113 protein-coding genes and 2 pseudogenes (1 of these 115 cut by a window edge) are annotated in these 115343 nt (G+C 42.6%); 85 read left to right on the forward strand and 30 right to left on the reverse strand.

Annotation, left to right across the window (positions count from 1 at the left end):
• From ABC357_RS04660 to spo0A, 7 genes and pseudogenes are all read left to right on the forward strand, one after another.
• Positions 1-642, forward strand: partial view of a polyprenyl synthetase family protein gene (locus ABC357_RS04660; protein WP_412886380.1) — the 3' portion only. Its footprint begins 252 nt before the window's first position; the window shows 642 of its 894 coding nt (coding positions 253-894); the start codon falls outside the window, past its left edge; its stop codon occupies positions 640-642.
• Between the two features lie 224 nt (positions 643-866).
• Positions 867-2764 (forward strand): annotated as a pseudogene (gene dxs / locus ABC357_RS04665) (1-deoxy-D-xylulose-5-phosphate synthase); the annotation flags it as partial.
• On the forward strand, positions 2762-3589 hold the full coding sequence (locus ABC357_RS04670; RefSeq protein WP_412888577.1) for a TlyA family RNA methyltransferase: 828 nt from the start codon (positions 2762-2764) through the stop codon (positions 3587-3589). The pseudogene dxs and the gene ABC357_RS04670, both read left to right, overlap by 3 nt.
• A 337-nt stretch (positions 3590-3926) precedes the next feature.
• Positions 3927-4376, forward strand: a complete 450-nt coding sequence (gene ahrC / locus ABC357_RS04675) for a transcriptional regulator AhrC/ArgR (RefSeq protein ID WP_412886381.1) — start codon at positions 3927-3929, stop codon at positions 4374-4376.
• A gap of 20 nt (positions 4377-4396) precedes the next feature.
• Positions 4397-6109: a DNA repair protein RecN gene (gene recN / locus ABC357_RS04680; RefSeq protein ID WP_412886382.1), complete on the forward strand. Its 1713-nt coding sequence runs from the start codon at positions 4397-4399 to the stop codon at positions 6107-6109.
• A gap of 122 nt (positions 6110-6231) precedes the next feature.
• Entirely contained in the window at positions 6232-7530 is a 1299-nt protein-coding gene (gene spoIVB, locus ABC357_RS04685; RefSeq protein ID WP_412886383.1) for a SpoIVB peptidase, read from the forward strand.
• 254 nt (positions 7531-7784) lie between these two features.
• Positions 7785-8579, forward strand: coding sequence for a sporulation transcription factor Spo0A (gene spo0A / locus ABC357_RS04690; protein WP_412886384.1), 795 nt, complete (start codon positions 7785-7787; stop codon positions 8577-8579).
• Positions 8580-8837: 258 nt separating this feature from the next.
• On the opposite strand, the gene chrA is transcribed toward spo0A, so the two are convergent.
• Complete coding sequence (chrA, locus tag ABC357_RS04695; protein ID WP_412886385.1) at positions 8838-10043, reverse strand: chromate efflux transporter; 1206 nt, start codon at positions 10041-10043, stop codon at positions 8838-8840.
• A gap of 595 nt (positions 10044-10638) precedes the next feature.
• Between chrA and ABC357_RS04700 the strand changes: the two genes are divergently transcribed.
• Together ABC357_RS04700 and ABC357_RS04705 are read left to right on the forward strand one after the other, a co-directional pair.
• Positions 10639-11409 carry a (2Fe-2S)-binding protein gene (locus ABC357_RS04700; RefSeq protein WP_412886386.1) on the forward strand — a complete coding sequence of 257 codons (771 nt, stop codon included), beginning with the start codon at positions 10639-10641 and terminating at the stop codon, positions 11407-11409.
• Positions 11410-11502: 93 nt separating this feature from the next.
• Positions 11503-12231 (forward strand): glycerophosphodiester phosphodiesterase, encoded by a 729-nt coding sequence (locus ABC357_RS04705; protein ID WP_412886387.1) that lies wholly within the window; start codon positions 11503-11505, stop codon positions 12229-12231.
• 48 nt (positions 12232-12279) lie between these two features.
• Here ABC357_RS04705 and ABC357_RS04710 read toward each other — a convergent pair whose 3' ends face one another.
• The gene (locus ABC357_RS04710) at positions 12280-12525 is read right to left on the reverse strand and encodes a DUF2627 domain-containing protein (RefSeq protein ID WP_412886388.1); all 246 of its coding nucleotides are present in this window, start codon (positions 12523-12525) and stop codon (positions 12280-12282) included.
• A gap of 191 nt (positions 12526-12716) precedes the next feature.
• Between ABC357_RS04710 and ABC357_RS04715 the strand changes: the two genes are divergently transcribed.
• The 8 genes from ABC357_RS04715 to ABC357_RS04750 all read left to right on the forward strand — a co-directional run bounded on the left by ABC357_RS04715 (position 12717) and on the right by ABC357_RS04750 (position 23233).
• Positions 12717-14789, forward strand: coding sequence for a sigma 54-interacting transcriptional regulator (locus ABC357_RS04715; RefSeq protein WP_412886389.1), 2073 nt, complete (start codon positions 12717-12719; stop codon positions 14787-14789).
• Between the two features lie 171 nt (positions 14790-14960).
• Positions 14961-15866 carry a phosphate butyryltransferase gene (gene yqiS, locus ABC357_RS04720; RefSeq protein ID WP_412886390.1) on the forward strand — a complete coding sequence of 302 codons (906 nt, stop codon included), beginning with the start codon at positions 14961-14963 and terminating at the stop codon, positions 15864-15866.
• A 43-nt stretch (positions 15867-15909) separates the two neighbouring features.
• Complete coding sequence (gene bcd / locus ABC357_RS04725) at positions 15910-17007, forward strand: branched-chain amino acid dehydrogenase (RefSeq protein ID WP_412886391.1); 1098 nt, start codon at positions 15910-15912, stop codon at positions 17005-17007.
• Between the two features lie 138 nt (positions 17008-17145).
• The gene (gene buk, locus ABC357_RS04730) at positions 17146-18228 is read left to right on the forward strand and encodes a butyrate kinase (RefSeq protein ID WP_412886392.1); all 1083 of its coding nucleotides are present in this window, start codon (positions 17146-17148) and stop codon (positions 18226-18228) included.
• Positions 18229-18386: 158 nt separating this feature from the next.
• Positions 18387-19811 (forward strand): dihydrolipoyl dehydrogenase, encoded by a 1425-nt coding sequence (gene lpdA, locus ABC357_RS04735; protein WP_412886393.1) that lies wholly within the window; start codon positions 18387-18389, stop codon positions 19809-19811.
• A gap of 103 nt (positions 19812-19914) precedes the next feature.
• Positions 19915-20910 (forward strand): thiamine pyrophosphate-dependent dehydrogenase E1 component subunit alpha, encoded by a 996-nt coding sequence (locus tag ABC357_RS04740; RefSeq protein ID WP_412888578.1) that lies wholly within the window; start codon positions 19915-19917, stop codon positions 20908-20910.
• Positions 20911-20922: 12 nt separating this feature from the next.
• Entirely contained in the window at positions 20923-21906 is a 984-nt protein-coding gene (locus ABC357_RS04745) for an alpha-ketoacid dehydrogenase subunit beta (RefSeq protein ID WP_412886394.1), read from the forward strand.
• Between the two features lie 28 nt (positions 21907-21934).
• Positions 21935-23233 (forward strand): dihydrolipoamide acetyltransferase family protein, encoded by a 1299-nt coding sequence (locus ABC357_RS04750; protein ID WP_412886395.1) that lies wholly within the window; start codon positions 21935-21937, stop codon positions 23231-23233.
• A 136-nt stretch (positions 23234-23369) separates the two neighbouring features.
• Here ABC357_RS04750 and ABC357_RS04755 read toward each other — a convergent pair whose 3' ends face one another.
• Together ABC357_RS04755 and ABC357_RS04760 are read right to left on the reverse strand one after the other, a co-directional pair.
• A complete protein-coding gene (locus ABC357_RS04755) occupies positions 23370-24008 on the reverse strand; it encodes a DUF3885 domain-containing protein (protein WP_412886396.1) in 639 nt (212 codons plus the stop codon).
• Positions 24009-24057: 49 nt separating this feature from the next.
• Positions 24058-24837 (reverse strand): annotated as a pseudogene (locus ABC357_RS04760) (IS1/IS1595 family N-terminal zinc-binding domain-containing protein).
• A gap of 633 nt (positions 24838-25470) precedes the next feature.
• Here ABC357_RS04760 and ABC357_RS04765 point away from each other — a divergent pair.
• The 4 genes from ABC357_RS04765 to ABC357_RS04780 all read left to right on the forward strand — a co-directional run bounded on the left by ABC357_RS04765 (position 25471) and on the right by ABC357_RS04780 (position 31161).
• Entirely contained in the window at positions 25471-27333 is a 1863-nt protein-coding gene (locus tag ABC357_RS04765) for a methylmalonyl-CoA mutase family protein (protein WP_412886397.1), read from the forward strand.
• A gap of 1 nt (position 27334) precedes the next feature.
• Entirely contained in the window at positions 27335-29500 is a 2166-nt protein-coding gene (scpA, locus tag ABC357_RS04770; protein WP_412886398.1) for a methylmalonyl-CoA mutase, read from the forward strand.
• A complete protein-coding gene (gene meaB, locus ABC357_RS04775; RefSeq protein ID WP_412886399.1) occupies positions 29500-30531 on the forward strand; it encodes a methylmalonyl Co-A mutase-associated GTPase MeaB in 1032 nt (343 codons plus the stop codon). Before scpA ends, meaB begins: the two co-directional genes overlap by 1 nt.
• Before the next feature lie 192 nt (positions 30532-30723).
• Positions 30724-31161, forward strand: a complete 438-nt coding sequence (locus ABC357_RS04780; RefSeq protein ID WP_412886400.1) for a BrxA/BrxB family bacilliredoxin — start codon at positions 30724-30726, stop codon at positions 31159-31161.
• A gap of 53 nt (positions 31162-31214) precedes the next feature.
• Here ABC357_RS04780 and ABC357_RS04785 read toward each other — a convergent pair whose 3' ends face one another.
• From ABC357_RS04785 to ABC357_RS04795, 3 genes are all read right to left on the reverse strand, one after another.
• Positions 31215-31625 carry a hypothetical protein gene (locus tag ABC357_RS04785; protein ID WP_412886401.1) on the reverse strand — a complete coding sequence of 137 codons (411 nt, stop codon included), beginning with the start codon at positions 31623-31625 and terminating at the stop codon, positions 31215-31217.
• A 67-nt stretch (positions 31626-31692) separates the two neighbouring features.
• Complete coding sequence (locus ABC357_RS04790) at positions 31693-32043, reverse strand: hypothetical protein (RefSeq protein ID WP_412886402.1); 351 nt, start codon at positions 32041-32043, stop codon at positions 31693-31695.
• A 24-nt stretch (positions 32044-32067) separates the two neighbouring features.
• Positions 32068-32673, reverse strand: a complete 606-nt coding sequence (locus ABC357_RS04795) for a hydrolase (protein WP_412886403.1) — start codon at positions 32671-32673, stop codon at positions 32068-32070.
• Between the two features lie 598 nt (positions 32674-33271).
• On the opposite strand from ABC357_RS04795, the gene ABC357_RS04800 reads away from it, so the two are divergent.
• Positions 33272-34258 carry an aromatic acid exporter family protein gene (locus ABC357_RS04800; protein WP_412886404.1) on the forward strand — a complete coding sequence of 329 codons (987 nt, stop codon included), beginning with the start codon at positions 33272-33274 and terminating at the stop codon, positions 34256-34258.
• Between the two features lie 28 nt (positions 34259-34286).
• Complete coding sequence (locus ABC357_RS04805) at positions 34287-34805, forward strand: L,D-transpeptidase (RefSeq protein ID WP_412886405.1); 519 nt, start codon at positions 34287-34289, stop codon at positions 34803-34805.
• A gap of 41 nt (positions 34806-34846) precedes the next feature.
• On the opposite strand, the gene prli42 is transcribed toward ABC357_RS04805, so the two are convergent.
• Positions 34847-34939 (reverse strand): stressosome-associated protein Prli42, encoded by a 93-nt coding sequence (prli42, locus tag ABC357_RS04810; RefSeq protein WP_412886406.1) that lies wholly within the window; start codon positions 34937-34939, stop codon positions 34847-34849.
• A gap of 277 nt (positions 34940-35216) precedes the next feature.
• On the opposite strand from prli42, the gene mce reads away from it, so the two are divergent.
• From mce to ABC357_RS04825, 3 genes are all read left to right on the forward strand, one after another.
• A complete protein-coding gene (mce, locus tag ABC357_RS04815; protein WP_412886407.1) occupies positions 35217-35639 on the forward strand; it encodes a methylmalonyl-CoA epimerase in 423 nt (140 codons plus the stop codon).
• Positions 35636-37186 (forward strand): acyl-CoA carboxylase subunit beta, encoded by a 1551-nt coding sequence (locus ABC357_RS04820; RefSeq protein WP_412886408.1) that lies wholly within the window; start codon positions 35636-35638, stop codon positions 37184-37186. Before mce ends, ABC357_RS04820 begins: the two co-directional genes overlap by 4 nt.
• Positions 37187-37433: 247 nt before the next feature.
• Complete coding sequence (locus tag ABC357_RS04825) at positions 37434-38552, forward strand: M20/M25/M40 family metallo-hydrolase (protein ID WP_412886409.1); 1119 nt, start codon at positions 37434-37436, stop codon at positions 38550-38552.
• Between the two features lie 50 nt (positions 38553-38602).
• On the opposite strand, the gene ABC357_RS04830 is transcribed toward ABC357_RS04825, so the two are convergent.
• Together ABC357_RS04830 and ABC357_RS04835 are read right to left on the reverse strand one after the other, a co-directional pair.
• Positions 38603-40405: a S9 family peptidase gene (locus ABC357_RS04830; protein WP_412886410.1), complete on the reverse strand. Its 1803-nt coding sequence runs from the start codon at positions 40403-40405 to the stop codon at positions 38603-38605.
• A gap of 31 nt (positions 40406-40436) precedes the next feature.
• Positions 40437-40988, reverse strand: a complete 552-nt coding sequence (locus tag ABC357_RS04835; protein WP_412886411.1) for a ribonuclease FAU-1 family protein — start codon at positions 40986-40988, stop codon at positions 40437-40439.
• A gap of 203 nt (positions 40989-41191) precedes the next feature.
• Between ABC357_RS04835 and ABC357_RS04840 the strand changes: the two genes are divergently transcribed.
• The 6 genes from ABC357_RS04840 (at position 41192) to ABC357_RS04865 (ending at position 46191) form a co-directional block, all read left to right on the forward strand.
• Complete coding sequence (locus ABC357_RS04840) at positions 41192-42445, forward strand: DNA polymerase IV (protein ID WP_412886412.1); 1254 nt, start codon at positions 41192-41194, stop codon at positions 42443-42445.
• A gap of 132 nt (positions 42446-42577) precedes the next feature.
• Positions 42578-43981, forward strand: coding sequence for an NADP-dependent phosphogluconate dehydrogenase (gene gndA, locus ABC357_RS04845; protein ID WP_412886413.1), 1404 nt, complete (start codon positions 42578-42580; stop codon positions 43979-43981).
• 181 nt (positions 43982-44162) lie between these two features.
• A complete protein-coding gene (locus tag ABC357_RS04850; RefSeq protein WP_412886414.1) occupies positions 44163-44537 on the forward strand; it encodes a hypothetical protein in 375 nt (124 codons plus the stop codon).
• A gap of 15 nt (positions 44538-44552) precedes the next feature.
• Positions 44553-45194 (forward strand): cobalamin B12-binding domain-containing protein, encoded by a 642-nt coding sequence (locus ABC357_RS04855; RefSeq protein WP_412886415.1) that lies wholly within the window; start codon positions 44553-44555, stop codon positions 45192-45194.
• Positions 45187-45939, forward strand: coding sequence for an STAS domain-containing protein (locus tag ABC357_RS04860; protein ID WP_412886416.1), 753 nt, complete (start codon positions 45187-45189; stop codon positions 45937-45939). The genes ABC357_RS04855 and ABC357_RS04860 overlap by 8 nt, the downstream gene beginning before the upstream one ends.
• A 111-nt stretch (positions 45940-46050) precedes the next feature.
• Positions 46051-46191 (forward strand): hypothetical protein, encoded by a 141-nt coding sequence (locus ABC357_RS04865; RefSeq protein ID WP_412886417.1) that lies wholly within the window; start codon positions 46051-46053, stop codon positions 46189-46191.
• Positions 46192-46663: 472 nt separating this feature from the next.
• Here ABC357_RS04865 and zwf read toward each other — a convergent pair whose 3' ends face one another.
• Positions 46664-48172 (reverse strand): glucose-6-phosphate dehydrogenase, encoded by a 1509-nt coding sequence (gene zwf / locus ABC357_RS04870; RefSeq protein WP_412886418.1) that lies wholly within the window; start codon positions 48170-48172, stop codon positions 46664-46666.
• Positions 48173-48461: 289 nt separating this feature from the next.
• Here zwf and rnz point away from each other — a divergent pair, with 289 nt between their 5' ends.
• Positions 48462-49385 (forward strand): ribonuclease Z, encoded by a 924-nt coding sequence (gene rnz, locus ABC357_RS04875; RefSeq protein WP_412886419.1) that lies wholly within the window; start codon positions 48462-48464, stop codon positions 49383-49385.
• A gap of 42 nt (positions 49386-49427) precedes the next feature.
• On the opposite strand, the gene hemH is transcribed toward rnz, so the two are convergent.
• From hemH to ABC357_RS04890, 3 genes are all read right to left on the reverse strand, one after another.
• Positions 49428-50384, reverse strand: coding sequence for a ferrochelatase (gene hemH, locus ABC357_RS04880; protein ID WP_412886420.1), 957 nt, complete (start codon positions 50382-50384; stop codon positions 49428-49430).
• 177 nt (positions 50385-50561) lie between these two features.
• Positions 50562-50744, reverse strand: a complete 183-nt coding sequence (locus ABC357_RS04885) for a hypothetical protein (RefSeq protein WP_412886421.1) — start codon at positions 50742-50744, stop codon at positions 50562-50564.
• A gap of 282 nt (positions 50745-51026) precedes the next feature.
• Positions 51027-52490 carry an N-acetylmuramoyl-L-alanine amidase gene (locus tag ABC357_RS04890; protein WP_412886422.1) on the reverse strand — a complete coding sequence of 488 codons (1464 nt, stop codon included), beginning with the start codon at positions 52488-52490 and terminating at the stop codon, positions 51027-51029.
• A 214-nt stretch (positions 52491-52704) separates the two neighbouring features.
• On the opposite strand from ABC357_RS04890, the gene ABC357_RS04895 reads away from it, so the two are divergent.
• Complete coding sequence (locus ABC357_RS04895) at positions 52705-53190, forward strand: prolyl-tRNA synthetase associated domain-containing protein (RefSeq protein ID WP_412886423.1); 486 nt, start codon at positions 52705-52707, stop codon at positions 53188-53190.
• 242 nt (positions 53191-53432) lie between these two features.
• Here ABC357_RS04895 and proC read toward each other — a convergent pair whose 3' ends face one another.
• On the reverse strand, positions 53433-54275 hold the full coding sequence (proC, locus tag ABC357_RS04900; RefSeq protein ID WP_412886424.1) for a pyrroline-5-carboxylate reductase: 843 nt from the start codon (positions 54273-54275) through the stop codon (positions 53433-53435).
• A gap of 468 nt (positions 54276-54743) precedes the next feature.
• Between proC and ABC357_RS04905 the strand changes: the two genes are divergently transcribed.
• The 3 genes from ABC357_RS04905 (at position 54744) to ABC357_RS04915 (ending at position 57361) form a co-directional block, all read left to right on the forward strand.
• Entirely contained in the window at positions 54744-55706 is a 963-nt protein-coding gene (locus ABC357_RS04905) for an MBL fold metallo-hydrolase (RefSeq protein ID WP_412886425.1), read from the forward strand.
• 296 nt (positions 55707-56002) lie between these two features.
• Complete coding sequence (locus tag ABC357_RS04910) at positions 56003-56797, forward strand: SDR family NAD(P)-dependent oxidoreductase (RefSeq protein WP_412886426.1); 795 nt, start codon at positions 56003-56005, stop codon at positions 56795-56797.
• Between the two features lie 57 nt (positions 56798-56854).
• The gene (locus ABC357_RS04915; RefSeq protein ID WP_412886427.1) at positions 56855-57361 is read left to right on the forward strand and encodes a hypothetical protein; all 507 of its coding nucleotides are present in this window, start codon (positions 56855-56857) and stop codon (positions 57359-57361) included.
• A 78-nt stretch (positions 57362-57439) separates the two neighbouring features.
• Here ABC357_RS04915 and ABC357_RS04920 read toward each other — a convergent pair whose 3' ends face one another.
• Positions 57440-58204, reverse strand: a complete 765-nt coding sequence (locus ABC357_RS04920; RefSeq protein WP_412886428.1) for a class I SAM-dependent methyltransferase — start codon at positions 58202-58204, stop codon at positions 57440-57442.
• A 186-nt stretch (positions 58205-58390) separates the two neighbouring features.
• Between ABC357_RS04920 and ABC357_RS04925 the strand changes: the two genes are divergently transcribed.
• On the forward strand, positions 58391-60112 hold the full coding sequence (locus ABC357_RS04925) for a pyruvate oxidase (RefSeq protein WP_412886429.1): 1722 nt from the start codon (positions 58391-58393) through the stop codon (positions 60110-60112).
• Between the two features lie 28 nt (positions 60113-60140).
• On the opposite strand, the gene ABC357_RS04930 is transcribed toward ABC357_RS04925, so the two are convergent.
• Positions 60141-61184 carry a DUF1835 domain-containing protein gene (locus tag ABC357_RS04930; RefSeq protein WP_412886430.1) on the reverse strand — a complete coding sequence of 348 codons (1044 nt, stop codon included), beginning with the start codon at positions 61182-61184 and terminating at the stop codon, positions 60141-60143.
• Between the two features lie 154 nt (positions 61185-61338).
• Here ABC357_RS04930 and ABC357_RS04935 point away from each other — a divergent pair, with 154 nt between their 5' ends.
• From ABC357_RS04935 to ABC357_RS04965, 7 genes are all read left to right on the forward strand, one after another.
• Positions 61339-61881, forward strand: coding sequence for a sigma-70 family RNA polymerase sigma factor (locus ABC357_RS04935; protein WP_412886431.1), 543 nt, complete (start codon positions 61339-61341; stop codon positions 61879-61881).
• A complete protein-coding gene (locus tag ABC357_RS04940; RefSeq protein WP_412886432.1) occupies positions 61857-63188 on the forward strand; it encodes a DUF4179 domain-containing protein in 1332 nt (443 codons plus the stop codon). The genes ABC357_RS04935 and ABC357_RS04940 overlap by 25 nt, the downstream gene beginning before the upstream one ends.
• A 261-nt stretch (positions 63189-63449) precedes the next feature.
• Positions 63450-64205, forward strand: a complete 756-nt coding sequence (locus ABC357_RS04945; RefSeq protein ID WP_412886433.1) for a threonine/serine exporter family protein — start codon at positions 63450-63452, stop codon at positions 64203-64205.
• 13 nt (positions 64206-64218) lie between these two features.
• Complete coding sequence (locus tag ABC357_RS04950; RefSeq protein WP_412886434.1) at positions 64219-64683, forward strand: threonine/serine exporter family protein; 465 nt, start codon at positions 64219-64221, stop codon at positions 64681-64683.
• 281 nt (positions 64684-64964) lie between these two features.
• Positions 64965-65708: an alpha/beta hydrolase gene (locus ABC357_RS04955; protein WP_412886435.1), complete on the forward strand. Its 744-nt coding sequence runs from the start codon at positions 64965-64967 to the stop codon at positions 65706-65708.
• Positions 65709-65877: 169 nt separating this feature from the next.
• Positions 65878-66132, forward strand: a complete 255-nt coding sequence (locus ABC357_RS04960) for a DUF3949 domain-containing protein (protein ID WP_412886436.1) — start codon at positions 65878-65880, stop codon at positions 66130-66132.
• A gap of 201 nt (positions 66133-66333) precedes the next feature.
• Entirely contained in the window at positions 66334-67179 is an 846-nt protein-coding gene (locus tag ABC357_RS04965) for an aldose epimerase family protein (RefSeq protein WP_412886437.1), read from the forward strand.
• A gap of 91 nt (positions 67180-67270) precedes the next feature.
• On the opposite strand, the gene ABC357_RS04970 is transcribed toward ABC357_RS04965, so the two are convergent.
• The gene (locus tag ABC357_RS04970) at positions 67271-67489 is read right to left on the reverse strand and encodes a hypothetical protein (protein WP_412886438.1); all 219 of its coding nucleotides are present in this window, start codon (positions 67487-67489) and stop codon (positions 67271-67273) included.
• Between the two features lie 136 nt (positions 67490-67625).
• Positions 67626-69110 (reverse strand): aldehyde dehydrogenase family protein, encoded by a 1485-nt coding sequence (locus ABC357_RS04975; protein ID WP_412886439.1) that lies wholly within the window; start codon positions 69108-69110, stop codon positions 67626-67628.
• A 235-nt stretch (positions 69111-69345) separates the two neighbouring features.
• Between ABC357_RS04975 and ABC357_RS04980 the strand changes: the two genes are divergently transcribed.
• The 4 genes from ABC357_RS04980 (at position 69346) to ABC357_RS04995 (ending at position 73026) form a co-directional block, all read left to right on the forward strand.
• Positions 69346-70548 (forward strand): MFS transporter, encoded by a 1203-nt coding sequence (locus ABC357_RS04980; protein WP_412886440.1) that lies wholly within the window; start codon positions 69346-69348, stop codon positions 70546-70548.
• A 244-nt stretch (positions 70549-70792) separates the two neighbouring features.
• Positions 70793-71353: a GNAT family N-acetyltransferase gene (locus ABC357_RS04985; protein ID WP_412886441.1), complete on the forward strand. Its 561-nt coding sequence runs from the start codon at positions 70793-70795 to the stop codon at positions 71351-71353.
• A gap of 142 nt (positions 71354-71495) precedes the next feature.
• The gene (locus ABC357_RS04990; RefSeq protein WP_412886442.1) at positions 71496-72026 is read left to right on the forward strand and encodes a hypothetical protein; all 531 of its coding nucleotides are present in this window, start codon (positions 71496-71498) and stop codon (positions 72024-72026) included.
• Between the two features lie 208 nt (positions 72027-72234).
• Positions 72235-73026 carry an N-acetylmuramoyl-L-alanine amidase gene (locus ABC357_RS04995; RefSeq protein WP_412886443.1) on the forward strand — a complete coding sequence of 264 codons (792 nt, stop codon included), beginning with the start codon at positions 72235-72237 and terminating at the stop codon, positions 73024-73026.
• A 184-nt stretch (positions 73027-73210) separates the two neighbouring features.
• On the opposite strand, the gene ABC357_RS05000 is transcribed toward ABC357_RS04995, so the two are convergent.
• Positions 73211-73702: a GNAT family N-acetyltransferase gene (locus ABC357_RS05000; RefSeq protein WP_412886444.1), complete on the reverse strand. Its 492-nt coding sequence runs from the start codon at positions 73700-73702 to the stop codon at positions 73211-73213.
• 212 nt (positions 73703-73914) lie between these two features.
• Between ABC357_RS05000 and ABC357_RS05005 the strand changes: the two genes are divergently transcribed.
• The 21 genes from ABC357_RS05005 (at position 73915) to ABC357_RS05105 (ending at position 95349) form a co-directional block, all read left to right on the forward strand.
• Positions 73915-74433 carry a GNAT family N-acetyltransferase gene (locus ABC357_RS05005; protein ID WP_412886445.1) on the forward strand — a complete coding sequence of 173 codons (519 nt, stop codon included), beginning with the start codon at positions 73915-73917 and terminating at the stop codon, positions 74431-74433.
• Between the two features lie 62 nt (positions 74434-74495).
• Entirely contained in the window at positions 74496-74897 is a 402-nt protein-coding gene (locus tag ABC357_RS05010) for a hypothetical protein (RefSeq protein ID WP_412886446.1), read from the forward strand.
• A 153-nt stretch (positions 74898-75050) separates the two neighbouring features.
• Positions 75051-76307: a Y-family DNA polymerase gene (locus tag ABC357_RS05015; protein ID WP_412886447.1), complete on the forward strand. Its 1257-nt coding sequence runs from the start codon at positions 75051-75053 to the stop codon at positions 76305-76307.
• A 21-nt stretch (positions 76308-76328) separates the two neighbouring features.
• On the forward strand, positions 76329-76658 hold the full coding sequence (locus tag ABC357_RS05020) for a YolD-like family protein (protein WP_412886448.1): 330 nt from the start codon (positions 76329-76331) through the stop codon (positions 76656-76658).
• A gap of 95 nt (positions 76659-76753) precedes the next feature.
• Positions 76754-77338 carry a TetR/AcrR family transcriptional regulator gene (locus ABC357_RS05025; protein WP_412886449.1) on the forward strand — a complete coding sequence of 195 codons (585 nt, stop codon included), beginning with the start codon at positions 76754-76756 and terminating at the stop codon, positions 77336-77338.
• A gap of 134 nt (positions 77339-77472) precedes the next feature.
• Complete coding sequence (locus ABC357_RS05030; RefSeq protein ID WP_412886450.1) at positions 77473-78705, forward strand: GNAT family N-acetyltransferase; 1233 nt, start codon at positions 77473-77475, stop codon at positions 78703-78705.
• A 535-nt stretch (positions 78706-79240) separates the two neighbouring features.
• Complete coding sequence (locus ABC357_RS05035; protein ID WP_412886451.1) at positions 79241-79903, forward strand: SGNH/GDSL hydrolase family protein; 663 nt, start codon at positions 79241-79243, stop codon at positions 79901-79903.
• Positions 79904-80222: 319 nt separating this feature from the next.
• Complete coding sequence (locus tag ABC357_RS05040; RefSeq protein ID WP_412886452.1) at positions 80223-81086, forward strand: sugar phosphate isomerase/epimerase family protein; 864 nt, start codon at positions 80223-80225, stop codon at positions 81084-81086.
• Between the two features lie 3 nt (positions 81087-81089).
• Positions 81090-82154, forward strand: coding sequence for a Gfo/Idh/MocA family protein (locus ABC357_RS05045; RefSeq protein WP_412886453.1), 1065 nt, complete (start codon positions 81090-81092; stop codon positions 82152-82154).
• 15 nt (positions 82155-82169) lie between these two features.
• Positions 82170-83186, forward strand: coding sequence for an NAD-dependent epimerase/dehydratase family protein (locus ABC357_RS05050; protein ID WP_412886454.1), 1017 nt, complete (start codon positions 82170-82172; stop codon positions 83184-83186).
• Between the two features lies 1 nt (position 83187).
• Positions 83188-84258 carry a dihydrodipicolinate synthase family protein gene (locus ABC357_RS05055; RefSeq protein WP_412886455.1) on the forward strand — a complete coding sequence of 357 codons (1071 nt, stop codon included), beginning with the start codon at positions 83188-83190 and terminating at the stop codon, positions 84256-84258.
• Positions 84246-85133: a Gfo/Idh/MocA family oxidoreductase gene (locus ABC357_RS05060; protein ID WP_412886456.1), complete on the forward strand. Its 888-nt coding sequence runs from the start codon at positions 84246-84248 to the stop codon at positions 85131-85133. Before ABC357_RS05055 ends, ABC357_RS05060 begins: the two co-directional genes overlap by 13 nt.
• Before the next feature lie 91 nt (positions 85134-85224).
• Positions 85225-86499: a sugar ABC transporter substrate-binding protein gene (locus tag ABC357_RS05065; protein ID WP_412886457.1), complete on the forward strand. Its 1275-nt coding sequence runs from the start codon at positions 85225-85227 to the stop codon at positions 86497-86499.
• A 136-nt stretch (positions 86500-86635) separates the two neighbouring features.
• A complete protein-coding gene (locus ABC357_RS05070; protein WP_412886458.1) occupies positions 86636-87586 on the forward strand; it encodes a carbohydrate ABC transporter permease in 951 nt (316 codons plus the stop codon).
• A gap of 11 nt (positions 87587-87597) precedes the next feature.
• Positions 87598-88416 carry a carbohydrate ABC transporter permease gene (locus ABC357_RS05075; RefSeq protein ID WP_412886459.1) on the forward strand — a complete coding sequence of 273 codons (819 nt, stop codon included), beginning with the start codon at positions 87598-87600 and terminating at the stop codon, positions 88414-88416.
• 28 nt (positions 88417-88444) lie between these two features.
• Positions 88445-89863: an extracellular solute-binding protein gene (locus ABC357_RS05080; RefSeq protein WP_412886460.1), complete on the forward strand. Its 1419-nt coding sequence runs from the start codon at positions 88445-88447 to the stop codon at positions 89861-89863.
• A gap of 14 nt (positions 89864-89877) precedes the next feature.
• Positions 89878-90867, forward strand: coding sequence for a zinc-dependent alcohol dehydrogenase (locus tag ABC357_RS05085; RefSeq protein ID WP_412886461.1), 990 nt, complete (start codon positions 89878-89880; stop codon positions 90865-90867).
• 17 nt (positions 90868-90884) lie between these two features.
• The gene (locus tag ABC357_RS05090) at positions 90885-91943 is read left to right on the forward strand and encodes a Gfo/Idh/MocA family protein (protein ID WP_412886462.1); all 1059 of its coding nucleotides are present in this window, start codon (positions 90885-90887) and stop codon (positions 91941-91943) included.
• Between the two features lie 12 nt (positions 91944-91955).
• A complete protein-coding gene (locus ABC357_RS05095; RefSeq protein WP_412886463.1) occupies positions 91956-92681 on the forward strand; it encodes a hypothetical protein in 726 nt (241 codons plus the stop codon).
• On the forward strand, positions 92677-93663 hold the full coding sequence (locus ABC357_RS05100) for a Gfo/Idh/MocA family protein (RefSeq protein ID WP_412888579.1): 987 nt from the start codon (positions 92677-92679) through the stop codon (positions 93661-93663). Before ABC357_RS05095 ends, ABC357_RS05100 begins: the two co-directional genes overlap by 5 nt.
• Before the next feature lie 138 nt (positions 93664-93801).
• Entirely contained in the window at positions 93802-95349 is a 1548-nt protein-coding gene (locus tag ABC357_RS05105; RefSeq protein ID WP_412886464.1) for an FAD-dependent oxidoreductase, read from the forward strand.
• Between the two features lie 60 nt (positions 95350-95409).
• Here the strand turns inward: ABC357_RS05105 and ABC357_RS05110 are convergent, their stop codons facing one another.
• The 3 genes from ABC357_RS05110 to ABC357_RS05120 all read right to left on the reverse strand — a co-directional run bounded on the left by ABC357_RS05110 (position 95410) and on the right by ABC357_RS05120 (position 97699).
• On the reverse strand, positions 95410-96363 hold the full coding sequence (locus ABC357_RS05110) for a GNAT family N-acetyltransferase (protein ID WP_412886465.1): 954 nt from the start codon (positions 96361-96363) through the stop codon (positions 95410-95412).
• 142 nt (positions 96364-96505) lie between these two features.
• Positions 96506-96718 carry a CDGSH iron-sulfur domain-containing protein gene (locus ABC357_RS05115; RefSeq protein ID WP_412886466.1) on the reverse strand — a complete coding sequence of 71 codons (213 nt, stop codon included), beginning with the start codon at positions 96716-96718 and terminating at the stop codon, positions 96506-96508.
• Positions 96719-96799: 81 nt separating this feature from the next.
• Entirely contained in the window at positions 96800-97699 is a 900-nt protein-coding gene (locus ABC357_RS05120) for an alpha/beta hydrolase (RefSeq protein WP_412886467.1), read from the reverse strand.
• Between the two features lie 81 nt (positions 97700-97780).
• Here ABC357_RS05120 and ABC357_RS05125 point away from each other — a divergent pair, with 81 nt between their 5' ends.
• Positions 97781-98032: a YqkE family protein gene (locus tag ABC357_RS05125; RefSeq protein WP_412886468.1), complete on the forward strand. Its 252-nt coding sequence runs from the start codon at positions 97781-97783 to the stop codon at positions 98030-98032.
• A 209-nt stretch (positions 98033-98241) separates the two neighbouring features.
• On the opposite strand, the gene ABC357_RS05130 is transcribed toward ABC357_RS05125, so the two are convergent.
• Positions 98242-98670 (reverse strand): Rrf2 family transcriptional regulator, encoded by a 429-nt coding sequence (locus ABC357_RS05130; RefSeq protein WP_412886469.1) that lies wholly within the window; start codon positions 98668-98670, stop codon positions 98242-98244.
• A 253-nt stretch (positions 98671-98923) separates the two neighbouring features.
• On the opposite strand from ABC357_RS05130, the gene ABC357_RS05135 reads away from it, so the two are divergent.
• Positions 98924-99982: an LLM class flavin-dependent oxidoreductase gene (locus ABC357_RS05135; RefSeq protein ID WP_412886470.1), complete on the forward strand. Its 1059-nt coding sequence runs from the start codon at positions 98924-98926 to the stop codon at positions 99980-99982.
• Positions 99983-99994: 12 nt separating this feature from the next.
• The gene (locus ABC357_RS05140) at positions 99995-100561 is read left to right on the forward strand and encodes an NADPH-dependent FMN reductase (RefSeq protein ID WP_412886471.1); all 567 of its coding nucleotides are present in this window, start codon (positions 99995-99997) and stop codon (positions 100559-100561) included.
• Positions 100562-100612: 51 nt separating this feature from the next.
• On the opposite strand, the gene ABC357_RS05145 is transcribed toward ABC357_RS05140, so the two are convergent.
• Both ABC357_RS05145 and mciZ read right to left on the reverse strand, forming a co-directional pair.
• Complete coding sequence (locus tag ABC357_RS05145) at positions 100613-101530, reverse strand: aldo/keto reductase (protein WP_412886472.1); 918 nt, start codon at positions 101528-101530, stop codon at positions 100613-100615.
• A gap of 61 nt (positions 101531-101591) precedes the next feature.
• Complete coding sequence (gene mciZ / locus ABC357_RS05150; RefSeq protein ID WP_412888580.1) at positions 101592-101741, reverse strand: Z-ring formation inhibitor MciZ; 150 nt, start codon at positions 101739-101741, stop codon at positions 101592-101594.
• An 83-nt stretch (positions 101742-101824) separates the two neighbouring features.
• Between mciZ and ABC357_RS05155 the strand changes: the two genes are divergently transcribed.
• Together ABC357_RS05155 and ABC357_RS05160 are read left to right on the forward strand one after the other, a co-directional pair.
• The gene (locus ABC357_RS05155) at positions 101825-102379 is read left to right on the forward strand and encodes an NUDIX hydrolase (RefSeq protein ID WP_412886473.1); all 555 of its coding nucleotides are present in this window, start codon (positions 101825-101827) and stop codon (positions 102377-102379) included.
• 26 nt (positions 102380-102405) lie between these two features.
• On the forward strand, positions 102406-103134 hold the full coding sequence (locus tag ABC357_RS05160) for an epoxyqueuosine reductase QueH (protein WP_412886474.1): 729 nt from the start codon (positions 102406-102408) through the stop codon (positions 103132-103134).
• Positions 103135-103187: 53 nt separating this feature from the next.
• Here the strand turns inward: ABC357_RS05160 and ABC357_RS05165 are convergent, their stop codons facing one another.
• From ABC357_RS05165 to ABC357_RS05180, 4 genes are all read right to left on the reverse strand, one after another.
• The gene (locus ABC357_RS05165) at positions 103188-103496 is read right to left on the reverse strand and encodes a spore coat protein (RefSeq protein ID WP_412886475.1); all 309 of its coding nucleotides are present in this window, start codon (positions 103494-103496) and stop codon (positions 103188-103190) included.
• Between the two features lie 12 nt (positions 103497-103508).
• Complete coding sequence (locus ABC357_RS05170; protein ID WP_412886476.1) at positions 103509-103841, reverse strand: hypothetical protein; 333 nt, start codon at positions 103839-103841, stop codon at positions 103509-103511.
• A 110-nt stretch (positions 103842-103951) separates the two neighbouring features.
• The gene (locus tag ABC357_RS05175) at positions 103952-105496 is read right to left on the reverse strand and encodes a solute symporter family protein (protein ID WP_412886477.1); all 1545 of its coding nucleotides are present in this window, start codon (positions 105494-105496) and stop codon (positions 103952-103954) included.
• Between the two features lie 3 nt (positions 105497-105499).
• Positions 105500-105838, reverse strand: coding sequence for a DUF485 domain-containing protein (locus tag ABC357_RS05180; RefSeq protein WP_412886478.1), 339 nt, complete (start codon positions 105836-105838; stop codon positions 105500-105502).
• A gap of 265 nt (positions 105839-106103) precedes the next feature.
• Here ABC357_RS05180 and spoIIM point away from each other — a divergent pair, with 265 nt between their 5' ends.
• The 10 genes from spoIIM to celB all read left to right on the forward strand — a co-directional run bounded on the left by spoIIM (position 106104) and on the right by celB (position 115324).
• The gene (gene spoIIM, locus ABC357_RS05185; protein ID WP_412886479.1) at positions 106104-106748 is read left to right on the forward strand and encodes a stage II sporulation protein M; all 645 of its coding nucleotides are present in this window, start codon (positions 106104-106106) and stop codon (positions 106746-106748) included.
• A 114-nt stretch (positions 106749-106862) separates the two neighbouring features.
• Positions 106863-107348, forward strand: coding sequence for a ferric iron uptake transcriptional regulator (gene fur / locus ABC357_RS05190; protein WP_412886480.1), 486 nt, complete (start codon positions 106863-106865; stop codon positions 107346-107348).
• Between the two features lie 316 nt (positions 107349-107664).
• The gene (locus ABC357_RS05195) at positions 107665-107895 is read left to right on the forward strand and encodes a YqzK family protein (protein ID WP_412886481.1); all 231 of its coding nucleotides are present in this window, start codon (positions 107665-107667) and stop codon (positions 107893-107895) included.
• Between the two features lie 6 nt (positions 107896-107901).
• Positions 107902-108795: a site-specific tyrosine recombinase XerD gene (gene xerD, locus ABC357_RS05200; RefSeq protein ID WP_412886482.1), complete on the forward strand. Its 894-nt coding sequence runs from the start codon at positions 107902-107904 to the stop codon at positions 108793-108795.
• A gap of 256 nt (positions 108796-109051) precedes the next feature.
• Positions 109052-110239, forward strand: a complete 1188-nt coding sequence (gene deoB, locus ABC357_RS05205) for a phosphopentomutase (protein ID WP_412886483.1) — start codon at positions 109052-109054, stop codon at positions 110237-110239.
• 7 nt (positions 110240-110246) lie between these two features.
• Positions 110247-111065 carry a purine-nucleoside phosphorylase gene (locus ABC357_RS05210; RefSeq protein ID WP_412886484.1) on the forward strand — a complete coding sequence of 273 codons (819 nt, stop codon included), beginning with the start codon at positions 110247-110249 and terminating at the stop codon, positions 111063-111065.
• Between the two features lie 21 nt (positions 111066-111086).
• Positions 111087-112391, forward strand: a complete 1305-nt coding sequence (locus ABC357_RS05215) for a pyrimidine-nucleoside phosphorylase (RefSeq protein ID WP_412886485.1) — start codon at positions 111087-111089, stop codon at positions 112389-112391.
• Between the two features lie 151 nt (positions 112392-112542).
• On the forward strand, positions 112543-113475 hold the full coding sequence (locus tag ABC357_RS05220) for a LacI family DNA-binding transcriptional regulator (RefSeq protein ID WP_412886486.1): 933 nt from the start codon (positions 112543-112545) through the stop codon (positions 113473-113475).
• Positions 113476-113687: 212 nt separating this feature from the next.
• On the forward strand, positions 113688-113990 hold the full coding sequence (locus ABC357_RS05225; protein ID WP_412886487.1) for a PTS sugar transporter subunit IIB: 303 nt from the start codon (positions 113688-113690) through the stop codon (positions 113988-113990).
• A 41-nt stretch (positions 113991-114031) separates the two neighbouring features.
• Complete coding sequence (celB, locus tag ABC357_RS05230) at positions 114032-115324, forward strand: PTS cellobiose transporter subunit IIC (RefSeq protein ID WP_412886488.1); 1293 nt, start codon at positions 114032-114034, stop codon at positions 115322-115324.
• Positions 115325-115343 lie beyond the last annotated feature (19 nt).

Consider the following 115343-nt stretch of genomic DNA (forward strand, 5'->3'; position numbering starts at 1 on the left):
CATGATGACCTGCCCAGTATGGACAATGATGATACGAGAAGAGGGAAGCCGACAAACCATATCGTCTTCGGCGAAGCAAATGCAATCCTTGCGGGTGACGCTCTTCTGACGTATAGCTTTACATTGCTTACTGAAAAGGTATATAAAGATGTTAAACCAGAACAATTGCTTGAGTTGATTGCGGTTATCTCTTCTTGTGCTGGGGCAGAAGGCATGGTAGGCGGACAAACTGCCGATATGGAAGCCGAAGGGAAAGCTGTTTCGCTAGAAGAGTTGGAGTATATCCATGAGCATAAAACCGGCCGCCTTTTGACTGCCAGCGTTTTAGCCGGTGCCATTCTTGGCGGTGCCACCACCGATGAAAAGAAAGAGCTGGAAAGATTTTCGCATCATTTGGGCCTTGCTTTTCAAATCCGTGATGACATCCTTGATATTGAGGGCAGCGAAGAAGAAATAGGCAAACCTGTCGGAAGTGATGTAACGAATGGAAAGAATACATATCCGGCCTTGTTGACTTTAGAGGGAGCCAAGGCTAAGCTTCAGGAGGAAATCCAACAAGCAATATCCGTTTTAGGAAAGCTTGATATGATGGAGGGCTATCTGTTCGATATTACCAAGCTTGTGGCATATAGAAATAAGTAATCTCCTATTTTCTAAGCTACTGAATTTGTAGTGAAGATGGATTTATGGTATATTGACGTATAATACAATGACTCTTGGAAGCGTTATGAAAACGCATGGAAATAGGATGGAAAATCGTTTTACTACTGGTGATGATCAGAAAAAGCAAGCCGTTATCACATGAGTGTTAACGGCTTTTTGTAAAGAAATCAACGGACGAATCCGATAGAAAGTGAGTGATCCTGTTGGATCTTCTAGCGATAAAGGACCCTTCCTTTTTAAAAAACTTGAATAAACAGGAATTGGAATCTCTGAGCCAAGAAATCAGGGAATTTCTTATTCAAAAATTATCAGTCACGGGAGGACATATCGGCCCTAACCTGGGCGTAGTGGAATTGACCATTGCGCTGCATAGGGAATTTAACAGCCCTCAGGATAAATTCCTTTGGGATGTAGGCCACCAATCATATGTCCATAAAATTCTGACCGGCAGAGCCGGCCAATTTGATACGCTTAGACAATACAAGGGCTTATGCGGTTTTCCTAAAATGGCGGAAAGCGAACATGATGTCTGGGAAACAGGGCACAGTTCAACTTCCCTTTCTGCAGCTATGGGGATGGCGATTGCACGCGATTTGCGTAAAGAAAAAAGCCATATTGTTCCGATCATTGGAGACGGCGCTTTGACTGGCGGAATGGCATTGGAAGCATTGAACCATATCGGCCATGAAAAGAAAGATATGATCGTTGTGTTAAATGACAATGAAATGTCGATCGCCCCGAATGTCGGTGCGCTCCACAATGTACTGGCCCAACTGCGTACGGCCGGAAAGTATAACCGTGCAAAAGATGAACTTGAGTATTTGCTGAAGAAAATACCGGCAGTCGGAGGGAAATTGGCCTCAACTGCTGAAAGAGTAAAAGATAGCCTGAAATATTTGCTTGTTTCCGGTGTCTTTTTTGAAGAACTTGGCTTTACTTACCTGGGGCCTGTAGACGGACATAATTACGATGCCTTATTGGAAAATATCCGGTATGCAAAGAAAACCAAAGGTCCTGTCCTACTGCATGTGCTTACGAAAAAAGGAAAAGGCTTCACGCCTGCTGAACATGATAAAGTCGGAACCTGGCATGGGACCGGCCCATATAAAATCGATACAGGAACTATAATCAAGGCTGTCAGCAAAGCGCCGGCTTGGAGTTCTTTAGTCAGTGAGACGGTTCGCCGGCTTGCCCGCACAGATGAACGGATAGTCGCCATTACTCCGGCAATGCCTGTAGGCTCCAAATTGGAGGGATTTGCGTCTGAGTTTCCGGACCGGATGTTCGATGTCGGCATAGCCGAACAGCATGCGGCAACCGTTGCAGCCGGCTTGGCTACACAGAAAATGAAGCCGTTCCTTGCGATTTACTCAACGTTCCTGCAAAGGGCTTATGATCAGGTAGTCCATGATATTTGCCGTCCGAACCTGAATGTATTCATCGGCATAGACCGTGCGGGCCTAGTAGGTGCAGATGGTGAAACCCATCAGGGTGTCTTTGATATTTCTTTCCTCCGCAGTTTACCGAATATGGTATTAATGATGCCGAAGGATGAAAATGAAGGACAGCATATGGTTAATACAGCGATTGACTATAATGATGGTCCAATTGCGATGCGTTATCCGAGAGGCAACGGCCTTGGCGTTAAGATGGATGAAGAATTAAAATCAATCCCTATCGGGAGCTGGGAAGTGCTGCGCCCTGGCCATGATGCTGCCATACTTACGTTCGGGACAACAATTCCGATGGCGCTTGAAGCAGCAGAAACGCTGGAGAAGCAGGGTATTTCAGTCCGCGTTGTGAATGCAAGATTCATAAAGCCAATGGATGAAGCGATGCTGCATGATTTACTGAAAATGAATATGCCGATATTGACGATTGAAGAAGCAATCCTTCAAGGAGGATTCGGAAGTGCAGTCCTTGAATTTGCGCATGATCATGGCTACCAGTCAGCGGTAATAGATCGAATGGGCATCCCGGATCATTTCATAGAGCACGGCAATGTGGATAAGCTGTTGGAAGAAATTTCATTGACGGCTGACCAGGCTGTTAGTAACATCAAGAAAATAACACCTCAAAAACAAAAAAGGGCATAAGTATGAAAATAAATAAAGAACGAATAGATGTATTGCTTGTAGAACAAGGATTAGCGGAAACGAGAGAAAAAGCAAAACGTGCCGTTATGGCGGGGCTTGTATATGCCAATGAAGAACGTCTCGATAAACCAGGTGAAAAAATACCTGCCGATACCATACTGACTATAAAAGGCAAAGTGATGCCGTATGTGTCCCGTGGCGGTTTGAAGCTTGAAAAAGCCATCCAATCTTTCGGGTTGGATCTGAAGGACTGCGTCATGCTCGATATTGGGTCTTCGACAGGAGGATTTACAGATTGCGGCCTTCAAAACGGTGTAAAGATGTCATACGCGCTGGATGTCGGCTATAATCAGCTGGCTTGGAAATTAAGGCAGGATGAACGGGTAGTGGTCATGGAACGGACCAATTTCCGCTATGTGACGCCAGCTGATCTTGAAGGTGAAATGCCTAATTTCGCCAGCATCGATGTTTCATTCATTTCCTTGAAACTTATATTGCCTGTATTGAAGACTTTGCTTGTGCCGGGCAGCCATGTGGCGGCATTGATTAAACCGCAATTTGAAGCAGGCAAGGAGCAGGTTGGCAAAAAAGGGATTGTCAGAGATCCAAATGTCCATAAGCAAGTAATAGAGGACATTGTGGAATTTTCCCTTAACCTAGGCTACGACTGCATGGCACTGACCTTTTCTCCCATTACAGGAGGAGACGGCAATATTGAATTCCTGATCCATCTATACTGGGAAGGCGAGAAAGATCGGGGTGCCAATCATTCTTCCGTCAGCCCGGAAGACATTGTCGTACAAGCTCATGCACAACTGAAAAAAAAGTAATCAAAAATCCCCTAATGCGTCAGCTATAGGGGATTTTATGCATGTTGAATACAGTTGTACAGAAAAAAACTGTCGGAATTATCCTGGTATAATGGCATTGGAAGTCCTTTGCAGTAATGCTTTTTCAAACTTTACACATCAAAATTAATATATGTATAAAGTAAATAGGATGCATATTACTTACCAAGATATACATAGAATTTATATTTTTATACACATTTTTAGTAGTAAAACATGTACAAGCCATATAAAATGGTCTATGATTTGAGATATAGAAGTCTTATTCATAGTTGCATGTTTGAATAAGCCAAATTGCAGAAGCGACAGAGGTGTATTTATGAATAAAGGACAGCGCCATATTAAGATACGTGAAATTATTGCACAAAATGATGTTGAAACCCAGGATGACTTAGTGGATGAATTAAAGAATGCCGGTTTTCATGTAACACAAGCAACTATTTCTAGAGACATTAAGGAATTGCATCTTGTTAAAGTTCCATTAACAGATGGAAAATATAAATACAGTCTTCCGGCTGACCAACGCTTCAATCCTCTTCAGAAACTGAAAAGGACATTGATGGATGCGTTTGTCAGAATCGACTCGACCAGCCATCTGGTCGTCATGAAAACATTGCCTGGCAATGCGCATGCAGTAGGTGTCCTGCTTGATAATCTTGATTGGACGGAAATTATGGGTACAATATGTGGCGATGATACCTGCCTGATCATTTGCAGAACAGTAGAAGATACAGATAAGATTAAGAAGCGATTTTTAGATATGCTATAAAGGGAGAAGGGTGATTATCATTGTTAGTTGAGCTTTCCATTAAAAATTTCGCCATAATCGAGGAGTTGACTGTTTCGTTCAATAGCGGCCTTACTGTGCTAACCGGGGAAACAGGTGCAGGGAAAAGTATTATTATTGATGCGATCAACCTGATTTCCGGCGGAAGAGGATCCTCTGAATTTGTCCGTCATGGAGAAGCAAAAGCTGAACTGGAAGGCATGTTTGTCGTTAACGATGATGACCATCCCATTTATGAAAAGTCTCAGCAACTGGGAATAGATGTATCCGAAGGTACCATCATATTAAGAAGAGATATTTCGCAAAACGGGAAAAGCGTTTGCCGCATAAATGGAAAGATGGTTACAATCGGCATCCTGAGGGAAATTGGCAGTACATTGATTGACGTGCACGGCCAGCATGAACACCAGGAATTAATGGACCCCCATTTTCACTTGCCATTATTGGATCAGTTTGGCGGGGAAGAAGTCCAACAAGCCTTGGATGAATATGGGAATGTATATGAACAGTATATGACTGTCCAAAAGCAGTTCGACAGTTTGAATAAAGACGAGCGTGAAACGGTCCATCGGCTTGATTTTTTGAATTTCCAATATAATGAAATCCAAAATGCCAATTTAATTCTGCATGAAGATGAAGAATTGACGGAAGAAAAGAAAAAAATAAATAATTTCGAAAAGATTTATGAAGGACTTCAATCTGCCTACCAAGCGCTGCGTGGAGACCAAAAGGCATTGGATTGGCTTTCTGTAGCCATGAACAATATGGATGATCTCAGTGAGTTGGATGAAGACGTGAAGAAATTGTCAGAAACCATTTCTTCCAGTTATTATTTATTGGAGGAAACATCGATTTCTTTAAGGAGTTCCTTCGAAATGCTGGAGTATGATCCTGAAAGATTGAACTTGATCGAAAGCAGATTGAATGAATTGAATGTTTTAAAACGCAAATACGGAAAAACGATCGAGGAAATTCTTGAGTATTACGCGGATATCGAAGCGGAAATAGAGGCTCTTCAAAATAGGGAGACCCATTTGGCCAAATTGGAGGCTCAATTGGACAGCCTTAAGAAGGACCTCGTAGTGGAAGCTCTAAATGTATCAAACATCCGGCAAACATATGCATCAGCCCTTACAGAGGATATTATGAAGGAATTGAAAGAGCTGTATATGGAGAAAACAGTCTTTGAAGTCGAATTTTTGCAGAAACCGGTTTTAGGGACGGATATTTCTTCGCGCGATATCAAAAAGAATGGCATGGATGAAATCGAGTTCTATATCAGCACGAATCCGGGCGAGCCGCTTAAGCCTCTGGCTAAAACGGCTTCCGGCGGTGAACTCTCCCGAATTATGCTGGCACTCAAAAATATCTTTTCCAAGCATAGTGGTATTACATCCATTATTTTTGATGAAGTTGATACAGGTGTAAGCGGCAGGGTGGCGCAGGCCATCGCAGAAAAGATTTACCGGGTTTCTGTCGATTCGCAGGTGCTTTGCATATCGCATCTCCCACAGGTTGCTGCCATGGCTGATACCCACTTATTTATCGTTAAGCAAACAGTGGATGGCAGGACGAGAACAAGCCTTCACCCACTGAATTATGATGATAAGGTTAAAGAAATTGCCCGGATGATATCGGGAGTGGAAATAACAAGCATTACTAAAAACCATGCTGAAGAATTATTGCTCCAGGCTGAAAAACTAAAGGGAACATAAGAATGTAAAGCTATCCAATTAAGGATAGCTTTTATTTTAGGCAAATGTTATAAATGCCTCTATCTAAGGCAACATTAAACATGTAGCCATTTAACGAAAAAGGAATTGAAACGAGGAGAGTGATGTTATTGAAGTGGAGCGCAATCAGACTGATTATAGGCACAATCCTCCTTGTTTCGTTTATAAGTATAAGCATTAGCAAACCCTTTCAGCAGTATGTCGATATTCCTAAAAAAATCACCCTATTTGAAGGCCAATCTATAGAAATACCGCGGGCATTCCCGGTCAGTGCATCCCTGGCCAGTAAAGGGAACTTGTCTATGCAAGAAAATAGTCATTCCATCATGTTGGATGGACAGAAGGCAGGCTCCAATCAGCTACTGTTGGATGTAGCGGGGTTTCCTGTCAAAAAAGTAGATGTAGAAATAGTTGATGATTTTAAAGTAATCCCTGGAGGGCAATCCATAGGGGTTAAACTGAATACTGTCGGAGTCCTGGTCGTCGGCCATCATTTAATTCAGACAACTAATGGAAAAAATTCGCCGGGAGAAGTGGCCGGCGTTAAAGTTGGAGATATAATCACGGAAATAAACGGGCATGCCATCAAAAAAATGTCCGAAGTATCACAGTACGTCCAAGAATCGGGTGAAGAAGGAAAACCGATGGATTTGGTTCTTAAGAGAGAAAACGAAACCATCAACACAAAGCTGACCCCTATGAAGGATAAAAATGAACAAATTTTTAAGCTCGGCCTGTATATCCGTGATTCGGCAGCAGGAATCGGTACGCTTACATTTTACCATCCTGACTCCAAAAAATACGGAGCTCTCGGCCACGTTATTTCGGATTCTGATACGAAAAAACCGATTGTTGTAAAAGATGGCCAAGTGGTTTCATCAACTGTTACTTCGATTGAAAAAGGAAGCAACGGAGATCCGGGAGAAAAATTAGCGCGATTCTCCAGCAATAATGAAATTATTGGTACGATTAAACGCAATAGCCCTTTTGGCATTTTTGGCTCGCTAAAAAACGAGGTTCCAAATGGAATGATGGATAAAGCGATCCCCATTACTCTTTCCCACCAGGTAAAGGAAGGTCCAGCCCAGATTCTTACTGTAGTGGATGGGACCAAGGTGGAGAAATTTGATATTGAAATTCTAAGTACGATCCCTCAAAAATTTCCTGCCATTAAGGGAATGGTATTAAAGGTCACTGATAAAAGGCTATTGAAGAAAACCGGCGGGATTGTCCAAGGCATGAGCGGAAGCCCTATTATCCAGGATGGGAAACTCATCGGCGCTGTAACCCACGTGTTTGTCAATGATCCGACCAGCGGATACGGTGTCCATATAGAATGGATGCTCCATGAAGCCGGAATTGATATATATAAGAAAAACCACTCCGGAAGGAAAGCAAGTTAGCAAGGCTGGACCCAGCCTTGCTTTTTTATATAAAAAATACACATCCTCTAATCTGTGTTATAATATTCAAATATTGAAAACAATATGTAGATGGTGCAAATATAGTCGAAAAAACAAGGATATAAAAGAATAATCACATTTATGAAGAATAGGCGAATTAAATAAAAAAAACAAAAGGGATTCTTTTTGCTATTGTCGAAATTCAATTGAGAAGAAGTCAATAGAACTGCAATTGGAACAAGGAGGAAAACCGGGTGAAGAAAGTCAAAGTTTGTATTGTAGATGATAATAGAGAATTAGTTCGTCTTCTCGACGATTATATTTCTTCTCAGGAAGATATGGAAGTGTCAGGAGTAGCATACAATGGACAAGAATGCTTGAAAATGCTTGAAACCGTACATCCAGATGTACTTTTGCTTGATATCATCATGCCTCATCTTGATGGATTGGCCGTGTTGGAGAAAGTGCGTGACGGAAGCAGAAGCAATATGCCGAATGTCATTATGCTGACTGCATTCGGACAAGAGGATGTCACGAAGAAAGCAGTTGAACTGGGAGCGAGTTATTTTATCCTTAAACCGTTCGATATGGAACAATTAGGCGGCACCATCCGTCAAGTCAGCGGCCAATCATCTCCTGCCGCCCATAAAAACCCTTCGAATTCCAATTATCGCAGTTCATATGAGCAAAAACCGAAAAATTTGGATGCAAGCATTACAAGCATTATCCATGAAATCGGCGTCCCTGCCCATATTAAGGGTTATCTGTATTTAAGAGAAGCGATTTCAATGGTTTATAACGACATTGAGCTGTTGGGGTCGATTACGAAAGTGCTGTATCCTGATATCGCCAAAAAATACAATACGACAGCAAGCCGTGTGGAACGCGCCATCCGCCATACCATTGAGGTTGCCTGGAGTCGCGGGAACATTGAAAGCATCTCTTCTTTATTCGGCTATACCGTCTCCATGTCGAAAGCAAAGCCTACCAATTCAGAGTTCATCGCGATGGTCGCTGATAAGCTAAGACTTGAACATAAGGCTTCTTGAAAGGGCTAGGGAATCCTTGTAACGACAAGGATTCATGAGACTTTGTGAAAAAAACAACGCACTTTTAGAAAAGTACGCTGAAACGTCTATAATAAACCGACGAATTTGTTGAGGAAGTACCAACGAACTAAATCAGTTCATTGGTGCTTTTTTTGTTGTCTAAAAAGGATAGAGCGCTATTGACTGTTATATCAAAAAGGCTCCTTTTTTTAATGTATTGATAATTGGCAGAAAATCTGATGTTCAAAAACCAATCAATTAAATTAGAGATAGAAGTGAACCGCCAATCGCTCCTGTCATAACGATCATCCAAGGAGGTAACTTCCAATACACGATCATACTAAATAAAACTGCACCAAAAGCAAAATCGATGGGTTCAATAATGGCACTAGTCCATATAGGATGATAAAATGCAGATATTAATATCCCTACTACTGCAGCATTTACTCCTAATAACGCGCCATTGATTTGAGGATTTCTACGAAGACTGTCCCAAAATGGCAGTGTGCCAATAATTAAAAGGAAAGCAGGTAAGAATATTGCGATTGTAGCTGTCAAGCCTCCTATCCAACCATACATGGCTGTTCCTAAATAAGCGGAAAATGAAAATAAGGGTCCTGGAACAGCTTGGGTTGCTCCATATCCAGCAAGAAATGCCTCTTGACTAAGTAATCCAGTTGGTACAAATTCATTTTCGAGTAAGGGCAATACTACATGTCCTCCTCCGAATACAAGCGATCCCGAGCGATAGAAACTATCAAACAGAGCAACCCATGGACTGCCTGTAACCTCTCTTACAATAGGCAAAAGGAAAAGTAATCCAAAGAATAAGGATAAGCAAATGACTCCTCCTTTTTTAGTAATAGGAAATTGGGCTTTAGAGTGGATAGTTTCTTTGTTTTGATTATATAGAAGGTAACCAATAAATGCAGAAAGTAAAATTACTCCCACTTGAGTAAATACGGTTTGCCATAACAAGGTTAAAATTAATGCTAATAATGCTATTGTTTTTCTTTGTATATCAGGTGTTAACGTTTGGGCCATCCCAATAATAGCATGAGCAACGATTGCCACTGCCGCCAATTTTAAACCATGTATCCATCCAGCGTTATCAATATTAAGTCCTTGAAGGATCAATGCGAATAGAATAAGGGCAATCACTGACGGCATTGTAAATCCTAAAAATGACACTATACCGCCTACTATTCCTCCCCGGAATACTCCTATTCCGATACCGACTTGACTACTAGCAGGACCAGGTAAAAATTGACAAAGAGCTACTAAGTCAGCATACCTTTTTTCATCCATCCATTTTCTTCTTCTGATATATTCTTCATGAAAATATCCTAAATGTGCAACTGGTCCGCCAAATGAAACAAATCCTAATTTCATCGAAACCAATAAAATGTCTATTAAAGAGTGCTCAGTGCTATTCCTCTTTCTTTTGACTGTATCTATTTTCACTTATGTTCTCCCTTCTCATTAATCAGTTAATAAGATGTTTTTTGTCTTTCTTTTCTTTACGTAAGACTCATCCTCTACGGAAACACTCTCAACAAATGATATTACTATGGTTATAAATCGTTCGTCTATGTGTTTATTCAGCATTTACAAAACATTTACAATTTGTTTTATTGGTAGTAAAGGAAAGATTATGTCTTAATTGCTTTATCTAAAAAAGGGTAACCGAAAATACGAACGGAATGAGGATGGATAATAATCTCTGCGCTTGTGAATGTAACGGTTCCTGGCTTTATTTACTGTGGCATTCATGATGCTCAATGCCCATACTTTTTTTCAGAGGAAATCGCTGAATTGATCCCATCTGCAAGATGGTTTGCATTCCATGAAAACAATCATAACCCATTTATTGAAGAGCCTGAAGCGTTTAAAGGATTTGTGAGGGAAACAGCGGACCTGTGCCGAAACCAACTCCGATAAAACCGCCTGTTAATGCCAGGGGATTGCTCCCATATGTCAAAAAAATCGTGAAACGGTATGGTAAACTATACTATAATACGGTGATACTATAGTTGCAGACAATAAGGAGCATGTCCCTATGACAGTAATTGATTTTTCTTTTCTAAAACAATATTGTTCCGTTTCACTGGAAGGTGAAACGGATGTTCTATTTGAAGCGCCTGCCTTGGAGCTTACAGATCCGCAAACACTGCGGCGGATAATGGCAGAACTTGAACAGGCATACGAAGCTACGAGTCCCTTATTGCCGGTTTCAGTCTTAGGGCTATCTCTTTTCGGCTTATGCGGTGCCCATTTATATACATCCGCTTGCCATGGGCCTTCCTCGCTTTCAATGGATTTGAAGCACTATTCGTTGCAAATTGCTTTATATAATAAACAAATGCCTTATTTGGCATTGAAAATCAATCGGCTATGCTGGAGAAATGCCTCACTGCAAGAGGACTTGTCCAAGCAACTGGAAACCCATATAGCAGAACCTATTGAGATGATTTGTAGCATGGCGGGTGTCAGGACAAGCTTGGTCTATAACCAATACGGAGCAAGGATGTCCATGCTTGAGCAGGCATTCCTGCAAGGTGATTTCAAAGATAGTGTTAAACAAGCCTTCATTAACGGTGCTAACCAGCTAAAGGGCCTTCCGGGAGCTTGCTTTAAGAGAGACGCTAATCCGTTTGTGCATGCCCCTGTTTATATCCCCCACCCATTAGTGGATGGTGAACGAATGATGCTGCGCTCGTCATGCTGCATGTATGATAAACGGAAGAATGGCCAGAAGTGCTATAATTGCCCGGCTTTAACAGACGAAGCCCGCAAAAGGATCAGGGAGGAAATGCACAAATCATTATAAGTTAACAAGGCATGAAATAGGTGCCTGATTTCATATATATCATACAGTGAGAATAAATGCTTTTGCCAAAGTATACGGATCAGGGAGGTAAGGATGAAACAGACACTTATTTTTGCGCATAGAGGTTCGGCAGGAACACAGCCGGAAAATACGATGGCCTCGTTCGAGGAAGCGATTTCAGTCGGAGCCGATGGAATCGAACTGGATGTGCAATTGACGAGAGATGGCCAGTTAGCAGTGATCCATGATGAAAAAGTAGATCGAACAACAGACGGCACGGGTTATGTGAAGGATTTGACCTTGGAAGAAATTCTTACATTGAATGCCTCGTATACATATAAAAAGGATGTAGGGCATAAAATTCCGACGCTGGAACATGTAATGGGTCTTTTGAAGCCAACTGGATTATTGCTTAATATCGAATTGAAAAATGGTGTGTTTCTTTATCCGGGCATGGAGGAAAGAGTGATCTCACTCATACGGGAATATGGTATGCAAGATCGTGTAATCCTGTCTTCCTTCAATCATTACAGCTTGGTGTACTGTTACCGGTTAGCTCCTGAAATTGAAACAGCCCCTTTGTACAGGGATGGCCTCTATATGCCATGGGTGTATGGAAAAGCGATCGGTGCAAAAGGATTGCATCCGTCTATAAAGGCAGCACCTGACCCGATCATTATCGAATCAATGAAAGAAGGAATGGCGGTACGCCCATACACGATCAATGATCCGCAAAAAATGGAATCGTTGTTTGCAATCGGATGTACGGCCTTTATTACGGATTATCCAAAAAAAGCGGTTGAGCTGCGGAATAAAAAATAAGCGGAAGGCATGATGCCAACCGCTTATTTTGTTTTAACAGAAAGTGGATCAAACATTTCTTCTTGTGCTGAACCTTTTTTGCACCTTGCTTCTTTTTCGGTCGCGGTGGAGAATAAAGCCAGCTATAAATCCCACTCCTGCGACCATGAAGATGAATCCGCAGATGAATTGGATGGTGAGTGAAGGGAAAGGCGTTTTCAACAGTCCGAACACCATATCCCTCATTAATTTTATCCCGATTGCAGCGAAAACCCCTGGAATAAATAAAATTAAAAATGCCAGAAATCTTACCATATACGCATCCCCTTTTTTAAACCCTTACTTGTAGAATAGAATATTATGAAAATTTGTCAATAGTCTCCATTTATCGTACTATATAGGAGAAGCGTGAAAAAAATTGCACGGTAACTATGCATGAATTTGCAGGCTGCCTGAGCGTAGTGTGTATATTGGTACGAAACAGCTGGGAAAGGAAGAGTGCAATTATGCAAAAAGTAATGATTGTCGGTGCGGGAAAAGGCGGTACAGCTATATTGAAATTATTGCTAGAAATCGATTTTCTGCAGGTTGGGGCAGTGGTCGACTTGAATCCTACTGCACAGGGAATGATTCTCGCTGATCAATTGGGCATTTCCAATGGCCAGAAGTGGGAATTGTTGCTGGACAGCACTTTCGATATCATCATCGACGTAACAGGCGATGAAGCTACATACGAAGAAATAAGGACTTCTAAAGGGAAACGCACAGTCTTGATTCCGGGTACGGTTGCCCATGTATTATCGAAGCTGTTGGAGGAAAAAGAAGGATTAATTGAAACACTCAAAAAAGAATCCCATCGACGAAACCTCATATTTAACTCTACGGATGAAGGAATGGTTGGGATCGATAGAAATAATATCATCAACCTGTTTAACCGCAGCGCTGAAAAAATGATCGGAAAGAAGCGGGAGGAGGCAATGGGCAGACCGGTTAGTGAGGTTATCCATAATAGCCGACTGCCGGAGGTAATTAAATCAGGAAAAATCGAATCCAATAGGGAGCAAATATTGGAAAATGGCCTGAAAATCATCACAACCCGTTTTCCAATGATGAATGAGGAACAATCGGTGATAGGTGCTTTCGCTGTTTTTAAGGATATAAGCGAAGTGGTCAGCCTGGCCGAAGAAATAACGGATATGAAAGAGATCCAAACAATGCTGGAAGCCATTATCCAATCAAGCGATGATGCTATATCCGTTGTGGATGAAGAGGGCAGGGGCATTATGATCAATAGGGCATATTCACGGATTACCGGCTTGAGCGAGGAAGAGGTAATCAATAAACCGGCAAACACCGATATTTATGAGGGCGAAAGCATGCATATGAAAGTCTTAAAAACACGCAGGCCTGTAAGAGGTGTAAAGATGCTCGTAGGCCCTTTCAGAAAAGAAGTAATCGTAAATGTAGCGCCGATTATTGTGGATGGGAAGCTTAAGGGAAGTGTCGGTGTTATACATGATATGTCGGAAATACAGGAATTGACCCAGGAACTGCACCGTGCAAGGCAGATTATCAGGACACTGGAGGCTAAGTATACGTTTGACGATATAATCGGCCAATCGCAGGAAATGCTCCTTGCCATTGAACAAGGGAAGTTAAGTGCACGCACACCGGCGACTGTTCTCCTGAGAGGAGAGTCAGGAACCGGGAAAGAATTATTTGCACATGCCATCCACAATGAAAGCGACCGGAAATTCAATAAATTCATTCGGGTCAATTGTGCAGCCCTGTCTGAACCGCTACTGGAAAGCGAGCTGTTCGGATATGAAGAGGGGGCGTTTTCGGGAGCTAAACGCGGCGGGAAAATAGGGCTGCTGGAAGAAGCGAACAATGGCAGTATTTTTCTGGATGAAATCGGAGAAATCAGTCTTCAGATTCAAGTGAAATTATTGCGTTTCCTTCAGGAAAATGAAATTGTCCGGGTCGGAGGAACCAAGCCGGTTCCTTTAAATGTCCGCGTCATTGCTGCTACAAATGTCAATCTGGAAAAGGCGATCATGAACGGGCAATTCAGGGAAGACCTCTATTACCGCCTGAACAGGATGCCTATTTTTATTCCTGCTTTACGTCAAAGAAAAGGCGACCTTCCTTTATTGATTGACTATTTATTGAGGAAGCTGAACCAGGAGTATGGGCGAAATGTAGAAGGAATCTCAAATGGAGTGCTGGAAAAGATGGAAGCGTATCCTTTTCCGGGAAATGTGCGTGAACTGGAGAACATTTTAGGGAGAGCCATCATTTTTATGGCTTATAATGAAACGGAAATTGGGTTGCGCCATATCCCTGACTTCATGCACATGGGAGCAGGCGCAAAATCGCTTCGCCCCAATAAGGCGGAGTCTGCTGAAGCCGGCACCTTACAGGAAAAGCTAGAAAGGTATGAAAAAGACTTGATTGAAGAAGCCTTGGCCAAACATGAAGGAAATAAGACAGCTACTGCCAAGAGCTTGGGGATATCTGTCCGTACTTTATATTACAAGATGGAAAAATGGCATATTGAAGAAAATAGCATGCAATAAATTTCATGGTATGAAAAATTTTGCATGCATCCATTGAAGTTTTTTTCCGCAAAGTGTGTACTATTTGTTGATATTAGAATGTAATACATCGTTTTTTTGGATATATTTAAAGTTGGCATGGCATTTGCATATAATAAAGGTGTCAACGTGGAAAAGAAGGGTTGAAATACAATGAACTTACAACAACTATTGAAGCAGGCTGCCCAAAAAGAAAAGACGACTGTTGCTGTTGCTGCCGCTGGGGATATGGATGTTTTGGAAGCGGTTAAGCATGCTGTAGAACTACATATTGCTGATTTCCGCCTATACGGGAATCAGAGTGAAATCCAGAACTATATGAAGGAATTGGACCCTTCTTGGCTTGAAACCGAATCTGTCGCTATTTTCCATTGCGAGTCAGCAGAAGAAGCGGCTCGGCAAGCGGTAAAATCGGTCCATGATCAAACGGCCCATGTCCTCATGAAAGGGAATGTTCCTACAGCAGTCATTTTGAAGGCAGTGCTGAATAAGGAATACGGGCTGCGGGGAGATGGCGTCCTATCCCATATTGCAGCGTTCGAGGTGCCAGGATATGAACGGCTGATATTTGTCAGTGATGCGGCGATGAATATCGCGCCTACCCTCGAGCAAAAAGCAGACATTATTACGAACAGTGTGAGAACTGTTAAGTCCCTTGGGGTTTTAAGGCCCAAGGTAGCTTGCCTTGCTGCAGTAGAAACCGTAAATCCAGCCATGCCGGCAACACTGGATGCTGAAGCGCTTACTGCCATGAATAGGGACGGAAGATGGGCAGACAGTGTGGTAGAAGGGCCGCTTGCGCTGGATATCAGTATTTCCGGACATGCGGCGGAACATAAAGGGATCAAGGGAGAAGTTGCGGGAAAAGCAGATATCCTCATCGTCCCAGCTATTGAAGCAGGCAATGTCCTGTATAAGTCATTAGTTTATTTTGCAGGCGCCAAGGCTGCAGCCGTTATTGCCGGTGCAAAAGCGCCGATTGTTTTGACATCAAGGGCGGACAGTGCCGAAACAAAGCTTTATTCGTTGGCGATGGCAGTTGTTTGCTCAACCAAGTAAGAAAATATACAAAGAACAGATAGGGAACAGGGAGGAATTACACATGGAAGTCTTTAAATATATGGAGAAATATGATTATGAACAACTTCTTTTTTGCCAGGATGAACAATCAGGGTTGAAAGCGATTGTCGCAATCCATGATACAACACTTGGACCTGCATTGGGCGGTACGCGCATGTGGTCCTATAAAAGTGAAGATGAAGCGATTGAAGACGCTTTGAGACTTGCAAAAGGAATGACATATAAAAATGCGGCGGCAGGATTAAATCTTGGCGGGGGCAAAACGGTCATTATCGGTGATTCACGCAAGGACAAAAATGAAGAAATGTTCCGGGCTTTCGGCAGATTCATCCAAGGATTGAATGGACGTTATATTACAGCTGAAGATGTGGGCACAACCGTGGCTGATATGGATTTGATCCATGAGGAAACCGATTTCGTAACAGGCATTTCACCTGCATTCGGCTCTTCAGGCAATCCATCGCCTGTGACCGCTTACGGCGTCTATCGAGGCATGAAAGCAGCTGCCATGGAAGCATTCGGTTCCGACTCGCTGGAAGGAAAAGTTATTGCTATTCAAGGTGTAGGTAACGTAGCATATAATCTATGCAAATACTTGCATGAAGAAGGTGCTTCCATCATCGTTACGGATATCCATAAAGATGCGGTTAAGCGTGCGGTCGATGATTTTGGCGCAAAAGCTGTAGATCCGGAAAAAATCTACTCGGTCAATTGTGATATTTATGCACCTTGCGCATTAGGAGCCGTCATTAATGATGAAACCATTCCTCATCTAAAAGCCAAGGTTATTGCAGGAGCCGCTAATAATCAATTGAAAGATCCGAAGCACGGCGACCTGATCCATGAAATGGGCATCCTATATGCCCCTGACTATGTGATAAACGCAGGCGGTGTCATCAATGTAGCCGATGAGCTATACGGTTATAACCGTGAGCGTGCCATGAAAAAGGTAGAGGGCGTTTACCAGAGCATTGAGAAGGTCATTAACATCGCAAAACGCGATGGTGTACCGACATATGTTGCTGCCGATCGCATGGTTGAAGAAAGAATTGAAAGAATGCGAAACTCACGCAGTCAATTTTTGCAAAATCCAAAAAGTATACTCAATATGAAAAAGTAATAATGGCTGTAAGGGTAGACCTGCCATCTTAATTGTCAGCGGAATATATATAGATGCATTCCAGGAACGCAGCACAATCATTACTACGCACAGTTAAATCATCTCATTTAGCTGTACGATTAAACGGAGGTTTATCAGTTGCAAGGAGAAAAACATCGGGTTTTAGTAATCAATCCAGGCTCCACATCCACCAAAATAGGTGTGTTCGATGGTGAATACGCTGTCCTGGAAAAGACTATACGCCATGAAACCAGTGAAATAAATGCATTTGAAAGCATCATATCCCAATATGAATTCAGAAAGCAGACCATTCTAGAAGCGCTTCATGAAGAAGGGATAAACATATCAAAATTAAGTGCTGTATGCGGAAGGGGCGGGTTGCTGCGTCCGATTGAAGGCGGCACTTACGGGGTGAATGATTTGATGCTACAGGATTTGAAGGCAGGATACAACGGGCAGCATGCCTCTAATCTTGGAGGAATCATTGCCTATGAAATTGCCACTGGTTTAAATATTCCCGCCTTCATTGTAGATCCGGTAGTCGTGGATGAACTGCAGCCGATTGCCAGGATTTCTGGCTTTGCCTCAATTGAGAGAAAAAGCATTTTTCATGCGTTAAACCAAAAAGCGGTTGCCCGCAGGGAAGCTGAAAAAATGGGGAAGGCATATGAAGACCTTCGGTTGATTGTTGTCCATATGGGCGGCGGTATTACGGTCGGGGTCCATAAAAATGGCCGAGTCATTGACGTAAACAATGGATTGAATGGGGATGGCCCTTTCAGCCCAGAGCGTGCTGGCACAGTCCCAGCAGGAGATTTGGTCCGGCTATGCTTTTCAGGCGACTTTTTCCGTGAAGAAATAATGAAACAGCTGGTCGGGCAGGGAGGCATGGTCGGATACCTTGGAACCAATGATGCCGTGAAAGTGGAAAAAATGATCAATAATGGCGATGAAAAGGCAAAGCTGATCTATTCCGCCATGGCTTATCAGGTCGCTAAGGAAATCGGGGCGGCCGCAGCCGTGCTGGAAGGGAATATTGATGCCATCATCCTGACAGGGGGGCTTGCCTATGGCAAAAGCTTCACTGAAGATATTTCCTCCCGTATCAGTTGGATTGCCGACGTCATCGTCCATCCGGGGGAGAATGAACTTCAAGCGTTGGCAGAAGGGGCTATCCGGGTATTATCCGGATCCGAAAAAGCGAAAATATACAAAAAATGATTGAATAGTTTTTCACAAAGCGATTTTTTAGGTAGAATTATAGAAGTGCACGTTCAGGCAGCTCAGGCACATTTGTTTCTTTGGGTCCAAAGAATGATGTGCCTAAACTGCCTGTACTGCATGGGAAACCATATATCCAACCCGAAGGAGGAAATAGGATGGCAAAGGAATATGATGTTGTGGTTGTCGGCGGCGGTCCCGGTGGATATGTAGCGGCAATCCGTGCTTCACAGCTAGGTTTAAAGACTGCTGTAGTCGAAAAGCAAAAGCTGGGCGGAACATGTTTACATAAAGGATGCATCCCTTCAAAAGCTTTACTAAGAAGTGCGGAGGTGTATCAACAAACGAAAAATAGCTTCGACTATGGAATTATCTCCGGTGACCCTTCACTTGATTTCTCCAAAGTCCAGGAACGTAAAGAAGGCATCGTCACAACTCTGTTTAATGGGATTCAACACCTGATGAAAAAGGGCAAGATTGATGTTTATGATGGAATTGGACGCATCTTGGGCCCTTCCATTTTTTCTCCGATGCCGGGAACGATTTCGGTTGAAATGAATGATGGCTCCGAAAATGAAATGCTGATTCCGAAAAATGTCATTATTGCTACTGGCTCAAGACCGCGTTCATTGCCTGGCCTGGATATTGACGGTACATATGTCCTTTCCTCAGATGAAGCGCTCTCGCTTGAAGAATTGCCGAAAAGCATGATGATTGTCGGCGGCGGGGTAATCGGCATTGAATGGGCCTCCATGCTCAATGATTTCGGCGTGGAAGTCACTGTTATCGAATATGCTTCTGCAATCTTGCCAACAGAAGACCACGATATCAGTAAGGAAATGCAAAGGCTGCTCAAAAAGAAAAAAATAAAAGTGGTAACGAATGCCAAGGTACTCCCTGATACTGTAGAACGAGGGGACTCCGGCGTAACGGTCCAGGCTGAAGTGAAGGGGGAAATCCAAACCTTCACTGCTGATAAGATGCTGGTCAGTGTTGGAAGACAAGCGAATATTGAAGGCATCGGCCTTGTAAATACGGAGATTCAAACTGAGAATGGGTTCATTGTAACAAATGACTATTATCAAACGAAGGAATCACATATTTATGCAATCGGTGATGTGATCGGAGGCTTGCAGCTGGCGCATATGGCATCCCATGAGGGAATCACTGCAGTCGAACATATAGCAGGAGAGAATCCGCATCGATTGGATGCATTGCAGGTGCCTAAATGTGTCTATTCCCATCCAGAGGTTGCTAGTGTTGGATTGACTGAACAACAGGCCAAAGAAAAAGGATACTCTGTGAAAATAGGGAAGTTCCCTTTCAAAGGAGTAGGGAAGGCCTTGGTATTGGGTGAAAGCGATGGTTTCATCAAAATGATTGCAGATGCAGAAACGGAAGACCTGCTTGGGGTGCACATGATCGGTCCGCATGTGACTGATATGATTTCCGAAGCTGGATTGGCGAAGGTTCTCGACGCTACACCTTGGGAAATCTCCCATACAATCCATCCACATCCATCTTTATCTGAAGCGATGGGCGAGGTTGCTTTAGCGGTTGAGGGAATGGCTATCCATTCATAAAAAAAGGCGGAAGAATACAATAAGGGCCTTTTTCATAATGGCTGAATAGAGGCCTGGACCTGTAAATCTGCTATCTACCATTTTCCTATAAGAGGAGGAAACGATATTGGAAAATCGACATAAAGACCTTGGTCTTTCAAATGAAAAACTGTTAAACATGTTTGAAACAATGCTGCTTTCACGCCGCATCGATGAACGTATGTGGCTGTTGAACCGTTCGGGGAAAATCCCTTTTGTCATTTCGTGCCAGGGGCAGGAAGCAGCACAGGTAGGCGCAGCATTTGCGCTTGATCCTGAAAAGGACTATGCGCTGCCTTATTACCGAGACGTAGGTGTTGTCCTAACATTCGGCATGACTGCACGCGATTTAATGCTTTCAGGATTTGCCAAGGCTGAAGATCCAAATTCCGGCGGCCGCCAAATGCCCGGCCACTTCGGACAAAAGAAAAATCGTATTGTAACTGGATCATCGCCGGTAACGACTCAGGTCCCTCATGCGGTAGGATTAGCACTTGCCGGAAAGATGGAAGGAAAAGACCTAGTGACATTTGTTACGTTCGGAGAAGGTTCAAGCAATCAGGGGGATTTCCATGAAGGGGCGAACTTTGCGGGTGTGCATAAGCTGCCTGTTATCTTCATGTGTGAGAATAATAAATATGCCATCTCAGTCCCGATTGAAAAACAACTTGGATGTGCAAACGTTTCAGACCGCGGCATCGGCTATGGCATGCCTGGCATCACTGTGGATGGAAATGATCCTCTTGAAGTCTATAAAGTTGTGAAGGAAGCGGTCGACCGTGCCAGAAGAGGCGAAGGGCCAACCTTGGTAGAAACAGTTTCCTATCGGTTCACTGCCCATTCAAGTGATGACGACGACAGGGTTTATCGTGCACAGGATGAAGTGACGGAAGCCAAATCGAAGGATTCAATCGTTACATTTGCTGAGTATTTGAAGCACTTCGGAATACTGGATGACGCACAGGAGAAAGCGATGAATGACCGTATTATGCAGATTGTAAATGAAGCTACGGATTATGCTGAGAATGCAGCCTACGCAGAACCTGAAAGCGCAATGAAATATGTATATGGTGAAGAGTAAGGAGGGAAAACGATGGCTGTAATTTCATATATAGATGCTGTTACAATGGCAATCAGAGAAGAAATGGAACGTGATGAACGTGTATTTGTATTAGGGGAAGATGTAGGTAAAAAAGGCGGGGTATTCAAAGCGACCCATGGTTTATATGAACAATTTGGAGAAGCGCGTGTATTGGATACGCCCCTTGCAGAATCGGCTATTGCCGGTGTAGGGATCGGGGCTGCCATGTATGGCATGCGGCCGATTGCCGAAATGCAATTTGCGGATTTCATTATGCCTGCCGTAAACCAAATCGTCTCTGAGGCTGCAAAAATACGATACCGTTCAAATAACGATTGGACTTGTCCAATGGTTATCCGAGCACCATATGGCGGAGGTGTCCACGGGGCGCTGTACCATTCACAATCGGTCGAAGCGATGTTTGCTAATACACCAGGATTGAAGATAGTGATGCCTTCTACCCCTTATGATGTGAAAGGGCTCTTGAAAGCAGCTGTGCGCGACCCTGATCCGGTCCTGTTCTTTGAACATAAACGCGCTTACCGTTTAATCAAGGGCGAGGTGCCGGAAGACGACTATGTACTTCCTATAGGCAAGGCCGACGTAAAACGTGAAGGGGATGATATTACAGTCATTACATATGGATTATGTGTACACCACGCCCTTCAGGCAGCAGAAAAATTGGCCAGCGACGGCATCTCTGCACATATCCTTGACTTGAGAACTGTATATCCGCTTGATAAAGAAGCAATCATTGAAGCGGCTTCCAAGACTGGCAAGGTCCTATTGATTACGGAAGCTAACAAGGAAGGCAGCGTAATAAGCGAAGTGGCTGCCATTATCGCCGAAAATTGCCTGTTTGACCTGGATGCGCCAATCCAACGCTTGGCCGGCCCTGATGTTCCGGCGATGCCTTATGCGCCGACCATGGAAAAATTCTTCCTTGTAAACAGCGATAAAGTGGAAAAAGCAATGAGAGAATTAGCTGAGTATTAATCTGAATGTAGTTAAGGGGGTTTAAACTGTGGCAATTGAAACGATGAAGATGCCCCAATTGGGCGAAAGTGTAACGGAAGGGACCATCAGTAAATGGTTGGTGGCTCCCGGAGATAAAGTCAATAAATATGACCCGATTGCCGAAGTCATGACAGACAAAGTGAATGCCGAGGTGCCTTCTTCCTTTACAGGTATCATCAAAGAATTACAGGCTGAAGAAGATCAAACATTGGCAGTTGGCGAGCCGATTTGTACGATCGAAACGGAAACTACAACCGGAAATGCTGCTTCAGCTCCGATTCAAGAAGCAGCCGAATCCAAGCCAGCAACGGCAGGAAATACGGCTGCTGCATCTGGAAAAGGAGAAAATGCGGGCCGTTATTCACCGGCAGTCCTTCGCTTATCCCAACAGCATAATATTGACTTAACCACTATTGCAGGTACAGGGGCTGGTGGACGAATCACCCGTAAAGATATCCTTTCATTGGTTGAAAAGGGCCAATCGGCTGCTGTTCAAGCGGAACCAGCGCAGCAAACTGAGTCAACTCCTGTTGCAGCAACAGGTTCAACGACTAAAGAAGCAGCAGCAAAACCAGCTCAGCCAAGTGTTCAGCCAGTTGCTTCTGCGGGGGATGTAGAAATTCCAGTAACGCCGGTACGGAAAGCAATCGCAAACAATATGTTGCGCAGCAAGCAAGAAGCTCCCCATGCATGGATGATGGTGGAAGTGGATGCTACAAATTTGGTCAACTACCGTGATGCGGAAAAATCGGCGTTTAAACAAAAAGAAGGGTATAATCTGACTTACTTTGCGTTCTTCGTAAAAGCAGTGGCTCAAGCTTTGAAGGAATTCCCGCAAATGAATGCCATGTGGGCTGGCGACAAAATCATCCAAAAGCACGATATCAATTTGAATATCGCTGTTGCAACGGAAGATTCATTGTTTGTCCCTGTCATTAAACATGCTGATGAAAAGTCTGTAAAGGGAATTGCACGGGAAATCACAGAGCTTGCCGGCAAAGTACGAAGCGGCCAATTGAAGCAGGATGATATGCAAGGCGGTACATTCACCGTGAACAATACTGGTTCATTTGGTTCCGTCCAAAGCATGGGCATCATCAATCATCCTCAAGCAGCAATCCTACAGGTGGAAGCAATTGTGAAGCGCCCTGTCATCATTGATGGCATGATCGCTGTACGGGATATGGTCAACCTCTGCCTATCACTTGATCACCGTGTGCTGGATGGCTTAGTCTGCGGCCGATTCTTGGCGCGTGTGAAAGAAATTATCGAGAATACAACTAAAGACAATACGCCTATTTACTAATTTGAAAAATGGCTCTATTCCTAGTTTAGGGGGATAGAGCCATTTTTATTTTTTATATAGGCTCTGTTAAAATTTAATGTATATTTTATTTATATTAAAGGGAAATGCCAAAAATGGCATTTCCCTTTCTTCAAACTCAATTAAATACCTTGTTAATTTCAAATTTGTCATAATCCAAAATCCAATCATTATAAGTTTCATATATATATCTTATTGTTTCAGGTGAAGTCGCCAAGATATCACAACCCCTGTCATCGTAAACGTGAAAGATAGTTTTTTTGTTAATATTTATGAAATAAACCCGATGATAGATACGTGGTCTTATTCCTAAATCCTGATTGCATAATGCTTTTAACAAAGGTTTGAATCTAAATTCATTGGCTTTACACTTCAAAATAAATCTATGTGTTCTATATGTTTCTTCTTCATCATCTTCTGGGGAAATATAAGGCATTGATTGGTGCTTTAGTCTATACAATAACGATTTCTCAACATAAGGTGAAAAGTTCTTTAATTCACGTTTAATGCTTTTCCCTTTATTAAAATCATTTACATCCATCACTACAAAGATATCATCCGCAGGAGAATGCAAAGCTTCAAATAAAGTAATCGCCCTTTTATAACAGCCCAATACATATGGGTTATTAGGATAATCATATTCTCTTTTCCACTCTACTCCAAGTTCAAAACGTATCCTAATGTCCCAATTGTAAAACAAAGGGGGTCTAAGCTCTAAATTGGGATATGTTTTGTGCATAAATTCAGTTAAATTCATTCTAACACCTCATAAAAATAAATCTTTATATCATACTAAAGACTAAGGACTAAACATTAAATGTTGACAAACGCAAACTATCATAAGTATCGGTCATTTCAAATATAAAAGATGTAAGCAAGAACTCTTTAATGTAGTGTTTAGTGCTTTCATTACTGCGACTATCTACAAACAAGAACCAGGCAAGATAATTGTCGAGATACTTTGTAGCTACACCCTTAAATCGGGTTTCATTCGTGAATGAAGACCATTTACATTCTGAATGTGATACAAACCCTTTATAACGTGCTTACCATCATTTGATTTAATACGATAATGCTCTATTCCTTTTTCTTTTGCATACGTTTTATAGGCTCTCCGAGCATCTATAACAAGTACATTATCAGGTGTTAATTTAGAGCCAATCATGCTTTCCACTTTGGTTTTAATAACACGACCCATACAAGCGTGACCCAAGTAACCCTACGATTTCAGCAGATTTTCGTAAAGAATAGCCTTTGAACATACAATCGACAAATATAATCCATTCATCGCCTTTTCGAGTACGATAAAGAACAGTATTTGTTGTATCAGTAAATGTCTTAGTACAACAATTGCAACGATAGCGTTGACGACCATTATACTTTCCAAACCTTACAACGTGGTCAGATGTACAATGAGGGCATTCAAATCCTTCTTTGAAACGAGTTTCTCGCATTTCGTTGATTAAACGACTACCGACAGAGGAAGTAGGTTCAACATAACTTTTTATCCATTGAAACACTCTCTCTTTTTCTGTATGTGACAAATTTCCGCTATGTTTTAACAGATTACTGAACGCTTTGCTCAATTTTCACCTCGTGAACATCTGTTCTTGTGCAGATTATACAAAGAATTCGATTAGGTTTCAAATATCAATATTTATCTTTAACAGAGCCTTGGCCAGGGGATCAAAAAAAGCTTAGAAGATTTCATTTTCTTATACTATTGTATTGCCACCCGAAAATAAGGTCTGTTCAAGGTAACGTGCTTTAGTTCGCGATAATCGCTCCTCGGCGCCTGCGCCTGTCCCACTGGTCCAGCAGGAGTCTCGCGCCTTCCGCTATCATAGGATAAGCCGACCATCAACTGTAAATAGAAATCATCCTTTTTAAAAAAAGTCCATATGTAAGCTCAAACGTAAAAAGAATGGTAATAATGGCTGTAAATCCTATATACATGTGTGGATGAGTACACTAAATTAAGATTTTCTCTTTTTACCCATTGAAAAACATCCATAGCCCTTCACTCATCTTAAGCATGTCGGGGCTGATCCATCGTTCTCCACTTTTCTTTTTTCCAGCTCTATACTAGAATGGTAGTATTAGTATATCGCATCTGTTGTTCAGACTTCGAGATTAGCAGTCCACATAGGGAGGTGGGGGCTTCTTTCGTTTCTAGGATAATGTAAGCGTTATCTTGAAGGCGGATGAAGCGTTAACGTATGAACGTACTACAGACCAAGGAAATATTATTTTCAAAAGCGACTAAGCAGGATTGGGAGCAGAAAGCTGCTCTGAGTCTGAAGGGAAAGACGTTGGAAAATCTTTATACACCCACGTATGAAGGCATTACACTACAGCCTTTTTATTCGGGGCATGCGTGTGTGAAGAACGAAAGACCCGGGCTACAACCCTACACGCGCGGTATTGCCGATAAGGAATATAATGAACAACCGTGGAAAATGATACAGCCTTTAAAAGGTGATACATGGGCTGCCATTAAGGATTCTTTAAAGGAGGCAAGCAGCCGCGGTCAGAAGACCATTGTGCTGACTGCTGAACAATTCAACATTCTTACGGTAGCTGAAAAAGAGGAACTCTTTCATTTTGCCCAAAACAAAGATTATGATTTCTTTTTGACAAAGATAGAGGATGCTGCGGAGATTTTTAGCGGTTTGCAATGGTTATCATCTATTGAGGGCATACAAATAAGTGGATCTATGGCTTCAGACCCTATTTTAACGGCTGCTTCTGCTGGAAAGCCCTTGCCTGAAAAAGGTGCCTTCGCCAATTGGTTCAAGTCTTTAAGAGAAGCGGCCATCACGTTGCCTAATATGAGGACTGTTCTGATCGATACAAGTATTGTCCATAATGCCGGCGGCCATGCTGTGCAGGAATTAGCAGTTGGGTTGGCAGCGGCTTCAGAATATATCCATCTAGCTAAACAGAATGGATTGGATGCGGGTTTTATTGCAAAACATTCTTTGTTTACATTTTCGATTGATTCTATTTTCTTCACCAATATTGCTAAATTACGGGCTGCTCGCCGTTTGTGGGCTTGCCTAGGGAAGGATTTGGAGGAAGATCCTGAGTTGTTTAAGATGAATATACACTGTGAAACGTCGTTGTTTACTTCGGCTGTTTACGATCCTTATGTCAATATATTGAGAAATGCCAATCAAGCGTTGGCAGCAGTGCTTGGAGGAGCCCAATCACTAGAGGTGGGACGTTACAATCAAGCAGCTGGAGACAAGAATACGGCATTTTCGGAAAGATTGGCCCGCAATATCCATCTGTTGCTGAAGGAGGAAACGTCTATCGATAAGGTTATTGACCCGGGGGGCGGTTCTTATTATATAGAGCAGCTTACGTCAGATTTGGCGGAGAAAGCATGGGAGCTTTTTGTTGAAATTGAAGAGCGAGGCGGATTAATAGAGACGCTTAAAACAGGGTGGCTTCAGGGCCAGATCAATCGTACATGGGATAACAGGGTTCATCATTTGGAGCACGGCATCGACCGTCTAATCGGGATCAATGCTTATGCTGATATTGATGAAAAGCAGATCGCTATGCCTGATAGTGATACATATGTAAAGGCTGCTGCTGAGTCAATCATGCCTCTTGAAAGCAAAAGGCTAGCGCAGACATTCGAGGGGATTCGGGTAAGATCTTCGAGATATAAAGAACGGATGGGTTCGCTTCCCCAAGTAGGTCTAATATGCCTTGGTACACTGAAATCATATAAGGCACGAGCTGATTTCAGTAAGGAAACGTTGGCGACTGCAGGCATTGAGGGCATTGTCATGGAATATAGCAATGTAGAAAGCTTAGTGGAGGTACTGGAGAAATCACAGTTATCCAACTGTATTCTTTGCGGCACGAATGACCAGTACGAAATAGAGGCTAAAGCATTGGTGGAAGATTTAGCTGAACGACTGCCGAAAGTCCATTTGTATCTGGCCGGCAATATGGGCGAGGATGCGATGCGCCAATTGAAGCAAGCTGGTTTACAAGGTTCCATTGCCAAAGGCGATAATATACGCGCTTTTACTTCAAAGCTGCTGAATGATATGGGGGTGGAGTAAAATGACTGAAAGACATCGATTTTCAAATAAACTGTCTGAATTGGATAGTGGCACGAAGGACGAACAGCGGCTGAATATAGATATGCCAGAAAAGACGTTCGAAAGTAATGAAGAGATTGCGATAAAAAATCTATATCGCTATGAAAATATTGAAGGAAGCGAGCAATTGGGGCACGTCCCCGGATTGGCACCGTTTACAAGAGGGCCCTATCCGACCATGTATGTAAACCGCCCTTGGACAGTACGCCAATATGCTGGGTTTTCAACGGCTGAAGAATCCAATGCTTTTTACCGGCGCAATCTTGCTATGGGCCAAAAGGGTTTGTCTGTGGCCTTCGATCTGGCGACACACCGCGGCTATGATTCAGACCACCCGCGTGTGGTAGGAGATGTCGGGAAGGCGGGGGTAGCCATCGATTCAGTGGTTGATATGAAACAATTATTCGATCATATCCCGCTTGATGTCATGAGTGTAAGCATGACGATGAATGGGGCTGTTCTGCCCATTATGGCCTTTTACATTGTGACTGCGGAAGAACAGGGTGTCAGCCAGGAGAAGCTGGCTGGGACTATCCAGAATGATATTCTGAAAGAATATATGGTTCGCAACACTTATATTTACCCACCTGATATGAGCATGAGGATTATTGCCGATATTTTCAGCTATACATCTAAGCATATGCCGAAATTCAATAGTATTTCCATATCCGGGTATCATATGCAGGAAGCAGGGGCACCTGCTGATATTGAACTGGCGTACACATTGGCGGATGGGCTGGAGTATGTGCGGACGGGCTTGAAAGCAGGCATTGCGATTGATTCCTTTGCGCCACGTTTATCATTTTTCTGGGCGATTGGCATGAACTATTTTATGGAGGTTGCCAAAATGAGGGCGGCTCGATTGATGTGGGCCAAGCTGATGCAGCAATTCGAGCCATCAAATGAAAAATCGGCTATGCTTCGGACGCATTCGCAAACATCTGGCTGGAGCTTGTCGGAGCAAGACCCATTCAATAATGTGACCAGAACGCTTATTGAGGCGCATGCAGCTGCAATGGGGCATACACAATCGCTCCATACGAATGCATTGGATGAAGCGATTGCCCTTCCGACTGATTTTTCGGCGCGCATCGCCCGCAATACCCAGCTTTATCTACAGGAGGAGACTGGCATAACGAATGTGATCGATCCATGGGGAGGATCCTATTATGTCGAGAGCCTGACGAATGAATTGATGGAGAAAGCATGGAAGCATATTGAAGAGATTGAATCATTGGGAGGGATGGCAAAAGCGATTGAAACAGGCATCCCAAAAATGAGGATTGAAGAAGCAGCGGCAAAGCGCCAGGCAAAAATCGATTCAAAAGCAGAAACCATTGTAGGTGTGAATAGGTATCGGCTTGAGGAAGAAGAGCCGTTGGATATCCTTGAAGTTGATAATAGTGCCGTAAGGGAAAACCAACTGGTTAAATTGGCTGCTTTAAAGAAAAGCCGCAATGAGGAAGCTGTGAATAAAGCATTAGCGCATTTGACAGAAGCAGCGGCCAGCGGAGAAGGAAATCTGCTTCAGCTTGCCGTTGATGCGGCAAGAGAAAGAGCGACGCTCGGAGAAATATCATCAGCCATCGAAGCTGTTTCTGGCCGCCATACAGCCGCCATCCAATCAATTTCAGGCGTTTACAGTTCCGCATACAATGAGCAGGAAGAGATTGCCGAAGTCATTCAGATGAACGCTGATTTTCTGGAGCAGGAAGGAAGAAGGCCGCGTATATTGATGGCAAAAATGGGCCAGGACGGCCATGACCGGGGTGTGAAAGTAGTGTCCACGGCCTATGCGGACCTCGGTTTTGACGTCGATATCGGCCCTTTATTCCAGACGCCTGAAGAAACGGCAAGGCAAGCGGTCGAGAATGACGTCCATGTTGTTGGCATGAGTTCGCTTGCAGGAGGCCATAAAACGCTATTGCCGCAATTAGTGTCGGAATTGAAAAAGCTTGGACGGGGAGATATCATAGTCATCGTTGGAGGAGTGGTGCCCCAGCAGGATTACGAATTCCTCCGTTCTCATGGCGCAGCCGCCATATTTGGACCGGGTACTGTAATACCGGCTGCAGCCAAGACAATCCTAGCAGAAATCTATAAATCATTGGGATATGAGGAAGCGTGATGGCTGATCGTCCGCGGTATATCCGAAAAAGGGAAAAAAACACTGATATTGAGGGACTATTCTCTGGAATACGATCGGGAAACCGGGCAAGCCTGGCACAAGCGATTACATTAATTGAAAGCAATGCAGCGGGAGATTTTGAGCCGGCTCAAGCTCTTTTGCAAAAATGCCTTCCATATAGCGGAAACGCAAAAAGAATTGGCATTTCCGGTGTACCAGGAGCAGGTAAAAGTACATTCATTGAACGATTGGGAACAGAACTTTGCGATCACGGACACCGTTTAGCGGTGCTGGCAATTGATCCATCTTCTTCAATCAACGGGGGGAGTATTTTAGGAGATAAAACAAGGATGGAACGCTTGTCCGGTCACGAGCAGGCGTTCATCCGCCCTTCGCCGTCGGAAGGAATATTGGGAGGAGTGCATCGGAAGACAAGGGAAAGCCTTATATTATGTGAAGCGGCAGGCTACGATATTCTTTTTATAGAGACAGTCGGGGTTGGACAAAGTGAAGCAGTCGTCCGCGGTATGTGTGATTTCTTTATGCTCTTGGTCATAACCGGTGCCGGGGATGAACTGCAAGGGATGAAAAAAGGAATTATGGAATTGACAGACGCTATCGTTGTCCACAAAGCGGACGGATCGAATGAACAGCAAGCAAATGGTGCAAAAATTGAATATAATAGGATCTTGCGCTTCTTGCAGCCTGCAACAAAGGGCTGGAAAACAAAAGCCCATACATGTTCATCGCATACTGGCACTGGAATGGACGAGGTGTGGAAAATGATTCTCCGTTTCTTTGAGATTGGCTCGGATTCGGGAAGTCTTCTGGACAGGAGAAGAGAGCAGGTCAGGGAGTGGATGAGGCAATCTTTAACGTACCAGCTTAATAGATGGTTTTATTATGAACCCCATATGAAAGAAGTCTTGCCAGTATTGGAAAAAATGGTCATGCAAGGAGAAAAAACGGTCAGTCTTGCTGTACAGGAGGCATTGGAGGCTTTTAAGAAGCAATTGGATGGTTCCAGATGAGAGGTTATTACAAAAGACTGGGCTGCATGGAAGTGATGTATTCCATGCAGCCCATGAATGGGAGTATCGGGAGATCTAAGGTGTAACGGTATATTTCCCAAATCAGTGAATAATAAACATCCTAAACAGTTGAACAATCCCATTTCCTTTTGATATGATAAATGAAATGCCACATAAGTAGGAGAGATGAACATGAGTATGAATTTCAATTTTTTCATGAATGATGTTGTCAAACAAGCCCGTGATGAAATCAAAGCGGCTGGATATACAGAGTTAACGACTCCGGAATCAGTTGAGGAAGCACTGTCCCAAAAAGGTACAACACTTGTAATGGTCAATTCCGTATGCGGTTGTGCCGGCGGAATTGCCCGTCCAGCGGCAGCCTATGCGGTACACTATGACCGTAAACCGGATCAATTAGTAACTGTTTTTGCAGGACAGGATAAAGAAGCGACAGAGAAAGCAAGAAGCTATTTCGGAGAATATCCTCCATCTTCTCCATCATTTGCCCTTTTAAAGGATGGAAAAGTTTGTACAATGGTGGAACGCCATGAAATTGAGGGCCACGATCCTGTTTCTGTTGTGAATAAACTACAGCAGCATTTCGATCAATATTGCGAAGAAGTATAAGAAATAAAAAAAAGCATCCCGTCTGTTGAGGCAGGGTGCTTTTTTATGGAATCCTATTTTTCAAAGCTAGCAAGGAAGGAGCGTAACTGTTCAGAATCCTCTTTATTCAATGGGTGATAAAGAGATTGGCCATCTTTTTTTATTATTAGGCGATAATCGCTGGCCCATATATGATACATGACCATTGATTTGCCTGAAGGGCGGTTATTGAAATAAAATCTATAATCGGGGGTTTTAGCCCTGCTTTTGGAGATCCACTTATTTTGTGCAGTCCACTCGCCTTTTGCTAAGACTTTCGTCATGGATGAAGCGTCTTCGGCGTCAATCCTATTCTTATAGGCGAAGAATGTATAACCGGATTTCCCCTTTTTTTGAATCGTCACATAGCTATCGTTGCTTGCTGCACATCCTGTCATTAAACTGGCAATAAGCATAGTAGAAAGTGTAATCATCCATTTCCTCACGTTTCGTTCCCCTTTTTGTAGAATCTTCTTTATTCCATGATGATTGCTGATGAAAAGCTAAAATGGGTTACTCTCCAAATATGGTCAGGCTGCTGTCTTTTAACAGCCATTCGTTCAAAGCCGGCAGCGAATAGTAGATTTTATTGCCTATCTGCAGATAGGGCAAATAGCTTTCGCTTGAACCGGTGGAATTTCGGTTTGGTCCAAGCAATTTTAACTCCGTTTCGGAAATGCCTAGGTAGGAAGCGGCTTCTTTTTCTGTCATTAATGAAGTGACTTTTGTTTTTGGGCGTTCATTTGCTATTGCCTTGGCATGAACCTCTGCATATTCAATAATGGCATGGCTGATCATCCAGCATCCCATCAATAAACAGAGGGCCAATGACACAATAGAACCAGCAATAATATAAGATTTCATCTAACTTGCCCCTTTCCGCTTTTCTTATAAATAGGGCTTAATGAGCCCATGGGCTTTGTCAATGGATGTCTCGATATAACCGATGATTTGCCCGAAGGTAAAAACATTCAAAGAATTTACGCCTTGGTGCTCCAGTATTTCCATATCTTTCTTTATTTCTTTCATAAACTGTTTGGCAGTTGTGCCAGGCACAAAAGGAAGATCAGGTAGCGTCATTTCTTCCATCCGGTCACAAATATCGTCCGCTGAAAGCCCATAATGCTTTACTAATAGGGGGTTTAAGGTGACAAAATCTTGGTGGTACAGGCTGGCCATTGAAGGATCATCGTTGATACGGTTTCGCAGCCAAGGCATATAAAAACCGTTCAGCCAGAGGTCATCTGCTATAAGATGCGCATAATAGCCGAGAAAATAATCTTTATGCTGATTGCATAGCTTCTTTTTAATGAACCCTTCATAATCGATGATCCTTGTATAATCTTCGTATGCCCCCCTATAATAATGGGCTTTATCTTTTGGCTGCCCTGCATCAACGGCAACTCCACCAATACAGAAAGCTGACTTGTCTGAAAGGGGGAGCAAGGAAGCCAGCTTCTTTGCAATGATATAATGCATGACACGTGATCCCATTCAAATCCTCCTATTCTCTCTTTTTAGAAGCTAATCCAGCTTTTTAATAAATGTTGATTCTAAAAGAATATATTTCTTTAGGGGTGTTGGCGGAAGGAGCAGTAGGTGAATTCATTGCCGGTTCGTTTTTTTATTGGTAAATGGCATCATTTTACATTTCTCTTAGAAGATTAATTATACACAAAAATCCAATTTATGGGTTATGTTTCCTGTTTTTACTTTCGCATTTGAAAGGTCCGCAACCAAAGCCCTCCATTCTATTTTAAAGGGGAAGTGTTTCCTATTTTTGATGCAGAAACTCTTCATTTCTTTACGTATTGGAAAGTCGGGTTTATCAAGGGGGGAGCATTCCTTCCTGCTGAAAAAGGGGAAGAAGCACATTTCTCCTTCGGATTTAATGGGAAGTGTAACCCTATAATAGAGTAAGGAGCATCCCTGGGTTTGTATCATAGCTCAAAAAATGGCCCTATCCATTCCGGATGTAGCTTTTCTCTTGCCGGTGATATCTTGAAAACAGCATGCCTACATGCGATACTGTTAATGATTCTATAGGGAATGTCGAAAAAATGGCTAAAGTAGAGAGTAGGTTTACAAACATATGTTTAAGATTGGTTATCGGACGATAAAGACAGCTATCGGTGTAACGATTGCCATTTCCTTGGCGCAATTATTCCAATTGAACAGTTTTCCTTCAGCAGGCATCATCACGATTCTTTGTATACAGGTAACAAAAAAGAAATCGTTGAAAGCGGCGTTCAGCCGTTTGCTTGCTTGTTTGATCGCCATGTTGTACAGTGCCCTGTTTTTTGAAGGGATTGCATTCAATCCGGCTGTCATCGGCCTGATGTTATTGGTCTTCATTCCGACTGTCGTAGCTTTGAAAGTACAGGAAGGTGTCGTTACCAGCAGTGTCATTATCCTTCATATTTATTCGGCTGGCCATGTGACAGCAGGGCTATTATTGAATGAAGTTGGCCTTTTGGTTATTGGGATTACAGTGGCTCTTCTGATGAATCTGTATATGCCGAGTGTTGATGGAAAGCTGAAGAAGGCCCGCCAGCAATTGGAAAGCGATTTTTCTGTTATATTTAAAAAAATGGCGCTTTATTTGCGGACGAACCACAGTGATTGGAATGGCGAAGAACTGATGAGGGCCAGCGATACGATTGCAGAGGCAAAAATATTGGCATTCCGTGATGTCGAGAATCATGTGACAAATAAGGAAGACCTTTATTATCAATATTTCATTATGCGGGAAAAACAGTTTGAAATTGTAGAACGGATGTTGCCATTAGCTGCAATGCTTCCAAAGGATCTTGATTATTGCCATGTCCTTGCTGAGTTTTTGGAAGAATTGGCAGACCATGTGCACCCATATAATACTTCGCATATTTATCTAAAGAAATTGGATGAATTAATGTCGCATGTCCAAAAAATGGATCTTCCTGCCAGCAGGGAAGAGTTTGATATTCAATCCTCGCTGATCGGATTGATCAAAGAGATGGAAAAATACCTGATCCTGAAAAGTATCTATAAAGGTTTTTCACGGCAAAAGGGGCGTATGAAAAAGGAAGCTGCAACCTAAACTAAGAAAAAAGTATAGGGTGAAGCTGATGAAAAAAATAGGGTTGATCTGTATAGTGCTGTGTTTGCTTGGTCCCATGCTCCCAGGAGCCGGAAAAGCGGCACCTTTGAAGGAACCTTCATTGGTTATTGTCAATAAGGCCAATAATAAGCTAGCTTATTTCAAGGATGGGAAAATGGTAGGCATGTATAACGTAGGCACAGGCAAAAGCAATGAATTGACACCGGAAGGCCTGTTCACGTTCGTGGTGAAGGCGAAAAATCCATATTACCGAAAGAAAGATATACCAGGCGGGGATCCGAGAAACCCTTTAGGAACACGCTGGATCGGCTTTGATGCAAAAGGGACGGATGGGCGGACATACGGAGTCCACGGAACCAATGCGCCTTGGTCGATCGGCAGGTACATTTCAAATGGCTGCATACGCATGCATAATAAAGATGTCGAAACATTATATGAGTTGATCCCTTTGGACAGTAAAATACTCGTTACCATGTCCAGTAAAAGCTTTGCAAAGCTGGCGAAGGAATACGGAGCAATGCTATAAGAAAACAGGCCCTGAAGCTGATCAGGGCCTGTTTACATTTTTTAAAATAGAAATGCCACGCCAGTAAGCAGGGTTGACATTAGCATAATAACGATCATTACATATACAGCAATCTTTTGCGCTTTTTTACCCATTTCGAATCTTCCTTTATCAAGAGATTTGATTAGTTACATTTTACATGCATGAGAGTGGAATGACAAGACTGTCATTCCCGGATAGGCTTAAAAGAACGATAGTAAGCTGGAAGGCTATAGGTAGAATAAAAGAATGCTTTTCAAGTATACTGGTGATGAAAGCGTGTACAATTCTTTTATTCATCATAGATTTCGTTTACAATATAAGTTAAAGAAGGAATTTTATGAATATATTGCCGTTTTATATGCCATACATATAGGGATGGGGGAGTCCAAAATGATCAAAGAGGTCGATCATATCGGCATCGCAGTCTCTTCGATTGAGCAGGCGCTCAATTTCTATAGAGATACACTTGGATTGATAGTTGAAGGGATGGAAGAAGTAGAAAGCCAGGGCGTAAAAGTCTGCTTTTTGAATGCCGGGAATACAAGGCTGGAATTGCTTGAACCACTATCGGAGCAAAGCACTGTCGCTGCCTTTATCAAAAAACGCGGAGAAGGCATCCATCATATCGCTTTGGGTGTGGAAAGCATCCAATCGCGCATCGATGAACTGAAATCGAATGGCATCCGAATGATTGATGGCCAATCGCGTACAGGGGCCCATGGGGCACAAGTGGCCTTTCTCCATCCTAAAGCAGCCGGGGGAGTTCTGTATGAATTATGCGAACAGGTACAAAAGGGGGATAAAGGAGAATGATCGATATTTATGATCGAATTAACGAATTGTATGATAAACGGAGAGAAGTGGAACTTGGCGGCGGAGATAGTAAAATCGATAAACAGCATGAAAAAGGAAAACTTACGGCAAGAGAGCGAATTGAGTTACTGGTTGATCCGGGTTCTTTTGTAGAGCTCAGCCCTTTCATCGCTCATCGCTGCAATGATTTTGGCCTTGATGAAGTCGATGGGCCGGGGGATGGTGTTGTAACTGGCTATGGTAAAGTGAATGGCAGAGACATTTATTTGTTTTCACAGGACTTCACTGTCTTCGGTGGGGCATTAGGAGAAATGCATGCCAAAAAAATCGCAAACGTGATGGATCTTGCCGCCAAGAATGGGGCGCCGTTTGTAGGATTGAATGATTCAGGCGGGGCACGGATCCAGGAAGGGGTCGTTTCTCTGGATGGGTATGGCCATATCTTTTACCGGAACAGCATTTATTCAGGAGTGATCCCGCAAATTTCAGTCATTATGGGGCCGTGTGCAGGAGGAGCTGTCTACTCGCCGGCCATCACCGATTTTGTGTTCATGGTGGAAAAAACGAGCCAAATGTTCATAACAGGCCCAAAGGTTATTGAAACGGTTACTGGAGAAAAGATTAGTGCGGAGAATTTGGGCGGGGCAAAAGTACATAATAGTATCAGCGGCAATGCCCATTTCAAAGCGGAATCTGAAGAAGAAGTACTCCGGCAAGTACGGGAACTGCTCAGTTATTTGCCGCAGAACAATCGGGAAAAACCTCCAGTAGAAGAGTATTCCCCGGAAGATGATTATCGTCCTGGACTGACAGATGCAGTCCCTGTGGACAGTGTCCGCCCATACGATGTCAGAGGGGTCATCGAAGAAGTAGTCGATGAAAACAGCTTTATGGAAATCCAAAAGGATTTTGCCCGGAATATTGTGATCGGGCTGGCACGCATAAAAGGGGAAGTGGTCGGGCTTGTCTGCAACCAGCCTAAGGTCCTTGCCGGCGGATTGGACATCGATTCATCCGACAAGGCTGCCCGATTTATCCGCTTTTGCGATTCCTTCCAAATTCCCATTGTGACATTTGAAGATGTAACAGGTTTCTTCCCGGGCATTAAACAAGAACATGGAGGCATCATCCGCCATGGAGCAAAAATTCTGTTCGCATATTCAGAGGCAACCGTCCCTAAATTGACGGTCATATTGCGCAAAGCCTACGGCGGTGCTTATGTGGCATTGAACAGTAAATCAATCGGTGCCGATATCGTTTATTCTTGGCCGAATGCAGAAATAGCCGTTATGGGCCCTGAAGGTGCAGCTAATATCATATTCGCCCGCGAAATTCAGAATAGTGAAAACCCTGAAGGGACGCGCCAGAAAAAAATTGAGGAATACCGTGAAAAGTTTGCCAATCCTTATGTGGCAGCAAGCCAGGGGATGGTTGACGATGTCATTGACCCCCGGGAAACTCGGATTAAAATTGTCCAGGCGCTGGAAATGCTCCGGAACAAGCAGGAATCGAGACCGTACCGCAAGCATGGAAACATCCCATTATAATGGTTAGCCAGGCTCCAATAGGAACCTGGCTTTTTACGGCTGTCTCTGTGAGTGCTACAATGTAAATAAGATATCCAGTACGTTTAAAGGCTGCCTTAAATGCGTGTGGAATCTTTTTGGTCCAGTTAGGGTAAATAGTGTGAAGACCCCTTTTTTTCAGAAAAAGGAGTACAATAAAAAATGGATTTGCCACTTTGCAAATGGAGTGGGTATACTATGAAAGAGTACATACATGGAGGGAAAATCAATGATTAATAAACAAAGATTGCTTGATGAATTTTTGGAATTAGTGCAAATCGATTCTGAAACAAAACATGAAACAGAAATCTCTAAAGTATTGAAAGAGAAATTTTCTTCTCTTGGCGTAGAAGTGTATGAAGATGATGCTGCAGCCAAGACAGGATTCGGAGCGGGCAACCTGATTTGTACGCTGCCGGCTACAAAAGAAGGAGTAGATACCATCTACTTTACTTCCCATATGGATACAGTAGTCCCTGCGAACGGTGTAAAGCCCTCTATTAAAGATGGGTATGTCGTTTCAGACGGCACTACCATTCTTGGAGCAGACGACAAAACAGGATTAGCATCTATGTTTGAAGCAATCCGCGTCTTGAAAGAACAAAATATCCCTCATGGCAAAATCGAATTCATTATTACAGTGGGTGAGGAGTCAGGTTTGGTTGGTGCCAAGGTACTTGATTCTTCACGCATTACAGCCAAATTTGGCTATGCTTTGGACAGCGACGGCAAAGTAGGGGAAATTGTTGTAGCCGCACCTACGCAAGCTAAAGTGAACGCCATTATTAAAGGGAAGACAGCGCATGCCGGTGTTGCACCTGAAAAGGGTGTAAGTGCTATTACAATTGCAGCTAAAGCGATTGCCAAAATGCCGCTTGGCCGCATTGATGAAGAAACAACTGCTAATATCGGCCGTTTCGAAGGCGGAAAACAAACAAATATCGTATGCGACCATGTTGAAATTTTGGCTGAAGCACGTTCGTTGATCAGTGAAAAGATGGAAGCGCAAGTAAGCAAAATGAAAGAAGCCTTTGAATCTACTGCCAAAGAAATGGGCGGAGAAGCAATTGTGGAAGTTGAAGTTATGTATCCCGGCTTTAAATATGGAGATGGGGACCATGTGGTTGAGGTTGCCAAAAAAGCGGCAGCTAAGATCAACCGTCCTTCTTCCTTGCAGCAAAGCGGCGGCGGAAGCGACGCCAACGTAATTGCTGGCTTTGGCATTCCTACAGTCAACTTGGCTGTTGGATATGAAGATATCCATACAACGAAAGAAAGAATGCCAATTGAAGAATTGGAAAAAGTGGCTGAAATGGTTGTAGCAATTGTTTCAATCGTTGCTGAATAATTTGTATGCTTAGAGCCTGTTCCCAATAGGGAGCAGGCTCTTTATTTTGCTTATTTTGAATCAACTAACGCAATACTGTATTTTTCCATAAACCGTAGAATGGCCTTATATACGGCAATTTCATTTTCCTTCTTGGAAAAACCGTGCCCTTCATCTTCAAGGACCATATATTCAACCGTTTTCCCTTCTTTTCTTAAAGCTTCAACGATTTGGTCGGATTCCTGTTTGACAACTCGTGGATCATTGGCCCCTTGTATAATCAGCATCGGTTTATCCATGCCCTGGATGTAAGTGATCGGCGAGAATTCAATTAGCTTATCCCGGTCTTTTTCAGGGTTTCCGACCCATTGGTCCATGATCGGCTTCCAGTCTTCAGGGACTGAATCGATAAAGGAAAACAGATTCGACGGACCGAATATATCAATGACTGAAGAAAAGTATTCTGCGTGGCGGCCATGAAGCAACAAGGACATATATCCTCCGAAACTTCCGCCCATAAGCACTATCTCGCCTTTTTTTGCATGTCCCTTGTCAATCAGCCATTCTATTCCAGCCAACATGTCCAAACGGGGACCGTTCCCCCAGTCTCCTTCCACCATCTTCATGAATTCGAGGCCATAGCCTGTCGAACCGCGGAAATTTGGGGCAAATAGGCTATATCCTTCATTAAGGAAAAATTGGAACATGGCCCTGAACGTTTCCCTTTCGGCAGCTTGCGGCCCCCCATGCGGCCATACAATCATCCTGCCGGTATCATTCTCTTTTTTTGGCTGAAAGAAAAGTGCTTCAATTTTAAGGCCGTCAAACGAAGGGTAGTGAACAATAGAGGGCGCTGCCAATTCCTCTTCTCGAATGCCTGGTATCCTATGGTTTGTGATTTTTTGCCAGCTGCCATTGTCCCATTTATAGAGATTAGCTGGTTCGGTCGCACTTCTGCCCAGTAAATAAAGTACACCCGACTCGGACACTTTCATTTGAAGGATGGTGCTGCAAGGCTTTTCGATGGCCTCGCCTTTTTTTTCCTGCAGTTGATATTTGTATAAATGATCTTTGACACCTTTTTCGGATGAAATATAGAGGATTTGATTCGTTTGATCGAACGACAATGATTTAAAATCTTCCTGGTCCATCTGATATACTTTTTGGAATGTGCCATTATGTAAATCATACGAAGCAAGATAGGTGAAATCGGCTTGATAGTTCGTCAGGAAATAAATCATGGAATCGGATACAAATAAACCGTCATCTACTGTGTAGGATTCAGTGCTGGAAGGGATCAAACACCTTTCTTTTCCGCCTTTATTCATGAACAAAGAAATATGTGTATTTGAAAACACTTTTAATGTCAGGAAGGCTGTTTCATCCGGGCTTGTGCCCCACAAATAGGTAGCGGTATCACTTCCTTTGAAGACAATCGTTTCTTCTTCTGTTTCCAGATCGATACAATAGCCGTTGAAGAATGTCTGATTTTCTTTGGATGATGTATAATAAAGCCTTTTGCCATCCTTAGAAAAGAAAGGATGCCCGTTTTTTGTTTTTTCCTGATAAACTATTTTCTGCAACTCTCCTCCTTCGGGCGGAAGAGCGTACAACTGGGTATTTTCATCGCCATCTTGATCGAATCCGGCGATGAGGAAGCGGCCGTTGGGATCATAAGCCAAGCATTGGCAGACCTGATTGATGGATGTAAGCGGATAGGGATAGCTGTTTGGAAGGTCCATTGCCCATAGGTTATAATGGTTATTCATATTTGTGGAGAATACGAGCTGTTTTTCATCCTTGCTGATTGTGAAGCTATTAATATTGATTCCCTTTAAGTATTGTTCTGCATGTGGTTTCGGAAACGTGATCATTTAACATCTTCCTTTCGATTGTATAATGTTATTACTTACAAATCGTTAAATGAGGTTCAAGCAGTTTCTTGTGCTGATGACTCAATTCGATGAGACGGAATGTACCTGCTTTGATGTCACGCAGGATTTTATTCGCTTCATTCCGTGCCAATTGATATTGCTTCTTGTCGATAGTTCCCTCAGCTAATGCTTCCTCCAATTCATCTTCATCGACAAGCATAATTTCCCCATCTGGAAAAACGATGATATCAAGATATAAATCGTCCATATAAGGGATGTCCTTTTCAGAACCGATTGATTGGCAAATATCGATATACCATTGGATGACATCGCCATTTTCATTGTACATCGTTGTCGCTGCGTGATTTTTATCGTTTGGGAACAGCTGTAGCCATTGATAGCCATTATCGGCAATACAGACGGTTCTTTGCTGTTGATTGACGATCAGCGGTTCAGTCACAGAATGTAGTTGAATCAATGAGGAATAGCCGGAAAATGCGTCTGTTTCATAATAGGCTTGTGCATAGCTTTTTTTCAAAATGCGCCTCCAGTCAGGCCTGTTTCCAAATCTTCTTTTAATCATGATTCCCTCCTTTAAAGACGATCTGCCGGATTCTCCTGATTATGGGGGTGTATACAGTGAGGAGTAAATATCTGAAGATTCGCAATTAAATAGTACCATATTTTTCAAAATGAATATAGAAATTCCAACCATAATGAAAATGAATACATATGTTCGTTTTTTTGATACAATGATTCTAACTTATTTTGATGGGAGGTGGCAGGATGAAAAGTATGTATCCAACAAAAGGCCGCGTCATTTTACATGTTGATATGAATAGCTTTTATGCATCCGTCGAGGCCACCTTCAATCCGGAGCTGATCGGAAAGCCTTTAGCGATTGCCGGAAATCCGGAAGAAAGAAGAGGCATTGTCGTGACTTGCAGCTATGAAGCGCGTAAATATGGGATCAAAACAACGATGCCCCTTTGGGAAGCCAAAAAACTCTGCCCTGGCCTCATTGTCATGAAGCCTGATTTCGAAAAATACAGAAACGCTTCCAAAGGTATCTTTGAGCTTTTGCGTTCATACACGACTTTGGTGGAGCCTGTCTCAATCGATGAAGGGTACATGGATATTACAGAATGCGAGCATCTCGGCTCTCCCATCCAGATTGCTGAAAGCATCCAAAGAAGAATTTATGAAACAATGGGTTTGCCCTGCAGTGTGGGGATCGCGCCCAATAAGTTCCTGGCCAAAACGGCTTCGGACATGAAGAAGCCCATGGGAATTACCATCCTAAGAAAACGGGATGTCCCTGTTGTCCTTTGGCCGCTGCCGACAGGTGACATGCATGGAATAGGGGATAAAACGGCACAAAAGCTTACAACAATCGGCATAAAGACTATAGGAGACCTCGCTCATGCCAATGAACTCCAATTGAAAAAACTGCTGGGAATAAACGGATTGAAACTGAAGGACAAGGCAAATGGCATCCACATGTCGCCTGTTGATCCGGAATCTATCTTCGACCATAAATCTGTAGGGAATTCCACAACACTGCCAAGAGATGTAAACAATCAAAGAGACCTGCTGAAAATCATCGATATGTTGTCCGCCAAGGTTTCCGCCCGTTTAAAAAATAAGCAGCTTCTTGGCACTAAGATAGGCATCACAATCCGTTACCAAGATAGAAGAACCATTACACGCAGCCAAACTATGCAGAATCCTTTTGTTGAACACGCCGATATTTATCAAAAGGCCCAAGCTCTATTCAAGAAGCATTGGAATGGGGATGCGGTCCGGTTATTGGGAGTAACGGCATATGATGTGGTAGAAAAACAATTGGCAATCAAACAATTAGACCTCTTTTCATTTGAACAGGATGCCAAGCAGGAGCCTTTGCTAAAAACGGTGGAGGAGCTGAAAAGGAAGTATGGGAATGATATTTTTTTGAAGACATCCGATAAAGGATTGGATCATAAAAAGATGGCTGAAACTAGTTTCAGCAAGGATGTTTTCGATGATTTTATGAAATAATGAGTAATGTATGATTTACGGAGCGAAATGGTATAGAATAAATGTATGTTAATGGTTGCACAAATTCATTACCATTGGTACAGTAAATAATTGAATAAATACACATATGCTTTACAGAAAGGACGTAACGATATGCAACAAATTGGTGTTATTGGTCTCGCTGTAATGGGGAAAAATCTGGCGTTTAACATTGAAAGCAGAGGATATTCTGTATCTGTTTTCAACCGCTCCCGTGAAAAGACAGACGAAATGATGAAAGAATCCAAAGGTAAGAAAATTGTCCCTACATATACGATTGAAGAATTCATTCAATCATTGGAGAAGCCCCGTAAAATCTTGTTGATGGTCAAAGCAGGCGCTGCCACTGATGCGACGATCCAACAGATCAAACCTCTCCTTGATAAGGGCGATATTGTCATCGATGGAGGGAATACATTCTTTGAGGACACTGTCCGACGCAACAAGGAGCTTAGCGAAGCAGGCATCAACTTCATCGGCACAGGCGTTTCCGGCGGCGAAGAAGGCGCATTGAAAGGCCCATCAATCATGCCTGGCGGCCAAAAAGAAGCGTATGAACTGGTGGCCCCTATTTTCAAAGAAATTTCCGCCAAGGTAGAAGGGGATGCTTGCACAACATATATTGGGCCGGATGGCGCTGGCCATTATGTGAAGATGGTCCATAACGGAATCGAATATGGAGATATGCAATTGATTTCTGAATCTTACTTCTTGTTGAAAAATGTATTGAATCTTTCTGCGGAAGAGTTGCACGAAGTATTTGCTGATTGGAATAAAGGCGAACTGGATAGCTACTTGATCGAAATCACAGCAGATATCTTCAAGAAATACGACGATGAAACGGGCAAGCCGATGGTTGACGTAATTCTCGACCGTGCAGGCCAAAAAGGAACCGGTAAATGGACTAGCCAAAGTGCGCTAGATTTAGGTGTGCCGCTTCCGATCATTACGGAATCTGTATTTGCCCGTTTCCTATCTGCCATGAAGGACGAGCGTGTTGCAGCCAGCAAAGTTCTTTCCGGTCCATCTCCAAAAGAGTTTAATGGAGATAAAAAGGCTTTGATTGAATCAGTGCGCAAAGCATTATTCATGAGTAAAATCTGTTCATATGCGCAAGGCTTTGCCCAAATGCGTTCAGCTTCAGAAGAATTCAATTGGGATTTGAAATATGGCGAAATAGCCATGATTTTCCGCGGAGGCTGCATTATCCGCGCCGGTTTCCTTCAAAGCATCAAGGATGCTTATGACCGTGATCCTGAATTGAAAAATCTATTGCTTGATCCATACTTTAAGAACATTGTTGAGCAATACCAGACTTCTCTCCGTGAAGTAATTGCGTTAGCAGTTATGAATGGCGTGCCGGTTCCTTGCTTCTCGGCAGCTCTTTCATATTATGACAGCTACCGTTCTGAACGTCTGCCGGCAAACTTGCTGCAAGCCCAACGCGACTACTTCGGTGCGCATACGTATGAACGTGTTGATAAAGAAGGTACTTACCATACTGAATGGATGAAATAAATAAATAGCGAAAAAACCGCGGGATGCATAAACCGCGGTTTTTTTATGTGTTGGGTAATCGGGAGTGCTGATTTTTTGTAGGCATTAATGATATGATAATGAAATAGTTAAAATATGGGTTGGGCGGCAAAGAGATATTTTACGGATACAATTCCCTCTATTCGGAAAGGAGAAAGCCGTTATGAATGAATTAGCAATAAGCCAGTTAAGTGAACAATTAACGGATCGGTTATATCAGCGTTTCCCAGAACTTGAGAGCAGGTATGGGGAAGAGGGACGGCAGAAATGTGTGGAGGATAATAAACACCATTACAGGCATTTGTCGACAGCTTTTGCAATGAAGGACAAGGCTATATTTACCCAATATAGTGAGTGGCTGAATGGTATTTTATCAGCGAGAGGTATGGAAACAGTATATTTAAAAGAAAATTTTCGTTTAATGGAAAAACGGTTTGAAGACCAACACATTGATGACACGAATGGAGAGAATTTGTTTTATATAAAGTGCTTGCGAGAGAGCATCGAACAATTGGAGATTTTGGAACATTCTCTTTAAAAGGGAGGTTTTTGCATGACTGCAATCAATCCGCAGGAATTTGCTCAAATTCTATTATCGGGAGATCAGGACAAAGCTTTTGACGCAATAGTAAAAGGCAGACCAATGAAAATAATTGATATTTGTGAAAAGATCATCACCCCTGCATTACGGCATATAGGCCTATTATGGGAACAAAACAAAATCAGTGTGGCAGATGAGCATGTGGCAACTGCTATTTGCGATTATATTCTTACTAGATTTCATCCGGATCAGCTCCAGAAAAATGAAAAGAAAGCTCTAGTATTATGCTTGGAGGGAGAGAATCATTATATTGGAGCGAAAATGGCTTCGCTTCTATTTGTGGAGAATGGGTGGAAAACGAGGTATATGGGACCCAATATGCCTATCAATTATTTGCTGGACTATGCTAATCAATTGGAACCGGATGTGATTTGTCTGTCTGTGACTATGGCCTATCATCTGCCTTCTCTTCCTTCTTATATTTCATCATTATCATTGCTTCCTTCCACACCTTCTATAATTATAGGGGGCCGGCTATCTCATATGCTTGATTTGAACGGATATGGTTTAGAGCCTGGCCATGTGGTGGAGGACCTTTATCAGCTCGAAGAGTGGATATCAAATCAAACGGCAGGGGTCCGATTAAATGTTTAATCGGGACATCATGGATCTGCCTATTGCATATATTAAATCGACAGAACAAGGGGAAATCTTATATTGCTCATCTATTGCCAAACGGACTATTGCCAGAAAAGCCGAATGTATGGATGAGTTCCTTGATGAAGGCAGTTTAGAGAAGTATAAAATGTTTATAAAGAATAGGCATGAAGGGAATATGGAGGTAAACATCCGTAAGGGTTCCTACATTATAGAACTGTATGATGTATATATTTCATACAGCGGCGATTGTATCCACCATTGTTTTATTCCAGTAAATGGTCATTTAGGGAAATTGGAAAATCAATTACTTTCCATCAGTAAAAGGCTTCAAGAAACAGATTTGGATTTATTCAAAAAGAAAGAAGAATTAGAAGATACATTATATAAACTGGATGAATTGTCCGGTCCGTTTATCCCATTATCAACTCGATTTGCCCTTATTCCTATTTTTGGTGATATAAATGAACGGAAAATGAAGAATATCTCTTGCCACGTCTGCAATCGTCTTTACGAAGGGGAATTTCGATCGATTGCATTTGATTTTTCCGCAACAGGGATCATTTCGGCAGAAGGCATTATTTTGATTGATCAGCTATTGCAATTGGTCTTGCTGATGGATGATGAAACTGATATTTATCTTGTCGGCCTAAATAATGACCATGTGAAAAAGTGGCATACATATCCTATACATGACAGAGTACACCATCTCTCTTCATTCAGTTTACTCTTAGATCAATAATTGCTATTCTAATATAGTTATATATAATTATAAGAATGGTCCCTTTCATGTGATGTTTTTATTGATAGGGTGGAGGGAAAAGAGAAGGAAACCTTGAAGGAGTGTTAAGGAATGAAAGTAGCGATAAGTGCCGGCGCTCTTTTCGCTTTTTATGTTCTGGTGGAAACGACTGTTTCGATTTTTTTAAACAGAGCTAAAAGAAAGCTGGTTAAAAGCCAATCAGACGATAAGATAGTTGGAAAACAGGAATAGAAAAAGGATGCCGGTCTGGGACTGGCATCCTTTTTTAATGGGTTCATGTTGTGGAGTTTCAGACGTTCATCGAGTTTATAAGCGCTCTTCGCTTTTCACTGTCCAGCTGCGAGCGCCATCCCCTCGAGGTCTTAAGCCGTGCCGCTGTCAAAGGCGAAGGGCAGCCTTTGTCAGAGCCCCGTCTTAAGCTTGTCGGGGATAACCGGCGCTCTTCGCTTTTCACTGTCCAGCTGCGAGCGCCATCCCCTCGAGGTCTTAAGCCGTGCCGCTGTCAAAGGCGAAGGGCGGCCTTTGTCAGAGCCTCGTCTTAAGCTTGTCGGGGATAACCGGCGCTCTTCGCTTTTCACTGTCCAGCTGCGAGCGCCATCCCCTCGAGGTCTTAAGCCGTGCCGCTGTCAAAGGCGAAGGGCGGCCTTTGTCAGAGCCCCGTCTTAAGCTTGTCGGGGATAACCGGCGCTCTTCGCTTTTCTTCTTAATCGCAGCTTTCGATTTCGAAGTCTTCGATTGGCCACCAGATGTTTCGGTCTTTCTCTAAAAGCTCATCGGCTTTTTTAGGTCCCATTGTTCCTGATTCATAGTTAGGAAAGTCGGGTTCGGTGTTTTGCTTCCAAATACGGGAGATGTTATCGACGAATTTCCAAGATAACGCTACTTCGTCCCAGTGTGTAAAGTTGGTGGCATCACCTAGCATGCTATCGAATAAAAGTTTTTCATACGCTTCTGGCGTATTCATTTTATCGCTGCTTTTATTGCAATAATTCAATCTGATCGGCGTAGTGCCTTGTTTGCCGGATTTTTTAACATTCAAGTGCAAAGTGACTCCTTCATCTGGCTGGATATGGATGACCAGCAGATTAGGGTTCAATTCTTCTTGAGGATTATAGTACAGGTTCATTGGAATATCTTTAAACTGTACAACAATCTTAGTCGATTTTGTGGTCATTCTTTTACCGGTTCTAATATAAAACGGAACGCCCGCCCAGCGGAAGTTATCGATCATTAGCTTTCCGGCAACATACGTATCAGTATTGGATTCAGGGTCGACCATCGGTTCTTCGCGGTAGGACGGAAGCGGTTCGCCATCCATCGTTCCTGGTCCGTATTGCCCTCTAACAAAGTTTTCCTTCAATTGCTCTTCGTTATAATGGCGGAGGGAACGGAGAACACGCACTTTTTCACTTCTGATTTCCTCCGTCGTAAGGCTGATTGGCGGCTCCATAGCCAGCAAGGCAAGCATTTGCAGCATATGGTTTTGGAACATGTCCTTTAAAGCGCCGCTTTTATCGTAATAGCGTCCACGCTCTTCAACGCCCAACGTTTCACTTGATGTAATTTGGATGTTGGATATGTAGCGGTTATTCCATAATGGCTCAAATAGGGCATTTGAAAAGCGGATTACTTCAATGTTCTGTACCATTTCTTTTCCTAAGTAATGGTCAATCCGGTAGATTTCATCCTCTTCGAACGAATTGCGGATCATATTGTTCAATTCCTGCGCAGATTCAAAGTCATGGCCGAAAGGTTTCTCGATTACTACTCGTTTATAACCATTTGTGTCTGTCAACCCTCCTGATTTCAGATGATCTGTGATCACGCCAAAGAATTCAGGGGCCATGGCCAAATAGAATAGGCGGTTGCCCTGCAACTCGTATTTTTCATCCATTTGTTCGGCTAGTTTTTTTAGTTCCGCATAGGATTCCGTATTGGAAACATCATGGGAATGATAAATGAAGTGTGTTGCGAATTGCTGTAATTCTTCCTGCGGTACAGTGCCAAGCGCCGATTGGACAGATTCTTTTATATTCTCTTGGAACTGCTCTTGTGTGAGCGGTCTTCTTGCTACGCCGATGACGGCAAAATGTTCATCGATTTTTCCTTTTCTATATAAGCGGAACAGGGAAGGATATAACTTGCGCATTGCAAGATCCCCAGTCGCACCGAATAGCATAAGTAAAGATGTTGGTGGCTGTTTAGTATTCAAATTAAGTCCTCTTTTCTTCAAAAATGGCTGAATGAATGGCTCAATAAGGAATGATTCCATGTCCGTTTTTTCACTCATTAAAGGTTGGATGTGAAACATTTCACTCATATTATATCGCTTTGTCGGCAGAAAAGAAATTTACATCCCTTAACTTTTCTTTGCTACAATGAAATTAATGAGGAAAAGGAAGCAGGTATGCTTTTAAATTGGGTATGAAAGCTTAATTTATCCTATATTAGGCAATAGTGGATACTAATGAAACCGTTAAACAGGGTCAGGGGGACTAATCGTGAATTTTGTATGTTTAGGAACGGGAGCGGGAGTTCCTTCCAAAATGCGCAATGTCTCTTCAGTAGCATTGCAACTATTAGAAGAACGGAAAGCGGTTTGGCTGTTTGATTGCGGGGAAGCAACGCAGCATCAAATTCTACGCACTCACGTGAAAATAAGCAAAATAGAAAAAATATTTATTACCCATTTGCATGGCGACCATATTTATGGATTGCCGGGACTGCTCAGTTCCAGATCGTTCCAGGGAGGGACGAATGAGTGTACAGTATACGGCCCAAAAGGAATAAAGGATTATATTATGACTTCGCTGAAAGTCAGCGGCACCCATTTGAAATATCATTTGATCGTCGAAGAAATTGAAGAAGGCGTCATTTTTGAAGATGAAACTTTTTCAGTGGAGGCAGGAAAGTTGGAGCACGGCCTTGAATGCTTCGGCTACCGGATTGTGGAGAAAGATAAACCAGGTGAACTGCAAGTAGACAGCCTTAAACAATTGGGCATTAAACCCGGGCCTATATACCGTTCCATCAAGAATGGTGAAAAGGTTCAATTGGACGATGGAACCATCCTGGACGGCAGGGATTTTGTCGGGGAACCGAAAAAAGGGAGGATTATTACTATCCTTGGCGATACACGGACATGCCCGAATACAAAAAGGCTTGCTGAAAATAGTGATTATCTACTGCATGAGGCGACTTTCTCTGCTGAAAATGGCGAAATGGCACGGGAGTTTTTCCATTCGACCACTGCGCAGGCAGCCGAGACGGCAAAAGCGGCAAACGTTAGACAATTGATTCTGACACATATTAGTTCCCGCTATTTGCCGGACGAGATCCCGTCGCTGCTTGAAGAAGCGAAACGTATTTTTCCATGCACAATCATTGCAGAAGATTTTTTGAAAATGGAATTAGAAGCCAAATGATGAAAAGAGCGTTCAATTAATTGAGCGCTCTTTTCTGTTTGATCATATGTAAGTGCGAACAAGGCTTTCAAGGCAGTCGATGAAGAGAGGGTCATCATTTGCTGCCGCTAAGTAGTGGTAGTTTTTTCCGCCAGCTTTCATAAAGATTTCCCGATGTTCTTCCTCTAATTCCTCCAACGTTTCCAAGCAATCGGCCGTAAACGCAGGCGCCATGATCTGGACATGCGTTTTTCCTTGCGATGCCAATGATGTCAATACATCGTTTGTGGAGGGGGCCAGCCATGGTTCTTTGCCGAATTTGCTTTGAAAGCTTTCGGCCACCTCATAATCAGGCAGCCTTTTCCTTAAAGCCTCTGTTGTCTTTCGGCAGCGCAATGGATAGTCATCGCCTTCATCTGCATATCTTTGGGGAATGCCATGATACGAGAGAATCAATGTATCCGGTTTGCCATTTTCGGTACTGCATGTTTTTACACGCTTCTCTAATAAGTCGATGAAATGCGGATCGTCCGGAAAATCACGAATCATACACATTTCAGGCAAGCTTTTGCCTTTTTGAAGGAAGCTGTACACTGAATCGAATATAGATGCTGTGGTTGTCGACGAATACTGCGGGAAGAGCGGGAGAACAACCAATTTTTCCATTCCCCATTCTTGCAGCTTCTGTAATTGGGAGGGGATGGAAGGTTCCCCGTAATTCATGGCGAGAGCGACGTTTATATTTTTGCCGCCAATCCGTTTCTCTAGCAAATCCCGTTGCTTTAAGCTGTAATGCATGATAGGCGATCCATGAGATGTCCATATTCTGTGATAAAGAGCAGCTGATTTTTGGGGACGCGAACGTAAAATGATGCCATGGAGTATCGGCATCCACTTCCAGCGAGGTGCATCAATAACCCTAGGATCACTCAGGAATTCCTGTAAATATTTTTTTACATCACGGGTCTCTGGGCTAGCCGGAGTGCCGAGATTTACAAGTAAAATAGCAGTTTTCTTCATGGCAGTTTCCTCACTTAATCGGTACTTACTGTTATTTTATAATAATAAGTGAGTTGATTAGGGATGAAATATTGTTTCTTTGTGACGAAGAGAGGAAGATAGTTGAAAGCAAAAAAGCTTGCAGACAATGGCTGCAAGCGCTAAAGAACCAATTATGTATGGTTTTTTTTGATTCGGTTATTCATGGACCATTTTTTTCTCATCAAGCATATATCCGTATTTTCGATCAACTACCTTTTTCGCGAAGATGGTTATGAACGATAGACCTAAAAATAAGGCTCCTGCCGGTGCGGACAGGATCATAAGCAGACTGGATAAACTGATTAGCGTCAAAGCATAATAGAATGTGTTTTGCAGCATATGCTATCCCTCCGTTTCTCATTTTCTATTACTATCTATTCTACTAGATAAATATGACAAAATATGTACTAAAATCTTAAGAGTTTATTAAGGTTGTAAAAGAAGGCAGAGAAAACCAGACCGCTGTAAAAGTGGTTAAGGATGAAAAAAAGCAGGATTAACCTCTATATATAGCAATATAAAAGGAGCCCATAATCTGGATGTTGTAAGATTACGGACTCCTTTGTCATTAAATTTCAGCCTTTTTCAGTGCCCTCCATAAAGATAGGGGGCTATTTCTGCTTAATAGCCTGCGATCGAATAAAAGGATTTTACATCATATCCTTTGTTTTGATAGTAATCAAGGATTCCCGCAAAAATAGCATTCGCCGCTTTTGTGCGGTACTCGGGTTTGCTTAATTTGGCGTAATCATCTTTGTTGTCTAGGAATCCTAATTCTGTTAGAATCGCCGGCATTGTATTTTCGCGGAGAACATGCAAATCTCCTTTTTTCACATTTCGGTCCCTCATATCCAATGCAGATACTAAGCGGTCTTGGACGAATTTCGCCAACGATTTACTCTCAGATACATTGGGATTGGCAGCGCTTGAATAGTAAAAGGATTCTGTGCCTGTACCTTTACCTTTGTTCTTAACATCCGATGCGTTGCAATGGATACTTACGAAGATATTCGCCTTTTCTTGTTGAGCAAAATTTACTCGATCTCCTAATGAAGGATATACATCGGATTCACGTGTCAATTTTACATTAAACGGAGTTTGTGAGAATAACGTTTTCAAACGAAGGGTTACTTCTAATGTAACATCTTTCTCCCTTATTCCATTTAAACCTATGTTGCCAGGATCTTTTCCGCCATGCCCTGCATCAAGCACGATCGTCTGGGAAGCCAAAGGCCCTGTCGGACTGCCATTGTCTGATGTATCATCGCTGCTTCCTCCGGCTGAAGGAAGCTGGGAATCAGATAGGTACGTAGAGGAGACAAAACCGGTTAAACCTGTATCTGATTTCACCAGAGCCCATGTTCCAACCTTGTAACCTACATTTACTCTCGTTTGATTCGGCAGGTTGCCGATAGATGCATAGTTTGCATTTGGCCCTTTACGGACATTCAATGCATTCGTATTTACATATTTTACTTGATTGTAGGATACACTTGGATTCGTACGGAGTTCCGAATTGATGGCTCTGGCCAGGAAGGTTGCTGTTGTGGCCCGGTCGCTTTTTTGGTCGAATCCGAACGTACCATCAGCGAGGCCCGCATCAATTCCTCTTGTAATCAATGCTTTTGCTGCTCCAGAAGAAGAATTGCCGAAGCTATAGTCAAACGCTTTACAAATCATGATGGCCATTTCTCCTCTTGTGACATACCCATTCGGTTTGAATGTTTTGTCATTATAGCCGGAAATGATCTTTCGGTCGACTGCCGATTGGATAAACCCAGATGCAAAATTTTTGCTTCCCACGTCTTTAAAGGATGTCACTCTCTGCTTCCCATCCAAATTCAATGCCCGTCCAACCATAGCAATGGCTTCTGCCCTTGTTACGCTGGATTTTGGGTTAAAGTGCCCGCTTGTGTCACCGCTGACAATTTTTCCTTGGGCAAGGTATGTAATTTCGTTATACGCCGCATGGCTCGCCGGTATGTCAGAGAATATCTCTGCCGCTTTTGTGGCGCTATGGCCGTACAAAAGGATACCCGAGGCAATGACCGCTAAGCTTAGACAAAGTTTTAATACAGCCTTCATTCCATTTGTTACCTCCCTATTTCTTTCATTACTTCCAATATTATCATATTTTCGACGGTATCTTGTCTATTTTTTCAATTCTTTCTTTTTTTGTCGTTTTATGAAAACTAGGGCGGTCGATCAAATGCAACTATTGTATTGTTTCGTGGATTGCAATAAAGGGTGTTATACTTTTCATATAGCAATCAACAAGGCTGGACAAGGAGTGGGAAATATGGAGAAACCTACAGAACAAGAGGCTTATGATATCCTCAAACAATTGGAAGTTCCCTATCAGCGGGTGGATCATGAACCTATCTATTCAGTAAAGCATTATGACGCGGTATTGCCTGGCCCCCAGGTAAAAAATTTATTGCTGAAAACTAAAAAAGGGAAACAATATTATTTAGTTATCTTACCGGATGAAAAAAGTGCGGATTTGAAGGAGTTGGCTGTTCAACTTGATATTAGCCGGCTTTCTTTTGCCTCAACGGAAGAATTGGATGTGTTGATGGGCTTGCAGCCTGGTTCTGTGACTCCCCTTGCATTGCACCATGATGAGGAAAAGCGCATCCAAGTGGTTATGGATGATTGTATCGATAAACAGGATACTGTCGGTTTTCATCCGAATATAAATACAACCACACTTATAATGGCTTTTGCGGATTTTGAACGTTACTTGGAATGGGCAGAGCATCCGCCTTTGTTTATATCATTATAATTAGGATATAAATAAAACCCGGACATCCCTAAGCGTTCAGGGGGAATGACCTGGGAAATTTAGAGAAACAAAAACACCTCACGTTGAAAAACGGGTATTCATTCCCTGTTAATCAACGTGAGGTGTTTTGCTTTTTTCCTTTGGAGAAGCAGATTCTCCTTTAATTTGAAAGCAGTCATTAATAAAAGGAATTAGCTATTGGATGTAGATGTAGGAGGAGCAGAAATTCCGCTCCTTTATGGTTATTTTTTCAATAGCCTCAGATCTATTTCTTCGCTTAAACGTTCACCCATTACTTTGGACTGGTTTGTCGCTTCCACTATGCAATCAATGAACGCCTGTTTGACTTCCCTTGATTGAAGGACTTTCAGGCCCGCTTCTGTCGTACCGCCTGGGGATGTGACTTCCTTGCGTAATTGCTGGGGTGTTTTACTTGTATTCAGCAACATTTCAGCTGCTCCAATAATAGTCTGCAAAATGAGTTCCTTTGCATTTTTCTGATCGAGGCCGATTGATTTGGCCGATGATTCCATTGCCTCCACCAGGTAATATATATAGGCGGGGCCGCTTCCTGAAAGTCCGGTTACGGCGTCCAGCTGTTCTTCGCTGACGATGGATGTATTGCCGAATGTTTGCAGCAAGCCTAGTGCGTGCTGTAGCTCCCGATCGGTCACTAATGAATTATGCGCCAATGCGGTAGCGGACCGCCCTAAAGCTGCAGAGGTATTGGGCATGCAGCGGATAATAGGATTATTCATATCCAGAATGCGTGAAATGCTATCAATGGATACGCCTGCTGCAACGGAAATAATAAGCATATGTGAAGACATATATTCTTTTGCTGTAGATAAAGCTTGGAAAATATCTTTTGGCTTAACCGCAAGCACGATTATATCCGACTCTTGAATGAGTGTTTGGTAGGATGAGGCTGGCGATATGCCATACTGCTCACGAAGGAAAGATAGGCGTTTGGGATTGCTTCGGTTGATGACATGGATGGAGCTGGATTGTACAACTTTTTTGGCCGTAATTCCTGAAATCATGGCTTCCGCCATTGAGCCGCTGCCTATAAAGGATAGTTTCATAACAATGTAAGCCTCCTTCTAATAGATAAAAATAAAAAGCCCTCCGCCCGTAAAAAGGGCGAAAGACTCTGCTTCCGTGGTACCACCTTTGTTCATCCGGCTATAAAGCCAAATGCACTTGTGCTCCATTATCGCTGGATGCCTGCGGTCAAGTTTTCCTGACAGCTCATGAGGAAGGTTCAATCATACAGCGGGCATCATGAGCCTTTCAGCCGGTGGACTCATTCTCTTTATGCCTTGTATCATTTACTATTCTCAATCATCGCTTTACTATATGAAAGACTTTTTATAGATTATGACGCAACCAGACATTGGTGTCAACCATTAAGGCGTAATTGTTTCCGGGCTTCTTGCCATTATTATCGGGAAACAGAGCCGATATAACATGACTTTTCTGCACCATCGTAGTAAACTTGTAAATAATACAATGAATAGCTATTCATAATTTATGACAAACGGGTGAGGAAAATGACTGAATGGAATAATAATGTGGCGCAAATTACGCTCCCTACGACCTTTGCAGTAGGAGATGTAAACGCCTTCGTATTAAAAGGGGAAGCCTTAACATTAGTAGATTCAGGGGTTAATACACAAGAAGCCAAGCAGGCGATCCAGTCTGGATTGGCGGAGCTGAAACTTAGCATGGATGATATCGAACAGATGATTATTACGCACCACCATCCTGACCACGTTGGGGGCATTTCATTTTTCGATGAGGCAGTTCCTTTGCTGGGCCATGCGTATAATGTGCCTTGGCTAGGAGGCTCAAAACAGTTTGCTGAAGAATATGTTGATTTTTACTTGAAGCTCGCTAAGGAAATGGGAGTACCCGAACATTACTTGTCCATGTTTGGAAAGCTGAAGAGCAATCTTGGATATGGCAGCAATCGTCCGCTTACCCAGAGCTTAAAGGAAGGCGATTCTGTTCCGGGCCATCCTGGCTGGACAGTGCTTGAAACACCAGGCCATGCGGAAAGCCACATTGCCCTCTATAAAGAAAGTGAGGGTGCACTAATTGGCGGCGATCTTTTATTATCTAAAGTTTCGCCGAATCCGCTTATCGAGCCGCCAATGGAAAAAGGGCAGGAACGCCCCAAATCGCAGCTTCTTCTGAATGAATCATTGCGCAGGATTTATGAACTTCCTCTAAGCATCGTATATGCAGGGCATGGGGATCCTATTGCCGAACCGAAGCCACTCATAGAAAAACGGCTTCAATCACAGCATGAAAGGGCAATGAAAGTGTATACATACCTTAAAGAACAGCCGTCAACCGTTTTTGAAATAACAACGAAGCTGTTCCCGAAAATCTATGAAAAGCAATTCGGTTTAACCTTATCGGAGACGCTGGGCCAGTTCGATTATTTGCTGGACCGCAATGAGATTGCCGGCGTGCAGGAAGCAGCGGGCATTCGATACCATGTAAAATAAAGTGACCATCATTGGAAAGGGAGTGCTCCTTCATACTTAGGGGCGCTCTTTTTGTTTGGCCGCTGCGCGAGGAGTTTTTACCTCCTAGACATGAAGACCGCGAATAAAATGTTTTTTACGGGGTGAGGATGGTAAAATGATAGAGAATATCTTTTTTTAATAGTATGCTGTTTTCACATATAGTTTGGTTTAGACGGACAATGGGCGCTCAAGAAAGTCGCTTTCCGCCGTTAGACTTATTCAAAACAACAAGCTTGTTGAAAACAGCCTAATAGTATAAGCGATTTTGAGGTGAAATGGTGGTTAAACTAAAGAATAAACGTATCGTCATAACAGGGGCATCTGCCGGCCTCGGGGAGCGGTTGGCCTATAAGGCGGCTGAAAAAGGAGCACTTCCCATTTTGATTGCCCGTTCAGAAGATAAATTGAACATTATTAGTGAAGAAGTGAACAGGATTTATCGAATCAAACCTGTCTACTACAAGGCGGATATCGGAGTGGAGAAAGAGGTTGCCGCTGTATTTGCCGATATCAAGGAAAATATCGGATCTGTGGATATCCTAGTCAATAATGCAGGCTTCGGGGTATATGACCTGGTGGCTGATGCCGATATGGATGATTATAAGGAGATGTTCGCAGTCAATGTTTTTGGGGTTATCGCTTGTACGAAAGCTGTCCTTCCGGATATGCTGGCAAACAATCGGGGCCATATTATTAACATCGCTTCACAAGCGGGAAAAGTTGCTACACCGAAATCAAGCGGCTATTCGGCCACTAAACATGCTGTACTGGGATTTACAAACAGCTTGAGGCTAGAATTGCTTGAAACGGCAATCTCCGTTTCAACGGTGAATCCAGGCCCTATAGAAACCAATTTTTTTGACAGAGCCGATAAATCGGGAACGTATAAGGAAAAGGCCCAGAAAATGATGATGGATGCCGATCATGTTGCTGGCCGAATTGTCCATTTAATGGAGCATCCAAAACGTGAATTGAATCTGCCCGGTTGGATGAATCTTGGCAGCACGCTCTACAATCTTTTTCCGACGATCACAGAAAAAATAGCCGGTAAGAAATTCAATATGAAATGACAGGCAGCCAATCGCAATGTAGAAGGTTGGTATGCACCTAACATAGAGGTGAACGGAATGAAAAAAGTTTTGGCTGTTTTATTGGCCGCACTAATTCTGGCCGGTTGTAAACAGGAAACGGTTCATAGCGGCACCGAAGGTTTTATTACTCAATTTGAAAAGGATGACAGATTGCTGATCGGGGACGTGATCTATGAAATCGATCATGATACACAGATACAGACGGAGGACGGCGATCGGCTGAAGAAAAAAGATTTAAAGCTCGGGATGAAAATAAAGCCTTTTTATGAAGGGAAAAAAGAACAGGTTTTCCCTTCAAGGGCCCATGCCAAATTGCTATTGATCCAAAATGATCCAGAAAGCCTAAAAGAAACATCGATGATCATAAATGTTTTGAGACAATTGCGACACAATGAAGATGAACATTTTATTATAACCAAGATGGTCCATAAAGATGATGAGGATGCTTACATAATGAATGTAATGAGGCGATCAAATGTCGATATCGGTTCTACCATTACGGTTGATGAACATAGCTATGAAATTCTTTATATGGAAGCCTGACGGGCAAACAGCTGCATAAGCGCTGTTTGCCTTTTTCATGGCTAAGAGGCCAGCCTCAGAATAAGCCGCCCGCTTTGTTTAAACCTTTGCTTGAGCTTTAATGATGAAGCGGTGCTGATACACATTAAAGTAACCATCCTCAGTTAGTTGCTGATGAATGCGATAAAGGGAATCTAGGTCTTTTTCTATACTGAAATCAGGGACTTGCCATGGGATGGCTTTCAAATAGTATACAAGAGAGCCGATATCATAGAATCGCTGGACCGGGAATGCTTCTTTGCAATCAACAATGGTAAAGCCGCTGTTCTTCAATTCTTCTACGGCAAATGCCATATTCCAATGGCTGAATTCCAGATTGGCTGGCTTGCCCAATGCCGCATTTATTCCGTTGCAATCAGTTCCTCCGACCTGTTGAGTCAGGAAAATAGCGCCCTCGCTCATGATTCGTTTAACTTCTGCCGGATCGTATGACTCATGCCTGTTCAGGACGAGGTCGAATTCGCCTTTCAGGAATGGCAGGGAATGATCATCGCTAATGTGTGAAACTTGAATCCCTAAGGGTTCCAATTGTTTTCTTGCAATCGGCACATTCGGTTCATAGGCTTCCGTCGCCTTTATTGCCGATTTACAGCTTTTGCTAAAGATAGAAAGGAATTCACCTCCTCCCGTACCCATATCAAGAATGCTTCCGGCCTTATTTGCCGCTGAATGGGTCATGCTGCCGTATGACCAAGGCAGTAACTCATACTGAATGCGGCCTGTTGCTTCTACATAGGAAAAGTCCCAGCCATCAAAAGGCTGTTTTGCCTCTTCTATTTGTTGCAAAAAATGATCGCTGTACATTTTAATCCTCCTTATGCTGTACATTTTTTGTGCGTGTTTTTTTATTCCATATATGTATAATTTATCTATTTTATTTTTTTCGGTCAACTTGATTATGTCTTTCGTCCCATCAAAAGGCGTTTTATGGTCTGCTGGCTAGGGAAGATATAGAGTAGTTCAGTTATTTAACAAGGGAGGATCTACAATATGGGAAAAGTGACGGCTGGTAAAGCCTTAGTAAAAACAATGGAAAATTGGGGGATCGACCATATATATGGAATACCTGGAGATTCAATCAATAATGTAGTGGAGGAGCTCCGTAAAGAGGAATCGGCCATTTCCTTTATACAAGTGCGGCATGAAGAAACAGCATCGCTGGCAGCCGCCGCGTATACAAAAATGACGGGCAAAATCGGTGTGTGCCTGTCCATTGCCGGACCTGGGGCAGTGCATTTATTGAACGGCATGTATGATGCGAAGATGGATGGAGTGCCTATGCTTGTCCTCGCAGGCCAGGTAGCATCAAATAAAGTCGGTAAACATGATTTTCAAGAAATCAAGCTTGAAAGTGTGTTTGAAGATGTAGCAGTCTATAATCAACAGATTACAAGTGCAGAAAGCCTGCCGGACCTGGTCAATCAAGCGATACGTACAGCTTATGCAAAAAAAGGGCCAGCAGTCCTTATTATTCCGGATGATATCCCTACATTTAAAATCGATAAAGCAACAGAGAATACATCGAACGCTTATAGTATTCCCCGCCTTTTTCCGGAAGAAAAGAAATTGCAGCTGGCTTTGGATAAAATCGAAAAAAGCAAGCGCCCAGTTGTACTGGCAGGATTCGGTGCCAGACATGCGCGCACTGAGCTGAAACGGTTTTCTGAAACGTTCGGCGCTCCTGTTGTCGTGACGTTGCCAGGTAAAGGGGCACTGCCTGATACAGATTTAAGCAATTTGGGCAACTTAGGGAGAATCGGAACCAAGCCGGCTTATGAAGCAATGGAAGAAACAGATTTATTAATTATGATCGGCACCAATTATCCATATAGAGATTATTTGCCTGATGGTGTGGAGGCGATCCAGATTGATTTGAAGGCGGAAGTCATCGGGAATAAATATCCGGTGAATCTTGGCCTTATCGGGGATTCAGCCGGAATTTTGGCCTGGTTCAACCAGCACGGCAAGCAAAAGGACAATCGCACATTCCTGGAAGAATGCCGTAAAAATATGCAAAATTGGTGGAAACAAATCGAGAAGGATGAACAAAATGCGTCAACCCCTATCCAGCCTGAGGCAGTTATTCCATTTGTACAGAAATATGCCGATGACGACGCTGTCCTTTCCGTAGATGTAGGGAACGTCACTGTTTGGACGACCCGCCATTTCCGTGCCACAAACCAAACGTTTGCTTTCTCCAGTTGGTTGGCAACGATGGGATGCGGCCTGCCAGGCGCTATTGCAGCCAGCATTGCTTATCCAGATCGCCAAAGCATTGCGGTTTGCGGCGATGGAGGCTTCGCTATGGTCATGCAGGATTTCATTACAGCAGTCAAATACGATTTGCCGATCACCGTTGTTGTCTTGAACAATGATATGCTCGGCATGATTAAATCAGAGCAAGCGGTTAAAGGGCATTTGAATTACGTGGTTAACCTTCAGGATTTCAATTTCGCAAAATTTGCTGAAGCATGTGGGGGAGAAGGATTCCGCGTAGAAAAATACGAAGAATTGGAAGGGGCGTTCTCTATGGCGAAACAGGCAAAACGGCCTGTCATCATTGACGTGCGCGTTGAAGAAGTGCCGCCGATCCCAGGCAAGATCCTTCTTCCTGAAGCAGTGGGCTATTCAAAAGCAGCAATGAAAAAATTCTTCACTGAGGGTTCATTCGATATGCCGCCTCTTAAGAAGAGCATCAGCCGGTTGGTATAAGAACTAGAAAACGAGAAACCAAGCCATTTTATAGGGGCTTGGTTTCTTTATGCTTAGAAACATTATCCTGAAGCCGAACCCGATAAGCATACATGGAGACAGGCGTTCCTTTCATTTCAAAAAGACCATTCAAGATCATCATTCGTAATCGATATTCTAGGTATGAGCTGTCAATGGATTTACAGTGGGATATGGCCTCGCCGATAAGCTGGCCAGCGGCTATGTAATCCGCGCTGCCCTGCTGGAGCTTTCGTGCCGACTGGATGAGCGAATAGTCATAATAATTCTCTTGAACATCGATTATTTGCCCGTTTTTCCATGTGCGAAGCACGCTTGCCGATTGGATAAGAATCGCCCATTCATTACGGTATGCCACTTTTTCTTCTTGAGTCAAGCAGCGGTGCATTTCACTGGCTTGGTAGATCTGCTTCATCCACTCAGGCGATAATTCCCCGCTGGATTCGATTTGATCGGTTTCTTCATTCGCATAATAAAGCTGCGAGAAGATGTCAGGTACGTTAATCAGTAAAAGCGGGTTTTGCTTCTCTATTAATAACGAACAGATCCATCTCGTGCCTATTTGTTCTTGGGCATTATTGCCTGTCCATATGATAATGGGGATGCTCTCCTTCAATTTGAGAATGTGTTTGATTGCTTCACTTGTTTCTCTCCGTTCCTTTTGTACATCATGCATGTGGATTAAATGATCCTGAAGCCATTCATACCGGCTTTGCAGTCCCTCAGACTGCGCTATTTCCTCTAACGGTCCGACGGAGAAAAGCTGCGGTACAGTAAGTACCCTTTCCTTCATATGCAACTCCATTGAAGATAGCGCTTGTTTAAGTGCCCCTGCAGATGGTTGGTTGAACAAAATATGGCAAACCTTTTCCTCACCTGAAAGTGTAGCTTCATGGATATGGTTCCTTAGAAACAATTGATAGGCTTTCTGTGCGTAGACAGCAATTTGGTCTGGCGCACAATGTTTATCGATCGGCTGCAATAGTTGGTAAAGCTTCATTTTTGCCTCTCTTTCAGAAAGATTCATTATGGCATCTCGTAAAGAGTTGTTCATGGGCCACCTCCGTCTTGTTTATTTTTTTCCATTTATTTTTATTTTATAGATTGATTTTTCCTTATTCAATCATTGAAAGAGGCATTTAAAAAAAGTTGAAACTTTTTCCTGCTCCTGTAGTCTATAGGATAACAGAGAAATTGGGGGGCTTTTGATGGAGGAAGAACAGCTGGCTAAGAGAGCCGTGAAAGGAGATCAAGATGCCTTTTTGGCATTGCTCCAACTGCATAAAAAAACCTTATATAAAACGGCGCTGGCTTATTTACGCAATGAGAACGAAGCATTGGAAGCACTGCAGGAAGTGACTTACCGCGCTTATATCCATATCTCTTCCTTGAGGGAGCCTGCTTTTGCAAAGACATGGCTGCTGCGGATCATGATGAATTACTGCCATGACCATGCCAGGAACAAAAAGCGCGTCGTTATCAATGAACAACTGGCCAATTCCTTAGCCGGAGATGTTTCCTATGAGCATATGGAATTGCTCGATGCAATGGAGGCTCTTGATAAGCGATCCCAGGAAGTTTTATCGCTGAAATATTTCCAGGACTTAAAAATTGCAGAAATCGCCCGGCTTCTTGATAGGCCAGAAGGGACAATCAAGACATGGCTTAATCGGGCGCTGCAATCCTTAAGAACTGTTTTGGCAGACCGGGAAGGAGGTAGAGCGGCATGCCCCAAGAAGAAGCAAAGCTAAAGAAACTGAATGAAGCATTGGATTCCATGATTCCTGCAGACCTTTTATTGGACCAGGCCATTATATCAGGGATGGAGAAAGGAAGAGTAAAGAAAAGGAAGCGCCATAAACACAAAATATGGCTGGCAGGCCTCGTGGCGGCGGCTATCCTTTTTGTGGGGTTCTCTTCTTTGATTTACACTTCTCCGGTCTTTGCCGATTATATATCCAAGATTCCAGGCATGGAAGCATTTGTTGACTATCTAAGACTGGATAAGGGACTGACGGATGCAGTAAAGCATGATTACCAGGAGATAATCGGTTTGTCACAGAAGAAGAATGGCATCGAATTGACCATTGATTCTGTCATCAAGGATGAGAGTGGCCTTATTGTTTTCTATTCGGTCGCTTCAGATGAATACCGCACCGCTATAAAAATAGAAAACGGACAATTGCTGAGTCACAATCGTAAAGAGATTGAAAGTTCGTATGAAACTGGGAATGAACTAAAAAAAATGAATGCCCATAAAAAATATCAGAAAAAGATAGCGTACTCATTTATTGAACCATTCAAGATGAACGATTTTTACCTCCCGTTCACCGTAACAGGTGAAGGACTAAAAGAGCACTTTACATTCCATCTGGCATTAAAAAAAAGCAAGGCAAAGAGCAAAGTGTATCAAATGAATAAAACGTTCTCCTTCGCCGGTCAAAAAATCACACTTGAATCCGTGATCATTAATCCATTAAGGGCAGATATTTATTTAAAGCAAGATCCGGCCAATCCAAAATTGATTTTGCAGTACGATCATCTTCGGATTGTAGATGAAAAAGGAGAAGAGTGGAGTATTCAACAAAATGGTATTTCAGGAAGTGGCAGTATAAAAGAGAATGAATATCATATTTATTTGCAAAGCAATTATTTCAAGCATGCAGAGAAACTGTATATTGTGTTTGACAGGATGCAGGCAGTCGATAGGGACAAAGCGGCCATTGTAATTGATACGGCCAACAAGAAAATTCTGAGTGGTCCGGATGGCCATCTGCAATGGCATATGGAAAAGGATATGATCTCGTTTGATAAGGAACTTAAAGAGAAATTTCAATATTCTGTGTTTGGAGATATTACCGACGCAAAAGGGAGAAATATTGAAATGGTTGGAGAAATAGGCGAATGGAAAGAAGCATCTTCTGGTGGGAAAAGTGGATATAATCAAACATTCCGGATTCAATTGAAACCAAACCAGACGTACACTGACCCATTAAAGATTGATCTTTTTGCCTACCCGCTCTGGATTGAAGACCATGTGAAAATCCGCATTAAATAAGGCCTGGTTTCTTAAAAGTGTTGATGCGGCAGTGCATTCGAGATATGCCAGTAAAGCAAAACGTTCGGAGGAAAATGGGAATTTGATGAATTGCTTTTTGTGATACTTCTTGGCTTGCGTTAACAGCTTGAAATGAGAAGAACCTAAAGCGGAAGAGCGCATCATTTTCAGCCGTTTTAGGTTTTTGTATTGCGAATGAGGGAAGAAGTGAGGTATAACTACTACATACATATATGAGATACGTTTGAAAGAGGTACATGGATGCAGAAGCAATTAGAGATTGAAGTTATGGAACTCTGTTTAACGGCTGGAAAGATATTGCTTCAAAGCGGAGCGGAAACCCATAGGGTAGAAGATACAATGATTAGGATGGCGAAAGCGTTCGGCATTGATAAATGTGAGAGTTTTGTCATTCCAACAGGCATCATCTTTTCAGCCGGCGAGTTTGAGAACCAAAAGACCAAGCTTGTCCGTGTATCGGAACGGACAACCGATTTATTGAAGGTCGCGCGCGTAAATCGTGTTTCAAGGGCTGTGAGCGAGGGAAGCATGACACTTGGCGAGGCACACGGTGCATTGGAGGAAATAGAAAGGGCGAAGTTTGCATTTTCGGTTGCTGTCCAAGTATTCGCCGCTGCGATTTCAAGCGCTTGCTTCGTCATTATGTTCCTTGGCAATTGGAATGATTTTCTTCCGGCCTTTATAACAGGAGGCCTGAGCTATATCGGCTTTTTATTTTTCAGCCGTTTAGTATCGGTTAAGTTTATATCTGAGTTTTCAGCATCCGTTATTATTGGATTGGTTTCTTATTTTTTTGTGAAAATCGGTTTTGGGCATCAAATTGATAAAATCATTATTGGATCCGTAATGCCGCTTGTTCCAGGATTGCTCATTACTAACGCGGTCCGCGATTTGATGGCGGGGCACCTGGTATCCGGCTTATCCAAAGGCGCTGATGCTTTTCTGACGGCTTTTGCGATCGGTGGCGGCATTGCCATCGTTTTAACGATATTGTAAGGGTAGGGGTTGGATGGATTATTTAGCTCAACTTGTGACAAGTTTTATTGGTTCTGCCGCATTCGGCATTCTTTTCAATGCTCCTAGGGAATCCATCCTGAAATGCGGCCTTGTAGGCATGCTAGGATGGATCTCATATTTTTCCCTTACTCAGAATGGGATGGAAATTATACCGGCCACTGCTATTGCTTCTACACTGATTGCTGTTATTTCACAATGGTTTGCCAAAATCTATAAAACACCGATGATTATTTTTACCGTCGGCGGCATTATCCCGCTTGTTCCGGGAGGAATGGCTTATAATGCGATGAGGCACTTTGTCCAGAATGATTATAGTGCTGCTTTATCACTGGCTGCTAAGGCATTTCTAATATCAGGCAGCATTGCCATTGGCCTTGTCTTTTCAGAGGTGCTGCATCAGATTTTGATGAAAATGGTACAACGGCAGAAAGAGCGTAAACGGGAAGGCGTTCAATAAGAAGAAATTGTCGTCTTAAAACAGTGCTGTTATGTAAACAAAGAAGGAATCCTCAAGGATTCCTTCTTTGTTTATGAACTATTGGGTAGTTCTTTGCCTATTAAGGGTAAATGGAAAGTAGTCTTTTGTTGATGGCTATCTTCGAGAGGAGCGTTGTATGTTTATTTTTCGGAAAGAATCGAATAGTATGAGTGCTTTACGCTCGTTAAAGGCAATGCCACTTGCTAAAATAGCCTTAAAAAAGGACATTCAGTTGAATTCAAATGAGGAGGTTGAGCTTTATGGAGCATACTTGTCCAATTATGGAGGGGGCAGAGCCTTTTTATTACGAAGGAGGTTCGACAGGCATATTGTTAGTGCACGGATTTACAGGAACAACGCATAGTATGAGGGATCTTGGAAAAGCATACCACCAAGCAGGGTATTCAGTTTGCGGCCCGCGATTGAATGGCCATGGGACGTCAGTTGAGGATATGGATACAACCAGCTACCAAGACTGGATTGAATCCGTAGAGGAAGGCTGGGGCTGGCTAAAGGAACGATGCGATAAAATATATGTCTCTGGGCAATCCATGGGAGGTACATTGACTTTGTATATGGCCGAAAATCATCCAGAAGTACAAGGAATTATTTTAATCAACGCCGCAGTCCAGTTGCCTGAAATGGAAGACCTTGCAAAACAGGATTTACCCCGTTTCATTGATGAAATAGGCTCAGATATTAAGAAACCGGGAGTCGAAGAGCTTGCCTATAAAAAAACGCCAACACGTTCGGTTAGGGAAATCCTTTCCTTGATGGAAGAAGTCCGTGAGCATTTGCCCAATATTAGCTGCCCGGTGCTTGTTCTTGTGTCGGATGAAGACCATACAGTTCCTCCCACTAATTCTGAGTTAATCATTACGCATATCACCTCGGAAGAGAAAAAGCTGTCCAGACTTCATAATAGCTACCACGTGGCGACTCTGGATTATGACCAGCCTGTCATCATTGAGCAAAGTTTGGCCTTTTTTAAGCAATATGAATAAAAATGTGAAATAGAAAAGGATTCAACCGGGCAGTGAGAGCTCTGGCAATCTTCAATAAGCGAACTGTAAGGATCGGGAGAATATATTGAAATTCTAATGAATATGTAACTTTTACCATTTATAATCGTAATAAATAGAAAGAAACATACATTCATTAGGAGGAATCGCTATGAGTGTTTTTGGTTGGATTATAGCCTTCTATGTTTTATTCACATTAGGTGTGATTCCCTTTCAGTACCAGTATGTCAAGGTACTAAAAGAAATGAAGAAAAAAAAGAAATTTAAAGAGCAAGAGGACATGTTTGAAGCGATGGAATTTGAAGAACTGGTTCTTCATGGTAATGCACAGGGAAACCTGCTGTTTCTTCCGGCAAATTTGATTGCTTCCCTGATTTACAGGCTCGCCCATTTGAAAAAAGCTTAAAAGACAATGTATGTTTCTGAATAAAAAGTCAGCCGGATAAACTGGTTGGCTTTTTGTTTGTATTAAAGGGCAAGTGGCAAAACTGTTTCAATTTTTCCTTTGAAAACTGGAACAAAACGTGAACTTTTTCAGGGATTATGTTATCTATAGCGTTTATGTGTATAATACGGTATAGACCAATAGTATATGGGAGGTTATGACGTGGTTGAGCAACAAACAATGTCAGGTTTTAATGTAATTGTGATTACTGATGATAAAAGTCAATCCAAGGCTGTCCTTTGTCCAGAGCGCGGGGGCATCCTTCTTCAATTAACCCTTCAAGGTGAGGATGTTTTATATTTACAGGAAGAAACATTTGCCGATCCTGCTAAAAATATTCGCGGAGGCAACCCTGTCCTATTCCCAATTTGCGGGCCGCTGCCGGACAACCAATTCACTTGGGAAGGCGTTACATATACAATGAAACAGCATGGTTTTGCCCGAAATAAAGAATGGGACGTGCATTCCATTGATGATACAAAAGTGACTTTAATGCTGAAAGAAGATGAAGAGACACTTAAGCAATATCCATTTTCCTTCCATTTGCTATTCACTTATGAATTAAAAGATGGAAAACTCTCCATCCAACAATCGTATGAAAATAGATCTAGCCAGACGATGCCGTTTTATGCCGGATTCCATCCGTATTTCCTAGGCAATCATACATTGAGCAAATATAACATACCTGCAGCGCGTTATTTGGATAATGGAGATCAGCAGGTGAAGAGCCGCACCCAGCCGACAGCTGAGCTGGCCATTGATGATGCAAAAGTATATTTACACCTGTCAGACCCGGAAATGTGCATTAAGGATAATCGCCGTACATTGCATATCCAATACAGCGATGTGTATCAGAATGGAGTCCTCTGGTCAGAGCTTCCGGAGGAATACATTTGCCTTGAACCATGGATGGCTGGCCCTGGTTCATTGACCAAGGAAGATGGGGCAGTATTCCTTGAAGCAGGGAAGACATTGCATGCAGAATGTGTCTATTTCATTGAAAAATAAAAACTAGGATACATGTAGAAAGATGAGAGTATTCAGCTCTCATCTTTTTTGAATTGAAAAAGTGAATGATTGGTTTAGGGGGTTAGCGGTGCTACCATAAAGGTTCTTCTTTTTCGCTTAATTGAATGATGAATGGAAACAATAGAATGAACAAAAGGCTTATGAATCCCAATGTCAGCAGCCCTTGTGTCCCACCTGATATGTATTGCCGCGTTCCGCAATATGGACAGCATTTGCCTTTTTTTGAAAAGCCCAGTGCCCATATTTCTTTCGGTTTCCATTTGTGTGTGCAATGTGTGCAGGTTGCCATGACCATTCTCCTTTATAAAGTGATAATTATGTATATACGTTAACAAGCTTATATGCTGAAGGGAAATAGCTGTACAGAAATTATAAATAAACGATGGACCTTCAAGGCGGCCCATCGTTTTTTAGTAAGAAGCTATTTAACTCATGCCTATCCAGACACTTTTCACTTCTGTATAATTGTTCAATGCATAAGAGCCCATTTCCCGGCCAAGGCCAGATTGTTTAAAGCCGCCGAAAGGAGAGGCAGCATCAAATGCATTGTAGCAATTTACCCATACAGTGCCGGCACGAAGCTTGCTTGCTACATAATGGGCTTTGGATAGATTCTCTGTCCATAATCCGGCTGCAAGGCCGTATTCGGTGGCGTTGGCGCGGTCAATCAGATCATCAAGATCGTCAAATGGCATTGCAGCAATGACAGGGCCGAATATTTCTTCCTTGGCAATCGTCATCTCATCTTTAACAGCGCTGAAAATAGTAGGAGATACGAAATATCCATCTTCGCGCGGGACTGTGCCGCCAACCAGCACTTCCGCCCCTTCGTTGACGCCGGATTCGATATAATTCATGACCCGTTTTTGCTGGGTACTTGATACAAGCGGACCCATCTGAGTGCTTGGGTCAAGGCCGGCGCCTTGTTTAATCGATTTAGCGCGTGACACCATATCGGCTACAACATTATCATACATTTTCTTTTTAATGAAAACGCGTGAACCGGCACAGCAGACTTGACCTTGATTAAACATAACCCCATTCAATGCGCCAGGGATCGCTTTGGAAAGGTCGGCATCATCAAGGATGATGTTAGGCGATTTTCCGCCCAGTTCAAGGGTAATCCGCTTCAGTGTTTTAGCTGCATTCACCATAATGGATTTACCGACTTCTGTCGATCCTGTAAAGGCAATCTTATCAACCTGAGGATGGTCGACAAGTGCTTGGCCGGCCGTTTCACCCATGCCGGGCACAATATTGACAACGCCAGGCGGGAATCCGGCTTTGTCAATCAGCTCTGCAAGGTACAGGGCTGAAAGAGGAGTTTGTTCAGCAGGCTTAAGCACGACTGTACACCCTGTAGCCAGTGCTGCGCCCAGTTTCCACATCGCCATTAACAGCGGGAAGTTCCATGGGATGATTTGTCCGACAACGCCGACCGCCTCATGGCGTGTATAATTAAAGAATTTACCGCTTACCGGAATGGTTTGGCCGACAATTTTGGTGGACCATCCTGCATAATAACGCATATGCTCAATGGCCAGCGGGACATCGGCATTGCTTGTTTCTGAAATTGGCTTTCCATTATCAAGCGTTTCCAATTGTGCTAGTTCTTCTTTATGCTCTTCCATCAAATCCGCCAATTTATACATCAATCGGCTTCTTTGGGAGGCGCTCATCTTGGACCAATAGCCTTTATCAAATGCTGTTCTTGCAGCCTTGACAGCTGCATCGATATCCGCCGCTTCCGCTTCGTAGACATCCGCCAATGTTTCTCCAGTAGCCGGGTTAGGGGTGGAGAATGTCTTTTGCGATTTGCTTTCGACAAATTCACCATTAATATATAATTTTTTTGTTCCTCGTAAAAATTCCTGTACACCCTGTTTCAATTCTCCTAAAGCTTGGGCCATACATCTACCTCCCTCAATTTCGGTTTGGTAATGATTCTATGAGGTTTGCAAAATTTGTAAGCGATTTCATTACTATGTTTCTAATGATAGATGGAATAGTTTGATAATTCAACCAAATTGATTCAATATTTTACGATCATTTTCGACTATTTTTTCTCTATTCTCTATGATACTATTTAGTAATGCGAAATAATTGTATCGTTTTTTAAGTTTAAGTAGAGTAGGAGAGATATTTGTGGTTCATCAGGAAAGACTTTGGACAAAGTCTTATATTATGCTCATTTTGGGCAACTTATTTACATTCATGTCTTTTCAAATGTTAATTCCGACTTTGCCGCCCTATATTAAATCAATCGGCGCTTCTGAACTGGAAGTGGGTTTGATGACAGCTTTATTTTCAATCGGAGCAGTCATTATCCGCCCATTCATCGGCTTTATGCTTGAATATAAAGCACGTCGCTGGCTCGTTTTTATCGGAGCGATTGCTTTATTGGCCGTGACAATGATCTATCCATTAACGAACATTGTCATTGTGCTTCTGGCATTCCGTTTTGTGCACGGCGTTGCTTGGGGATGGTCGACTACCGCCAACGGAACTGCGTCGGTGGACTTGATCCCGAATTCAAGATTGGGTGAGGGAACAGGCTATTACGGGCTTTCAATTACGCTAGGAATGATCGTAGCACCGAGCCTTGGACTATTGCTTTACCAGACAACAACCTTTACGAATCTTATTTATGTTTCCGGGTTCCTTGGTGTCATAGCAATTGTTCTTTTGGCGCTTGTATCCTATCAAATGCCTGAATCTGTCGCCAAGACGAAGAGGTCTGATCTGAAGTTTTCCTATACAGGGTCCCTTATTGAAAAGGCGGCCTGGTTTCCAGCTGTCCTTACTTTGTTGATTGCATTCGGGTACGGTTCCATTGTTTCCTTCATTGTTATTTTTGGAAATGACAGGGGAATTGATAATATTTTTGTTTTTTATCTTGTAAATGCCGTGTTTGCGACATTATCGCGCCCTATTACAGGTAAATGGTTCGACCGCAATGGTCCGCGCGGCATCATTCTTGTCTGTTCGGTTCTGACCTTTGCAGCTCTGTGGGTGCTGTCTCTTTCGCATAATAGCTGGCATATTGGCATCGCCGGGGCGCTTCTTGGAATGGGATATGGCTCAATTTTGCCGACACTCCAATCGTGGGGACTATCTATCACGCCTCCCAAAAGAAGGGGCATTGCCAATGGAATGAGCTTTTCAGCCATTGATCTTGGCATCGGGTTAAGCGGCCTGATTTTTGGCTTTTTGGCAACTTATTTTGAGATTGCGACCATTTTTCAAATCTCAAGTGTGTTTATCGTCATTGCTTTCCTTCTTGTCCTGTTGAAGCCACACGGAAAAACGGCAGAAGAATTATCGGGTAAAACGTCATTGCCTTCATAAAAAAGGCAATATCCGTTCCCCGTTGTATGATTCAATGAGAATAATATAAGATACAATTGAAAAAGGATAGACGGGGCAGAATAAGGGGCTCCGCCTATCCTTTTTGTTCTTACAGAAACCTCTCTTTTTCATGATATTCCTTTTCATATATAACCACATTTATAATCATGCATGGATTCTTTTTTCTAAAAATGTGTTACGCTATGTGTAGAGTTTTTTGAGGAAAAGGAGATTCTGTTACAAAATGACAATTGAACAAGCAAGACCTGAACATGCAAAGGAAGCAGCTGTCCTCATGTACGATGCGATTCATGAAATCGCCCATTCTCTTACAGGAGAAACTGAAGATAATGCTGTGCTGGAGCAGCTTGAAGATTATTTCCGTTCGGAGGGAAATCGTTTAAGCTACGAAAACTGCCTGGTGAAAATGATGGATGGGAAAGCGGTTGGCTTAGTTCTTGCCTACCACGGCAAAGATGCAGATGAATTGGATGCAGCCATTCTGGATGTGCTGAACAAAAAATATCCGGATAAGGAATTAAAGTTGGATTCAGAAGCCGATCCGGAGGATTATTATATTGACACAGTCAGTGTAAACCCTGAATATGGAGGCAACGGAATTGGTACAGCTCTTCTTGAAGCCATTACGGAAAAAGGGAAGGAACTGGGCCACCATACGATCTCACTGAATGTCGATGAAGATAATCCTGCGGCAAGAAGACTTTATGAACGTTTAGGCTTTAAAGAGAAGAAACAAATTACAATCATTGACCATACGTATGCTTATATGGTGAAGAAGATATAAAAAAGATGGGCGCTGCCGGTTGCGGCAGCGCCTTTTTGTTGGGTGAAACTTTTTTTGGGTTCCAAACGTATAAATAGTAGTATGAAAAATAATATGCATAGCCTTAAGTTTTTTAAATTGGAATGTAAGGGAGAAGGATTGTATGTATGATTTCTTTGAGTACACCAAAGGGAAAATACAGGAAGTGCTGATTGAAGTCGACAATGATCATGAGGATCGTGTCCGCTTTTCCAAGCGTCTGCCCCTTGTTTGCTATATGACTGTTACAAATGAAGGTTTGGATATGTCTATTGGCCAGCCGTTGAGAGGCAAAAAGGGAGACATAACGGAAAGAATTCTGTTTGGCGAAATATCCCATGCTGAAGCAGCGATTGTTAAAAGGGCAAGGCCGCGTACATTGGGCATGTTGGCAGCTGTCTTAAAGTTCGATTTGGTCCTTTATTTAAAAAACGGCAGCCGGTTACACTTTGAATGTCCAGATTTGCCTGTAATTCCCTATGTTTTGGCGGTTTTAGAGAAAGAGCATATTCCATGTAAAGACCCATACGGGCTAAAAGCCGTTTTCAATAATAGTGGTTCTGCTAAGGAAGCCTGCGAGTATCTTGAAAAAAACCTTGACCATCTGGCTGATGAACAAGGAATGTGTGCATGGAGATTAAAGTGGAACGATTAACATAGTATAAGCGGACACAACCAATGGTTGGGTCTTTTTTTTGCGTTAAAGGACATGGTAAATGAATAAAAGAACTAGAATAAAACTCTTGGATGAAAAAGCTGCATTGGCCCGCGGGGTGGCTAATCAGAAAGAATAGGCTGTGGGAATGGCAATGGAAAATCACGCTTGTCCTTCTATAATCATAGAATAATAAGAGGTGAGCAAAATGGTAAAAATCTTTATTGATCCAGGCCACGGAGGCAGCGATTCAGGGGCCATCGGAAATGGTATTCAGGAAAAGAATATCACCTTGGCTGTTGCTATACGGGTAAAAAATCTTCTTTTGAGCAGATACAGCAATGTAGAAGTAAAGATGAGCCGCACAGGAGATACTTTTCCATCTTTATCTGACCGTACAAATGCAGCCAATGCATGGGGAGCACATTTTTATCTATCTATCCATATTAATTCCGGCGGCGGGACAGGATTTGAGGATTATATTTTTCCAGGCAGTGGAGCTCCAACGTCTATTTATCAAAACACAATCCATGCAGAAATTATGAAGCAGGTGGATTTTGTCGATCGCGGGAAAAAGCAATCAAATTTGCATGTGCTTCGTGAGTCCCGGATGCCGGCCATCCTTACGGAAAATGGATTCATCGATAAGGCAGAAGATGCAGTCAAGCTTAAAAATAGCGCATATCTGGACAAGATTGCCCTTGGCCATGTGAACGGATTGGCAAAAGCGTTTCATTTAACGGAAAAGCCACCCGTCAATAACCCCAATACCGGAAATGGGAAAGGGTTTTACCGCCTGGTGACAGGAACGTTTCCGGATGAACAAACACAATTAGCTGCTGCCGATGCTGTGCGTAAAAAGACCGGTTGGATTATTTATCCTTATAAGTCTGGAGGTCTCCGCCTCACGACAGGAGTATTTACTTCACTGGCAAGTGCCCAAAAAGCAAAGGCGATACTGGAAAAAGAGTTCGGGTATATTGTTTATATCAAATCATGATGATATCGTTATTATTGATGCCTTTCCTTAAGTGGGAAGGTTTTTTTATGATCGGTTATCTCTCATAGAAATAAGCTTGAATGGATGTGGTGATAAATGACAAATGAACCAATATGGCACGAAATGCACTTTTTATTCTATTGTAATAAATGGTGGACGGCTATTAGCTGTATGCATGTCTAATTTACAGAAACAACACCATATGCTCTTCGTCAAAGTAGGTTTGATCTATTTTTAATGCTTTTTTCTCTCTGCCAAAAGTGTGAAAGCCCAATGAAGCGTATACCTTTTTTGCGGGCGCGTTACTTGCCACTACAGATAATTGAATTTGCTCAATACCGTCTAAACCCTTTGCTTTTTTTATTGCTTCATCCATTAAATGCTTACCTATTTGAAGGCCTCTTTTTTCAGGAGAAACGTATAGAGCAAAAATAGAAGCTTTATGCTTTAATTTGTGTCTACCTTCTTGAAACAAAGTAACGATGCCGATTAGTTCTTTGTTTTTGAATGCACCAAAAGTGTAGTTACTGTCTAATCTATTTTTATACATGTCAACAGAATATGCCTTTTCTTCCTCATAGCTTGAGCCAAATGATTCTGGATTGTTCTGTAAAGCCTCTAATCTCAACTTCCGATAGCATTCCGCATCTGACGTTTTCAAAATTCTTATGTCCATTATTTCCTCCTTTTTATGTTTAAAGGATATTATCCTCCATTTTACCTTAATGTTCACAAAAATTGGATTTTTTATTATTTTCTTCTACTGGTTGCAGAGGGCAAGGCTGAACAGAGCTCTCGACAAAAAAAATTAGAAGATGTATGATAAATCCTGCCAATAAAAGCTGGACGTTTATTGAACTGTAGCCATTCATTGGGAGGATGATAGCGTTGAAAAAAGGAAGCTTGGAATTCAGGAAAACAACCGATACAGACATAGAACATGTGATGGAGATCATTAAACAGGCTCAGGAGTATTTCAAAGAAAACAATATTGACCAGTGGCAGGATAACTATCCGACCAGTCAAACGATAGAAAATGATATCTTGAATGGAAATAGTTATGTCCTGCTGGATAAAGGGGCAGTCGCAGCTACGGCGGTCATTTCGTTTGATGAAGAACCGAACTATAAGCGGATTTATGATGGCCAGTGGCTTAGCGATGGGAAATGTGCCGTCATTCATAGACTTGCTGTAGACAACACTCTTAAAGGGCTAGGCATCTCGTCGAGTATATTCCAAATCACAGAAAAGATGTGCCTTGAAAAAGGGATCAACAGTATTAAAGTCGATACGCATGAACAAAACAGATCGATGCAGAGACTTCTTGAAAAAAATGGGTATATGTATTGCGGCATCATCTATGTAGCGAACGGAGGCAAGCGGGTGGCTTTTGAGAAGCTTTTTTAAATGGGGCTTGAGGGATTATTTCAGTTAGGCTTTTAAAAGTTGAACGGGTGGAGAGAATGAGAGTGGAATTTAATGATCCAAATGTATTTTTCAGTACAGCCTCCTATGAGGAAGCTGATCAATTTCTTAAAAGTGAAAACTGCAGAGCCTATGAAGTGTTAAGCAAAAGATTAATATCGAGGGAAATGGAGCAGTATAAAAGCACCCGATTTCTTGATTTCTGGGTACACAAAGAAAAGGACTATGAATTAGGATGGTTGCACTCGTATCATTTAAACTATAGACGGATAAAAGGAGATCATGGTATATTTTATACTTCAATATGGGGTGTGAAAGTGTCTGCAACTGATAAGGTAGACTGTGTCGCCTTGCAGTATTCCGATAATAATTATATATGCCAAGAACAATATCTTTATTTACATAATGGACGATTTTGGTTGCATCCTAAAAATAATATGATTTGAAAAGAGCTCTAAGGGCTCTTTTTTTTATGAATTTTTAGAAGAAGTTTTCCGTTTTTATTCTTGGAAATAAATTTATATTGTGTACGAACGCATATTCGTATATCATTTAGTGTATACTAAAAACAGAACAAATGTTCTTTTGGAGGGGAAGGAATGGATTACAGTACAATGCCCCATAATCATATATTATGCGTTGATATGAAGAGTTTTTATGCAAGCTGTTCCGCTGTCATGCTTGGCCTTGATCCGATGAACTGCTATTTAGCGGTTGTCGGGAACAAGGAACGTATGGGCAGCGTTGTTCTGGCTGCTTCACCTTTGATGAAGAAAGAATTCGGCATTAAGACGGGCGCGAGGATGTTTGAAATCCCGAACGATCCGCGCATTCACATTGTGGAACCGCAAATGGCTATGTACATGAGAATATCCACTGAGATTACCCGTTTGTTTAATCGATATGTTCCCAAGGATGCCATTCATGTATACAGTGTGGATGAAAGCTTTATAAAAGTCGATGGGACATTGCCCATGTGGGGAAGCGCACAAAATATTGCAGCTAAGATTAAAGATGAAGTCGAAAGGGAATTTCAGCTCCCATGTGCAATCGGCATAGGGCCTAATATGCTTATGTCTAAACTGTGCCTGGATTTGGATGCAAAGAAAAAAGGGATCGCTGAATGGACCTATGAAGATATACCTGAGAAATTGTGGCCTTTATCTCCCTTGAGAGAGATGTGGGGAATCGGAAGCCGTGTGGAAAAAACATTGAACGGAATGGGGATTTTTTCAGTGGAGCAGCTGGCCAATTATCCGTTGGAGCTATTGGAGAAAAAATTCGGCGTGATGGGCAATCAACTATACCACCATGCCTGGGGCGTTGATCTTTCAGAGATGGGCCCCCCATGCATGGAAGGGCAAATCAGTTTCGGCAAGAGCCAAATTCTCTTGCGTGATTATAAGAAGGAACAGGAAATCAAGCATGTCATATTGGAGATATGCGAAGAAGTAGCGAGAAGAGCAAGGGCTTCCAGGAAGGCGGGAAGGACGGTTACATTGGGCGTCGGCTACAGCAAGGATGAATTCGGCGGAGGATTCAACCGCTCTAGATCAATTGCGTCACCGACCAACATTACGATGGAACTGTATAACGTCTGCCTAGAGCTGTTCCATGAGAATTATGAAGGAAAAACGGTAAGGAAGCTATCTGTTTCGCTTTCGAATGTAAGTGATGACGAATGCATGCAGCTGACCTTATTTGAACCGAAAAAACCGGCCCAGCGAGATTTGGGCTATGTAGTTGACCGCATACGGGGAAGATTTGGCTCTAAATCGCTGCTTCGCGCTATTTCGTACACAGCCGGCGGGACGGCTGTATACCGAAGCAAACTGCTGGGCGGGCATAAGGCTTGATGAGAAGGGGATATGAAGGATATGATCAGAGATCGTGGAAGTATAAAATGGGTATCTTTGATGCTTCCGGAGCACGTAAAAATGCTTCGTGAGTGGGCGGAAGAGGATACCTATGAAAAGCGGGCCATTCCTGACGAGCAGCAAATGGAAGAACTTGACCAGAATATTGCGGAGGCGATGGAATATGGCACGCAAGTAGCTATAACGTATTATAAGAGCCATAAGCACCAGTTCATGATCGGGAGAATCCATCATGTGAATGAATGGGATAAAAAGTTACATATAGTGGATTCCTTTGAAGAAATCCACTATATAGAGATGCAGGCAGTTGTTGATATCCGTCCAGCTTGACAAATCGATTATTTGACCGAAAGTAAGTGATTTGATAAAATCAAAAAAATGACTGATAGTCAGTCATTTTTTTGGACAGCAATAAGGAGGGAAATATGGCAAAGAAAGCAGAGAAATATCAATTAATCCTTTCTGCTGCGATAAAGGTCATTTCTGAGAAAGGCATCGAGAAAACATCCATTTCCGATATCGTTAAAGAAAGCGGCGTTGCCCAAGGCACCTTTTATTTATATTTCGCCTCCAAGAGCGCTTTAATACCTGCGATTGCCGAGCAATTGCTGGATAACACGCTAAAAGGGATCCAACAGGCCATCAAAGATAGCGAAACGACTATTGGCATGGTGGTAAACAGTATGATAGAAGAGACATTCAAGCTGACAGAGAAAAATAAGCGGATTATTGCGCTCTGTTATTCAGGCCTTGCTTTTGATAATTCGTTCGATCGCTGGGAAGAGATTTATAAACCATACTATACATGGCTTGAGGAGCAGCTCCAGCGCGCAGTCGAACAAAAGGAAATCACTGCGGATATCCATATAAAGAGGACAGGGAAAATTCTGATCGGCTTGATTGAAGATGCAGCTGAACGGTATTATTTAGGGAATGACCGGGTTGAATCGCTGGCGGAACAAAAACAGGAATTGAAGCGATTTATACATGGCGCATTAGGCATTCAATAGGAAGAAGTAAAAACAACTTAGAATGGGAGACAGGTACTTTTTGAAGAACCTGTTTTTTTACAAACAAAAAATGAATGATAGTCATTCATTTACTTTCCTTGAAAAAGGGAAGCCAAAATTAGGAGGAAATGAAGATGAGTACGAAGCATCAGAAAAAGATAACGATGCGACCAATTAAAGAAGAAGAGGTAGACCAGTTTTCCGATTTAATGAAGTATGTATTCCAGGTTTCAAAAAAAATGATTGATGATGAACGGACAATGATCAAGAAGAAAAGCCATCAATTGAAACCGGGAACGGCCCTTGGCTGGTTTGATGGAGATCAGTTGATTTCCCAAATTGTAACCTTGCCATTTCAAGTCAATATCCATGGACAAATGTATGATATGGGCGGAGTGACCGGCGTTGGGACGTACCCCGAGTATGCCAACCACGGATTGCTGCATAAATTAATGAAGGAAAGCCTAAAGAATATGAGAGAGTCAGGGCAATATATTTCTTATCTTTATCCGTATTCAATTCCTTATTACCGAAAAAAAGGCTGGGAGATTATTTCCGATATCGTGGAATACAAAATAAAGGATACCCAGTTCACCACATATAAGCACGTATCCGGCTGGGTAGAAAGGGTGGATATGCACCATAGTGATATTAAAGAGGTCTATGATATGTTTGCCCGCCGGACAAATGGTGCGATGATCCGAAATGAAATTGCATGGAATGAAAAATTCCGTGAGGATTTCTGGGAAGAAAAATTCTATGAAGATGAAGTGGATATGCAGAGTGCCATTTTCTACAATGATGATGGGCAAGCAGAGGGTTATATGTATTACCGCATCATGGATGAAACCTTTTATATAGATGAAATCATTTATTTAAATGATGAAGCAAGGCGTGGGCTATGGAATTTTATATCCGCCCATATCTCGATGGTTTATTATGTGCACGGCAAAACATGCGTGCATGAGCCGATTGCTTTTCTTCTGGAAGATGGTGAAATCAAGCAAACGATCTCTCCATATTTCATGGGAAGAATTGTCGATGTAGAAGGCTTCTTGAGCAAGTTCCCATTCAAGGAAACGAAAAATAAGCAGATTGTGATGTCTGTTGAAGATCCGCTTCTTGAGTGGAATAGTGGAACCTTTACATTGAGATGGGATGAAAATGGAAACCTTACGATCATGTGGAGTGGAGATGGAGGACAAGGCGTCCATTTATCCATCCAAACATTGACAACGATGATGCTGAGCTATAAACGGCCGAAATTCCTAAGCACGATCAGACGATTGACAGGGAATGAAGAAATGATCGCCTTGCTTGAAGAACTGATTCCGGATTCCGACCCGTGTTTCTTTGATTATTATTAATAGATCAGCAGTTAACAATAGCCGTTTCTCAAAAGAGGGATGGCTATTTTCCTGTTTAGAAAATGAAAAAGAGTGGATAGCAGATTCTATTTTTATCATCCAGCTGCAAGCGCCATCCCCTCGAGGTCTTAAGCCAATCTCTGTTAAAGGCAACCCCAGCCTTTAAGCAGAGCCCGCCTTAAGCTGGTCGGGGATAACCGGCGCTTTCCGCTTTTGGTTCATCCAGCTGCAAGCGCCATCCCCTCGAGGTCTTAAGCCAATCTCTGTTAAAGGCAACCCCAGCCTTTAAGCAGAGCCCGCCTTAAGCTGGTCGGGGATAACCGGCGCTTTCCGCTTTTGGTTCATCCAGCTGCAAGCGCCATCCCCTCGAGGTCTTAAGCCAATCTCTGTTAAAGGCAAACCCCAGCCTTAGGGCCAGTTCATATGTGGGTAAACGGTCCCAGAAGCATGTGTTTCATATTTTTGGATAATCATGGGAAGGAAATTCAGCTCGAACCGCCAATTAATTAGTAAGTCGGCTCAAAGGGAGATGATGATGATTCAGTCAGTATGGTTAAATAAGAAATGGGTTACACTGGGCGACTCTATCACATGGCAGGATGGGCATCCATATCCGGAAACCACAAAGATAGCAAGAGGATATCAAACGGTTATACGGGAACAACTAGGGTTTTCTGAAGTGCTGAATAAAGGGATTTCAGGAAGGCCGATGGCCAATGGCACAAAAAATGGACCTGGAACCAATGCAACAGGTAAAACAATAGAGTATACAAACTTTGATTTAGTCACAATTGCTGCAGGAACAAATGACTTTAGATTGGATGTGCCTATTGGACATGAACAGCAAGGAGAGGCTGATACAAACACGTTTCAAGGCGCATACCATGATTTAATGCAGTATATTCTAGATAAAAATCCCGGTATCAGAATTGTTTTGTTTACACCTCTTCAGAGAAATAAGGCTTTTTATGATGTCAATTATGTCAATCAAGCAGGCTATACATTAAAAAACTATGTACAAACAATAAAAGAAATAGGGGATCAGTATAGTGTTCCTGTGTGTGATATGTATGGGAACAGTGGTTTTACAGAAAAAACAATGAGAGAATTCACAATCGATGGCCTTCATCCGAATGCAAGAGGATATGAAAGGATGGGGAATTATGGAGCTGCCTTTTTACAGTCGATAGGCTGTTGATGTAAAGAGGCAGCTTGCTCTCCCGCCCTGTTAAATAACATATAATTCAAACAGGAAAATGGACCGCACTGTAAATTAGGCGGTCCATTTTCCTGTTTTTTAAAAGAACATAAGGAGTATTGGTTCTTTGTTGGTTCATAAATCCTACATAAATGAGAGTAAAATTGCATGCAATGTATAAAAATTAAACAAAAGTATGAGTTGAACTAGGAAAATGGAGTTAATTTTAAAAATATTCAAAAAATAATTGTAATTTTTTTGAAGAAAAGCTAGTATTATATAAACCAGATATGAACCAAAGAGGAGGGGGGAGGCCAGGATGAAATTAGGAGTAAGTTCTTACAGTCTGCATCAAGCTATGCTTAAAAAAGAAATGACATTTTTGGAGTCAATCTCATGGGTTAAAGAGAATGGCGGAGATCATTTTGAAGTGGTTCCTATTCATTTTGACTTAGTTGAGCAGCCTGAATTAATCCCGTCTATAAGATCAAAAGCGGCAAGTGAAGCAATTGAACTATCTAATTATGCAATTGGAGCCAATTTTATTCAGCCCACTGAATCAGCATATAAAGAGGAAATCAATCGAGTAAAAAAGCATGTGGAAGCAGTAAAAGAGCTGGGGATCCATCATATGAGGCATGATGTGGCATCAAGGCCAATTCGTGATACGCATATTCAACAATATTATGAAGATTTGCCCCTGCTGGTCAGGGCCTGCCAGGAAGTAGCGGATTATGCTAAGCAATTCGGCATCACAACAAGTGTGGAGAATCACGGGTATTACTTGCAGGCCAGTGATCGGGTCCAGCTCCTAGTTCAGCTAGTCAATAGAGAAAATTTTAAAACAACCCTTGATATAGGCAACTTTCTATGTGTGGATGAAAATCCTGTGCATGCGGTGATGAACAATCTTCCATTTGCCTCATTTATCCATATAAAAGACTTTTATTATCGTAAAACAAATGCGGAAATGGGGGAGGGCTGGTTTCAATCTAAAAGTGGCCATTCATTAATGGGAGCGATTGCAGGAGCTGGAGATATGGATATGGCTGCAATCATGGGCTTGATTAAACAATCAAATTATGTGGGCGCTCTTTCGTTGGAATTTGAAGGCATAGAGGATTGCATGCTTGGAGTCACGGAAGGCCTCAAACATATTCGACGGATATGGAATCAGGTGTAGCATATGGGAGAAGAACAAGTAAGGATTGGCATAATAGGAGCCGGTTCCATATCAGATATCCACATTAGGGGTTATCAGGAGGATAAGAGATCGAAGGTAATGGCCATTTGCGATCAGAATATCGGAAGAGCAAGGGAAAAGGCGCAAACATATGGGGTTCCCCATTGGTATCAAAGCCATAAAGACATACTGGCCCGTAAAGATATAGATGCAATCGTTATTTGTACATACAACGCCACACATGCTCAAATAGCGGTTGATGCATTAGAAAGCCAAAAGCATGTCTTTGTGGAAAAACCTTTATGCATATCTTATGAAGAAGCTAAACAAATAGAGTCGGCTGCAAAGAAAAGCGGAAAACAACTTCAGGTAGGCTTTGTCAGAAGATTTGATTCAAAGGTAGAAAAGATAAAGGAAATCATTGATTGCGGCGGTATTGGAGACATATATTACGCCAAAATGACCGCTCTGCGGAGATTGGGGAATCCAGGCGGATGGTTTGCGGATAAAGAAAAATCCGGTGGAGGGCCAATAATAGATGTCGGAATCCATTTGCTGGATTTATGCATATACCTTATGGGATCCCCTAAGGTTAAGACAGTTAGAGGTGCCACATATAATAAGCTTGGCAACAGACATCATATAAAAAATGTATCTTATTATACAGCAGCCGATTACACACACCATACAAATACGGTTGAAGATCTGGCCGCAGCTCTGATTCGATTTGAGAATGGTGCCTGTTTACTTATGGAAACCAGTTATACATTGCATGCAAGCAAGGATGAAACGTCATGTACACTATTTGGGGATAAAGGAGGGGTGGAAGTAGAGCCGGAGTTTATTATCTCAACCGATCGGAATAACCTCATTCTGAATGCTTATCCACAGATTGATAATGGACATTCAAATCTACTGACTGCCTATACGAAGCAAATTGAAGGATTCATAGAATGCTGTATATCAGGAAGTGATCCCAGGCATTCTGCCAGTGATAGCCTGTTACTCATGAAAATAATTAGCGCTATCTATGAATCGGCGGAAACAGGCAGGGAAATATTCTTTTGAAATAAGGAGGAAGATATGAAAACGATAGAAGAATTGGAAGATTTGCTGTCGAAACCATCCGAAATGCTCATTGAAGATATGAAAAAATTGGATGGTGACCTGTTGATTTTAGGCATAGGAGGAAAGATGGGCCCGACTCTCGGAAAAATGGCGAAAAGGGCAATAGATGAAGCGAAAGTATCCAAAAGAGTAATAGGCGTATCCCGGTTCTCCGACGAAAGAGTGCGTGCAGACCTGGAAGCATCAGGGATAGAAACCATTCGTGCAGACTTATTGAACGAAGAAGAATTAAAGCAGCTGCCAAAGGTTAAAAACATTATTTTTATGGCCGGCAAAAAATTTGGAACAAAGGATCATGAACATTTTACATGGGCAATGAATACATATTTGCCGGGAAGGGTGGCAGAATGCTTTAAACATTCAAGAATAGTGGCTTTTTCATCCGGAAATGTGTATCCGCTTACATCGTTGAAGGGCGAAGAATGTAGTGAAGAATTTCAAGTGAATCCGATCGGCGAATATGCCCAGTCCTGCCTGGGGAGAGAAAGGATCATGACCTATTTTTCACAAATGAATAATACCCCGCTTTTATTGTTCAGGTTGAACTATGCGATCGATTTACGGTATGGAGTGGTTTTAGAGATTGCTAAAAAAGTATACAGCGGGCAGGAAATCGATTTGAAAATGGGGGCAGTAAATGTTATATGGCAAGGCGATGCAAATGAATATGCACTTCGCTCGCTATTGCATTGCAGCACGCCGCCGAAAGTGCTGAATATAACCGGACCCGAAAAAATATCAGTCCGTTGGCTGGCGAACGAGTTCGGGAAGAGATTCAATAAAGAAGCCCGCTTTACTTCTGAAGAAGAAATGACTGCCTTATTGAATAATGCATCCCAAGCCCACCAATTATTTGGATATCCCCGGGTTACTCTAAAGGATATGATTGATTGGACTGCTGGCTGGGTGAGTCATGAAGGTTCAGTATATGAAAAACCGACACATTTCCAGGAAAGGCAAGGGGCTTTTTAATATGATGGATCTTCTGGAAAAGAAATTGTTGAAAGAAGGCACTGTCATACCGGCCCATCCTCTGGCATTGACAGAACAGAGAGGGTTGGACGAACAATCCCAAAGGGCGCTGACAAGGTATTACATGGATGCAGGAGCCGGCGGCATTGCAGTAGGCGTCCATACGACACAATTTGAAATTAGAGACCCTACCTTTCAGCTGTTCGAAAAAGTCCTGGAGTTAGCGATGGAAGAAGTAGAAAATGCCCGTTTGCAAAGACCGTTCATAAAGGTGGCCGGTATATGCGGACCGGTTGAGCAAGCCGTCAAAGAGGCGGCATTTGCCGAAAGCATTGGTTATTCGATGGGACTTCTCAATATGGGGCATCTGGACAGCTATTCAGAAGAAGAATTGTTGGAGCGGGCGAGGGCAGTGGCGGATATTCTTCCTGTGTTCGGGTTTTACCTTCAGCCTGCCGTTGGAGGAAGAACATTAAGCTGCCATTTTTGGAGAGAATTTTCAAAAATAGAGAATGTGCATGCGATAAAAATAGCTCCTTTCGATCGATATAAGACACTTGAAGTGGTAAGGGCCGTATGCCAATCGCCAAGGAGGGATGAGATAGCCCTCTACACAGGGAATGACGATGCGATCATTCAGGATCTATTTTCCGTTTATAGGGTCAATGTTGATGGGGACTGGATTGAAAAAAGGATAGTTGGCGGATTGCTAGGGCATTGGGCAGTCTGGACAAAGAAGGCAGTTGAATTGTTCGAGAATGTGAAAGCAGCCAGGTTAAAAAAGTCCATTCCTGTGGAGTGGCTTATGAAAGCAACAGAAATAACCGATGCGAATGCAGTGTTATTTGATTCAAGCAATCATTTTAAGGGCTGTATTGCCGGCATAAATGAAGTGTTGTCACGGCAAGGCCTGCTTCGGGGAAATTGGTGCCTAAATCCCAATGAGAAGCTGAGCCCAGGGCAATCAGAGGCAATCAGTAGGATATACCGGGATTACCCTTATATGAATGACGATCCATTTATCGCAGAAAACTTAGAGCGTTGGAGGAAAGAGACCCCTTGTCCAAAATAGGAATAATCGGAACCGACTCTACACATGCCATTTCTTTTACTGAACAGCTGAATCATACACTCCATCCTTATCACATCCCTGGAGGGACTGTAATCGGCTTTTATCCGTCACGTTCCCCTGCTGGTACCCGACTTCATGAAAGGCAAATGGAAATAGAGGGAAAGCTAGCGAATAAACATGGCGTGAAGCCTATCGATCGTATTCATGACATAGCAGAAATGTGTGACGCCTTTCTAGTATTGACGGTAGATCCATGTGAAAAAAGGGCACAGCTGAAACAACTGCTGACCTATGGAAAGCCTATATTTGCTGATAAACCTATTTCATTATCTGTTGAAGAAGCGAACTGCATTTTTGAAGCAAAAACCCCCATCATGAGTTCTTCAGCCCTGCGGTTTGTAACGCCGTTCGAGGCCTTTAAAAAGACGATGGGCGGAAAGGAGGGAACGATAAGGCTTAACGGTCCCCTAAGCTTTCATGCGGCCGTCCCCGGGTATTTTTGGTACGGAATCCATCTGGCGGAAATGGTAGTGTCTTTAAAGAAGGGATTGCCGGATGAAATGGCTGTTGAGCAGGATGGAAATAGAGAAATTGTGAATTGCTATTATGATCATCAGTTGATAAAAATGATATTTGAAAGCCAAAGTCCTTTTCGGTTGAATATGGATGGATATTCCATGCCGTTAGATGCTGGCAGTGAACCTATATATACAGGTTTGTTGAGGGAAATTATGTCTTTTTTCAAAAGTGGCCAGTCGCCCGTGGCTAATGATGAGACTTTGGATATCATCCGAATGCTGAACAGAATCAATGGATTGAGCGGGGCATATGCCCAGTTTTTAAAAAGAAGATCTCTTGGCGAAAAATTAAACTGAATTTTAAAAAAATAAATTAACGAAATTTGTTAATCTGATTACCGTGAGTTGTATGAACCAGATATGAACCAGTTAAAAGAGGAGGGTTTTCATGAAGAAGAAAAAGAGTTTTTATCTAATTTTGGCCTTGGTATTTTTGTTGCTTTTAACGGCGTGTTCAGATAAGGATGAGAAAACGTCATCTGATGGGGAAGGGAAGAACTTTTCGGGAACCTTAACAGTCTGGACCCATCCCTTTGTTGCATCTGATTTAAAAGATCAACAGACTGCGGTATTTGAAGATATGGCAAAACAGTTTAAAAAGAAATATCCGAAGGCAAAAGTAAAGTTCGAGGAAATTCCATGGGCAAACCGTGAGACAAAAATTTTGACTGCGCTCGCAGCCAATAAAGGGCCTGATGTGTTTTATTTAATACCTGATATGATGGCGCAGTTTGCAAGTAAAAATGTGCTGACGCCCATCACTAAATTAATTGGCAATGATTTTGATAAAGATGATTTTCCTAAGAGCTCATTGGACGCAGTAACCTATGACGGAGAAATGTATGGAGTGCCAATCCTGCATGAAGTACAGTCAATGGTCTACAATACAAAAATTCTAGAAGAGGTGGGCGGAGATAAAAATGCACTTCCACAAACGTGGGAGGAATTCGATAAGCTTGCTGAAAAAGCAGTGGAAAAAGGCTATTTCGCCAGAAACTTTGAAGGTGCAAATACGTTGAATTCCACTCTCTATCCATTGATTTGGCAGGCGGGCGGTGACATTATCGATAAAGACGGCAAGGTAGTGATCAATAATAAAAAAGGCGTAAAAGTATTTGAGATGATTCATGATTGGTATAAAAAAGGCTGGATTCCAAAGGATTCGACAACGGCACTCGATCATTTTACAGGCTTCCTGGAAGGGAAGGCGTTCTCCACCACAGCCACGGGCTTAACATTAAGCACCTTAAAGGAAAGAGGATTTAAGGATTATGTGCTTGGGCCTCCTTTAAAGGGTGAAAAACAATTGACGTTCGGAACGACAGGTATGTTTGTAGTCCCTTCCAACAGCAAACATAAAGAAGTGGCAGCCCAATTAGTCAAGGCAATGACAGATACAGAAGGTTCCAAGGCGTTCAACAAATTGACCAAGTATATACCAGCCCGGAAATCGGCTGCGGATATCTATAATGATGATTCGGAAATGAAGCAAATGACAGAATGGCTGAAGTATACAAAGCCGGGAGTCATACATCCGGTAGCGCGTGAAATCATGCCGAAAGTCCAGGCTGAGCTTCAGGCTATGATGGAGGGAAGCAAGACGCCGAAAGAGGCTGCAGATGCTTCCGCAGAAGCCATACAGGGAGAAATAGATAAACAATAAAGTGAAATCAGACAACGTTGGGTAAAAAGCGAAACGACCATACTAGAAGAAAATAATACAGCTTCCATGGAATCGATTTTGCGAACTAAGCAAAAGCCATAAAGTGGAAGCTTTACTTTTTTAAGAAGGTGAGCGGATGGCGGGAGAAATTAAAATAAATCCGATGCATGCAAATAAAAGGATATCGAATGAAACCCGAAAAGAAAAATTCAAAAGGAACTGGAATAAATACGGTTTAGTCTATATTTTTCTGATACCAATTATCATCCACTTTGCTGTATTTCAACTGTTTCCGATTCTATTTAGTTTTATCCTGACATTCACCAATTGGCCAGTCATTGGTGAGCCGAAATTCATTGGTTTAAAGAACTGGCTGGCACTATTTAAAGATCCGCTGGCATGGAAAGCGCTTTGGAATACAGTTATTTTTTCCCTTTATTATATAGTGCCGACCATGGTCATAGGATTAATCCTTGCTCTCATGATCAATACAGGGAAGAGAGGCACAGGCTTCTTCAAAGGGCTATTCTTTCTGCCTGTCGTCACCTCCTTTGTCGTCATATCAGGAATCTGGGAATGGCTATTCAAAGGAACGGAGTCCGGTTTGATCAATATGCTGCTGTCCGTATTCGGGATAGATCCGCAGCTCTTCTTTTCAAGTTCCAGCCAGGCTATGATTGTGCTGGCGGGGCTGTCAATCTTCAAGGTTTGCGGCAGCACAATGATCTACTATTATGCCGGATTGCAGTCGATGCCGGAAGAGTTATATGAAGCAGCCAGAATCGATGGGGCATCATCTTGGAAAATATTTTGGAAGATTACTTTTCCACTGCTATTGCCCATCCATTTTTATGTTGCGATCATCACAACAATCGGCTCTTTCCAAATTTTTGATTCGGCATTCCTATTGACTGCAGGAGGCCCCAATTATGCCACTACTACTATTGTCTACTATCTGTATCAGGAAGGATTTGTATCGCTAAGGCTTGGATATGCAAGTGTGTTGGCGTATGTCTTGTTCTTCATTATATTCATCATTTCCATCATACAGAAAAAATTTCTGGGCAAGGAAACGACCTATAAATAAGGAGGGAGCAGATGTTAAGGTTATTGAAAGGCAATATAGTTTATATTCCGTTATGTTTCCTTGGTATACTTTTCCTGACCCCATTTCTAATTATGCTGTTGGGATCCATCGTCAATTTGAGATTCCCGATCGGAAATCCTTTCCAGTGGCTGCTGAATGAGGAGGTTTCCATCAAGAATTTCACCTATATTTTCACCAACGCAAGTTATGGAAGGTGGATTCTGAATTCATTGATTATTACAATCATTCCGGTATTTACAAATATGTTCTTTTCGGCGATTCTTGGTTATATTTTTGCAAGAAAGCAATTTCCCTTTAGGGATTCGCTGTTTTGGATAATGATGGCGGTCGTCATGATTCCAAGTCAATTGCTGATTATTCCCCGATATATCATGTTCAGTAATTTTGAATGGATCAATACATATTTGCCGCTGATTGTTCCGGAAATCTGGGGGATTATGGGCGTTTTTTTCGTAAGGCAATATATGATGACTTTGCCAAAGGATTTGGAGGAAGCGGCATATATGGATGGAGCAAATGATTTCACCGTATTTTTTAAGATATATTTACCGCTTTGCGGGCCAGTGATTGCAACCGTCGGAACATTTAGTTTCATTTCCAATTGGAATGACTTATTAACGCCTTTGATATTCACAACGAGTAATGAAATGTACCCGGTGACTGTGGGGCTTGCGTCGCTTTTGACGAAGGAAGGGAATTTTGGGGTTGAGATGGCAGGTTCAGTGCTTTCCTTTATACCGACTTTTTTAATCTTTATCTTTTTCCAGCGGTATTTTGTTAAAGGTATCGCATTGACAGGCACTAAATAGCTATAAGAAGGAGAGGAATCAATAACTGATGAGCGGAAAAAAAAGCAGGGACATCTTTAGGGAACAGCTTCAAACAATGAAAACATCTATAAGAGAACAAATTTTGGAGGGGACATATAAAATTGGCGAATATCTTCCGTCCGAGTTAGTGTTGGCAGAAACGTACGGGCTAAGCAAAAATTCAGTCAGAAAAGGGCTCGAAGATTTGGTTGGAGAGGGTTTAATCGTCAAAAAATCAAGAATTGGAAATCAGGTCATTGCCGTTAAACCCAGTGATCAAATGATCTTAAGAGTTGGATATTATCCGTCACTAATCAATGAAGTGAAATTTAATGATCTCATCTCGCTCTTTGAGTTGGATCATCCAAACATAAAAGTGAAAACAATTGCGTTGCCCTATGAGAATTATCAATTGACTGTCCGTGATTTCTTCTTAAATGACATGATTGATGTAATAACGGTAAACTTTAAGGATTTTTATGAATTCAAGGATATGGGCGAATCATTGTTTGAACCGATGGAATACAATACGGAAATCTACCCTTTCCTGCAAAAATCGTTTGATTTGGAACATACGAAGAAAAAGGTGTTTGTTTGCCCATTTGTATTTTCCCCGATTATTTTTTGCTACAATAAGGCCCATTTTGATAATGGCCATATCCCTTATCCGGATAGCAGCTGGAAATGGGAGGATGCCCTTGGAGCATCAAAGGTACTGATGGAAGAGGATCATGATGATAAAGTGTGCGGACTATATTTCCATCCATTTTCGTTGAATAGATGGCCTATCTTTATGATGCAGAATGGTGTCCGGTTTGAAAAGGGCGAAGATGGAACCATCCAGTTTCCATATGGGGAGTTATTGGAGAGCGCCAACTTTATACGGACGATGTTCGAGGAACAGAATATTCAACAAACATTTTTATCTGATAATAACCGGGACGCAGAGCAACTGTTTGTGGAACATAAGACTTCTATGATAATAGCTTCCTATTTTACGTTGAATGAAATTAGAAAACATTCCATTGAATATGATATTGCGCCTTTGCCTTATTTCCAATATCCAAAGACGCTCCTTTTAATAATAGGGTTTGCGGTCAATAAACATTCCACAAGAAAGCATGCGGCAGAACAGTTCGTTTCCTATATGAATGGAGAGAAGGTACAGGAATACATACGCATCAATACATTAAGCCTGCCAGCAGTGAAAAGGGTCGCTGAGAGGCAGGGGGGCGAACAAGTATATAAACCGTCGAGATTTCAGTTATTCAGAGAGATCATTCCCTCTTTTTGCCTGTATACCGATTTAGGATTAAATTCTACGGAATTGGCGGAAGTCCGCAATGAATTGCGCTTGCATCTGGCGGGGGCCTCCGATAATGACTCCTTTTATGAGAGATTAAACATGAAATTATCACAGCCGGCCAGGATGGAAGAGATAACATAAATGGAGGTGTTTTGATGAAAACGGTAGTCGCACGCCATAAATCGATCCAGCTGATAAATAGAGAAAAGCCAGTGATAAAGCCTTCCTATCTATTGGTCAGGACTATGTATTCGGTCATCAGTCCAGGGACTGAGCTGACAATGGTCAAAATGAGCGAAGAAAAAGCCGTAAAGCTTGGGTACAGTGCATTCGGCATAATTGAAGAGTGCGGAGGTAATACCGCTGGATTTTCTGTCGGGGACCGGGTTGCTTGTTATGGGGCCCCCTATGTAGAGCATTCAGAGTATATACTTGTCCCAAAAACATTATGTGCGAAAGTACCTGATTCCGTAACAGATCTCGAAGCATCTATGGGGGGGATCGGAGCCATCGCCATCCATGCTTTACGGATAGCCAAACTGCAATTTGGGGAAAAAGTTGCGGTTGTGGGATTGGGCATCATCGGGCAAATGATCGCCCAAATAGCAGATGCAGCTGCGTATGATGTATATGCGTTGGATATTATAAAAGATCGTACGGCCATTTTGGAACCAAGAAGAACGATCAAATGCTTCCACAATAGTGAAGAGTTTAGCGGACAACTGGGGAAAGGCGCCGATGCTGTCCTGTTATGCACCGGGGGCGGACATTCGAAATTAACAGCCCAAAGTTTAACGTGGCTGAGGGATAAAGGGAAAATTGTGATTGTCGGCGATATTGAACCTTGTTTCCCTAGAGAAGCGATGTTTGCAAAGGAAGCAGAAGTGATGATTGCCCGTGCCGGGGGGCCGGGACGCTATGATCTTACCTATGAAAGGGAAGCAATCGATTATCCTTTAGGCTTTATTCGGTGGACGGAAGGAAGGAATGTCCATGAATATTTAAGGCTTGTGGAAGAAAAGCGAATTGACGTATCACCATATACAAAAGAAAGGGTTCCGTTGGGATCGATTTCACAAGCGTACAAACGTCTGGAGAACAAGCATTCATCCACACTGACGAATATTATTTCGTTCCAACCATAAAAGGAGGAGATGTTTACATGTTTAAAGTAGGTGTTGTTGGCTTAGGCTCCATTTCTGAATTCCATATAAACGCTTATCAAAAAAATCCGCAGGTGCAGCTCATGGCATTCTGTGATATCAATGAAAAGCGATTAGAGGAGAGAGGGAATGAATATAAAGTTCCTCACAGGTATACGGATTACCGGGATTTGCTTGCAAATAAGGATATAGAAGCAATCAGTATTTGTACATGGAACAACTCACATGCGGAGATAGCGACTGCCGCTTTGCAGGCGGGAAAACATGTATTGATCGAGAAACCAATAAGTGTTGACGTAGAGCAGGCTCTCCAGGTGGAAAAAATAGCAAGGGCTTCAAATAAAGTAGCTCAAATAGGCTTTGTCCGTAGATTTGGCTCCAATGTCCAAATTTTAGATAAATTTATAAAAAATGATGATTTAGGAACCATCTATTATGCTAAAGCTTCCGTTATAAGAAGACTGGGGAATCCAGGCGGGTGGTTTTCTGACAGCAAACGTTCCGGCGGCGGTCCGTTAATTGATTTAGGCGTACACATTGTGGATATATGCTGGTATTTAATGGGTAAACCGAAGCCGGTATCCGTAACAGGAAATACCTATCACCTTCTAGGGAATAGGAGCCATATAGAAAACTTGAGCTTTTATAAGGCGGCAGATTATGATGCCGATATAAATGATGTTGAGGACCTGGCGAACGCAATGATTGTCTTTGAAAATGGATCTTCCTTGCTGTTGGACGTCAGTTATACACTCCATGCAAAAGAAGATGAAATGGCGGTAAAGATCTATGGAGAGAAAGGCGGGGCAGAGGTTGAGCCCGAATTGCTGCTGATTGCTGAAAAACATGACACCATACTGAATATGCAGCCGCAAATTGATTTTAAAGGATTCGACTTTGAATTGGCATTTGAAAAAGAAGTGAACCACTTTATCGAATGTTGTATGACGGGCGACGAAACGATTGCTCCAGTAGAAGACGGCGTGGAAGTACTTAAGATGCTTTCTGCCATTTATCAATCCGCTAAGCTAGGAAAAGAAATCAGGTTTGATAACTAGGGAGGAGAAACAATGAAACTGATCATCTATCAAAATGATAGCAGAAAGGCCATAGATGATTTATATAATGACGGCGTCCATATCACATCCCAGAATATAGGGTCCATTTCCATTGAACCAGCAGATCAATTATATTTTATTTCGGACGATTTGTATCGCAGCCATAAAGCTTTGTTTACAGAGGCGAAACTGAAAGCTATTTCTGTACAGAACTATCTCGTGCAATCTCTGCCGTACCAAGAGAATCTGTCGGTCTTCTATGAATTGGGCGTAATCAGAGAAAGCAGCCAATTCTTTACATTGTTAACGAGAGAAAAGCTCCAAAGCAAGGGAGTCTTTAGAATGAAAAGAAGGGTGAAAAGACTGAATAAAGAAAAAATAGTAGAGGACGTTAGTTTTTTATGCCGATCATTCGGAGCCGTTGAATATGCAGCTGAAAAAAGCGTAGAGCATCCAGGAAGTGGAAAAAAATACGGTATTGCAACGGTTAGGTTCAGTGAAGGTGTTTTAGCACAAATCGAATATGAGAAAACATTCAGTGATGATGAATCGCTAGAGCTGGAATGGTCGGGCCAGCAAAAAATAATTAGTTATTCGACCGAATCCCAAACAAACCATGAGGATAATAACGATGGAAGGCTGTCCTTTTCATTAACTGCGTTAGGGTCCGCAGGCTATCCGTTGACTGCCGGATTGCATGAAGAAATAAAAAAAATAAAGGAGCTACTTTATGATTAGAGTGGGGATAATCAGCTTTGCCCATATGCACGCCTATAGCTACGCCTCGAGTTTGCAAGGCATACAGGGAGTGGAGCTCATCGGTGTTTATGATCAGGATGAGGAAAGGGGAAGAGAAGCAGCGAAGCAATTTTCCACTTCCTATTTTAACGAATTGGGAGACTTTCTAGCGAAGGACTTTGAAGCGGTCATCATCTGCAGTGAAAACGCCTTCCATAAGGAGCATGTCATTCAGGCTGCTGAGGCAGGGAAACATATTTTATGCGAAAAACCCCTATCGACTAGTATGGAAGAAGCCAAAGAAATGATCCAGCAATGCGAGCAGAAGCATGTGTTGTTGCAAACGGCGTTTCCCGTCCGATTCAGCCAGTCTATCACCATGTTAAAAAAACAAATAGATGATGGAGATCTGGGGGATATATTGGCGATCCGTTCTGTCAATCGCGGCCAAAATCCGGGCGGCTGGTTTATTGACAATCATTTATCCGGAGGGGGAGCCATCCTCGACCATACGGTGCACATGATAGACATCATGCGTTGGTTTTTGAATAAAGAAGTGAAAGAGGTATTTGCATTGGTAGGATATCAATATTTTTTAAAGGAAGATATTGATGATGCAGGCTTGCTTATGATCGAGTTCGAAAATGGTACGATTGCATCCCTTGACACTAGTTGGTCCCGGTTTACAGGTTTTCCTTCTTGGGGGGATGCTGCCATTGAAGTCATTGGGACTAAAAAATCAGTGAAAGCTAATGCTTTTGGTTCTGCCGTAAATGTGTATCAGAATTCCGGGGATCGACCACTCGAATACGTTTATACAGGAAATGATATCGACCGGGCATTAATACAAGATTTTATCAGGACAGTGTCTGAACAGAAAGAAGTGCCTTCCATAACAGGATATGATGGCCTCAAGGCTATGGAAGTGGCTCTTGCAGCCTATCAATCCGGTAAAACATCCAAGCCGGTCTTATTAGTATAGGGTGTAACCATAAGCCCTCCGTTTTAGATGCAATTCTGCCGGAAGCAGGCAAGGGCTGGCATCCAGAGGGTTAGATGAAGCGCTGTGGCCTGTCTATAGTTTTTATAAAAAATAATGTCAGAAAGGGAGGTTATAAGAGTGCAGGCAGATGTATTAATTGTTGGGGGAGGATTGGGAGGCTGCGCAGCTGCAATGGCAGTATGCTCAAAAGGCCTTTCGGCAATCTTAATTGAAGAGACAAATTGGATCGGCGGCCAATCTTCCACACAAGCAGTGCCGCCGGACGAACATCCGTGGATCGAGGATTTTGGATGTACGGGCCGTTATCGGGAATACCGCAATAGGATAAGAGGCTACTATACGAGGAATTTTCCTCATATACCATTCGAAAAACCGATCAATCCGGGTAAAGGAATGGTCAGCCTCCTTTGCCATGATCCGAGGGTGTCGGTCAATGTGTTAGAAGAAATGCTATTTCCATATATGATAAGCGGAAAATTGACTCTGCGCCTTGAAACAGAAGTGGAGAAGGTGCAACGGTCTGGAAAACAGGTTATTCATGCCTTTATCAAAAATTTAATGACAGAGCAAAAGGAAACGATTACATTCAAATATATAATCGACGCCACAGACACAGGTGAGATATTGGCATTATCCCAAACCCCGTACATCACTGGTTCTGAATCAAAATCGGAAACAGGGGAACCGCATGCAACTGAAGAGAGTGAACCGTTAAATATTCAGGCGCATACACATGTGCTGGCGATGGAATATCGGCCAGGTGAAGAACATATTATCCCTGAACCCGACATGTATGCATTTTGGAAGGAATATAAAATAGATTTTTGGCCGGACAAAATGCTCAGTTTCTTTAGTCCCCATCCGATAACACTACAAAAAAGGCAGTATGAGCTTTTTTCCCATCCAGAATTTTTCCCACTTTGGAATTACAGAAGAATTTTTGCAGCTGAACAATTCAATATAGCGGATGCCGGCGATATTTCATTGCTGAATTGGCCGCAGAATGATTATGTCCTTGGAAATGTATATGATGTAACAAGTGAAGAAAAAAAGAAGCATTTGCACCAAGCGAAGCAGTTGAGTTTATCCCTTTTTTATTGGCTGCAGACGGAAGCGCCGCGGCCGGATGGAGGTTTCGGCTATCCTGGATTAGCTTTGAGAGGAGATGTATTGGGAACGGCGGATGGTTTGGCCAAAGGAATCTATATAAGGGAATCCAGAAGAATAAGGGCGCATTATACCATTACAGAAATGGACGTATCCCCTGAATGCCATGAAGGGAAGACAGGTAAAAGGTATAGGGATTCAGTGGGGGTCGGTTCATACAGCATCGATCTCCATCCTAGTTTGAACGGAAGGAATTACTTGGACATCCCCGCCCTTCCCTTCCATATTCCGCTAGGGGCATTATTGCCCAAAGATACAGGAAATCTATTGGCGGGGAGCAAAAATTTAGGCACCACACATATTACAAATGGATGCTACCGATTACATCCGGTCGAGTGGAACATTGGGGAGGCAAGCGGAGCCCTTTCTGCATTTTGCATTCTGAATGATAAGACGCCATTGGAAGTCTGGGAGAATGATAAGGTTTTAACGGATTTTCAAGAACAAATCAGGAAGGATGGGATCGAAATACAATGGCCAAGCGACTTTTATCAATAGGCTGTATGTAAAAACAGCGCAGAATAAAGGGAGAGCAGAATAGAAAAACCTATTCTGCTCTTAGTTTTTTTGGAACAAATCATATTCTTTCCAAACCGCATAGCCGAGCTTTTGATAAAATGCGATTAAATTGGTCCAGTCGATAATGATTCTTGATATGCCTCGCTGACGCAAAAACCATATGCCGCTTTCTACAATGGCCAAGCCGTATCCATGGCCTCTTTCTGCGGGATCAATTCCAAGTGGGCCTATGCCCCCGATGCCTTCATCGCTGAATAAGGCGGACCAATTGATATTTTGGGCAATATAAGGAAATGGACAATCATTAATCCGGCAGAAACCAATGATTCGATTTTCTTTTTTTAATAGAACAAATTCCCGTCCGCTGCCGCCTTTTTCAAAGTACTTCATCGTTTCATATGCCCATCTTCCAGGGAAGCAGCGATGTAAAAAGTGCAGGAACGGTTCTTTGTCAACTGGCTGGAGGAGGCAAACTTCAGCTCCTGCAATTTCGGGCTTAACCGATTTATCTGCAGATGTATACTGGCGCATTAGGTCGGCTACCCGCTCTTTTTTCGTGTAGCCTTTCAGGAGGAACCACCTTTCCGTTTCCTGATAGTGTGCAGGAATTCCAGGGAAGTAGTGAAAGGGGTCGCTCCCTAAAAAGATCCGTTTTATATCCATTCTGCTGAATATCTCTTCTGCACTCGACAGCAGCGAGCTGCCCACCCCTTTATTCCGTACCTCCGTATCGACAAGCAATACTTGAATGAAGGCGCTTTCTGGTTCGATATCATGCATCAGATCCTCTTTCCACATCTTTGACACAATGAAGCCCACTACTTTATTGGCATCATTTAGTGCTAAAAGAGTGCCTTCATTCAATATATTTTTATCCAGCATACTGTTCTGGATAAGCAATTCTCTGGTGATGGGAAAGTCCTTGCCTATTTCCTTGTTCCACAACGAAATGATTTCTTCTATTCTATCTTCTTGCCAGGGGATGATTTTCATAAAAGAACTCCTTATAGGATGGAATTATATGTAATAGTATAAACGAAGCAGTATGCTTTGATAAGGAAAAAAATAGATGCAAAGTAAAAAAGGAAAGAAAGCAAAAGCGCTCTTCCTTTCCTTTTGGATGAGAAGAATATCGTTATTCTCCTTCGGCAGGTACTGCACGCTCGACGGAGTTAAATCCTTCCCTGTGTGAGCCGTCGCAATATGGTTTCCGTGAAGATTTACCGCAGCGGCAAAGAGATACAGTTTCTTTGGTAGGAAAGATATTGCCATCAACATCGATCACTTCAAATTCTCCAGTGACGCGCAGCGATCCGTTATCTAGCACTTTAATTTGAACTTTTGACATGTTACATGCCCCCCTCTTTCATTGTTACTAGTTCATCGTAAGCTTGCTGGGGCTGATTTTCAATAAAAAATAGCAAATAATTCAGATACTTTCAAGAAAGGATGCTATTGTTTTCTTATAGGCTTCAGGATTTTCGTTGTATGATTGCGCGTGGCCTCCATTCGGGGCAATCCATATTTGTTTCTTGCCGGGCTTAGCCTCGAATAATTCCTTTGACATGGTTGCCGGTATGTAGGCATCCTGCTCACTATGGATGAATAATACAGGATGTTCGATATTCCGTACGGCCAGAAGCGGGGAAACATCCTTGAACTGATAGCCATCGCGCCATTTCAAAAAGGCATCGCCGAGTGGAAGCATTAGCCATGAGGGCAATGGGGTCTCTTCTTTCAGACGGTATGCAACCTGTCCTTTGAATGTGGAAAAAGGGCAGTCTGCCACATAAAATGCCGCATCATCCTGAATGGTTCCGCCATATAACAAGGCAGTTGCAGCCCCCATGCTTTCTCCGTGGATGCCGAAGCAGACATCCTGTCCGTATCGTTTTTTTAATTCATCTACAACGGCCTTAAGGTCCATTTTTTCATAATAGCCATAGCTGCTTGATTGGCCTCCGGAACCGCCATGGCGGCGATGGTCATATAAGATTGCATTGTAGCCGTGATCTAAAAAAACAGTCATGTATTTAATCGAATTGAATTTATTTTCAGTAATGCCATGGCAAAAAATCACCCATTTGTCTGTTGGATGAGGAGAAATAAATAGACAATCCAATCTGTATCCAAGGGGAGAAGCAATCGCTACTTTTTCTTTCGGCAGCGCATCGAAATCCTCGGGATTCCATCGATTCGCTTTGATCTCACGTTCCCTGATGGTTAGTTCATCTTTTCTTTTCATGAACATTAATATATTGGTAAAGTAGAAGCCGAGCGCTGCTAAAATGGATAGAAGGGCTATAAGCGGCAGAATGAACTTTTTCATGCATGAACGCCTCCATATTCTGTATTACGGAGTATTGTATCATGTTATAATAAGACAATGAAGAACGAGGAGGTACCAGCAATGAAAAAGAATCGATCACGCCAATCCCAGGCTTCAGCGCCAAAAGAGGAGAAGATGACCCTTTCCTCCATGTTGGACCAGGATTTGGTCAATCAATTAAAAAATAAACAAAGAGAATTGATGGATGAAGAGCTGAAGAAGAAGGAAGCTGCTGAACAAAAACGGAAAGAAGAGCGCAGAAAAGCGGAAAAGAATAAATCGTTCGCTGAATTGCTTAGTGAAGACAAGCAGGATTGGCATAACTTTAAATAAATAGTATGAGGAGCATATGTGTATGCCCCTCGGATTGTTGGCAAAAGAGATCGGAGGAAAGCGGAATCGATCTCTTTTGCGGTTAAAGGAATACATAGAGAGACGGTTTTTATACATTGGGACATATAGGTGTGCAACCTCAACTAAATCCGTGATGTGTGCGGTTTAGAACCCTACAAGCTCCCCAATGCCTGTATGTAGAGAAAGCATTACTTTTCTTTTTTTGTCCCCTGGCAATGTCTTTTTTTGCTGTGCTCCGCAATGCTTTGAATGGTTCGTCCGGCCAATTCTTTTTTCATGTTGCCTTCCGCCTCGATCATCACACGCTCAATTAAACATTCACTTTCGTCATGGTCAAACGCACAGTTGAACAACACCGATTGACCCTCCACAGCTTCAATGACATCCAAAAATGAAATGTCATGCGCATGGCGTGAAATACTGTAGCCGCCTTTTGCCCCTGGCACTGATTCTATCAATCCTGCCTTTACCAGCTTCGTCAAAATTTTCGACAGATACGTAGGAGATAAATGTTGCATGGACGCCAGCTGTTCAACGCTCACTGACTGGCCTTTTGGTTCCATCGTTAAATGCACCATCGTGTGGAGCGCATAATTAGTTGCCTTTGAATATTTCATTGATGCACCTCAAACTGAAAATGATTAGAGACTATTAATGTCTGCAATTGATTGTAACGCAAGCTGCCTATAGCCGCAAATTTTCGCTGCCTTTTTATAAATGGCACGTTATTTCGCCTATATGTGGATGCTTTTTTGCGGAATGAAACAGAATAGGCATATCATTTGATATTTTATCAGTTTATTAGTAAATTGATATTAACGAGCATTAACGTTCATTGAGTCATATACATAGAGAAAAGAGGTTATATGAATGGAACAATATCGTTTGCATCCGGAAAACGGAATGGAAATCGGTTTATATTCAATAGGCGACCATCTGCTGGATCCGTTGACAGGGAGCAAGATAAGCGAGCAGCAACGCATACAGGAACTGATCGAAGCCGCTAAACTGGCGGAGGACGCAGGGCTCGATATGTTCGCTGTCGGAGAGAGCCATCAGCCTAAATTCGTGACATCGGCACATACTGTCGTTTTAGGGGCGATCGCACAGGCTACCGAAAAGATAAAGATTGCCAGCTCAGCTACTGTCTTAAGTACTGCTGACCCTGTTCGTGTTTATGAAGAGTTTGCGACATTGGACTTGATTTCAAACGGCCGCGCTGAAATAGTGGCCGGGCGCGGTTCCCGCCTTGGGGCCTACGAACTGTTCGGTTATGATGTCCGCGACTATGAAGAGCTGTTTGAGGAAAAATTGGAGCTGCTTCTGCAATTGAATGAGGAGCGGAGAATCAATTGGAGCGGGCAATTCCGCCCTGCATTAAAGAATGCCTATGTATTTCCGCAGCCGCTGACTGGCAACCTGCCAATTTGGCGCGCAGTAGGGGGGCCGCCCGCGAGCGCCATCAAGGCAGGGCGCACAGGCATTCCAATGATGCTGACGACTCTCGGAGGGCCGGCAATAGCATTTAAAACGTCTGTTGATATGTATCGTCAGACAGCGGAGGATTACGGCCATGATTCATCTGCTCTGCCGATCACGACGACAAGCCTATTTTACACAGCGGAAGATACCCAAACGGCGATGAGGGAATATTACCCGTATATCAATAATACAATGCTGCAGCTGAAAGGCGGCGGTTATCCGAAAGACCAGTTTGCAGAAGCAAAGAGCGAACGCAATGCCTTAATGGTAGGCAGTCCGCAGCAGATCATTGAAAAGATGCTGTATCAATATGAATTATATGGCCACCAGCGTTTTCTGGCAGAGATCGATGCCGGAGGAGTGCCTTTCAATCAAATTATGAAAAATATCGAATTGCTGGCAACGGATATTATCCCGGCTGTCAAAAAAGCGACAGCGAAGCAATAGGAGGGATGCAAAATGAAAATCATCGGCATTTCCGGCTCCATCGTCGGGACGAAAACAAAAATTGCCATGGAATATGCATTGGAGCGTATGCGTGAAAAGCATCCCGATGCGGAAGTGGAACTGATCGATTTAGGTGAATACCAGGTTGGCTACAGTGACGGTCGTAATTATATGGATTATGAAGGAGATACTAAATACGTGGCGGAAACGGTCATGTCGGCTGATGCATTGCTTATCGGAACTCCGACATTCCAAGCATCCATCCCCGGAGTTTTGAAGAATGTGTTCGATTTATTGCCTGTGAATGCATTCAGGGACAAAGTGGCGGGCATTATCGCAACAGCCGGGACACCGAAGCATTTCCTCATGGCTGAGCAACAATTGAAGCCCATTCTGGTCTATATGAAGGCGACGATCGTGCCGACCTATGTATTTATTGAAGAGCAGGACTATCATCGCGGAAAAATTGTCAATGATGATGTCGTATTTCGCTTGGATAGGCTGGTGGACGATACAGCCGATCTGGTGAATGCCATGAGAATAGTCAAGCAGGCAAAAGAAGAGGCATATGATTTTTAAACGTAAAAAGAGCGAATGAAGGACATTTCCTTGCATTCGCTCTTTTGGCGTTTACCGGTGGTCTTTGTATTGATTTTGTTTGGTTACGTCTTTCAAAATGGAAATATCCTTTTCCGTTAAGTGATTAGCTTCGACCGCTTTTACATTGGCAATTACTTGTTCAGGCGAACTGGCTCCCGGGATCACGGCACCCACGGTTGAATGGCTAAGCACATATTGAAGCGCCAGTTCCTGCATGCTATGGGAAGGGATTGCTTCCTTAAGCTTATTCAGCGTATTTTCCAGTTCCGTGTAACTGTAGTCAAGGAAGCCATTTTCCTTGACTGCCTGGCTCGCCTTGCTAAGCATTGCGTCAGTAAGCATGCCTTTGGCAACTGGACCTCTGGCGATGATGCTCACTCCTTTTTCATTCAGTGCATCCATCCATTCTTCCGGCCGGCGGTCAAGCAGGCTGTATTGCATCATGACAGAGGCCATATTGGATTTTTGAAGGAATGATCGGATGACATTCGGACGGATGGAAGAAATGCCATAGTGGCGGATATATCCTTCAGAAACAAGCTCTTCAAATGTCTCTATAATTTCTTCATGGTTGTCATCCATTGTTCCTCCGTGCAGCTGGTAGAGGTCGATATAATCAGTGCCTAAGCGTTTAAGGCTGGCCTTTACTTCTTCCTTGATATAGTCCTTTGAGGCATCCCAAGACCAACCATCTTTTTGTTCGTTCCAGCGGTTTCCCACCTTTGTAGCAATCACGATCTTATCGCGGACGGAAGATAATGCTTTCCCGACTATTTGTTCATTGACGCCAAAGTCGTACAGGTCAGCTGTATCAAAGTAAGTAATGCCTTGCTCCAAAGCAGTATGGATAATATGGTCCGCTTTTTTTTCGTCCTTGCCGAGCGACATGCAGCCGAGTCCTATTTCTGAAACAAGTAGATCGGTATTTCCTATTTTTCTTTTTTTCATTTCTTTTCACCTCTATGTATCTGTTTAATCCCATTGTAATGGAATAATCGGCAAAAGAATATTATTGTCCCTTTTCAGATGAATGCCGAGTATGGGTGCAATCCTCAATCCATTCGCTGACGTACGTATAACGTTTGCTGTACTCCTTTAATATACGGCGTACTTCCCATGCTTTTCCGCTAATCGACAATCCGGCAGTGCCAACCGTAATTTTCAATAAGGTTCCCTCCCGCATTCGGTATGGTAAAATGTATGTTAAAAGATAGAGACGCTAGAACTGGAGGCAGGCAAAAAATGAAAAAATTCGAAGAAAAAACGGTAGGAAGCCAGAAAATTTTTGAAGGGAAGGTAATCACTCTGCAAGTCGATGAAGTCCGATTGCCTGATGGAAAAATGAGTAAGCGTGAAATTGTGAAGCATCCCGGTGCAGTGGCAATAATGGCATTGACGGAAGACCGTAAATTGTTGATGGTAGAGCAATACCGTAAAGCGCTTGAACGCTCCATAATTGAAATCCCGGCTGGAAAGCTTGAAAAAGGAGAAGATCCTTTACATACTGCACATAGAGAATTAGAGGAAGAAACAGGATATGGCTGTAAAAGCATGAAAAAGGTGGTTTCCTTTTATACCTCGCCTGGATTCGCTGACGAAATCCTCCATGTATATGTGGCTGAAGGATTGGAAAAAATCGACAATCCAGCAGCTGCCGATGACGATGAATTTGTTGAACTCATGGAAATATCGCTTGAAGAAGGGGAACGGCTGATCGAAGAAGGAAGAATTGCAGATGCCAAAACAGTGTACGCCATCCAGTATTTGCAGGTTTTGAAGGCTAGTGGGAAATTGTAAGGATAGAAGGAATATAGGAGTTTATTATGTTTATTCATTCGGTAGAAATTCTCGAAAAAATGGATCCAAATCAAAAAATTAACTATGATAGGGTCATGAAAAAAATGATCCAGTCATGGGAAATGAAGGGGCTAAGGCCGCAAATATTAATACATAGCTGTTGCGCACCATGCAGTACATATACACTTGAATTCCTGGCAGAATATGCTGACATCACCATCTATTTCGCCAATTCCAATATTCATCCCCGAAAGGAATATGAACGAAGAAAAGCAGTACAGCAACAATTCGTGGAGGCCTTTAATCGACAAACCAATCATAATGTCCAATTTTTGGGCGGATCCTATGAGCCGCGGCATTTTTTCTGCCAGACAAAAGGATTGGAGACGGAACCTGAAGGCGGCAAGCGCTGCAGTGTGTGCTTTCAAATGAGGCTAGACCAAACCGCGCTGAAGGCGAAGGAGCTCGGGTTTGATTATTTCGGCAGCGCACTGACGCTCAGTCCGAAGAAAAATGCATCAGTTATCAATGAATTGGGTATGACTGTCCAAGAGATTTTTGATGTCCGCTATTTGCCGTCGGATTTCAAAAAAAACAATGGCTATCAACGATCCATCGAGATGTGCAAGGAATATAATGTTTACAGACAATGCTATTGCGGGTGCATCTTTGCAGCACAGCAGCAAGGTGTGGATATGGCAGCAGTCAATGCTGAGGCAAAGGCATATGCGGAAGAATTTACACTCAAACAATAGAAGATGAATAAAAGCGCTTTTCCAGATGAAGGAAAAGCGCTTTTTGCCGGCGATTAGTTAACATATTGCTGAACGAGCTGATTGGTTTTCATCTGTGTCTGGCTATATTGGGTCGAAGTTGTTGTTATATCCGATTCAAGGGTAGGAGCAGATGTATTATACATTCCGTTCTGTGACATGAACTGATACAAATTGCCCTGTAGTGTCAGGCTGCTCTGGAGCAGTGATTGGAATTGCTGGCGGACAGAAGGGCAATTGGATTCTGTGGCAGCTGTTGTGTACTCCCGGCAAGTCCGTTTTAAGTCAGATAAAATGCTGTATAATAAATCTTCTTCCGATAAAATGGCCTGTTGTTTATTCATCGATTTTCCTCCTTAATGAAGTGGTTGTTGCTGCATGCCAGGACTAGTTGGCGGTTGCTGCATAGAGAATAATTGGCTTTGATGCTGCATCGCCTGCGCTTTTTCTGCTTGCGCCATTTGTGTGGCTTCCTGCGGGGTTTTAGGTGCAACAGAGGTATGCTGCTGCAATAGAGCCATCAATCCTTGGTAATGCTGTGAATGCTGTTTAAGCATTTGCCCGCATAATTGGATGGTTGCCTGATTGGGCGAGTGAGCGAGGGTTGCCAGGCATTGTTTAATAAGTAAGTCTTCATTGGACATTGAATCGGCGATGTATTCCAATTCTTTTGCTGTTAATGGCTTCATGAGGAAACCTCCTTCAAAAAATACATACATTATTAGCTTGGAGTTAGAGGGGCTATTTTATGCAAACGTAAAAAAAGAAACCATCTTCATGATGGCTTCTTAGACGTTTTTTAAATGGTATCTGCACCTGTATTGGATTTGACAAGAATCTCATCAAAGCTTGCGTCGCCTTCAGTAACGGCAGCCTTGGATGACAAAAGGGTACCGATATAACCGGCGATGAAGCCCAGCGGGATGGACACCAAGCCAGGAGTAGTAAACGGATACAGAGGCTCACCAACGAATATGGCCTTTCCTGCTTCCGGACTGAACACGTTAGGACCGACAATAACCAGTCCGACAGCTGATATAAGGCCTACAGCCATCGCCCAAATCGCTCCGGTCGTGTTGAACTTTCTCCAATAAATGGTATATAGGATGACAGGAAGGTTTGCGCTAGCCGCAACGGCGAAGGCTAACGAAACTAAGAATGCAACATTTAAGTTTTGGGCAAATAAAGCCAAAATGATGGAGATAATAGAAATGCCGATCGATGCGTATCTAGCCATTGATACTTGCTGCTTTTCCGTTGCCTTTCCTTTTTTGACAATTTGGTTATAAAAATCATGTGAAAAGGCAGTGGCAGCCGTTAATACCAGACCTGCAACGACAGCAAGGATAGTAGCAAAGGCCACAGCGGAAACAAATGCAAACAGCATATCGCCGCCGATCGCTTTTGCAAGCAATGGAGCCGCCATGTTCCCGGCTTTATCTTCCGCAATAATATTGGCGTTTCCTACGAATTTTGCCGCTCCGAATCCAAGGAAAATAGTCATTACATAAAAAATGCCGATAATCCACGTGGCATATACAACGGAGCTCCGGGCTGTTTTGGCGTCTTTAACGGTAAAGAAGCGGACCAGTATATGCGGAAGCCCCGCTGTCCCAAGCACAAGCCCCATTGTCAGCGATAGTGTATCAAGCCCGTTTGTATATTTGACTCCAGGGTTAAGGAATCCTTCCTTAAGAGGAGTTGCTTCTTTCATTTGAGTAAACATATCCATGATGTTCCAATTGAATTTAGCCAGAACAATGATTGAAATTACAAATGTTCCCGCCATCAAAAGGAATGCCTTTACGATTTGGACCCAGCTTGTTGCGTGCATGCCGCCGAAAATCACATAAACAGTCATCAAAACGCCGACAATTAGGACGGAAGTCGTATAATCGATGCCAAGCAATAATTTAATAAGTGCCCCTGCCCCGACTAACTGGGCTATCATATAAAAAATCGAAATAGCAATCGTGTTGAAAGCGGCGAACCCGCGTATTTTTTTTGCCTGGAATCGGGCGGCGATCATATCGGCAAATGTATATTTCCCCAAATTGCGCAATGGCTCTGCGACTAGAAACAGGACTACCAAATAAGCGACAAGAAACCCAATGCTGTAGAAAAAGCCATCAAAGCCTGCCAGCGCAATGGTACCTGCGATTCCGAGAAAAGAAGCGGCGGACATATAGTCGCCAGCTATTGCCAATCCGTTTTGCCATCCGGTGAGGCCGCCGCCTGCCGTATAGAATTCACTGGCATTATTTGTTTTTTTGGAGGCCCAGTACGTAATGAATAGCGTGACTGCAACAATGGCCAAGAACATAATAAAAGCGGATGTGTTCATAAATTACCTCCTTTGTTTTTCTATGACTTGTTGAGATAGCCTGTCAAATGTATTGGCTTTTTTGTAGTAGATCATGCAGAAAGCCCAGGTCATTACAAATTGCATAAAGGCGAATACCCATGCCCAAGTGATGTTGCCAAAGGCCGATTTAGTAAGGACGTCAGTATAGGATGTCATAATGGGAAGAGCAAAATAAAAGCAAAAGAAGAAGATGGTAAAAGGTATAATGAATTTTTTCTTTTCATGAAGTAATTTTTGGAAGGATGGTGATTGTACAATGGCAGCATACTCTTCAGAAGATAGTTTCTTGGAAACTGTTTCTTGCATTTGCGGCATTTCCATAAGCAAGCCCCTTTCGAATGATAATTTGTAAGCACTTACATTTTTAATCGCACCTGCTTTCTTCTGAGTCGTGTTTAATAAACAACTATCAGAATTTTTAGATATTTGTAATTATACAGTAGAGCTTTCTGTTAGAAAACAAAAAAATGAATTTTTTGTCATAAATAAGGCTCACTTCCTACTTAGGAAAAAAAGGATGAAAAACGTCATAAGCCCGGTTTCCATTTCATAGAATCTAGTAAAAGAATCATAGGAGGACTAAGCGATGAAGAAACAGTATCCCTTTCAATATGCCGCAAATAATCATATCCGCGAACACTCTTCTTTGTATGTATTCATTATCATCCTTTTCTTGATGGGCATTATCTGTGGAGCTATTATTGTCAATAGTTTGAGTATCAACCAAAAGGAAGATCTGCTCTATTATCTAACGCGTTTTTTCGGCCAGGTTAAAGATGGCAATATCACTGCCTCCTACCATATGTTTAAAGGAAGCATCTCTCATAACATCCAATATATGGCTTTGATTTGGATATTGGGAATTAGCATTATCGGTATTCCGTTAATCCTGATCCTCCTGTTTATCAAAGGGGTTGTAATCGGATTTACAGTCGGTTTTTTAGTCAATAGCATGGGGTGGGGAGGCTTTCGGATTGCTTTTGTGTCCGTTCTGCCGCAAAATATTATTCTTGTTCCGCTTACGATATTTATAACCGTCCTATCATTATCGCTCAGCATCAAAATCATTCAAAGAATATTCAACAGGCAAGCGAGGATTCCGTTGAAGCCGATTTTATTTAAATATGTAGCTTCCCTTATTGTTTGTATTCTTTTCATTTCTTGTGCAGGTATGATAGAAGCATATGTGTCACCGGCTTTTATGAAGTATATGGTTAGTTTGATAAAATAAATAATAGTATTTATTAAATAAGAATCATTATTTTTCTAGAATATAATAATTCTATTTTGACTCTCAACGCCATTTTGTTATAATGTAAGATGAAAGTGGCAGGGAGGAAAACGTATGGAAGAGAGAATCGATCGAATAAAGAAGCAATTGCACTCATCAAGCTATAAATTGACCCCTCAACGGGAAGCGACTGTCCGTGTCCTCCTGGAACACGAAGAGGATCATTTAAGTGCTGAAGATGTGTATCTCCTTGTAAAAGAAAAATCGCCAGAAATCGGTTTGGCGACTGTTTATAGAACCCTTGAATTATTAACAGAATTGAAAATTGTAGATAAGATTAATTTTGGCGACGGAGTATCGCGCTATGATTTACGCCAGGAAGGCGCAGCACATTTCCACCATCACCTAGTTTGCATGGAATGTGGAGCTGTGGATGAAATCCAGGAAGATCTGCTCGATGAGGTAGAGATGGAAGTAGAAAAAAGATGGCATTTCAAAATCAAAGACCATCGTTTGACTTTTCACGGAATATGCTATAGATGCCAAGCAAAAGAAGAAACAAATAAAAATAAGCAAGATGCTGATGGACAGGAGTCATGACTCTGTTTCATGGCATCTTTTTTTTGCTTATTAGTAATAGATAGGATGGTAGTTTCTAGGTGTAGCCGGTGGAGTGAGATATTGGGTTCACATGGAATGGAGCCAGGTATAAGCGCTATTATGCCTTTTGCCAATGCGGAATATGCGATGTAGTGGCCATCTTAAAACACTCATTTTTACGCTACAGGCAGTTAATCCGTTTGTGTTCATCGAACGACAAATGGAGAAATGATCCAATATTCTTGATATTGAATGTATAGAATAGCTGTCCTCGGGCATAGATTGTTAGTAGCGTAATCGATAGGGAGGACAAGATATGGGCACTATGCTGCGTACCATTTTTCATACACTTAAAGTTTTTTGTTTATTTGTCTGCTTCACTATTCTTTTTTATATAGGAATGGTATGGTTGAATCAAGAATACCAGGATTATAACCGTTATGATGAACCACAGGGAAGTTCTCTGAAGGTTTCAGCTACAGAGCATGCGAATGAACATACTGACTGGTTTGAGCGGTTAAAGCTTTTTTATTTGAACGGGGAGTAATGTACTATGGAAGATGCATTAAAAGATTTCATCCATTATTTGACTGTGGAAAAAGGATTGGCTAAAAATACTCTTGTTTCATATGAGCGTGATCTGAAGTCCTATATCCATTTCCTGCAGCAAGTGGAACAAACTACCGATCTCAATGAAGTAAGAAGGGCGCATATTGTTGCATTTCTTGCGAAGCTAAAGCAAGAGGACAAGTCCTCCAAGACGATAGCCCGCCATATTGCATCGATTCGCTCCCTTCATCAATTTTTATTGCGTGAAAAAAGGGCTGGCCAGGATCCATCTGTGCATATCGATACACCACAAAAGGAAAGAGCCTTGCCTAAAGTATTAAGCATGGATGAAGTGGAGGCGCTATTGGATTCCCCGAAAGGTGATGATAAATTCGGCTTGCGAGACCAGGCGATGCTGGAACTCATGTATGCAACCGGTATGCGGGTGAGCGAACTAATATCGCTTGATCTGTCCGACGTTCATGGTACCATGGGATTCGTCCGCTGCGTCGGCAAAGGGAGCAAGGAACGGATTATACCGATTAGCCAGACTGCGTTAAGGGCTATCGATATGTATTTGGAATCAGGCAGACCAAAGCTCGCCAGCCGAAAACAAGCCTGCGATGCCCTGTTCCTGAACCATCATGGAAGAAGGCTTTCGCGCCAAGGATTTTGGAAAATCCTCAAGGGGTTAGCCGCCAAAGCTAATATTGAGAAAGAGCTCACCCCGCATACATTGAGGCATTCATTTGCCACTCATTTGCTTATGAATGGGGCTGATTTGCGTTCGGTGCAGGAAATGCTCGGGCATGCGGACATCTCAACTACACAAATATATACGCATATAACGAATACAAGGCTGAAGGATGTATATACCAAATTTCATCCAAGAGCGTAAAAGAATGCTAGATTCATAAAAGGAAATTGATGACGTTTTCACAACGATGGTGTATGATTAGGGAGTAGAAGATTCACTTCTTAAATATATGCCAAAATCATAGAGGTCTGACATCAGACAAGGGGAATTTTCCACAACCATTGAAGAGTAATTCCTAAATATGGGGGTAAAGTAATCCATATATATGATATATGGTTAACCTCATATTTGAGATTGTTGAACGAATAGGTTGTGAATTGTACAGGAGGTAACAGGAATGAGTAAAGAACACACTTTTAAACGTATTTTCTTGGTAGTAATGGATTCAGTAGGAATTGGCGAGGCACCGGATGCAGAAAAATTCGGCGATAAAGGCGCCCATACATACCTTCATATAGCGGAAGCAATGAACGGATTGAAAATGCCTAATATGGGCAAATTGGGCTTGAGCAACATTGAAGAGATTCCTGGTGTTGAAAAAGTAGCAAAGCCGCTAGCTTACTATACGAAACTTCAAGAATCCTCTAATGGAAAAGATACAATGACGGGACACTGGGAAATCATGGGCCTAAACATCGAAACACCTTTCCGTGTCTTTCCGGATGGATTTCCGCCTGAATTGATTTCTGAGCTGGAAGAACGCACTGGCCGCAAAATCATCGGCAATAAGCCTGCTAGCGGAACGGGCATTTTGGATGAATTGGGTGAAGAGCATATGAAGACAGGAGCATTGATTGTGTATACGTCAGCTGACTCTGTCCTTCAAATCGCTGCACACGAAGATATCGTTCCGTTGGAAGAATTGTACTCTATATGTAAAATCGCCCGCGAAATCACATTAAGAGAAGAATATATGGTAGGCCGCGTCATCGCACGTCCATTTATCGGAGAACCGGGAGACTTCAAACGGACCGCTAACAGACATGATTACGCCCTTAAGCCATTCGGCAGAACGGTGATGAATGAATTGAAGGACAGCAACTATGATGTGATCGCAATCGGTAAGATATCAGATATTTACGATGGCGAGGGAGTTACTGAATCATTGCGCACAGTATCCAATATGGATGGCATGGATAAATTGATGGATACCATCCGCATGGATTTCACTGGCTTGAGTTTCTTGAACCTTGTTGATTTCGATGCCCTTTATGGACATAGAAGAGATCCGATCGGCTACGGTAAAGCACTTGAAGAATATGATGAAAGATTAACAGAAGTCCTTGCCGAACTGAAAGAGGACGATTTATTATTGATAACGGCAGACCATGGAAATGATCCGGTTCATGCAGGAACTGACCATACACGTGAATATGTTCCATTGCTTGCGTATAGCAAGAAGTTGAAAGAGCCTAAAGAACTTCCATTAAGCAAAACATTTGCATCGATTGGGGCAACTGTGGCGGATAACTTTAATGTGAAGCTTCCTGAATACGGACAAAGCTTTCTGCAATTATTAAAATAAGGTGGATATGAATATGTACGAAAAAATGATGGAATCAGCCCAATTTATTTTGGATAAAGCAAAGGTAAAACCTGAAATCGGCATGATTTTAGGTTCTGGCTTGGGTGTTCTTGCCGATGAAATTGAAGATGCGGTTTGCATTCCGTATAATGAAATACCGAATTTTCCTGTTTCGACGGTTGAAGGCCATGCCGGACAGTTTGTCATTGGTACCTTATCCGGCAAAACAGTCGCAGCCATGCAAGGAAGATTCCACTTCTATGAAGGCTATCCGATGGAAAAGGTGACATTCCCGGTTAGAGTCATGAAACTTCTTGGTATAGAAAAGATTTTGGTGACAAATGCAGCCGGCGGAGTCAATGAGACTTTCCATCCGGGCGACCTTATGCTAATCACTGACCATATTAATTTCACTGGCACCTCGCCATTGATCGGCAGTAACGACGAGCGCTTCGGCCCTCGTTTCCCTGATATGTCCCAGGCGTACGATAAGGAGTATGCGTCTATGGCAAGGGAAACAGCGAAAGAGCTTGGATTAAGCATTCAAGAAGGAATCTACTTCGGTTTGACAGGCCCTACTTATGAGACCCCTGCCGAAGTCCGTATGGTGCGGATATTGGGTGGAGATGCGGTTGGCATGTCAACTGTCCCTGAAGTGATTGTGGCGAATCATAGCGGCATGCGCGTATTAGGCATTTCTTGCATTACAAATATGGCAGCCGGTATTTTGGACCAACCGTTAAATCATGAAGAAGTCATTGAAACCACGGAAAAAGTAAAAAGCGAATTTTTACGTTTTGTAAAAGAATTGACGAAAAAAATGTAATCAAACTGGCGGTGCATAGAGATGAGAATGGTAGATCTAATCGAGAAAAAGAGAGAGCACCAGGAACTGACAACTGCAGAGATACAATATATGATTAAGAATTTTACAACAGGCGATATCCCCGACTATCAAATGAGCGCCATGCTGATGGCCATTTATTTCAATGGAATGACTGAACAGGAACGTGCTGATTTGACTATGGCCATGATGGAATCGGGCGATACAATTGATCTTAGTGCCATTTCCGGCATTAAAGTGGATAAACATTCGACTGGCGGTGTAGGTGACACAACAACTCTTGTACTTGGTCCTTTAGTTGCAGCTGTTGGCGTGCCAGTAGCGAAAATGTCAGGACGGGGGTTAGGCCACACTGGCGGAACAATTGACAAGTTGGAAGCCGTAAAAGGTTTTTCAGTTGAAATTCCAAAAGAAGAGTTTATCGAACTGGTGAATAAGAATAAAATTTCTGTTATCGGGCAGACGGGCAATTTGACTCCTGCGGATAAAAAACTGTACGCCCTCCGTGATGTAACAGCAACGGTTGACAGCATTCCGTTAATCGCTAGCTCCATTATGAGCAAGAAGCTTGCTGCCGGAGCAGACGCAATTGTACTGGATGTGAAAACAGGCGCGGGAGCGTTCATGAAAACACCGGAAGATGCCAAAGAATTGGCTCAGGCAATGGTCAATATCGGCAATAATGTCGGCCGTAATACGATGGCCATTATTTCTGACATGAGCCAGCCGCTTGGGTATGCAATCGGGAACGCACTTGAAGTCAAGGAAGCGATCGATACATTGAAGGGCGAGGGTCCAGAAGATCTTGCAGAGCTCTGCCTGACATTGGGAAGCTATATGGTGTTGCTGGCGCAAAAGGCAGGCACATTGGAAGAGGCGCGCAGCATGCTTGAAGAAGCCATCCAAAATGGAAAGGCTTTGGAGACATTCAAATTATTCCTTGAATCACAGGGCGGCGATGCGTCACTAATCGATGACCCGTCCAAATTACCGGCCGCTGCTCATAAAATAGAGCTTCTTGCCAAGAAGGACGGCTATATCAAAGAATTGGTTGCTGATGAAATCGGTACTGCTGCCATGAAATTGGGGGCAGGAAGAGAAACGAAGGAATCAGTAATTGATTTGGCTGTGGGGCTTGTTCTCCATAAAAAAATCGGTGATTATGTAAAGGCTGGAGAATCCTTGCTGACAATCCATAGCAATTCGGAACAGATTGATGAAGTGAAAGAGATGCTTTATAACAGTATCATCATCAGTGCTGACCATGTGGATGCACCAAAGTTGATCCATACTCACATTACTGAATAAAAGGTTAAAAAGACCGGTTTCCTGCCAAATGCGGGGGAATCGGTCTTTTTGCATAGAGTTATATTGCTCGAATTTGTGAGGCCGGTCTTTTCATTTTCTTAAAAAAAATGTAGAATGAAAGGCATCGCAGTAGAAAGAGGCCAAGGTACATATGAAGAAATCAACCATTAAAGACGTGGCTCGCGTCAGCAATTTTTCCATTGCTACAGTCAGCAGAGTTTTGAATGGGAAAGGAAATGTGAGCCCCGAGATTGCCAAGAAGGTGCTGGATGTCGCGGAACAGCTTCAGTATGTTCCCAATCAATTGGCGAAAGGGTTAAAGGACCAAAAAACAAATCTGGTCGGCATGGTTGTACCTGATATGCAGGATCCGTATTTTCTGCAGGTTATCCAGCGGCTGGAACAAAAGCTTCAACCTCTGAATATCCATTTAATCCTTGCTGAAACGTTTTACAACGAAAAAAAAGAACGGGAAGTTCTGCAGCAGTTGGAAGCCAAACGTGTCGACTCGATATTGATTGCCAGTGCAGGGGGCAATGAGAAGGGGATTGCGGAATTAGTGGTAAAGGGCATTCAAGTGGTGCTCTTCCATACAAAAATTAAAGTCAATGATATCAAAATACCGCAAATCTCAGAGGACGAAGAAGCGAATTCCAGCAAATTGACAACGATGCTCCTTGATGAAGGGCACCAGTTGATCGGAGTCATCAACGGCAGCAAAACATCGCCAAATGCCATTGAAAAATATGTTGGATATGTGAAAGCCATGTACACAGGAGGGGAAGTCCTTGATTCTGCGTATACGTTTGAAGGATCTTATTCCATAGAAAGCGGCAGGAAAGCTGTGAAACGTTTTCTGTCTTTGCCGAAAAGGCCAACGGCAATATTATCTTTGCATCCTTATTTTACAATAGGAGCCATCGCAGAATTAAATAAGCAAAAAATCCGTATACCAAGAGACGTCACCATTGCCTCACTCGGTGGCGACCCTTCATTCGCCCTGTTGGAGGATAAAGGGCTGCTTGTCCACTATTATAGTGTTGAAATGGATGTTGAAGAAATTTTATTTCATTTGAACGAATAAAAACCACGCCTTATCGAATACTAAAAGTCGATAAGGCGTGGTTTTTATTATGCTTCAAAATAGAGTTAACAAACTATTTTGGTAAAATGAAATCCATTAGTTAAATGTGTCTAAAATGTGAATTTAACGAGAAAACGTTTACTTATCCTTTTTTCTATTGTAAGATATTTTTTGTAAACGTTAACAACTACTTAATTTGGAGGATGAAATAAATGAATATCATGTTAGTTTGTTCAGCAGGAATGTCTACAAGTATGTTAGTGACAAAAATGGAGGAAGCAGCAGCAGCTCAATCATTGGATACAAAAATCTGGGCAATCCCAGAGGCTGAGCTTTCAGAGCAAATCGATAAGTGCGATGTCGTTCTATTGGGGCCTCAAGTTCGTTTCCTTAAATCAAAGGTAGAAGCAGTTGCTACACCTAAAGGTATTCCAGTAGAAGTAATCGATATGATGAACTATGGCGCATTAAATGGAAAAGCTGTTTTAGACCAAGCGCTTAACATGAAAAAATAATAAATAGCAACGACTGACAGCATAATTAGAGGAGAAAAATTATGAATAAATTCATTCAATTTTTAGAAAAATATTTTGTTCCCTTCGCTGGTAAAATCGGTAGTCAAAGACATCTAGTAGCCATCCGTGATGGCTTCGTAGCAATCATGCCACTTATTATCCTTGGTTCATTTGCCACTTTGATTAACAATCTTCCTTTTGAAGGATATCAAAACTTCATGGTTAATGTATTCGGGGAAGGCTGGACGGACCTTGGAGGGAACATCTGGAAAGGATCATTTGCCATCCTGTCGCTGCTCGTTTCAATCGGCATTTCATACAACCTGGCAAAATCCTATAAGGTTGACGGGCTTTCTGCAGCGTTAGTTACATTCGGTGCTTTGATCATCATGACACCAGTTACTGCGACAGAAGGCGGTTTGGATTTCGGTTGGATGGGCGCACAAGGCTTGTTCGTATCCTTGATCGTATCTCTGGTCGCAACGGAAATCTTCCGCTGGTTGATCCAAAAGAACTTTACCATTAAAATGCCGAATGGCGTACCGACGGCGGTTGCACGATCATTTGCCGCATTATTGCCTGCAACTGTAGTTTTCATCATCTTTGCTTTAGTATTCTTGCTATTATCACATGCGGGAACTTCATTGCATTCAATCATTTTTGAAAGTATCCAAAAACCGTTGACAGGTCTTTCTAACACATTGCCGTCAGCGATCATTTTCTCATTGTTGATCCATTTATTATGGTTCTTCGGATTGCACGGTACAAACATCTTAGGACCGATTATGGAAACGATTTATCTTCCGTCCATTGAGAAAAATATTGAAGCGTTCAAATCTGGAATTGATGTTTATAGCGATCAACTAGCAACCATTACAAAGCCGTTCTTTGATGTGTATGTCCACTTAGGTGGAGCAGGGGCGACATTAGCCTTGATCGTAGCCATATTCTTAGTGGCGAAGAGTGCCCAATATAAGAGTATCGGCCGAGTGACTGCGCCAGCCGGACTTTTCAACATCAATGAACCAGTATTATTCGGTGTACCGATTGTATTGAATCCAATCTTGGTTATTCCGTTCGTACTAATTCCAATTGTACTGACATGTACTTCTTTCTTTGCCATCTCCTTGGGACTTGTTCCAAAAACAGTCGCCTTGGTGCCATGGTCCATGCCTCCAATCATTTCCGGTTACCTTGTATCCGGCGGTCATTGGCAAGGGATTGCATTGCAGGTATTTAACTTCTTAGTGGCTGTAGCCCTATACATTCCGTTCGTCAAAGTCCAGGATGATGTGGCGCTGAAAGCCCAAAAAGCACAAGAACAACAGCAATAAGCAGCAAACAGGAGGTTTC

Source organism: Bacillus kalamii (genome assembly GCF_047238185.1).
Taxonomy (GTDB): Bacteria; Bacillota; Bacilli; order Bacillales; family DSM-1321; genus Bacillus_AD.

Coding starts and splice junctions, on each gene's coding strand:
- ABC357_RS05070 (WP_412886458.1), top strand. CDS start 86,636: ATGGCGGGAGAAATTAAAATAAATCCGATGCATGCAAATAAAAGGATA.
- ABC357_RS04835 (WP_412886411.1), bottom strand. CDS start 40,988: ATGATTAAAAGAAGATTTGGAAACAGGCCTGACTGGAGGCGCATTTTG.
- ABC357_RS05065 (WP_412886457.1), top strand. CDS start 85,225: ATGAAGAAGAAAAAGAGTTTTTATCTAATTTTGGCCTTGGTATTTTTG.
- ABC357_RS04995 (WP_412886443.1), top strand. CDS start 72,235: ATGGTAAAAATCTTTATTGATCCAGGCCACGGAGGCAGCGATTCAGGG.
- ABC357_RS04950 (WP_412886434.1), top strand. CDS start 64,219: ATGGATTATTTAGCTCAACTTGTGACAAGTTTTATTGGTTCTGCCGCA.
- ABC357_RS05045 (WP_412886453.1), top strand. CDS start 81,090: ATGGGAGAAGAACAAGTAAGGATTGGCATAATAGGAGCCGGTTCCATA.
- yqiS (WP_412886390.1), top strand. CDS start 14,961: ATGAACTTACAACAACTATTGAAGCAGGCTGCCCAAAAAGAAAAGACG.
- ABC357_RS05120 (WP_412886467.1), bottom strand. CDS start 97,699: ATGAAAAAGTTCATTCTGCCGCTTATAGCCCTTCTATCCATTTTAGCA.
- ABC357_RS04765 (WP_412886397.1), top strand. CDS start 25,471: ATGAACGTACTACAGACCAAGGAAATATTATTTTCAAAAGCGACTAAG.
- ABC357_RS04930 (WP_412886430.1), bottom strand. CDS start 61,184: ATGAACAACTCTTTACGAGATGCCATAATGAATCTTTCTGAAAGAGAG.
- ABC357_RS04920 (WP_412886428.1), bottom strand. CDS start 58,204: ATGTACAGCGATCATTTTTTGCAACAAATAGAAGAGGCAAAACAGCCT.
- bcd (WP_412886391.1), top strand. CDS start 15,910: ATGGAAGTCTTTAAATATATGGAGAAATATGATTATGAACAACTTCTT.
- ABC357_RS04670 (WP_412888577.1), top strand. CDS start 2,762: ATGAAAATAAATAAAGAACGAATAGATGTATTGCTTGTAGAACAAGGA.
- ABC357_RS05210 (WP_412886484.1), top strand. CDS start 110,247: ATGAATATGTACGAAAAAATGATGGAATCAGCCCAATTTATTTTGGAT.
- ABC357_RS04795 (WP_412886403.1), bottom strand. CDS start 32,673: ATGGGATCACGTGTCATGCATTATATCATTGCAAAGAAGCTGGCTTCC.
- ABC357_RS05125 (WP_412886468.1), top strand. CDS start 97,781: ATGAAAAAGAATCGATCACGCCAATCCCAGGCTTCAGCGCCAAAAGAG.
- spoIVB (WP_412886383.1), top strand. CDS start 6,232: ATGTTATTGAAGTGGAGCGCAATCAGACTGATTATAGGCACAATCCTC.
- ABC357_RS05110 (WP_412886465.1), bottom strand. CDS start 96,363: ATGAAAATCATCCCCTGGCAAGAAGATAGAATAGAAGAAATCATTTCG.
- ABC357_RS04960 (WP_412886436.1), top strand. CDS start 65,878: ATGAGTGTTTTTGGTTGGATTATAGCCTTCTATGTTTTATTCACATTA.
- ABC357_RS05050 (WP_412886454.1), top strand. CDS start 82,170: ATGAAAACGATAGAAGAATTGGAAGATTTGCTGTCGAAACCATCCGAA.
- gndA (WP_412886413.1), top strand. CDS start 42,578: ATGCAACAAATTGGTGTTATTGGTCTCGCTGTAATGGGGAAAAATCTG.
- ABC357_RS04705 (WP_412886387.1), top strand. CDS start 11,503: ATGAAACAGACACTTATTTTTGCGCATAGAGGTTCGGCAGGAACACAG.
- ABC357_RS05145 (WP_412886472.1), bottom strand. CDS start 101,530: ATGAAAAAAAGAAAAATAGGAAATACCGATCTACTTGTTTCAGAAATA.
- ABC357_RS04780 (WP_412886400.1), top strand. CDS start 30,724: ATGAGTATGAATTTCAATTTTTTCATGAATGATGTTGTCAAACAAGCC.
- ABC357_RS04825 (WP_412886409.1), top strand. CDS start 37,434: ATGATTAATAAACAAAGATTGCTTGATGAATTTTTGGAATTAGTGCAA.
- ABC357_RS05040 (WP_412886452.1), top strand. CDS start 80,223: ATGAAATTAGGAGTAAGTTCTTACAGTCTGCATCAAGCTATGCTTAAA.
- ABC357_RS04945 (WP_412886433.1), top strand. CDS start 63,450: ATGCAGAAGCAATTAGAGATTGAAGTTATGGAACTCTGTTTAACGGCT.
- ABC357_RS05165 (WP_412886475.1), bottom strand. CDS start 103,496: ATGAATAAACAACAGGCCATTTTATCGGAAGAAGATTTATTATACAGC.
- fur (WP_412886480.1), top strand. CDS start 106,863: ATGGAAGAGAGAATCGATCGAATAAAGAAGCAATTGCACTCATCAAGC.
- ABC357_RS05160 (WP_412886474.1), top strand. CDS start 102,406: ATGTTTATTCATTCGGTAGAAATTCTCGAAAAAATGGATCCAAATCAA.
- ABC357_RS04830 (WP_412886410.1), bottom strand. CDS start 40,405: ATGATCACGTTTCCGAAACCACATGCAGAACAATACTTAAAGGGAATC.
- ABC357_RS04855 (WP_412886415.1), top strand. CDS start 44,553: ATGACTGCAATCAATCCGCAGGAATTTGCTCAAATTCTATTATCGGGA.
- ABC357_RS05075 (WP_412886459.1), top strand. CDS start 87,598: ATGTTAAGGTTATTGAAAGGCAATATAGTTTATATTCCGTTATGTTTC.
- ABC357_RS05215 (WP_412886485.1), top strand. CDS start 111,087: ATGAGAATGGTAGATCTAATCGAGAAAAAGAGAGAGCACCAGGAACTG.
- ABC357_RS04940 (WP_412886432.1), top strand. CDS start 61,857: ATGCCCCAAGAAGAAGCAAAGCTAAAGAAACTGAATGAAGCATTGGAT.
- mce (WP_412886407.1), top strand. CDS start 35,217: ATGATCAAAGAGGTCGATCATATCGGCATCGCAGTCTCTTCGATTGAG.
- celB (WP_412886488.1), top strand. CDS start 114,032: ATGAATAAATTCATTCAATTTTTAGAAAAATATTTTGTTCCCTTCGCT.
- spoIIM (WP_412886479.1), top strand. CDS start 106,104: ATGAAGAAACAGTATCCCTTTCAATATGCCGCAAATAATCATATCCGC.
- ABC357_RS05055 (WP_412886455.1), top strand. CDS start 83,188: ATGATGGATCTTCTGGAAAAGAAATTGTTGAAAGAAGGCACTGTCATA.
- ABC357_RS04970 (WP_412886438.1), bottom strand. CDS start 67,489: ATGGCAACCTGCACACATTGCACACACAAATGGAAACCGAAAGAAATA.
- scpA (WP_412886398.1), top strand. CDS start 27,335: ATGACTGAAAGACATCGATTTTCAAATAAACTGTCTGAATTGGATAGT.
- proC (WP_412886424.1), bottom strand. CDS start 54,275: ATGAAACTATCCTTTATAGGCAGCGGCTCAATGGCGGAAGCCATGATT.
- ABC357_RS04975 (WP_412886439.1), bottom strand. CDS start 69,110: ATGGCCCAAGCTTTAGGAGAATTGAAACAGGGTGTACAGGAATTTTTA.
- ABC357_RS05085 (WP_412886461.1), top strand. CDS start 89,878: ATGAAAACGGTAGTCGCACGCCATAAATCGATCCAGCTGATAAATAGA.
- ABC357_RS05015 (WP_412886447.1), top strand. CDS start 75,051: ATGGATTACAGTACAATGCCCCATAATCATATATTATGCGTTGATATG.
- ABC357_RS05140 (WP_412886471.1), top strand. CDS start 99,995: ATGAAAATCATCGGCATTTCCGGCTCCATCGTCGGGACGAAAACAAAA.
- lpdA (WP_412886393.1), top strand. CDS start 18,387: ATGGCAAAGGAATATGATGTTGTGGTTGTCGGCGGCGGTCCCGGTGGA.
- ABC357_RS04915 (WP_412886427.1), top strand. CDS start 56,855: ATGAAAAAAGTTTTGGCTGTTTTATTGGCCGCACTAATTCTGGCCGGT.
- ABC357_RS04805 (WP_412886405.1), top strand. CDS start 34,287: ATGAAAAAAATAGGGTTGATCTGTATAGTGCTGTGTTTGCTTGGTCCC.
- ABC357_RS04865 (WP_412886417.1), top strand. CDS start 46,051: ATGAAAGTAGCGATAAGTGCCGGCGCTCTTTTCGCTTTTTATGTTCTG.
- ABC357_RS05135 (WP_412886470.1), top strand. CDS start 98,924: ATGGAACAATATCGTTTGCATCCGGAAAACGGAATGGAAATCGGTTTA.
- deoB (WP_412886483.1), top strand. CDS start 109,052: ATGAGTAAAGAACACACTTTTAAACGTATTTTCTTGGTAGTAATGGAT.
- ABC357_RS05080 (WP_412886460.1), top strand. CDS start 88,445: ATGAGCGGAAAAAAAAGCAGGGACATCTTTAGGGAACAGCTTCAAACA.
- ABC357_RS05095 (WP_412886463.1), top strand. CDS start 91,956: ATGAAACTGATCATCTATCAAAATGATAGCAGAAAGGCCATAGATGAT.
- ABC357_RS04755 (WP_412886396.1), bottom strand. CDS start 24,008: ATGAATTTAACTGAATTTATGCACAAAACATATCCCAATTTAGAGCTT.
- xerD (WP_412886482.1), top strand. CDS start 107,902: ATGGAAGATGCATTAAAAGATTTCATCCATTATTTGACTGTGGAAAAA.
- ABC357_RS04700 (WP_412886386.1), top strand. CDS start 10,639: ATGACAGTAATTGATTTTTCTTTTCTAAAACAATATTGTTCCGTTTCA.
- meaB (WP_412886399.1), top strand. CDS start 29,500: ATGGCTGATCGTCCGCGGTATATCCGAAAAAGGGAAAAAAACACTGAT.
- ABC357_RS04985 (WP_412886441.1), top strand. CDS start 70,793: ATGACAATTGAACAAGCAAGACCTGAACATGCAAAGGAAGCAGCTGTC.
- ABC357_RS04925 (WP_412886429.1), top strand. CDS start 58,391: ATGGGAAAAGTGACGGCTGGTAAAGCCTTAGTAAAAACAATGGAAAAT.
- ABC357_RS04820 (WP_412886408.1), top strand. CDS start 35,636: ATGATCGATATTTATGATCGAATTAACGAATTGTATGATAAACGGAGA.
- ABC357_RS04860 (WP_412886416.1), top strand. CDS start 45,187: ATGTTTAATCGGGACATCATGGATCTGCCTATTGCATATATTAAATCG.
- ABC357_RS04850 (WP_412886414.1), top strand. CDS start 44,163: ATGAATGAATTAGCAATAAGCCAGTTAAGTGAACAATTAACGGATCGG.
- ABC357_RS05090 (WP_412886462.1), top strand. CDS start 90,885: ATGTTTAAAGTAGGTGTTGTTGGCTTAGGCTCCATTTCTGAATTCCAT.
- ABC357_RS04715 (WP_412886389.1), top strand. CDS start 12,717: ATGCAAAAAGTAATGATTGTCGGTGCGGGAAAAGGCGGTACAGCTATA.
- ABC357_RS04745 (WP_412886394.1), top strand. CDS start 20,923: ATGGCTGTAATTTCATATATAGATGCTGTTACAATGGCAATCAGAGAA.
- ahrC (WP_412886381.1), top strand. CDS start 3,927: ATGAATAAAGGACAGCGCCATATTAAGATACGTGAAATTATTGCACAA.
- ABC357_RS05115 (WP_412886466.1), bottom strand. CDS start 96,718: ATGTCAAAAGTTCAAATTAAAGTGCTAGATAACGGATCGCTGCGCGTC.
- ABC357_RS05020 (WP_412886448.1), top strand. CDS start 76,329: ATGATCAGAGATCGTGGAAGTATAAAATGGGTATCTTTGATGCTTCCG.
- ABC357_RS05220 (WP_412886486.1), top strand. CDS start 112,543: ATGAAGAAATCAACCATTAAAGACGTGGCTCGCGTCAGCAATTTTTCC.
- ABC357_RS05025 (WP_412886449.1), top strand. CDS start 76,754: ATGGCAAAGAAAGCAGAGAAATATCAATTAATCCTTTCTGCTGCGATA.
- ABC357_RS05130 (WP_412886469.1), bottom strand. CDS start 98,670: ATGAAATATTCAAAGGCAACTAATTATGCGCTCCACACGATGGTGCAT.
- ABC357_RS04955 (WP_412886435.1), top strand. CDS start 64,965: ATGGAGCATACTTGTCCAATTATGGAGGGGGCAGAGCCTTTTTATTAC.
- hemH (WP_412886420.1), bottom strand. CDS start 50,384: ATGAAGAAAACTGCTATTTTACTTGTAAATCTCGGCACTCCGGCTAGC.
- ABC357_RS05170 (WP_412886476.1), bottom strand. CDS start 103,841: ATGAAGCCATTAACAGCAAAAGAATTGGAATACATCGCCGATTCAATG.
- ABC357_RS04895 (WP_412886423.1), top strand. CDS start 52,705: ATGGAGAAACCTACAGAACAAGAGGCTTATGATATCCTCAAACAATTG.
- ABC357_RS04990 (WP_412886442.1), top strand. CDS start 71,496: ATGTATGATTTCTTTGAGTACACCAAAGGGAAAATACAGGAAGTGCTG.
- ABC357_RS05225 (WP_412886487.1), top strand. CDS start 113,688: ATGAATATCATGTTAGTTTGTTCAGCAGGAATGTCTACAAGTATGTTA.
- ABC357_RS05000 (WP_412886444.1), bottom strand. CDS start 73,702: ATGGACATAAGAATTTTGAAAACGTCAGATGCGGAATGCTATCGGAAG.
- ABC357_RS05195 (WP_412886481.1), top strand. CDS start 107,665: ATGGGCACTATGCTGCGTACCATTTTTCATACACTTAAAGTTTTTTGT.
- ABC357_RS05035 (WP_412886451.1), top strand. CDS start 79,241: ATGATTCAGTCAGTATGGTTAAATAAGAAATGGGTTACACTGGGCGAC.
- ABC357_RS05030 (WP_412886450.1), top strand. CDS start 77,473: ATGAGTACGAAGCATCAGAAAAAGATAACGATGCGACCAATTAAAGAA.
- ABC357_RS04905 (WP_412886425.1), top strand. CDS start 54,744: ATGACTGAATGGAATAATAATGTGGCGCAAATTACGCTCCCTACGACC.
- ABC357_RS05180 (WP_412886478.1), bottom strand. CDS start 105,838: ATGGAAATGCCGCAAATGCAAGAAACAGTTTCCAAGAAACTATCTTCT.
- ABC357_RS05175 (WP_412886477.1), bottom strand. CDS start 105,496: ATGAACACATCCGCTTTTATTATGTTCTTGGCCATTGTTGCAGTCACG.
- ABC357_RS05155 (WP_412886473.1), top strand. CDS start 101,825: ATGAAAAAATTCGAAGAAAAAACGGTAGGAAGCCAGAAAATTTTTGAA.
- ABC357_RS04710 (WP_412886388.1), bottom strand. CDS start 12,525: ATGGTAAGATTTCTGGCATTTTTAATTTTATTTATTCCAGGGGTTTTC.
- ABC357_RS04800 (WP_412886404.1), top strand. CDS start 33,272: ATGTTTAAGATTGGTTATCGGACGATAAAGACAGCTATCGGTGTAACG.
- prli42 (WP_412886406.1), bottom strand. CDS start 34,939: ATGGGTAAAAAAGCGCAAAAGATTGCTGTATATGTAATGATCGTTATT.
- ABC357_RS04935 (WP_412886431.1), top strand. CDS start 61,339: ATGGAGGAAGAACAGCTGGCTAAGAGAGCCGTGAAAGGAGATCAAGAT.
- ABC357_RS04910 (WP_412886426.1), top strand. CDS start 56,003: ATGGTGGTTAAACTAAAGAATAAACGTATCGTCATAACAGGGGCATCT.
- ABC357_RS04890 (WP_412886422.1), bottom strand. CDS start 52,490: ATGAAGGCTGTATTAAAACTTTGTCTAAGCTTAGCGGTCATTGCCTCG.
- ABC357_RS04840 (WP_412886412.1), top strand. CDS start 41,192: ATGAAAAGTATGTATCCAACAAAAGGCCGCGTCATTTTACATGTTGAT.
- ABC357_RS04885 (WP_412886421.1), bottom strand. CDS start 50,744: ATGCTGCAAAACACATTCTATTATGCTTTGACGCTAATCAGTTTATCC.
- ABC357_RS04790 (WP_412886402.1), bottom strand. CDS start 32,043: ATGAAATCTTATATTATTGCTGGTTCTATTGTGTCATTGGCCCTCTGT.